Here is a 115,343-nt window from a genome sequence, read left to right as displayed (position 1 = left end):
CACCTGCCCCGTATGGGTTCTGCTGCCCGCCGGGCGGGCCTGCGCGCGGCGACAGTGGGCATTAGCCCGCAATCTGATGACGATAGGGCAGCGCCGTCATCGCGCCTTTGGCGGTCGTCGCCAGTGCGCCACATTGCTGAGCGCTGGTTAAGCATGCCGCCAGCTCCGTTTCATTGGTGGGCAGGCCTTTTTCTGCCAGTCCCCACAATAACCCCGCGACAAAAGCGTCACCGGCACCGGTGGTGTCCACGCTCACCACGGGCAACGTGGGATAGTGATAATGCTGACCCTGGTGCCAGACTTTTACGCCGGCTTTGCCCTGGGTGACCATCAGCAGACTGATCGCATAGCGTTCTGCCAGCATCTGCAGGCTGTCACCGCCCTGCGCCTCTTCGGTCAGAAAGGCCAGCTCTTCCTCCGACAGCTTGACCACATCTGCCTGTTGCAGCGCGCGGTTCACACAGTCACGTAACTGCGCGTCATCGCGCCACAGGTCGTGGCGAATGTTGGGATCAAAGCTGACATATCCCCCGGCTTCGCTTATCCGCTGCATCGCCGTAAAGGTCGTGGTACGGGACGGTTCGGCGGCCAGCGCAATGGAACAGCAGTGAAGCCACTCGCCCGGCTGAAACGGCGGCAGATCGCCTTGTTCAAGAAACAGGTCTGCGCTGGGCCGGACCATGAAGGTAAAGGAGCGTTCGCCCTCATGGTCGAGCGCGACCACGACCGTTGACGTGCGATGCGCGCTGTCCAGCGTCATATACGCCGTCTCAACCTGCTCACTGGCCAGCGTTTGCTGCATAAAATGGCCAAAGGGATCGTCCCCGACCCGGCCGATAAATCCGCTCTTGCCCTGCAAGCGGGCAATGCCGACGGCCACATTGGCGGGCGCGCCGCCTGCACACTGAATTAAATGCCCCGGTCCGTCCGGAAGCAGGTCCACCACAGCGTCACCCAGACACCAGACTCGCGCTGTCATCGTTATCTCCTGCTCAGCTATAGCTAAATTTTACTAAACCGTTTTAGCATAGCAATGCTCAGCCGTCATCAATGTGATTTAGGCAGAGAAAACAGACACAGGGCTGACGGTCAATTGCCTTAAGCATTGTAGTAAAGCGATACAAAGTCACCGCCACCAGGGTTAAACCGGCGTGCTGGCAACTGCTACACTCGTGACACTCCAAACACAAAAAGGCGAACCTCATCATGTCTGAACAACACTATCAGCCCGCTAAAGTCTGGAAGTGGGACCCGGAAGCCAAAGGTAACGGCGCCAAAACAAATCGCCCAACCGCAGGCCCAACGCATGAAAAAGCCCTGCCGGTCGGTAAACATCCTTTGCAGCTTTACTCCCTTGGTACGCCAAACGGCCAGAAAGTCACCATTCTGCTGGAGGAGCTGCTGGCGCTGAACGTAAATGATGCGGAGTACGATGCCTGGCTGATTAACATTGGCGAAGGCGACCAGTTCACCAGCGGCTTTGTTGATATCAACCCGAATTCCAAAATCCCGGCCCTGAGTGACCACTCTGCCACGCCGCCGATTCGGGTGTTTGAATCCGGTAATATCCTGCTCTATCTGGCAGAGAAATACGGTTATTTTCTGCCAAAAGACATTGCGAAGCGCACCGAGACGCTGAACTGGCTGTTCTGGCTGCAAGGCTCTGCCCCTTATCTGGGCGGCGGTTTTGGTCACTTCTATCACTACGCGCCAGAGAAAATTGAGTACGCCATTAACCGCTTCTCACTGGAAGCCAAACGTCAGTTTGACGTTCTGGATCGTCAGCTGGCCAATAACCGCTATCTGGCCGGTGATGACTACACCATTGCTGATATCGCCACCTGGCCGTGGTACGGCAGCATGGTGCTGTACAACCAGTACAACGCGGCCGAATTCCTGGATCTTCAGTCCTATAAAAATGTGGTGCGCTGGGCCAAAGAGATCGCCCAACGTCCGGCTGTGATGCGTGGTCGCAAAGTTAACCGCGTGATGGGCGATCCCGCCGACCAGCTGCGTGAACGCCATGATGCATCGGACTTTGATACCCAAACCCAAGACAAGCAGGCCTGAGGAGAAAGACAGTGAGTGCATATGTCGTATTTATTCGTGATAACACCCTGAATCAGGATGAAATGGCTGCCTACGCGGAAAAAGCGGGCAAAGCACGGGGTGACCATCCCATCAAACCGCTGGCGTTCTATGGCGAACTGGAAACGCTGGAAGGGCCTGAAGTCGAAGGCGTTGTGATTATTGAGTTCCCGACGACTGAGGCGGCGCATGCCTGGTATGACAGTCCGGAATATCAGGCGGCGAAACAGCATCGCCTGAAAGGCGCCAACTACCGTGTACTGTTAGTGAAAGGCGTGGACAGCTAACGGCCAGGGGCCGCTGTCGTCCTGCGGATCACGACGTCATCCTGACGGACCCGCAGGCCGGCGGCTGCCCACTTAGCCAGCCAACGTAACCCCTGCCCTTGTGAACCTCATCCCGGGATGGTTCCCCTGTCTTTGATCAGCTAAAACGAAACAGCGAAATCGCCTGCTGCAACGCGCCTGCCTGCTGCCGTTGCTGCTGCGCAACCTGAAGCGTTTCGGTCACATGTTTGACGTTATGCTGCACGCTGTGATCGATACTGCTAATACTTTGCTGAATCTGCGCAATGCTCTGATTCTGCTGGACGCTCATCTCAGAGAGTTCACTCACCAGCTGTGACAGGCTGTCGATACTCACGTGAATGGCCTGCATGGTTTGCGCGGCCTGGTCAACCTGAACGGTGCCCTGACCGGCGCTGGAGCTGGAGGCATCCATCAGTTGCCGGATTTCCCGTGCCGCATTCTCACAGCGTAACGCCAGGGTACGCACCTCACTGGCAACGACTGCGAATCCGCGTCCTTCCTGACCGGCTCGTGCGGCTTCCACCGAGGCGTTCAGCGACAGGATGTTGGTCTGGAAGGCAATGCCGTCAATCAGTTCAAGAATGGTTTTTACCCGCCCCGACTCGACATTAATCTGGGCCATTGAGTGCATGGCCTGCTGAATATTCTCCTGGCCTTTACTGGCGACCTGGCGGGTTTCCCGGGCCAGATCGCAGGCCGTTTGCGCTTTGTCCCGTGCCAGACTCGCCGCCGCGCTGATTTGTGACATTGCACTGGTCGCAACATCCAGCGCCTGCGCCTGCTCGTCAGTGCGCTGTGACAGCGCGGCATTACGAGACAGCATGCTGTCTGATTCCTGCAGCAGTTCCGCAACGCCGTGGCTGACCTGATTTAACGTACCGCGCATCGTCCCCAGCGTCTGACTAAAGGTGCGGGCAAAGGGCGTTTCGCTCTGCTGACTGTCCGCAAACAGCGTCAGGCAACCAGGCTCGCGGTTAATGCGGGCAGCCAGTTGCGCCACTTCGCTGGAGGCGCGCAAATCCGCAGCCATCTGCCGGGCAATAAGCACCAGCATCGCGGTTTGCGCCACCACAAACAGTGAATGAAACAGCACCATCTCCAGACCAGGATGGTGAAAGACCACGATGCCAAACCGATCGTGCTCCTGCAGATAGTTAAATACCAGGTGATGCACCGCGCCTGTCGCGGCTGCCATCAGAAGCGGTCGGCTGTCGCGGTAAACCAGCAAGACCGACAGTAAAACAAAAACCGAAAAGTGAAACTCGGTTTCGCCCCGGCCCAACTGAATCAGCAGCCCCGCAAACCCAATCAGCGTGAAGGCCAGCCAGAGTCGGGAAAACAGCGTTCCGTTTGCCAGCCATCCCACCAGCGTGGCGACCAGCGCCAGCGCGGTACCCACGGTTATGGCCAGCCACGTTGACTGATACAGACTGCCGACGATAGCGGAAATCACTACCAGGGCCCAGCACAGCATAACAATCAGCCTGTCGGCCTGCTTCGCAATACGCTGAGGGGAAACCCCCTCCTCGACGCGGGTTAAATCTGTATTCATAGGTACGCATCCACCAGAGGTTGCACCGCGCCTCAGACCTGAGACGTGCCCAGAGTTGGTCGGCGCAACGGGCGCAGACACATAAGATTGGTATCGACGCGTACCGTAAATACTTTATGGCGGGTAATGCATAACTGAGGGCGATTTTTCAAAACCTCACAGATTCGTTAACGATGCATCCATCTGCAAATTTTCCTGCAGAAAAGTCACAAACGCCGAGATGCGTGCTGGCGGCTGCCGCTGCGCCTGCCAGACGGCAAAAATATCGCCATCGGGCGCATGCCAGGCAGGCAGAACATGCAGCAATTCCCCCGCCGCAATGCTGTGTTTTGCGTCCCACCATGAGCGCAGCAAAATACCATGACCATCCAGCGCCATGCGCATCGCCACTTCCCCGTCGTTGGTCACCAGATTACCGCGCACCTTCTGGCTCAGGTTCTCAGCGCCGCTAACTAAGCGCCACAGAGCGAAGTCGCTGTCATGTTGCCTGAGTAAAATGCAGTTATGTTGCGCCAGCGCACGGATACTGTCTGGCAGGCCGTGCTTCGCCGCATAGCCTGGCGAGCAGCACAGCACGCGCGGATTCTGGACCAGCTTACGGGCGATCAGCCGCGAATCCGGCGGCTCGCCTACGCGAATATCAATATCCACATGCGCATCAAGAAAATTCAGCGGCTGGCTGCTGAGCTGCAGGGAGAGGGCCAGATGAGGATGGCGGGCGGCAAAAGCTGACACGCAGGGGGCAATATGGCGACGGCCAAAGCCGAAGGAGGCGTTGATGTTCAGCGTGCCGCGTAACTGCGTCGTTTCACCACTGACCGCCTCTTCCAGTGCCGCCAGTTGCTCCAGCAGCGGACGGGCACCGTCCAGATAGCGCCGCCCTTCCGGCGTCAGTTCCAGCCTGCGCGTGGTGCGGCGCAGTAACTGTACGCCCAGCCGCTGCTCCAGCTGGCTTAATCGTTTGCTGACGGCCGCCAGCGATAATCCCAGCTCGCGCGCCGCCGCCGTTAAGCTGTCCAGAGAAGCGACGCGCAGAAAGAACACTAAGTCATCACTGGAGGTGCGTGATTCTCTACTTTGATTCAACATGGGATTAACTTCCAGGCTAATTATTTACCTCAGGTGGAGAGTTATACTGCGCCGATGCCTGATCATTAATCAAGCTGCATATCGACAGCCTTCACCCACTGACGGGCCCCTACAACATCAACCTCAGAGGTACCCTGTGACAGAGAAAATTCATCGTATCGCCGTGATTCCCGGCGACGGCATTGGTAAGGAAGTAATGCCAGAAGGTATTCGCGTGATGAATGCCGCAGCAGAAAAATTTAATATTCCGCTGCAGTGGACGTGGTTCGATTATGCCAGCGCGGAATACTGGCAACAGCATGGCAAAATGCTGCCTGATGACTGGTTTGCTGAGCTGAAAACCTTTGATGCGATCTATTTTGGCGCGGTCGGCTGGCCCGATATCGTGCCGGATCACGTTTCTCTGTGGGGGTCGTTACTGCAGTTCCGTCGTGAGTTCGATCAGTACGTTAACCTGCGTCCGGTCCGCCTGATGCCCGGCGTGAAAGCGCCGTTAGCCAACCGGCATCCCGGTGATATCGACTTTTACGTCGTGCGCGAAAACACGGAAGGTGAGTACTCCAGCGTCGGCGGCACGATGTTCCCCGGCACAGAACGAGAAGTGGTCATTCAGGAAACCGTGATGACCCGGGTGGGCGTTGACCGCATCCTGAAGTTTGCCTTTGACCTGGCGCAGCGTCGGCCTAAAAAACACCTGACCTCTGCCACCAAATCAAACGGCATCGCCATCACCATGCCTTACTGGGACAACCGCGTTCAGACAATGCAGGCGCATTATCCTGACGTTAAGGTCGACAAGTATCATATTGATATTCTGACCGCGAATTTTGTTCTGCATCCCGACTGGTTTGATGTCGTGGTGGCCAGCAATCTGTTCGGCGATATTTTGTCAGATCTGGGCCCTGCCTGTACCGGCACCATCGGCATCGCGCCGTCCGCTAATATTAACCCGGAAGGCAACTTCCCCAGCCTGTTTGAACCGGTACACGGTTCCGCGCCCGATATCGCCGGTAAAAACATCGCGAACCCGATTGGTCAGATTTGGTGTGGTGCGATGATGCTGGAGCATCTGGGCTACAAGGCGGCAGGAGATGCCGTGCTGGATGCCATCGAACGCACGCTGGCCGCAGGCGAGCACTTAACCCGCGACCTGGGCGGCAGCGCCAATACACAGCAACTGGGCGACGCTATCGCAGCGGCGCTGTAAGTTACTCTGCCAGCAGCACCACGCTGTCCGGATGCCAGCCTGGCGGCAGTGGCTCAGGCCGCTGAATCGCCAGGTGGTGCAGGTGCAAATGTTCAACGCCGCGCGCGAACAGGCCCGGCAGCCCGCCCGGATAGCGCTCCACGCCGTACGCCTCGCCCGTGGCCACATCGACCCGGTACGCGTTGTCCAGCCCCATCCCGGTCGGTGAGTCCGGATTACAGGGCGGGCGAACATCGAACTGACCCTGTACGCCCTGCGCGACTGTCTGACGCAGCTGTAGCTGGCTGATGACGATGTCGCGGATCCAACCCGGCTGCGCCGCATGCAGGTTGATCGCTCCTTCTGCCACACCGCTGAGATGGCTGAACTGAACCTGTTCAACGATCCCCGGTGGCACCTGCGGATCGCGCGTGCGCACAGAAATAAACAGGGGATCGGCTTTGCCCCAGTGGCAGGCGGCAACATGGTGACAGTGAAAGGTGATGTGACTGAACAGGACGCGCCGTATCGCACCGCCGTCCCGCGAGACGATGCCAATGCCGCGGTTGGAATCAAATATGCTGCAGCCGGTCACGGTAATATCTTCGACGTCATCCCAGGTTTCCGTGCCGATTTTAATCGCGCAGCTGTCGCTGCGCAGCAGGCAGTTGCTGATCGCGATGCGCCGGGCCGGACGGCGCAGACTGCCAGGCTTCAAGGTTGTTTTAATGCAAATCGCATCGTCAGCGGCGCTGAAGTAGCTGTTGCTAATCAACACGGCCTCGCAGCTGTCGATATCCAGCGCGTCCGTGTTGGGCAGCGTCATGGCGTTATCAATGGTCAGATGGTCAATGTGTACATGGCGGCAGCTGACAAGGTGCACCGTCCACATTGGGGCCTGAAACAGGGTAAAGTCCTTGAGCGTCACCTGCTCGCAGTCCTCAAAGACGATCATGCGCGGTCTGTCTGCCCTGGGCATGCGATAGCCCTGTTCGTCGGCCTCTGCCGCAAACCAGGCTTCGGCGTCGCCTTCTATACGGCCTTTGCCACTGATCGTCAGATTGCGCTGCCCCAACGCATACAGCAGGACGTTATGCGATTTCTCAGCACTGCTCAGCGTCTTCCATTGCTGATAATCTGCCAGGTGCCGGCTGGCAATCAGCACCGCCCCGGCGGCCAGATGCAGCTCAAAATTGGAAGGCAGATTCAGGCTGCCACTGCGATAACGCCCCGGTGGCAACGTCAGCCGACCGCCGCCCGCTTCGGCAATCTGATCGATCGCGCGTTGCAGTGCCTGCGTGTCCGGCGTTTCACCGTCCGCTGCCGGATGAAAATCAGCAAGAGAAAGATCCATTTTTCGGCCTCCGTCGTGAAGTGTGACCTGGTGGGGTTATTTCACCGCGCCTTCGGTCACGCCACTGATGAATTTGCGCTGGAAGAACAGGAACACCAGAATGAGCGGCATAATGACGATCATCGCCCCTGCCATCAGTACCGGGATATCGATGGTGTTTTTATTCTGAAAAAACATCATGCCAATCGGCAGGGTACGCAGTTCGTCTTTATTCACCAGAATTAACGGGATAAGAAATTCGTTCCACGTCCAGATAAATAGCAGCAAGGCCAGCGTGGAGATCGTCGGCCAGATAGCCGGGACTAAAATGCCCCACAGGATTTTGACGCGCGACGCACCATCCATTACGGCCGCTTCAACCAGCTCTTTCGGAACCTGCTGGAAGGCGCTGGCAATCATCAGCGTCGTAAAGGGCAACGAGAGCGCAATCTGCGGCAGGATCAGGGCCAGAGTGGTATTGGTTAATCCCATCCAGTGCAGTTCGTGATACAGCGGAATGATAAAGGCTTCACTTGGTAATACCATGCCCAGCGCCAGCATCGCCGCCACCAGCTTTTTACCGGGGATTTTCAGCATGGCAAAGCCAAATCCGGCCAGAATACCCAGCAAAATACTGCACAGCACCACCGGAATCACGACCAGCACGGAGTTCATAAAGTAAACGTTAAAATGCCCCTGTTGCCAGGCGGTCACGTAATTTTTGATATTCAGTGACGCAGGCAGCGTAAACACGCCCTGAAACAGCTCTGTCTGAGTCTTAAATGAGGTCATAAACGCCATCAGAAACGGCATGATGGTCAGCAACGCCACGACCCAGATGAGCGCACGAGAAATAACCGGAGTGCTTTTCATCAGTAACGCTCCTTCAGGGCCAGATGAATCAGGTAGTTAATCCCTAGCACAATCATCATGCTGAATACGGCAACCGATGAGGCATAGCCGAAGTAGTGCAGATCAAAACCCTGCTTATACATAAAGATATTGGTGACCATCGTGGAAGTGCCCGGCCCGCCCTGGGTCATCACATAAACCAGATCAAAGGCTTTTAAGCTGGCAATCACCGTCAGGAGCAGCGCGATACGCAACTCCGGGCGCAGGCCCGGCAGCGTGATGCGCATAAACTTACGCCGCCGCGACGAGCCATCCAGATCGGCCGCTTCCAGCAGGGACGGGTCCATACGCTGTAGGCCCGCCATAAACAGCACCAGACAGAAGCCAAAGAAGTACCAGGTGGCCACCATGCCCACGGCAGGCAGTGCCCAGGTAAAATCCCCCAGCCACGACATTGCCAGCTGCGGTAAACCGACAGCACGCAGGAACTGATCGATCGGGCCAAATGCCGGGTTATAAAGCCAGCGCCAGACCACGCCCAGCACCGCCATCGGCATGATATAGGGCAGGAAGAACAGAATCCGCAGCACGCTGCGCTCGGTATTGTTGCGGGTTTCATACAAAAAGCTGCACAGCAGGAGTCCGACGCTGATCGGCAGCAGCGTATAAAACAGCATCAGGATGGCGTTGTTGCCCAGCGCAATCCAGAACACCGGATCGCTGAACATGCGCAGGTAGTTAGCGACGCCGGCGAAAACCGGCATGGATATGCCATCCCATTCGGTAAAACTGATTCCCAGTGACGCCAGCAGCGGCAATAACAGAAACAGTCCATAAACCAGCACGGCTGGAAGAAGATAGAGAAAATTGCGCCAACTGCTTTGATTCAACATAACCGTACTCGTCGTAGTGAGATCGACATTCAGGCCCGGCAGATATGCTGCCGGGCATCCGGCTTAGTGTTTCAGGGTTTTTATATAACGCTGATAGTTGTTATCGAAGTTAGTGACCATCTGATTCGCCGTGAGTCGTCCCGCCAGCAGCAGCTGTACGTTTTGATTGAGTTCGGCGTTCATCGTCGGGGTGGCCCAGTCCACATAGTGACCCAGTCCGTCATAGGCATTGAGCGTCAGCCAGACCTGATAGGCCTCGCCTAAGAGCGGATTGTCGGCCGGGATTTTTGCGTCTTTACTAGTGCTGGCGGGCAGGAAGCCCACACTCAGCCAGCGGTTTGCCATGCTGTCTGACACCATATAGTTGATAAATTTGGCTGAGGCATCCTGCTGCGCTTTGGTTTTTGCCATGCTGGTCATCGAGAAGGCCAGGTCAGTCCCGCCGACCATCAACGGCTGCTTCACACCCTCACCCGCCGGCATCGCGGCAAAGTGAATATCTTTATTGTCTTTAAACTGGCCCAGATACCAGGTGCCGCTGACCAGAAAAGCCGACTGACCGTTCTGGAACAGCGTGGCGGCATCATCGTGGCCAATGCCCTGATAGCCAGGGAACAGGTAACCTTTATCGGCCCAGCCTTTCATCATCGTGGCGGCCTTAATCAGCTTTTCATCTTTGAACGTGCCGCCCACGTCATAAATCAGGTCATCCAGCGCTTTACGATCGTGACTTTCAATCTGCGCTTCCCACAAGGTGCTGAGCAGTTGCTGACCCATATTGCCGTCCAGCAGACCTAACATCATTGGCGGCGTGCCCTGCTGCTTCAGTTTTGCCATGGCGGCTTCCAGCTCGCTCAGGGTTTTCGGCACCGCAATACCGGCTTTATCCAGTAGCGCTTTGTTGTAATACAGGCCGACCATTTCACCGAGGCTGGCAACACCGTACAGCTTACCGCTGCCAAACTGACCACTGTCAGACCAGCGGTTACGCTTCAGAATGGAGTCCGGGAAGCGTTTGGTCCAGCCGTACTCGGCCGCATAGCTGTCCAGCGGCAGCAGCAGTTTGTCTTTTACCAGCGATCCCATATCGCCGCCGCCCTGGTTCACCTGTGCGATCTGCGGCCCTTCGCCTGCGGTTAACGCCAGCTTCAGGGGAATTCGGGTATCTTCGAAAGAGTGCACGGAGCGATTAATGACGATGCCGGGGTTTTGTTGAGTGAATTCTTTAATGCCTTCATCGACTGCCGCCGTTTGCTGAGGATACGTATAGATATCCCACTCATTCAGCGTGACTTTGCTGTCGGCATGCGCAACGCTGCCCATCAGCAAGCCCGCCGCCAGGAGGCTACGAACCGACGTGCGAAAACGGAACGAACGAACTGAGGAATCAGACATCATGCTCACTTTCTCCAATAGAGGACGGGCATCCTTTCTTCACACGGTCTGCACTCCCGCAGACTGAAGCCGCATAACTCACCTTCTCATCCATAGTTACTTTAATAAAAAAATAAAGTCAAACACCGGGCCGGCGGAATTGCCAGGTTGTGAGCCTGCGCAAAAAATCAACCTGGCAGACCACTTATCCGAATAAGCGCGGGGTGATAAAAAGAAATACAGCGTAATATTCATGCTGATCTTTTCCGCGGCAGCACAATAAACCACCGCCAAAATGACGTAATAACCTGCTGATAAAAAATATGAAAATCCTATGACGCTCACATTTTTAACTTTTAATTTAAACGGATAATCCGCGCAGGCCTTGCGGTAGCACGCCACAAGGGCGCACGGAGACTGGTCTGGTCAGGCAGAGCGCGGACATAACGGGAAGCCCACTGACAGCACGGTAATTATTCCATCTTGAAAACTAAGTCAGCTTTCATTAACGTGAGATTGTTCAATGACTGACCTGTGAGAAATGACGATGGTGAATCAAGGTGTCATTCGTCCGGCGACCGCGTCGGATTATCCCGCGCTCTACCGTATTTGTCTGGAAACGGCCAATGCTGGAAAAGATGCCAGTCACTGCTATTCCGACCCTGAGTATCCCGGGCAGCGCTTTGCCGTGCCCTATGCACGCTTTGCCCCGGATTTTGCCTTTGTGCTGGAGGTTGACGGTGAGGTGATGGGATATGTCGTTGCCACACCAGATACCGTCGCCTTTGAAGCGCAGCTTGCACGCGACTGGTGGCCCCGGCTGCAGGAGAAATACCGCGATCGCACACCTGTCGCCCCTTACGACAGCAAGATTCTTGACAGTATCCGTCAGCCTGAGCCTGCCGCACAGGCGCTGGTGACGCAGTGGCCTGCCCATCTGCATATCAATCTTCTGCCGCCCGTTCAGGCGGGCGGCTGGGGACGCAGGATGATCGAACATGAACTGGCAGCCCTGCGCAACGCGGGTGTGCGCGGTGTCCATCTGGGCGTCAGCCTGCAAAATGAGCAGGTTTGCGCGTTTTATCAACGCCTGGGATTCAGCCATATCCTGCGCAGCAACGCCATCTATATGGGCCAGTTACTTTGATCAGGGGAAGCTTATGACCAGCCTGCGCTTACAGAACGTTAAGAAGTCCTATGACAACATCGGGGTGATTCACGGGGTCGATCTCACCATAAACAGCGGCGAGTTTGTTGTGTTTGTCGGGCCTTCCGGCTGTGGCAAATCCACCCTGCTACGCATGATCGCCGGACTGGAAGAGATTACGGACGGAAAGCTGCTCATCGACGACAAAGACATGACCCGCCAGCCTGCCACCGAACGCGGCATTGCCATGGTCTTTCAGTCTTACGCGCTCTATCCCAATATGACCGTGCGCGGCAATCTGGCGTATCCGTTAGAGGTCATGAAGAAATCAAAAGCGGAGATTGCCCAGGCCATTGAACAGACCGCCGCGCGCTTACACCTGACAGAACTGTTAGACCGCCTGCCGCGCGCACTGTCCGGTGGTCAGCGCCAGCGCGTCGCCATTGGCCGGGCCATCATTCGTCATCCCCGCATTTTCCTGTTTGATGAGCCGCTGTCCAACCTGGATGCCGAACTGCGTCTGCAGATGCGCATTGAAATCGCCCGTCTGCATACCTCACTGGGCAATACCATGATCTATGTTACTCACGATCAGTCTGAGGCAATGACGCTGGCCGATCGCATCGTCGTGCTGCGTAAAGGCAAGATTGAGCAGGTGGGCGCGCCGCTGAGCCTGTACAGCGATCCCGACAACCTGTTTGTGGCCGGATTTATTGGCTCACCGAAGATGAATTTCCTGCGAGCTGAGATTACGGCGACGCGTCAGGGCGAAGTGCAGTTAACCGTCCCTGATCTGGCCATCACGCAGCTGGTACTGAAGATTGAGGCGCCCTGCCATGAAGGTCAGCGCGTAACGCTGGGCATTCGCCCTGAACATATTCAGCCCGCTGCCGCCACACCATCTGCACAGCAATTTAGCGGAACGCTGTCCTTTGCCGAAATGCTGGGCCATACCAGCTACCTTTATCTGGATGTGGGCATTGAACAGATGCTGGTGGTAGAAGAACGTGAGGCTCAGCCACGTGAGTTGGGGACGACGGTCAGGCTGGGACTGTCAACCGATCACTGCCTTCTGTTTGATGAGCAGGGGCAGCGTCTGCGCTAAACCGGATGGCGCCCCGGCGCCGTCAGATGACTTTTCCAGCTTCACCAGTGCAGGCCGCATCATCATACCAGCGGCCTGCGCGCCCCTCGTCAGGTCACCGGTTCTTCGTCTGCCTGTGCAGCCAGCAGGTCGAGCAGCATGTTCACGGCGAAACCCGCCGCGCCCAGGGCCCACATCCGGTTGGATTCGGTGAGAAACTGCAGCGGTGTCATATGAGGCGTAAGCTTCAGACGATAGGCCTGAAAGCTTTGGGTGATATGGTCTAAAAGAATACGCGAGGCCATATGCGGCTCCATAGCCAGATAAACGATATCCGGATCGTAGGCGACCGACAGGTTTGCCAGTGAAATTCCCAGCTCACGACCGGCCTCTTCCAGCGCCGCCAACACATCGGCCGTCGGACGCTGATCAAGCGCCTGCAGCGTTAACGGACCGCCCTCCTCATCCTGCGCCACACGTTGCAGAATGGCGCGGGACGAGGCCACATCCTCCAGCAGGCGCATCGAGCCATCACCGACCAGGCCATTGCCAATTTCGCCCGCTTTGCCGTGCCGTCCACGGTACAGTCGCCGGTTGAGAATGATGCCCGCACCGATGCCTTTGCCGTACGTGGCGATAACGGCAGACTGTGCATGACCCAGTTGCCCAAAGACCATCGTTGCCATCGCCATCGCGTTGGCATCGTTTTCGATAAAGACCGGCAGAGAAAAGCGCGTTTCCAGTAGCTGCGCAATGGGGACATTTTCCCAGTCGAGAACTTTAGACCGAATGCAGTAGCCGTTTTCGGCATCGACTAAGCCGGACAGGGCCAGGCCAATCGCGCCGACGTGTTTTTCTTCAACACCGCGTAAAAACCTGGCCAGTGCGTCGCCTAACTGACGCGGCGTGATCGCGCCCGCAGGCATCTGCTGTTCCCCCAGCAAATTGCCGCTGAGATCCGTCATGACGATCAGGTTACGTTCGGCATTCAGCTGGATTCCGATGACGCTGGCGCGATCGGGATTCAGCCCCAGCAGCGTTTTAGGCCGCCCCATTGAGACCCGCCGCAGGCCAAGCTCCTGCACAATGCCCTGGGCGAGCAGGCGGTTGGTCGCCTGAGACACGGTCGACATACTGAGTCCACTGCGAACCTTCAGGTCAGACTGACTGATGGGCGCATGTTCCACAATCAGTCGCAGAATGCGCGCGGTGACGTTGGGAGCGATCATAAAGTCCTCAGATTTGATCGTGCCATCATTAATGCGCCGTCCAGCGCATCGTATTGCGCAGCGACCAGGCGAGCCTGCACATCGCTTGCCAGCCAGGGCAAAATCGGGGTTGCCAGCCCGCCCATTAACGCAACCTGCCCCTGACTGATGGCGGAAAGACGATTCACCATCAAACCAATATCGTGAGCGGTTTGCCGCAGTAAGACGGTCGCATGAGGATCGTCTGCATGTGCCGCGGCGAAAACCTCGGGCACCACGCGCGCCCAGTCGGCCGGCATGGCATCGCGCGTCCACAGCAGCATGGATTCCGGGCTGTGATCAAAACGCGCCATCAGGCTGTGCGTCAATGCGGTACGTTCAACAATGGCTTCATGCGCCAGCAGCGCCAGTCGCAGTGCCCGTCGACCAAGCTCAGCGCCCGATCCCTGGTCGGAAAGCGCAAATCCCCAGCCGCCCAGCAGCGTAAAGCGTTCGCCATCCCATGCCGCGCCCTGGCTCCCGGTGCCGGTAATAAAGACCGCGCCCGGTGCCGCCGCATGCGCACCGGCGCAGGCGATTTCCACATCACTGACGACCTGCAGGGCCGCGCAGTCGGGCTGCCATTGTGCCAGACGTGCCTGAACGGAGGCCACATTGGCCCCCGCTAAACCGGCTACCAGCGACGTGTGAGACAGCGCCTCGGGGGCCAGACCGGCCTGAGACAGCACCGCCGCGATTAACTGTTCAACGCTGTTCAGTGCGGCATCGAACTGGGACCAGACGTTAGCGGGACCGCCCACAACCTGGGCCAGGAGCGTGCCCTCACTGTCGGTTAACCGTGCGCGACACTGGGTGCCGCCGCCATCAATACCAAGGAGATAGTGTGATTGCACGCGCTTCCTCCCGCCTTAACTCATCTCGATTCTGTAATCTGCGAACGATAGGTGAAAAAAACTTAAATCGCAATAACAAATAAATATAGGGAAAAAAAAATAACTATTTTTTATTTAAAATCAGTTAAATAACAAAAAATACGTACGCAAATCACACAACCCGTTATTGACATTACTTTTTCCATCGTAATAAGTTGGTGGTCAGCATCTCAACCATAACGTCCGGTCAGCGGCGTGATTACCGTTGTCAGAACTCAGGATCAGGGGTTTCCCATGAAAGTAGGCATTATTGGTCTCGGCTTTCGTCTTTCTCACGTGGTTAAAGAGTTTCACAAAGCCGATCCCGCATTTTCGCTGGTAGGCTATTGCGATCCCGCACCTGCCGGGCTGCCGAATCTGCACAGTTTTGGTATCGATCCCGGCAAGGCGTTTGACTCCATTGACGCGCTGCTGCAGCACGGCGGCTTTGATTTGTTGCTGGTGGGCTCGCCAAACTTTATGCATCTTGAGCATGTCACGCAGGCGCTGGCAGCAGGTTATACCGTATTTACGGAAAAGCCTGTCGTGATCAATGAAGAACAGACGATGGCGATGGCAAGACTGGTGCGCCAGTACGGTGAAGACCGAATCCTGGTTGGGCTGGTGCTGCGTTACTCACCGCTGTACCACGATCTGTTGGCCGCACGGGACGATCGTCGACTGGGTGAAATTACCTCAATTGAAGCCACTGAGCATATCAAGCCTTACCATGGCGCGTTCTTTCAGCGCGACTGGCGCAGGCTGGAAAAATATGCCGGCCCCTATATTCTGGAAAAATGCTGTCACGACATCGATCTCTATCAGGGATTAATGCAGGAACGTCCTGTGCGGGTTGCCAGCTTTGGTGGACGCAAATCCTTTACACCACAACATGCGCCGCAGGGCGCAGTGAATGCGCAGTCTGAGATTTACCATACTAAACCGAGTGGCTGGGCGAGTACCGACGCGGTCTTTGACAGCGATGCGGACATCGTCGATTACCAGACGGCCCTGATTGAATATGCCAGTGGCGCGACGCTCGCCTTTCACGCCAACCTGAATGTCCCGGACGAGTTCCGTCGCTTCTGCGTGATCGGGACTGACGGCATGGCCGAGGGCGATTTTGTCCGTAACTATTTCCGCGTGCACAACGCACGTACCGGCGAAAAAGAGGTTGAAACCATTTACAACGGTAATGCCTACGATGGCCACTACGGGGCTGATGCCTTGATGGCTGAAGAGATCGTGAAACATATTAAGCAGGGCACGCCGCTTAAAGTTTCTGTGATCGATGCACTGGAAGCGGGCCTGACGGCCATTAAGATTGACGAAGCGCGCAAAACCCGCAGCGTCATCGATCTGACCGAAAGCTGGAAAAATTTTGACGCCAACCTGGGAAAAACGGGAACGCCTTAGTTCCCTCCTGATCTTTTCTCCCCCGAGAGCATCAGGTTGATCGCTAGCATCACTGACTGGTACCTCACTCAAACCGGCCCTCTGGGCCGGTTTTTTTTAGGGCAAAGGGAAACGTACCGTTTCTTACCAGCCTGCCCGCCGATACGAAAGGTTGCTGACAGCCTGCGCGTGAACGACGCTCCGCGCCTGCGACGCCTTCATCAGGTTCACGCTGAGGCACGCCAGTGTGGCTGCCTGCTTACAGGAGCCACATTCAGAGTGGCTCCTGTAAGCAGGCCATTCGGCGCTGCAGGCGCCTTGCGGCGTCAGGGGCCAGTCAGCCACAGCCCGGTTTCTTCGGGCGTTGAGGACAATGCCTGTACCCGCCCTGTCCGGCGTGCCATACCGTTTCGTACGCCCCTCAATTCGTCCCGCTATTTAGCAATCTGGTCGCGTTTTCTGTCACGATTATCACAATCATAATTACGTGCGAACGATAAAAAAAACCGATAACTCTGCTGCTAACTTTAGCCAGGAGAAAATAAAGCCATAACCGAAGCGGTAAGTCAGGCAAAAACACGACAGTTTATTCTGTGAATCTTAACTGCGGACTTTCCCGATTTCGTAAAGTTATCGCGTGTTGCTAAATTAACATGCGTGCAGTAATCACGTCTGGAAAAACCATTCAACGTTATAATTAGATGTCATATAAAGTTAAATGAATGCCTAATAAGAAGAGTGAGATAATGTGTTTGCCAACAGAATAGCGTATATTCATTGCCGTACTTCACTTTGTTAATGAAAAAATATAACGCACAGCAAACATAAAAAACGTTTCGAAGAGATAATGAAAAATAGCTTATATAACCCTTATATTACTGAGCCTATTCATCACGTCACGAGCCAGGTGGCCGGTATTTGCTATCATCTTCCCAATGCGGACTTTGCACGTCCTGAGAAAATGATACTTAATGACGACAACATTATTTCATTACACAATCACCTTGCAACTGAAGCAGCATTAATGATTATTCCGCTGTGCGATCGCCAGTTAAAGGAATGGATGAATCAGCCTGCGCGTTATTTACCTTTGCAGGATTCACGGGTGCGTATTGGTATTAATTATCACAGTCTTTTGCTTTACCGGGAAAGATTACTGGAATTAATTAACACCTATGCTTTCTGGCTTTTTGATTTCGCACCGCCTGGCGCAGAGTGGCATTTAGTCGAATCTTTTCCCTTTTCCGCAATTGTCCTGAGTGAAACCTTCTTTAATGACAACTATCGGAAATTTAGTTTTCCTTTCTTAATTGAATCGTTAAGGGAAAAAGGCGCCGAGATATTCGTCCGCGGTTATGATCCAACGTTGAGCGCAGAACAACTCGCAGCCGTGAACATCAGCGGCTGGCAATTACAGCGTTTATCGGGCGATCTCATTCCTTTTACGCTTTAACCTTTCCTGCGTTCGATTAGTAATGGATCATATCGAGATGAACCATTAACCCCTTCTAAAGTGTTGCCTTAGGTGCGTTGTTAAGAGTTTTAAGCCAAAAAAATCAAAACTCATACCAATTTTGCTATAACATTTAACACATCTGGATCATTGAGCTTAACGGAAGAGCCTAATTAAGAATGCCTTTAACTTTTGTACTTTATGACTGAAAACAATCTATCTAATTGTTTTCTTGTGTTTTATGGCAACGAAACGAGGTCAACATTATGGGGAAAAACTCCTCATCCTTTAGCGTGGTCCGTTTTTTAACGGTGCTGTTCGCCGTGCTAACGGGTGCGTTCATGTTAATTGGTGGTATCTGGTTAGCCACGATTGGTGGTTCCTGGTACTACATCATTGGTGGTGCAGCTATGCTGCTTACCGCTTTTCTGCTCTGGCGTCGAAACAGTGCTGCGCTGCTGGTCTATGCATTACTGCTGCTGGCGACCCTGGCATGGGGCGTTTGGGAAGTCGGTACTGACTTCTGGGCGCTGGCACCTCGCACCGATGTCCTGGTCATTTTTGGCGTCTGGCTGGTGTTGCCTTTTGTTTACCGGGTCTTTTATCGTCCAGGCAAAGGCCCATTGAGTGCGATGGCGGTTGCCCTGGTGGCCAGTGCAGTCGTATTAGCCTATGCCGTCTTTAACGATCCGCAGGTTGTTAACGGCGCCGTGCCTGCCACAGCAGATACGGCGACGCAGGCTCAGCCGTTGAGCAATGTTGCCGATGCTGACTGGCCAGCTTATGCGCGCGATCAGCAAGGTACACGCTATTCACCGCTGAAGCAGATCAATCACGATAACGTGAAAGAGCTGCAGGTTGCCTGGCAGTTCCAGACCGGCGATATGAAAAAGCCGAGCGATCCCGGTGAAATCACCGATGAAGTGACGCCGATTAAAATCCGCGACACGCTGTATCTCTGCTCACCTCACCAGATTTTGTTCGCCCTGGATGCGGCAACGGGTAAGCAGAAATGGAAATTTGATCCCGGTTTGAAAACTGACCCAACCTTCCAGCATGTTACCTGCCGTGGTGTGTCCTACCACGAGTTCCCGCCAGCTAAAGATGCCGCGAATACGCAGCCTGCGCTGTGCTCGCGTCGTATCTACCTGCCTGTGAACGATGGTCGCCTGTTTGCACTGGATGCGGAAACCGGTGAACGTTGCCCGGCCTTTGGTAATAACGGTGAGCTGGATCTTCAGCACAAACAGCCGGTCACTACGCCTGGCATGTATGAGCCGACCTCTCCGCCAGTGATTACCGACACCACCATCGTGATGGCGGGTGCGGTGACCGATAACTTCTCAACCCGTGAGCCATCCGGCGTTATCCGTGGTTTTGACGTTAATACCGGCAAACTGCTGTGGGTATTTGATCCGGGTGCGAAAGATCCCAACGCGATTCCGGCGGATGAACACACGTTCACCATGAACTCGCCGAACTCCTGGGCACCTGCGGTCTACGATCCGAAACTGGATATCGTTTATCTGCCTATGGGCGTGACAACGCCTGATATCTGGGGCGGTAACCGCACCCCAGAGCAGGAGCGTTATGCGAGCAGCGTTCTGGCCCTGAATGCCACCACCGGTAAGCTGGTGTGGTCTTATCAGACCGTGCATCACGATCTGTGGGACATGGATCTGCCGTCGCAGCCGACGCTGGCCGATATTACCGATAAAGACGGTAACACCGTGCCGGTGATTTATGCGCCAGCGAAAACCGGGAACATTTTCGTCCTGGACCGCCGTACCGGTAAAACCGTTGTACCGGCCCCCGAAACCCCGGTTCCGCAGGGTGCCGCAAAAGGCGACCACGTCTCTCCGACTCAGCCTTACTCTGAACTGACCTTCCGTCCAAAACAGAATCTGACGGACAAGGACATGTGGGGCGCCACGATGTACGACCAACTGGTGTGCCGCGTGATCTTCAAACGCCTGCGCTATGAAGGTCCGTTCACCCCGCCTTCTGAGCAAGGTACGCTGGTGTTCCCGGGTAACCTGGGCATGTTTGAGTGGGGCGGGATTTCGGTCGATCCGCATCGTCAGATTGCGATTGCCAACCCAATGGCACTGCCGTTTGTGTCCAAGCTGATTCCGCGCGGACCGGGTAACCCGGAAGAGCCACCAGCCGGCGCAACAGGCGGTTCGGGTACCGAAACCGGTATTCAGCCGCAGTACGGCGTGCCGTATGGCGTGGAACTGAATCCGTTCCTGTCACCATTTGGCCTGCCCTGTAAACAGCCTGCATGGGGTTATGTATCGGCAGTTGACCTGAAAACCAATAAGGTCGTCTGGAAGCAACGTATTGGTACCGTTCGTGACAGTGCGCCAGTGCCGCTGCCATTCAAAATGGGTATGCCAATGCTGGGCGGCCCGGTCGCCACAGCCGGTAAAGTGTTCTTTATTGGCGCAACGGCCGATAACTACCTGCGTGCTTACAGCACCGATACCGGTGAGCTGCTGTGGCAGGCGCGTCTGCCAGCAGGCGGTCAGGCGACACCAATGACTTATGAAGTTAACGGTAAGCAGTACGTCGTGATTGCTGCCGGTGGCCATGGTTCATTTGGTACCAAACTGGGCGATTATGTCATTGCCTATGCACTGCCGGACCAGAAATAACCTGAACCTGTAAAAACAAGGCGGACTCCGGTCCGCCTTTTTTATGCCGACCTTCCGCCCTTTCTGCCCTGCCGCCAGTTTAGCCAGGCGCACACGCCCACCACGAGGCTGGTCGCCAGAAAGACGGGCCGCATGCCCCATGCGCCGCCAATAAACCCGCCGAACACCGGCCCCGTTACCTGTCCGATATACTGCGCCGAGGTGGAATAGCCCAGCATCCGCCCCACCTGCGTGGCCGGAACAGTGTGACGAATAATGGCGGTAATACAGGGCATCAATCCGCCCAGCGCCAGCCCCATCAAAAAGCGCAGAGGCAGAAGTTGCCACGCGTCGGTAATAAACGCCTGCGGAATGAGTAACAGCGCACAGCTCAGCAATCCGCCACTCAGTACGCGCCAGTGGCCGATACGGTCGGCCAGCCTGCCGGCATAAGGCGCGGAAAGAATGCTGCCCAGCGCGGCTGCCGCCATGACCACACCCGACATCAGCGTTATGGCATGCTGCTCATGTAAAAACTGGCCGATATACAGGGTAATGATCGGCTCAATCGACATGTTGGCAAAAATCAGCAGCATGCCTGAGAGCCACATCAGCCTGACGTTAACAAGCTTGTGCGGCGACGGGTCGTCAACCGGCTGAGACAGCTCCTGGTCGGTTTTTCGCACCGGCGGCCGCGCTTTCAGTAAAAAGGTCGTCGCCAGAAAGGCCACAAAGATGATCGCCCCCATCAGCCAGAAGGTCGCTCTGATCCCTATCAGCGGCGGCAGGACGCCACCCAGCAGCGGACCAACAATGTTACCGGCCATCATGCCGGATGCCAGCACACCCAGAGCCCATCCGGTGTGCGCTTTGGGCGTTTGTGCCGCAATCAAAATGGTCGAACCGGAGGCATAACCGCCCAGTAATCCCGCCAGTAAACGCAGCGCCACCAGTTGCCAGGCCGCCGTCGCCATGCCCGTCAGCGCCATGGCTACTGCCATACCCAGACTGGCGCGGATGAGCATCAGCTTACGTCCGTAGCGATCGGCCAGTTTCCCCCACAGCGGCGCGGTTAAGGCCGCACTGAAGAAGGTGGCACCATAGGCGATGCCCGACCAGCGCGCAATTGCAGCAGGCGCGTTGACGCCAAGCTGCTGCACATACAACGGCAAAAACGGCAGCAGAAGCGTCATCGCTACCAGTGTGGTAAAGGAGCCGAATACGCAAACCCACAAGTTGCGTTGCCAGTGTTCAGAGTCAGGTGCTTCCGACGCGGTTGCCATGCGATATCCCCCTTATGTTCAGGGATTCAGGCTACCAATGGTCACGAGACAACAACAGTGAGGGCGGGATATTTGTCTGCTGGCATAGTTTGTTGCTGTATTGCAACAATCAGCGACCACTGAGCTGGCTGATAAGCACATCACAGAGCAGATTGACCGCGGAAACCGCCAGACTGTCCTGATGCACCAGCAGGTAACTCTGCAAGCGATCCATCTGCCACTCTGACAGCACCTGCACAATCGTGCCCTGCGCCAAGGCTTCTTGCACCATGTACGAAGGCAAATAGGCAATACCCGTGCCTGCCAGCGCGGCATTCAGCAAAGCCATACTGTTGTTAGCGCGAAAGCGGCTGCGGACATCCACCGCCAGACGCTGTTTATCACGGCGAAAAGGCAGCGCAGCCGTGTGTGCCGGACCGTGGAACATCAATAAATCATGGCGTGGTAACAGGCGAGGATGCGAGATAGCAGGATGCTGCGCCAGATAAGCCGGGGCGGCATACAACCCCCAGTGGATATCGTTCAGTACCCGGAAATTGCCCTGACGTGGCGCATGAGCGCGGATGATAACCGCGACATCCACACCTTCGTCCATCGTCTCGTCGTTGTTATCCGTCAGACTGAGGTCGACGTTGATGTGCAGATGACCGCGCAGAAAGCGATTGAGGATGGGAACGATGCACTGACAGCCGAAGGTAACGGGAGCCTGCAGGCGCACATGTCCAACGGGATGTTGATGCGTCTCCTGAACAAACGCCTCTGCCCGCTGCATTTCATCCAGCATGCGCACGCAGTAGGGATAGTAAGCCTGGCCTAATTCGGTCAGGGTCATCCTGCGGGTGGTGCGCTGCAGTAAACGGATCCCCAACCGTTGTTCCAGTCCGGCGATCTCCCGACTGATGTGGGATTTTGACACGCCGAGTACGCGCGCGGCTTCTGTGAAGCTTTTTAATTCAACCACGCGTGCAAACACCATCATGGCGATGAGGTTATCGCTGTTATTCATGGGCTTCCTGCGGACATCGCGGCACGCTGCCGCCGGGTGCAACATGGCAGGCGCGCCATGTATCAGGCGTTAAGCATAAAGGAACGTCAGGAAAGCTGACAACATCACGGCGGAAAGGAGGCAGAACATCGCACGGGCGATGTATGGACATTGCCACAAACGATCAGGATGGCAATGTCCATACAGAGACTAACTGGCCATGGCGAGAGGAAACAACAAGCGATCCGGTTCAACACGGCGCTGGCGTCGTAACTGGCCGGGCGTCATCATAAAATAGTTTTTAAAGGTGCGCGTGTAGGCCTGTTGCGTATCAAAGCCGTAGTTCATCGCCACCTGCAGGATCGCTTCATTGCTGTTGAGCAGCGTCAGGGCCGATTCGGTCAGGCGGCGCTGGCGGATGTACTCGGCAAGTGAGAAACCGGTGTGCTGGCGAAACAAACGCTGTAAGTGCCAACGGGAATAGCCCGCCCGGCGGGCGACTTCGTCCAGATGCAGATCGTGTCCTAAATTGCTTTCTATCCATTCCAGCAAACTACGAATAAACTCGCGCTGATTCATGGTGTTCTCCTGGTTAAAGCAGATGTGCAGGAACACACTTTAGCGCGCTAAATTTATCCCTTAATTAGCGGAAAATTAGCGCAGAATTAGCAAAGCGCTCCATGCCTGCACCGACGCCAGGTTTTGTCGCCTTCCCGGCCAGTGCGGTAAGAGTGCTGAGGCTGGTAACAGCAATAATTCTGCGCTAATAATCCAGCGCTACACTGGGGTCATTTTTCTGGGGGACGTCATCCATGCGCGTGTTGCTGGTTGAAGATGATGAAATGATCGGTGCCAATTTACAGCAGGCGCTGGAAGCCGCGGGCTGGTCTGTCGACTGGGTACGCGATGGCGTGTATGCGCACAATGCCTGGAGCGAAGGCGGTTACAGTTGCGTGCTGCTTGACCTCGGTCTGCCTCGCGACGACGGGTTGCAGGTGCTCAGACGCGCACGTGGGCGCGGTGATGCCACACCGGTATTAATTCTGACCGCACGCGACACGGTCGCTCAGCGGGTGCAGGGCCTGGATTACGGGGCAGATGACTATTTGCTCAAACCCTTTGATCTGCAGGAAGTCATGGCCCGTATGCGCGCGATCACCCGACGCCACCATGGTTCTGCCGATTCGGTGCTGGGCAGCGGCGATGTTCAACTGGATATGTTGACCCGCGAAGTCCTGTACAAAGGGCAGCGTGAACAGCTCACCGCCCGGGAATATGCCCTGCTTTATGCTCTGCTCGAGCGGCCCGGTGCCATTCTGTCACGTGAACAGCTGGAAAACCGTATCTACGGCTGGGGCGAAGAAGTCAGCAGCAATGCCGTGGACGTTCTTATCCACGGGATGCGGCGCAAGCTGGATAATGATGTGATTCGCAACGTGCGTGGGCTGGGCTGGCGAGTACCGGCAATATGAAAATCTTTATGCGTTCATTACGAAATAAATTACTCAGTACCCTGCTGTTGATTCATTTACTGATGATTGGCGGTGTCGCCTGGTATTTTTTTAACTGCTACGGCGAAATGGTTGGCGTCATTAAGGACGAACAGCTCGCCAAGCTGGCCGATGCGTGGTCCGTTAACCGTGAAATCCCCCCGTTGATGCCGGTGATTGCGCCTGCGCATAAGATCAAAAGTGCCTTTGTCATTCAACTGTGGGATGCGCAGGGCCGGTTACGATCCAGCTCATGGCCAGAGCTGCATGCGCCCTTACAGCCGGAAAATGGCTACAAAGACGTGCAGATCGGTGACTGCCGCGACTGTGAATGGCGCATTTACACCCGTTCCGGTCAGCCAGGCAGTGAGATTAAAACCATTCAGGTCATGCTGAACCTGAGCTATATGAAAGAGATGATGGTGCGACGGGCGCTATCGGCGATTATTCCGCTGATTTTGATGATGCCGCTGTCGCTGCTGGTCATCTGGCTGGTCGTGCGCAAGATCACCCGGGATTTGCGCGTTGCCTCGCGAGAAATCGCCGCCCAGGATGCTCACCATCCCCACAGCGTATCGCCGGAACGGCTGCCCGACGAAATTCAGCCCCTGGTTGAGGCCTACAACTCCTTACTGGATAAACTGCGTGCCGCCTGGTCTTCACAACGTCAGTTTATGGAAGATGCCGCTCATGAACTGCGGACGCCAGTCACCGCCGTTACGCTGCAACTGGAAAATCTGCGTCAGCACATTCAACCCGGCGAGGCCAGCCGTCAGTTCGCTCAACTGGAATCAGGTGTGACCCGCACGCGCCATCTGGTCACTCAACTGCTGAATATGTCGCGCTGGGAAGATCAGTCAGTCGTCGCGCACCTCGAAAATATCGATCTGGAAGATGTGCTGAAAGAGAGTATTGAACAGCTCATGGTTGTGGCGGATAAACGCGGTATCGACATTGGCTTTAGCGGCACCACGCACTATCGACTGCAGGCCGGGCGTTCCGAACTTCGCAGCCTGTTTGATAATCTGATTGGCAACGCGATGTTACATACGCCTGAAGGCAGCATGGTCGATGTGCTGCTGCATCGTGTGGCGGGACAAACCGTTGTCGACATCGTTGATAATGGTCCGGGTGTACCGGAATCCTTTCTTGAACGCGCATTCGATCGCTTTGCCCGTTCACCCGACGTTAAAGCGCAGGGCAGCGGTTTAGGTCTGTCTATCGTGCGCAGCGTCGCCCAGAAACACCATATCGACGTTGCCCTTGCCAACTGTCGGGACGCACAAGGCCTGCGCTGCGGTTTTCAGGTGCGCGTCACCTTTCCCTGATTCCTGCCGATCGATTCGGAAGCCGACAACGTAAACGGTTGCCTGGTTCCGTTCGCCACAACCCTATATTGTGATAATCATCACAATTATGATGAATTGTTATGCAACACATTTTGACAAATGTGATCAAAAGCTATTTTCTATCTCTCTGTTACAGGCACGCTACGCTAACTAAAACAGGCGGCCTGAGTACATTACTGCCCAACCTTTGGGATTGATTTCCAAACAGCACGCAAACGATTGTCTTGCGTATGAAAACCAGTGGTCAAATATAATGAAATTTAAAACGTTAGTTGCAGGTGCCCTGCTGGCAGGCTCCCTGAACGGTGCAGTGCAGGCTGCAGAAAACGATCCCCAGTACCTTTCCGACTGGTGGCATCAGAGCGTCAACGTGGTGGGCAGTTACCACACCCGCTTCGGGCCCCAGTTCAATAACGATGTCTATCTGGAATACGAAGCGTTCGCCAAAAAAGACTGGTTTGATTTTTACGGCTACGTTGACCTGCCAAACTTCTTTGGCGTAGGTAACAACAACGCCAACGGTATTTTCGACCACGGTTCACCGCTGTTCATGGAAATCGAACCGCGTTTCTCTATTGATAAACTGACCGGCACCAGCCTGGCTTTCGGTCCGTTTAAAGAGTGGTATTTTGCCAACAACTATATCTACGATATGGGCCGTAACAGCGCAAACCGCCAGAACACCTGGTACATGGGCCTGGGCACCGACATCGATACGCACAGCGATATCGGTCTGTCACTGAACGTCTATGCCAAGTACCAGTGGGAAAACTACGGTGCTGCGAACGAAGACAGCTGGGACGGCTATCGCTTTAAGGTGAAGTATTTCGTGCCAATCACCACACTGTGGGGTGGTAACCTGGGCTATGTAGGCTTTACCAACTTCGACTGGGGCTCAGACTTGCGTGATAAGACCGGGCCGATCCGTACCAGTAATTCCATCGCCTCCAGTCATATCCTGTCACTGGGCTACGAGCACTGGCACTTCTCTGCTGTGGCGCGTTACTTCCATAACGGCGGTCAGTGGGGAGACGGTCAGGAGTTAGGTTTTGGCAGCAGCGCGTCTGAAATTAAATCAACGGGCTGGGGTTACTATCTGGTGGCTGGCTATAACTTCTGATCAGTTTGTTGCAAGACAGGCACGGTAATTGACGGTGGCCTCCCCCCTGGGAAGGCCGCTGTTGTATGCGCCATCCAACGTCGTTGAACGGCATCACCGACAAATTACTCGTCTGATTTAACAACGTTAATGCGCCACGGAATATTGAATTTATCAATAAACATGGCGAAGCCATCAGACCAGAAAGTTTTTTGCCACGGTGTGGTGACTTTCCCGCCTGCCGACAGCTTTTCAAACCAGGCTTTACCCTGTTCTGCATCCGTGGTCGCCAGACTGACGGCATAGCCTGCGTGCTCTGACGCCGGTGGCTGGTCAGGATTGCCGTCACTCATCATCAGTTCGCCCTGCCCGATACGCAGATGCGCATGCATAATTTTTTCAGGTGGCAACGGGGGTGCAGACTGGTCGCCAATCTGTTCACCCTGCTCCGGCATATCACCAAACGTCATTTTTTGCAGCAGCTGTCCACCTGTTGCCTGCAAATAGAATTCCATCGCCTCTTCACAGCGACCATAGAGAAACAAATAAGGACATACTTGCATTATTACCTCGATACAGGTGAGTAGAAACTTCCTTATAAAGAAGTAATAAGTGTAGACGACAGCGCAGAGAAGAGGATTCATAACGGCGCAAAGAATCTCCTTTCAGAGGATTTACCCAATCGCCTGAGACGTCGCCCCCGTTTTTTTTCAATTAAATCAATGCCTGGTACGCTAATAATGTTTTACGTGTTAATAACCATATTATCTCACAGGCAATAGTCACTTTTATTTACTACTGCAAGGATTAGAATTAACCCTTAAATTACAATTCCTTAAAATAAATAATAAATGAACTGTTCAGACAAATGCTGACAACCGCACTTTCCTGCTTTGCACTTCCTCGTTGACTCAACCTATTACTGGACCTGAAAACCATACCGCCGGCGTTAAAGCATGAAATAACCGAAGCGGCAAGCGAAACGTCAACCTGATAATAGTGAATCAGTTGGTTCATTATTTCGCTTATGTTTTATGCACTTAATTCTGTGCTTATTTCGGTGCGTTCCAGCTAAATATTTAGCCCCAGGATGCCGATATATCTGTCCATAATCCCCCCTGTTCAGGACTGTGTTATGTCGTTAAAAAAATCATCACTGTTGGTGTTGTCTTTTCTGTTAATTCTTTTTCTTATCAGTATTTCCGTCAGCATCTGGTTACTGGCCCGCAGCAACGCGTCACTTAATGCCGTGAATAAAGAAATTCGTGTGGTGCTGTCGGTGATTGACCCCATCAACCACAGTCGTACCTTACGCGTCCGTCTGATGGAGTACATGAAAGAGACGGAGAATGGTGGCCCGCAGGGCGCCGCTTCACTGGACAGCGTAAAAAGCGTTGCCGCTAAAGCCGATGCCGCTTTCCAGGCTTATCTGAACGCGCCACGTATTCCGGGAGAAGAAGCGGAAGCAGAACGCTATCGTCAGGCTTACCTGGCCTACCGCGATCAGGGCATTCAGCCTTTAATCGCAGCGGCCGAGGCCGGGGACCAGCAGCGCTTTAAAAACCAGATCGCAAACGTCGTGCGCCTGGATCGCCAGTATGAAATTGTCCTGGACAAGGTGCTGGCACAACATGAAGCCTTTGCGAAGAAGCTCAATACGGATGCCCAGAGCAACTTTTCCTCTGGGATCCTGTTGTTAGTCGTATTTGGTGTGCTGTTTCTTGCCATTATCGTGGCCATACTGGTCTTTGTCAGACGCTATATTTTATCGCCGCTTGATCACGCCAAAGCCCACTGCAGCCAGATTGCCGCAGGAATTCTGGACAAACCGGTGCCGGTCAATACCGGTTCAAAGAGCGAGATTCAGCAGTTAATGACCTCTATGGAAAGCATGCGTACCGCGCTGACCGGCATTATTACCCGCGTCCGCCAGGCAACCCAGGCGGTCTCTTTCGCCTCGCAGGAAATTGCCAGCGGCAACGTTGACCTGGCCTCGCGCACGGAACAGCAGGCCGCAGCCCTGACCGAAACGGCCGCCAGTATGGAGCAGCTGGGCGCGACCGTGAAACAGAATACGGACAATGTCTTTGAAGCCTGCCGTCTGGCCAGCGAAGCCGTGAAGAATGCGGAGAGCGGCGAACACGTGTCCCAGCAGGTCATCGTTTCCATGTCAAAAATTAACGAGAGTTCGAAAAAAATCGAAGACATCACCAACGTCATTAACGGCATAGCGTTCCAGACCAATATTCTGGCGTTGAACGCGGCCGTTGAAGCCGCGCGAGCCGGTGAGCAAGGTCGCGGATTTGCCGTGGTAGCGGGCGAAGTACGCAATCTCGCCCAGCGCAGTGCGGTGGCGGCAAAAGAAATTGAAGGACTGATTGCGGAATCGGTGGCGACAATCCGGGTCGGCTCCGATCAGGTCAGCCAGACCGGTGAAGCGATGAATGCGATTATTGCCTCGGTCGGCCGGGTCAACGTTCTGATGGATCACATTTCGACGGCCTCCAATGAGCAGCATCATGGTATCAGCCAGATTGAAAAGGCGGTGACCGAAATGGACAGCGTGACCCAGCAAAACGCCGCACTGGTGCAGGAATCGGCCGCCGCGGCCGCGTCGCTGGAGGAGCAGGCGCAGTACCTGACACATTCCGTGTCGGCGTTCCGTCTGGCTGACGCCTAATCGCCTGCCCGCCCCGGAAAAAAAGCGGGGCGGGCAGGGAAGTCTGTCAGGTGATATCTCCACCTGACAGGCTGTTATCGCATCTGACTTGACCTGATTTCTCTCTGCACCGCGTCTGAACGCTGACCGCCCATCCGATCCAGCCATAACTGGACTCTGCCCTGTTAAAAATTCACCACTATTCCTATCGGCAAGAATCAGAGAATTGATTATTCTGCTGCTTCCTGCTCGCGAACGGGCACCTGTTTCAAAGCGATTATTGCCTGTAGTGAGAATGGCCATCATCCTTACATGAGGTTTACTCTAAATGACACCAGCCTTGACTTCAGGGATGGCACCGACGTCTGCCTCGTCGACTGCCCATACCAGCTTAGCCGGGCGCATTGACGCGCTGCCCTCTTCTGGCGGTTTGTGGCGATTCATCTCGCTACTGGCGTTAGGCGGCTTTTTTGAACTCTACGATCTGTTTGAAACCGGCTATATCAGCACAGGGTTACTGGCCGCCGGCATTTTCCATGCGGGCAGCGCCGGTATTCTGGGCATTACCGATCAGGCCGCATTTGCGTCGGCGACCTTTCTGGGCTTATTTGTGGGGGCCAGTTTGCTTACGCCTTTTGCCGATCGGTTTGGCCGTCGGCTGACCTTTATCTGTGCGTTAGCCTGGTACGGATTTTTCTCGTTACTGATGGCGTTTCAGCACAGCGCAGAGATGGTGATTCTGTGTCGCTTTTTGGTCGGTATTGGGTTGGGCGTAGAACTGGTAACCATCGACACCTACCTGAGCGAATGGGTGCCCACGCATCTGCGTAACCGGGCGTTTGCCTTCTCCTTTTTTATTCAGTTTTTATCGGTGCCAACAGTGGCGCTCATGTCATGGTGGCTGATGCCGCAACATATTCTGGGCCTGGAGGGCTGGCGTTGGGTGGTCATCGCGGGCGCTGTCTGCTCGCTGATTATCTGGCTGGTGCGTAAAAACCTGCCGGAATCCGCCCGCTGGCTGGCTCAGCAGGGACGGCATGAAGACGCCCATGCCGTGATGTCGGCCATGGAAAAACGCTGCGGCATCGTGCCCGGCCAACACCTGACGCACTCACAGCCTGCGGCAGCCTCTGACACGAAAAGCCGCTTCCGCGACATCTGGGCTCCGCGCTACCGTAACCGCACCCTGATGCTGGTGATAATGAACTTCTTCCAGGCGATTGGCTTCTACGGCTTTGGTAACTGGTTGCCTGCGCTGCTGTCCGGGCAGGGTACGTCCATTACCCATAGCCTGCTGTATGCCTTTTTTATCACGCTGGCCTATCCCATCGGCTCGTTGATTTGTGGCAGCTTTACCAGCCAGCTTGAGAATAAATGGCAAATCGTCCTTTCTTCGCTGATGACAGTGGTGTTTGGTACGCTGTTTGCCCTGCAGACGAACCCGGTGTTGCTGGTGATATGCGGATTTTTGATCACCTTCTCTAATGCCTGGCTGACCTGCAGTTATCATGCTTACCAGACCGAGATTTTCCCGACCGCTATCCGCGCCCGAGCAGTAGGTTTTTGCTACTCCTTTAGTCGGTTATCGACCGCCTTTAGCAGTCTTCTGATCGGCGTGATTTTGCAGCACACCGGTACGCATGGCGTCATCGCCTTTATTGTATTGAGCATGCTGATGGTGATGCTGTCGGTGGGCGTTTTTGGTCCTAAGACGCGCGGTGTGACGCTGGAAAATATTTGATCGTGCAGCCTTCCCCGGTGGGGGAAGGCTGCAACGTACGTGTTACTTGCCTTCTAACACCTTGATATCTGAGCTGCCCTGACGATCTTTCACATCCTTGCGCAGGTCAGCCACCTGCTTCGCGGTGACCGTTCCCGGTACGTTATTGCCCCAGCTGTGACGGATGAAGTTCACCACGTCCGCGACCTGTTGATCGTTCAGACGCCAGCCAAAGGCAGGCATGGTAATCGTTGACGGCGCGCCCTTCACCCCACGCAGCTCGCCTCCGACCAGCACAATGTGAATCAGCGAGGTCGGATCGTCCGCCATCACCACCGGGTTGCCGCGCAGCGCGGGATAAAAGCGTGTATAACCGCTGCCGTCCGTTTTATGGCAGGCCGCACAGCTGTCGACATAGGCCGCAGCGCCTGTCTGGCTGTCATCGCCTTTCCATAAGGCCTTCGCGGTCGCGTCATCCACGCTAAAAGCCACCTGATGCGGATCTTTCGCACCCAGCGACTTCAGGTAACGGGCAATCGCCGTGATGTCGTCATCCGTCAGGTGCTGCAGGCTGTGATCAACCACATCCACCATGCCGCCAAAGGCTGAGGTGTGATCGTTACGGCCATAGCGCAGGAACTGGCGCAGGTCATCCTCACTCCAGCGGCCCAGGCCGTCACGGTTGTCCCCGCGCAGGTTGCTGGCGGTCCAGCCATCAATCGGCGCACTGCTGCCCGCCAGATAATCGTTACTGTCGGCGTTGGTTAACGCTTTCTCCTGCATGGTCACGCTACGCGGCGTATGGCAGGCACCGCAGTGACCCAGCCCTTCTACCAGATAACGGCCTCGCGCCAGCGTCGGATCCTCCTGCGCGGCAGGCTGGAACGCTTTTACATCCGGTGCGAACAGGTTGCGCCAGATCGCCAGCGGCCAGCGCATCGACAGAGGCCAGGGGATATCGCTCGCTTTGTTGGCCTGACTGACAGGGGCGACGCCATGCATGAAGTAGGCATACAGCGCCTTCATGTCCTCATCGCTGACCACCGCATAAGAGGGATAAGGCATGGCGGGATAGAGCGTATCGCCATTTTTCGCAATACCGTGCCGCACGGCTTTCTGAAAGTCATCGTAGCTGTAATCACCAATCCCGGTCGATTTATCCGGCGTGATGTTCGTTGAGTAGATCGTGCCAATCGGCGTGGCCATCGGCAAGCCACCTGCGAAGGGCTTGCCGCCTTCACTGCTGTGGCAGGCGACACAGTCGCCCGCGCGGGCCAGATACTCGCCGCGTTTTATCAGATCGCTAGTGCTCTCATCGGCCAGGGCAACAAAGGAAATACCGCCCAGAATCAGGGCTAAAATGCCGTTTTTCATCGCCATCATCCTTATGCCTGCACCAGAGGGCCTGGGTTTTTCAGATACTGCTCGCGAATCGCTTTCGCTGACCAGTAAGTCAATGCCGCCACCATGCCGGTGGGGTTATAGCCGAGTCCCTGAGGAAACGCCGATGCGCCAGGCACAAAGACGTTAGGCACATCCCAGCTTTGCAGATAGCGGTTAACCGCGCTGGTTTTAGGATCCTCACCCATAATCGCCCCGCCGCTGATGTGGGTGGTCTGGTAGACGGTGGTGTCGAAATGTGTGCCGGGTTTTTTAGCCCCGCCAATGATCATTTTCGGGTTCATGGCTTCGGCGATTTTATGCATTTTCCCCACCATAAACTGCGCCATCTTGATGTCATTTTCCTGCCAGTCAAACGTCATACGCAGCAGTGGCTGACCGTAGGCGTCTTTATAATTCGGGTCCAGATCCAGATAGTTCACGCGGTAAGACTGGTGCGCACCATGGGCATCCATAGAAAGGTGATGCGTGTACGTATCGGCAACGGCGGCCTTCCACTGGCTACCCCAGTTAGGTGTTCCCGGCGGGGTGGGCAGACCCGAGATGGGTTTGGTGCCCGCCTGATTGACCCAGAATGGCGATCCACCGACAAAACCGTGCGGCCCGTGGTCAAAGTTATCGGCGTTGAAATCATCCACGCCGACACCGGCACCGCCTGCGCCAATAAACGGGTTGGTGGTGGTGTTTTTATCGAACAGCGCTTTCAGCGTCGACAGGTTCTGGTAGGCAAAGTTGCGTCCGACCGTGCCTTCGTTAGTGATCGGGTTGTAAGGCTGGCCAATGCCGGACAGCAGCATTAGGTGGACATTGTGGAACTGGAAGGCTGACAGGATGACCAGATCTGCCGGTTGCACATGTTCACGCCCCTGCGCGTCTACATAGGTGACGCCGGTAGCGCGTTTCTTATCGTCCGTGAGGTTGACGCGCAGCACATAAGCATTATTGCGCAGCTCAAACTTTGGCTCCTGACGCAGCGCAGGCAGGATATTCACATTGGGTGAGGCCTTGGAATACATATAGCAGGCGTAACCGCTGCAGTAGCCGCAGAAGTTGCACGGTCCCATCTGCGCGCCATAGGTGTTGGTATAAGGACCTGAGGTATTCGCCGAGGGCAGATCGTAAGGATGATAGCCTACTGACTCGGCGGCCTGGGCAAACAGCTGTGCTGACCAGGTGCGCTTTTGCGCGGGCAACGGAAAGTTGTCAGAGCGATCGGGCGCAAACGGGTTACCGCCTTTGTCTTTGCCGACAACCTTACCCTGAATACTCCAGGCACTACCGGAGGTGCCAAACACTTTTTCTGCTTTATCAAAAAATGGCTCCAGCTCCTGATAGTCCACGCCGAAATCCTGAATGGTCATCCCTTCAGGAATAAACTTTTTACCGTAGCGCGCCTCATAGTGGCTGCGAAGTTTTAGCTCAACCGGATCGACCCGAAAATGTACACCTGACCAGTGCAGCCCTGCGCCACCGGTGCCGGTGCCCGGCAGGAAAGCTGCTAACTGGCGATACGGCACGGCAGTCTGTGACGCATCATGACGGATAGTGACGGTGCTTTTGGACAGATCCTGGAACAGCTTTTTTCGGATGTTATAGGTCAGTTCATCAATCGACTGTGGATAGGATCCATCGGGATAGGTATCACGATGCGGACCGCGTTCCAGTGCCAGCACATTCAGACCGGCCTCGGTCAGCTCTTTGGCCATAATGGCACCTGCCCAGCCAAAGCCGACAATCACGGCATCCACTTTCTTTAATTCATTTGCCATGCTCAGCTTCTCTCTCCACGAATCGACACTGACGGGAACGGATACCGTTCACCGCGCTCTACCCAGTCCATAAAATCGGCGCGGGCGCCAGGGAAGTTGATGAGCTTCCAGCCCACCATGCCCTGATTGCCACCGTGGATCGGATCGCTAAAGAAGCCTTCACGGGTGTTTTGCAGGAGATAAGAGAAAAACACGCTGGCGGGGAGCTGGCTGAAATGGGCCTTGCCGCTCTCCATCGCCTGAAGCGCCGCATCCTGCTGTTCAGCGTTCAGTTGGGCAAAGACCTTACCGTACTGCTGCCGGCTATACTGGTCGGCGTCGGCCAGGCCGAGACGGTAAATCTGCTGCGGTACCAGCGGCAGCTGATAGCCCATTTCTTTGGGGAGATCCGGGTTAAAGGGGCCCTGCATATACCAGTTGGCCCCGGTGGCATAAGGCGTATTCATCTGGCGATCGATAAACTCCGGCACGCCCGCTTCCAGCGCGCCCGGACCGCGTTCATCGGCGGGGATCAGCCGCGCCACGGCAGCGTTGATAAACGCAAATTCCTCGGCAGTAAACCAACTGGGTTGATAGTCTCGGGCGACCTGGCTTTCGGCAGGCGTTGCGGCCTGTGCCTGAGCGGGTGCAGAAAAGGCACCCAATGCGCTGCTGCCTACCGCCACTGCGGGCGCCAGGGTGATGGTCTTCAGCAAAAAATCCCTGCGTGAATGACCCTTTTTCTGGTCTGACATGACATTGCCTCATCACCGCATCAACTGCGGTACGAAAAGAGAAGTGAATGCGCGTTGTAGTGGTTTTTATTTGCGGATTTCGGGTACAACAAGCTGTTACCGGTAACAGTGGCGCTAAGTGTAACACCATTACCGACAAATACTTAGTTTAAGGAAACAAAAAAGCACAATTTCATTAACATATAAGTTGTCAATGTCATGTTCAGAAACAACAGGCTACAGACAGATGGCCGTTAAGACGTTATAAAAGCGATTACACAACAGCGGAGTACCTATGTTTAAGTCTTTCTTTCCACGACCTGGGCCGTTTTTCAGTTCGGCCGCCATCTGGAGTTTACTGGCGATTTTTGCCTGGTTTGGCTTTGCCAGCGATTTACCGGCCCATTTCTGGCCTGCGTTTCAGGCCGCCATCAGGCAGCCCCTGCCCACGACGGTGATGCGCTTTATTGCGCCGGGTGAGTTATGGTTCTATGGCTATTACTGGCTGATGGTTGCCCTGTTCGCTCTTGCGTGGCGCATCATTGATAACCATCCCTGGCAGCGCTGGTCGGTCTGGGGCTCCGCGCTGATTATTTTTGTGACCTGGTTTGGCGTCCAGGTTGGCGTGGCCGTCAATGCCTGGTATGGCCCGTTCTACGATTTAATTCAAAAAGCGCTGACGAAAGCCGGTTCGGTACAGATTGCCGAATTTTATGCTCAGGTCATCGCCTTCCTGGGTATCGCGTTGATTGCGGTGGTCATTGGCGTGATGAATGCTTTTTTCATCAGCCACTGGGTATTCCGCTGGCGCACTGCGATGAATAATTACTATATGCATCACTGGCAGCGCCTGCGCCACGTTGAAGGCGCGGCACAGCGTGTGCAGGAAGATACCATGCGCTTTGCTACCACGCTGGAAGGCTGGGGCGTGAGTTTCATTCAGGCCATTATGACCCTGGTGGCGTTTTTACCCGTTCTGGTGGCGCTTTCACATCATGTAAAAAGTATCCCGATTCTGGGCAGCATCCCCTATGCGCTGGTGATCGCGGCGGTGTTGTGGTCACTCTTTGGTACGGCGCTGCTGGCGCTGGTGGGCATTAAGCTTCCCGGCCTGGAGTTCCGTAACCAGCGCGTTGAAGCGGCTTATCGTAAAGAGCTGGTTTACGGCGAAGATCACGCCGATCGCGCCACGCCGCCGACCGTAAAAGTGCTGTTCCACAATGTGCGGATTAACTATTTCCGTCTCTATTTTCACTATCTTTACTTCAATATCAGCCGCATCCTTTATCTGCAGGTGGATAACGTGTTCGGGCTGTTCCTGTTGTTCCCGTCTATTGTGGCCGGTGCCATTACGCTGGGCCTGCTGAACCAGATCACCAACGTGTTTGACCAGGTTCGGGGATCGTTCCAGTACCTCATTACCTCGTGGTCCACCCTGGTCGAGTTAATGTCGATCTATAAACGTCTGCGCAGTTTTGAACAGATTCTGGACGATGTGCCGCACGATGAAATGATGCACGACGCTTCTGAAGAGGTGTCATAACCTTTCTGGTCGCCTGGGGTAGTTGCCGCAGGCGACCAGCGGTCGATTCCGCATTGTCTCCCCCACTTTCCTTTTCCTTCTCCTGCCATTCATTGCGCATGATGCCGCGGTGTTGTCCGTTCAGGACGACATCCGCGCCCGGGTTATCGCCGGTACGCGCAGCGTTGAGGGATGATGGCGCGCATACAAGGGGCTTTTCTGGCAAAGGCTGAACGGTTAAGCGAACGATCTGTTGGTCAAAGAGACAGGCCCGATGGGGCAGAATGATGCCGGAAAGCGGAGTAGAGGCAGTAAAGTGACAGGTTCTGTTGCGCTAAAAACGGAGCCAGGACGCCATCAGGCGTCCTGTCAGCACAGACGTTCAAGGCTTATTTATACAACTCAGCCGTCATGTGCACACCGTTGTTGGTGTTCGCTTCGGTGATCTTATAGGAAGCACCAGCATCCTGCGCCTGAGCAGCAATTTTCGCTTCTGCGCTGTCCAGTGTTGAGCCGGTCGCCGTCACAGTTTGTGCAAAAGCCGCAACAGGCAGAATAGTCAGGGCGATTAATGCAGCAAAAGTTTTGATAGTTTTCATGGTCAATTCCTCGGTCTTTTTCGTTTAGATAAGGCTACATGCCTTGTGTGAAAGCATAATAGGACGAATATCGCACAAGAAAAAGCAGAGGGTTTTGCTCATATCATTCAATAAAACTGAAAATGAAAAGCACGTTTAGCGCTGTTTAAACACGAAAGGTTAAATGACTACACCTTGCATAGCAGGCAGTATTAATGACTACCTGTGCGCCTGACGACTTTCGCCCAGCGCTATGCTGTTATGTCACAAGACGGCAAAGACAGGCGTTACGCCGTGATGCTCTGAGACGAGTCAGGCCGTGATGGGATGTTGGCTGAGGGTACGCAATTGGGCAGCAGAAGAGACGATTAGGACGGGAAAGCCTCTTAGCGATCATGCCGTACCAGACGGCATGATCACGGTTCGCACCCTGCGCGCGCGAAGAGCGTGATCACGCCGAATGGCACAACACCATCCGGTGGCAGGCCGGTCAAAACTTAGCGGAACACGCTGATCGCTTCCACCAGACGGTTAGCCTGATGGGTCATACGGCCCGACGCTTCTGCGCTTTCCTGAACGCGGGCGGCGTTTTGATGGGTAATATCGTCCAGATCTTCTACCGCCGTGCTGACTTCACTGAGCGCGGTCGCCTGTTCCGCCGTGGCCGCGCTGATTTGGGCAACGAGCGAAGTGACGTTCTGCACCTGCTGCACAATATCCTGCATGGTATGTCCCGCAGCACCGGCGTGCTCGTTGCCTGAACTGACCCGGCTGGCGCTGGTTTCCACCAGTGCTTTAATCTCGCTGGCGGCTTTTGCGCTGCGCTGTGCAAGGCTGCGTACTTCGCCAGCCACAACGGCGAAGCCTTTACCCTGCTCACCTGCGCGTGCCGCCTCAACGGCGGCGTTCAGCGCCAGAATATTGGTCTGGAACGCGATGCTGTCGATTACGCTGGTGATGCTGGCAATGCGTTCTGAGCTGTCGGCGATATCCGCCATCATGCTCATCATCTCTTTCATCACCTCGCCACCTTTGCTTGCCGCATCGCTGGTATTGACGGAGAGCGAACTCACCTCCTGGGCCGTTTGCGTATTACTCTTCACGGTGGCGGTCATTTCGTTCATGGTCGCGGCCGTTTGCTGCACGTTCGCTGCGGCCTGTTCGGTCCGGCGGCTCAGTTCATTGTTACTGCGGGCAATGGCGTCACTGGCGCTCAGCACGTTAATCGCCTGGCCACTCACATCGTCCACCAGCCAGCGGAACATCAGCCCTAGCTGCCCAATGGCGCGCAACGTCAGCCCCACCTCGTCAATGCGGTCCATCTGCTCCACCTGGTGACTGGCCCCGGTGGCCACGCGCAGTGCCTGTTTGCACATGCGCTCAACAGGACGGGAAATTTGCTGCTCCAGCCACAGGCTGGCAAGCAGCAACAGAACGGCCATGCCGCCCGCAAATCCGCTCAGCGCCAGCGGTGCCATTCCCAGCGCCCAGACGCCTGCGACGGACAGCGGCAATAAAGCCAGCAGCGCCGTACGAATGCGCCAGCGCAGTGGCAGCGTTTTTAAGATCGAGCCGAGGCGGCGCCAGCCGCTGCGCACAATTAATCCTTTGTGAAAGCGGCGGCCTTGCGCGCGACCTTCACGAAAATCACGGTAGAGCGCTTCACTGGCTTTCACATCCTGAGCGGATGGCTTCGTCCGCACCGACATATAACCCTGCACCTGACCGTTGCGCACCACCGGAATCGCGTTCGCCCGCACCCAGTAGTGATCCCCGTTTTTGCGGCGGTTTTTCACCAGCGCTGTCCAGGGTTCGCCCTGTTTTAACGTCGCCCACATATCGGCAAAAGCTTCGGGTGGCATATCCGGGTGACGCACCATATTGTGCGGCTGCCCTTTGACCTCATCAGATGAAAAGCCACTGGCTTCAACGAATGCATCATTGGCATAGGTGATATAGCTGTTGAGATCGGTCGTTGTCATCAGTGTGGCATGATCGTCATACACATATTCACGCTGAGAAACAGGTTGGTTGTTGCGCATAGGAGTCCTTGATAGTACCAGTCAGACTTGCACCAGAAGCATGGATGAAAGCACGTGAAAGGTAAGCTTTACCTTTTTTTATGTTTTCGGCAGTGGCGCATTTACACTTTAGTGCTACGCGTTAATTTATTGCATTAAAAAAGCCGCTCAGTAGCGGCTTCGTTTACTCACGGGAATTTTTAACCCATTACATTTTAACGATTTACTTTAACGCAACTGATTAGCGCGCAGCACTATCCCACCCGCGCCCGGCGCGTGACATCCGCAGTGAGACTAACGTCTTACCGTACCGCTTGACGGGTTAATAGCGCATTCCTTATGGATTCAGCTTAAATCGACATCCCGTAAGCCAAACCACCACGTCAGTACAAAGCCACTGACCCAGGCCACGATCAAACCGCCCAGGTACACGGCCATGCCAGCAAAAATGCCCTGATGCGAGGTCATTAACGGAAGCGTGACCAGACCCGAAGGACCAAATACCGTATTCATGCCGACCGGCAGCCCCAGCCAGGCCACCAGACCGATAAAAAATCCGCCCACTGCCCCGCCGCCGCAGGCCGTAATAAAGGGTCTGAGCCGCGGTAGCGTGACGCCATAAATCAGCGGTTCACCCACGCCCAGCAAGCCGGGCACGATGGCGCCTTTTATCTGGGTGCGCAACAACGCGCCTTTTTCCGCTTTACACCAGAGCGCCAGTGCGGCCCCCACCTGACCGGCACCGGCCATAGCCAGAACAGGGAACAGTGAATTAAATCCCTGGGTTTCCATCAGCGCAAAATAGACCGGAATAAACCCCTGATGAATGCCAAACATCACGGCGATCAAAAACAGCCCAGCCAGCAGGGCGCAGCCGAAGGGGTTGTTATTGAGGTGGATAAACAACCACGACATTCCCTTAAACAGCTCGCCGCCGAGCGGCATGATGAGCAGATAAGTCAGCGCGCCCGTGATTAATAAGGTTAACAGGGCGGTAAGAATCATATCCAGGTTATCCGGGATGACCTTGCGCAACTGCCTTTCCAGCCAGCCACCAAACATCGCGGCCAGCAGCACACCGATAATGTTGCCACGCGGATCGATAGCCAGACCAAAAAAGCTGTCCATGCCGCTGTAATAGCCGACCTTCGCATCGGGCACATAGCCCAGAAGAAACAGCGAGGCGATAATGGCCCCGTTTACGCCGGTGCCGCCAAAGGCTTTTTGCGCGTTATAGCCAATCAGGATGCTGAGAAAGGTGAATAACCCTTTACTGAACACTTTCATATAGGCCACGGTGTGCAGTAAGCCTGCAGGATGTGCGCCCGGCGTGCTGAGGTGCAGGCTTTGCTCAATCAGCGTGGCGAATCCCAGCAGTAAACCTGCGGCGATAAAGCCGGGGATGAGCGGTGTGAAAAGGGTGGCGAAACGTGCCAGAAACTGATGCACTGCGCGGGTCTGTCTGGCCTTTATCTGCTGTTTTTGTTGCGCAGCCACCTGTTGCAGATTCGATGCCCCCTGTGAAAGCAGCAAATGCATCCGTTCCGCCGCCGTTTGCGCCTTGCCGGGACCGAGCACGATCTGCAGTTGATCGTCACCCTTGATGACACCCAGCACGCCAGGCAAACCTTTCAGCCGGGCGATGTCAGCCTGATTCTGCTTCAGCGTCAGGCGTAAACGGGTCATACAATGGCCGCAAACGGCAATATTGTCTGCGCCGCCTGCTGCCTGCACGATAGCGTGCAGAAGTGCATCGGTCACGTCCGCCATCAGCGTGCTCCCGCAGCCTGTAGCGCCCGACGAATAAAGCCCTGATGTTGGGTCAGCAACGTTTTTGCCTCATCAGCACTCAGTTCCGCCAGCACCATGAGAATGGCGGTTTTGCAGTGCCCGCCGCAGGCCGCCAGGGCGGCACTGGCGCAGGCTTCATCACAATCAGTAGCCTGCATCACAATATTGACCTGGCGCTGTACCAGCTTCTGGTTCGTGGCTTCAACGTCCACCATCAGATTGCCGAAGACTTTGCCTGTACGAATCATCGCGCCGGTCGTCAGCATATTCAGGACCAGCTTCTGTGCGGTCCCCGCCTTCATGCGTGATGACCCCGTCACCACTTCAGGCCCGACCACGGGCGTCAGGGCAATATCGGCGACGTCGGCCATTTCGCTGTGCGGATTACAGGTCAGCGCAACCGTCGTCGCCCCACATTGCCGGGCGTAATCGAGCGCGCCCAGAACATAAGGCGTGCGTCCACTGGCGGCGATGCCCACCAGCACGTCCTGCTGGCTGAAGTGGATGTCTTTCAGATCCTGCGCGCCTTGCGCCACATTATCTTCAGCGTTTTCCACCGCCTGCAAAATGGCCTGATGGCCCCCGGCAATCAGGCCAGTTACCTGCTCACGCGGTGTGCCAAAAGTTGGTGGGCATTCACTTGCATCCAGGATCCCCAGGCGGCCGGAGGTGCCCGCGCCCACGTATATCAGTCGCCCACCGGCCTGAAAGGCGGCGCAGATAATATCCACAGCGCGGGCGATAGCCGGCACAATAGCCTCAACGGCCAGCGCAACTTTTTTATCTTCATCATTAATGACGCGAAGCATCGCTTCCGTGCTCATTTCGTCAATATTCAGGCTGGCCGGATTGCGCCCTTCCGTGACCATCTGACTGAGATCGATTTTCACGCTTGTTCTCCACAGGAATAATTTATTCTGGATATTTTTAACACAGCGAATGAAAAATTCATCCTTTCCAGCTGCTTTTTTGTGGCGCCGTGAGCGGTGCAGCCAGACAGAATAAAAAAAAGGCCCAACCATCGTTGAGCCTTTGATTTGCTAATCCGCATTAAGGCGCGGTTTGCGTCCGTAACTGCAATTCATACGCTTTCGCCTGCTCTGCATCGAACTGGTTTTCCCAGCGGGCAATCACCAGCACCGCCAGGGCGTTACCCACGACATTCAGCGCGGTACGGGCCATATCCATGATGCGGTCAACGCCAGCAATAAACGCCAGTCCTTCCAGCGGAATACCGACGCTGCCAAGCGTCGCCAGCAGGACGACAAACGAAACGCCTGGCACGCCTGCAATCCCTTTAGAGGTCACCATCAGCGTCAGCACCAGGATGATTTCATCAGTCAGTGACAGGTCGATACCGTACAGCTGCGCGATGAAAATCGCGGCGATACTTTGGTATAACGTTGAACCATCCAGGTTAAACGAGTAGCCGGTGGGCACGACGAAGCTGGTGATGGCTTTTGGCGCACCGTAAGCTTCCATCTTCTCCATGATGCGTGGCAGCACGGTTTCAGAACTGGAGGTCGAGTAGGACAGGATCAGCTCGTCTTTTAAAATGCGCATCAGCGTAGTAATGCGCAGTTTGCAGAAGCGTGCTACCGCCCCCAGCACCACAAACGCAAAGAACAGGATAGCGACATAGACCAGCAACACCAGCTTCGCGAGTGGCCACAGCGAGGCAAAACCAAAGTTAGCAATCGTCACGGCGATCAAAGCAAACACGCCTACTGGCGCGTAGCGCATGATCATATGCGTCACTTTAAACATGGTTTCAGACACGCCGCGGAACAGGTTGACCAGCGGATCGCGCTGTTCGGAGGGCAGGGCCGACAGCCCCAGACCAAACAGGACTGAGAAGAAAATAATCGGCAGCATTTCACCCTTCGCCATCGCGGCAAAGATGTTCTGCGGGATCAAAGAAAGGATCGTCGCAACCAGACTGTGCGTCCCTTCCTGTACCTGCGCCGTCGTGGCTTCATATTTAGAGATGTCCACCGTTGCCAGCGTAGACATATCAATGCCAGTGCCGGGCTTAAACACATTTGCCAGGGTAATCCCGACCACAATGGCAACGGTGGTAATCACTTCAAAGTACACAATGGTTTTGAGACCAATACGACCCAGCTTTTTCGCATCACCAACACCGGCTATACCGACAATCAGGGATGAAATCACGATAGGCACGACAATCATCTTTATCAGGTGAATAAAGATATCGCCCGCCGGGCTGAGAATATTATTGACTAACCATTCACGATCATCTGGCTGATTATGCAATACGGCACCCACGATGATGCCGAGCACCAGTGCTATCAGAATCTGCCACGCAAGGCTGATTTTAAAACCTTTCATAACGCGTAATTTCCTCAGTCAAAACCCGTTTCTCTCTACTGCGAAGGTGCAGAAGACAATACACACAGGGAAGTGAGCAAAAAGCCCGGTAAAGTAGAGGGTGTTTTAGACAGCGTCCCGCATTGCGATGCGATGATTTCTAAACCCATTTCAGACGCGGTCTGAGTTGATACCTGATTATCAGGGGCGAGATAAGTACCATTTTCGCTGCAGTAAATGCAACCCTTGGTGGCTTCGATTAAAACTTAACCATCTCTTAAGCATAAAATGCTGATGCGGCTATTTATTCCTAACCTGCTGTTATGAAAAGTAAACTTTCGATAAGTTTTCGCATAGCTATTCAGATTGTGGGCAAACGCTACGCGGTTCGTTCGCTGCTTTTTTAAACAGCGCAAGACACAAAATGTTGCAATCTAAATCCCTATCCTTTGCATGGCGTTAGCACGTTTTTCATTCTTTTGCGACGTTTTTATGTCAACAAGGTTAACGCGTGATCTATGGCGCAAAAAAGAAACAAATCTTGTTGCTCTGCTTCACTTAACTATTGATTGACATATGATTAACATCTTCAAGGAGAATCGCCATGAGCCAAAATCATAACTATCCTGTTCCAGAAAATATCGCAGCAACCGCGCTGATTACGGCCGAACAGTATCAGGCGATGTACCAGCAGTCTGTTACCGATCCAGAAACCTTCTGGGGGGAACAAGGTAAAATCCTCGACTGGATAAAACCTTACAGCAAAGTCAAAAACACCTCATTTGCGCCAGGCAATATTTCAATTCGTTGGTATGAAGACGGCACGCTCAATCTGGCCGCCAACTGCCTGGATCGCCATCTGGCTACCCGGGGCGATCATCCCGCCATTATCTGGGAAGGCGACGATGCCAGTGAAAGCAAAATCCTGACCTTCCGTCAGCTGCATGCTGATGTGTGCCGCTTTGCCAATGTGCTGGAACTGCTTGGCGTTAAAAAAGGCGACGTCGTGGCGATTTATATGCCCATGGTGCCCGAGGCCGCCGTCGCGATGCTGGCCTGTGCTCGCATCGGGGCGGTGCACTCCGTCATTTTCGGCGGCTTCTCACCGGAAGCCGTCGCGGGCCGGGTGATCGACTCCAGCGCATCATTGATTGTGACAGCCGACGAAGGCGTACGTGCGGGCCGCACGATTCCACTGAAGAAAAATGTGGATGATGCATTAAAAAATCCCAATGTGAACAGCGTGAAAAACGTGGTGGTCTTTCAACGTACCGGCAAAGATGTCGGCTGGGTTGAAGGACGCGATCGGCACTGGCATGAGCTGATGCAGAACGCCAGCACCAACCACTCTGCCGCCGAAATGCAGGCCGAAGATCCACTGTTTATTCTCTACACCTCCGGTTCAACCGGTAAGCCTAAAGGCGTACTGCATACCACGGGTGGCTATCTGGTTTACGCCGCCACGACCTTTAAATTTGTCTTTGATTATCATCAGGATGACGTTTACTGGTGTACGGCGGACGTGGGCTGGGTCACCGGCCACAGCTATCTGCTCTATGGTCCCCTGGCCTGTGGGGCCACGACGCTGATGTTTGAAGGCGTGCCAAACTGGCCGACGCCAGCGCGCATGGGCCAGGTGATTGATAAGCATAAGGTGACCCTGTTGTATACCGCGCCTACCGCTATCCGCGCGCTGATGGCGGAAGGGGATAAAGCGATTGAGGGCACCGACCGTAGCAGCCTGCGTATCATGGGTTCAGTGGGCGAGCCCATTAACCCGGAAGCCTGGGAGTGGTATCACAAAAAAATCGGCAACAGCCGGTGTCCGATTGTCGATACCTGGTGGCAGACAGAGACCGGCGGTTTCATGATTACGCCGTTGCCGGGTGCCACCGTGCTGAAACCCGGCTCGGCGACCACACCGTTCTTCGGCGTCCAGCCTGCCCTGGTGGATAACGAAGGCAATCCTCAGGACGGCGCCTGTGAAGGTAATCTGGTGATCACGGATTCCTGGCCAGGTCAGGCGCGTACGCTGTTTGGCGATCATGAACGTTTCGAGCAGACCTACTTTTCGACCTTTAAAAATGCCTATTTCAGCGGCGATGGCGCGCGACGTGATGAGGACGGCTACTACTGGATTACTGGCCGTGTGGATGACGTACTGAACGTGTCTGGGCACCGCCTGGGCACCGCCGAGATCGAATCCGCGCTGGTGTCGCATCCGAAAATTGCCGAAGCGGCCGTGGTAGGTATTCCGCACAGCATTAAGGGCCAGGCTATTTATGCCTATATCACCCTGAATCACGGGGAAGAGCCCTCACCGGAGCTTTATACCGAGGTCCGTAACTGGGTGCGTAAAGAGATTGGCCCGATTGCCACGCCTGATGTACTGCACTGGACGGATTCGCTGCCAAAAACCCGTTCCGGCAAAATCATGCGCCGTATTCTGCGCAAGATTGCCGCAGGCGATACCAGTAATTTAGGCGATACCTCCACGCTGGCCGATCCTGGCGTCGTTGAGAAACTGCTTGAAGAGAAACAATCCATCACCCTGCCGTAATACCACGCCGGCGGAAAGCATCAGGCTTTCCGCCACCGCTTCCCTACGTAGTGTGTTTCTGTAGTCACAAAAAATATAACGCATTCACGCCGTTGCGTGAGGTCCACGCCTGCAAGCTTCTGGAGATAATGTGATGAACGATGCCCTGCCCGAACAGGAAAGAATCTACCAACAAATTGAAAAAAATCCGCGCTTTCAGGAGTTGGTCCATAAGCGCCAGTCCTTTGCCCTGCTGCTGTCGCTAATCATGCTGGTGCTCTATGTCGGCTTTATTCTGCTGATTGCGTTTGCTCCCGGCTGGTTAGGTACGCCGCTGCATGCCGGTACCAACGTGACGCGCGGTATTCCGATTGGCGTGGGCCTGATCGTTATCTCCTTTTTACTGACCGGCGTGTATGTCTGGCACGCCAATGGCGAGTTTGATCGCCTGACAAAGGCTATCCTCCGCGAGGTAAAACCATGATGCGTCTTATGCTGTGGATGCTGGCCGCCCTCCTGCCCTTTTCCGCCCTGGCCGCCGATGCGATTACCGGGGCGGTACAGAAGCAGGCCGTTAATTATCAGGCCATTGTGATGTTTGTCATTTTTGTCGGTGCGACGCTGAGTATTACTTACTGGGCGTCAAAGCGAACCCGCTCGCGTAGCGATTATTATACGGCGGGCGGCAATATTACCGGCTTCCAGAATGGGCTGGCGATGGCCGGTGACTTTATGTCTGCCGCCTCCTTTCTGGGGATTTCTGCGCTGGTTTATACCTCGGGTTATGACGGCTTAATCTATTCGCTCGGTTTTCTGGTCGGCTGGCCGATGATCCTGTTCCTGATTGCTGAACGTCTGCGTAACCTGGGCCGGTATACCTTTGCCGATGTTGCCTCTTACCGCCTCAAACAAAAGCCCATTCGCACCCTGTCCGCCTGCGGCTCACTGGTGGTGGTTGCGCTTTACCTGATTGCGCAGATGGTCGGTGCCGGTAAGCTGATTCAGTTACTGTTTGGTCTGAACTATCATATCGCCGTCATTCTGGTGGGCATTTTGATGGTGCTGTACGTGCTGTTTGGCGGGATGCTGGCGACGACCTGGGTCCAGATCATCAAAGCCGTTCTGCTGCTGTTCGGTGCCTCATTTATGGCGATTATGGTGATGAAAAGTACCGGCTTCAGCTTTAATACGTTGTTCACTGAGGCGATGGCAGTGCATCCGAAAGGGGCGGCCATTATGCAGCCTGGCGGGCTGGTTAAAGACCCGATATCTGCCCTGTCGCTGGGGCTGGGGCTGATGTTTGGAACGGCGGGCTTACCGCATATCCTGATGCGTTTCTTTACCGTCGCCGATGCGAAAGAGGCGCGTAAAAGCGTTTTCTGGGCCACCGGCTTTATGGGTTACTTCTATTTCCTGACCTTTATCATCGGATTCGGTGCCATTTTACTGGTCGGAGCTAACCCGGCCTTTAAAGATGCTTCGGGTGCGCTGATCGGCGGCACCAACATGGCGGCAGTGCATCTGGCTAACGCCGTGGGCGGCAGTACCTTCCTGGGCTTTATTTCCGCCGTCGCTTTCGCCACGATTCTGGCGGTGGTGGCGGGCCTGACCCTGGCTGGCGCGTCGGCGGTGTCGCATGATTTGTACGCCAGCGTTTACCGTAAAGGCCAGGCCAGCGAGCGCGACGAACTGCGGGTATCGAAAATTACGGTGCTGGTGCTTGGCGCAGTAGCCATCGCGCTGGGCATTCTGTTTGAGAAGCAGAACATCGCGTTTATGGTGGGACTGGCCTTCTCGATCGCGGCCAGCTGTAACTTCCCGATTATCCTGCTGTCCATGTACTGGTCAAAGCTCACCACACGAGGTGCTATGGTGGGCGGCTGGCTGGGGCTGATCACGGCAGTGGTGCTGATGATCCTGGGCCCCACGGTCTGGGTACAGGTGCTGGGACATGCTTCCCCCATTTACCCTTATGAATATCCGGCGCTGTTCTCCATTGCCATCGCCTTTATTGGCACCTGGCTGTTTTCCATTACCGACCATTCACCGCAGGGCGCAGAAGAACGCTCCCGTTTCCGGGCACAGTTTATTCGTTCCCAGACGGGTTCAGGTATTGAGCAGGGTAAAGCACACTAATCTGTAGTGCCTGCAATAAAAAAAGGGCAGCCACCGCCAGGTCGCTGCCCTTTTTCTCAGACCGCTGTCAGAAACGCAGTGACGCGCCGACGTACGGACCGTCGACCAGTACGTTATCTTTACGGCCACCTTTGTTATTCAGCTCGATATACTGATAACCGACGCGCAGGTTAAGCAGAGAAACAGGCGTGAAGCTCACACCACCGCTTGCCTCCTGGTAGCTGTCCAGGTGGTCAGTCAGGCCTTCTGGTGCGTAATAGTACTGACCGAATAAGCCCCACATGCTATTGATGTTGTACTGCGCGCTGCCGCCCAGCGCCACCGCAAATCCGTCTTTCCCGTCTTCAGGATGGGTAAAAATCGCCTTTGCGGTTGGCGCCAGGCGCAAATCGCCAACATCAACGTTGTAACCCAGTCCTGCACCGTAGGTGCTTCCGTCATGATCGCTACGTAACCAGTTGCCATTCAGGAACAGGCCCGGTGACGTGGTGCCCAGTCCGAGATTGAGATTCGTACTGTGCTCGCCCACATCCACGCTGCCTTCGATAGCCTGCGCAGCGCCGCTCAGCAACATAACGCTCAGCGCGCTTCCTGTGACAAGTTGTTTAAACATGATTCTACTCCATGAGGGGTCCAATAATTCCGCCTCAAGGGTAGCAGTCTGAAACGAGGTGACAACTTTATTTGGAAAGCTTTACGTAAAAAGTGATGTCATTCATGACAATCATGTCTGTCAGCTGGCCAGTGACGGCGGGCACCGTTGTGCCGTCTGCCGCCTTACTGTGCCCACATAATGTGCCCGATTAACGGTGCCAGAATCACCGTAACCACGCCGGATAACATCATCACCAGGCTGGACACGACGCCTTCCTGTTGGCCCAGCTGGTAAGCCCGCGCGGTGCCCGCACCGTGGGAGGCGGCCCCAAATCCAGCCCCTTTCGCCACGCTTTGCTGGATAGCAATGCGTAAAAACAGGACGTCGCCGACCGCCATGCCAAATACGCCAGTAATGACCACAAACAGCGCCACCAGATCGGGCTGTGCGCCCATGGGTTTGGCGGCCGCCAGGGCAAAAGGCGTGGTAATGGAGCGCACCGCCAGGCTGCGTTGCAGGCTTTCGGGCAAACTCAGCAAACGCGCCAGCCACACCGAGCTGCACACCGATACCGTGGTGGCGGTCAGCACACCGGCGCTGAGCGATAACCAGTGGCGTTTTATCACGTCCATGTTTTCGTACACGGGCACTGCAAAGGCCAGCGTGGCGGGCCCCAACAGCCAAAGCAACCAGTGACTTTCGGCAATGTAGTTTTGCCAGCTGATATGGGTGACCAGCAACAGCAGCACCAGAATCATGGGCGTCATGATCAACGGCATCAGCAGCAGCGTTGGCCAGCGTCGATACAGCCGTTTATTCACGTAGTAGATCACTAACGTGGCGGCCGCGCACAGGAGGCTGATCGGCAAATCAGGCATCGTTGTTCTTCTTACGCGCCGCGCGCGCCACTTCAAACCGATAAAGCCAGTCCACAACCAGCGCCGTTGCCGCCAGCACCAGCGTGGTACTGACCGCAATCACCAGAAAAATTCGCCAGCCGTCCACCTGCAGCAGGTCCGCGTAGTTGATGACCGCAACCACCGCCGGGATAAAAAACAGTAGCATCTCTGCCAGCAACCAGCTTGACCCGGCCTTTACCCAGCGCAGGGGTAAAATACGCAGCGCGATAAGCAACAGCAGCAGGAGCATGCCTACCACGTTGGCTGGCAGCGGCAAGTGCAGCCAGTTCACCAACTGTTCGCTGGCGATAAACAGCGAGATGTAGAGCGCCAGTTGTACCGGCACGCTCAGCCGGTTTATGTGGCTGACGTTCAGGCGACGCAAGGCCAGTGCCATTTGTCTTTCCCCTCTGGAATGAATGCGTCCAGTATAGATTTGCTGCATGGGGTGAAAGAAATGAATTAAAATTATCCAAATCATGCCAAAAGGGAATAGTTATGGACGTTCGCGCCCTGCGTTACTTTACCGAGGTCGTCCGCCAACAAAGCTTTACCCGGGCTGCACAGGCGTTGTTCGTGACGCAGCCGACAATCAGCAAAATGGTGCGCCAGTTAGAAGAGGAACTGGGCTGTGCCTTACTTCTGCGTGATGGTCGCCGCCTGCATCTGACGGACAGCGGTCAGGCGGTCTACCAACGCGGTCTGGCGATTCTGCAACAGTTTCATCAGCTTGAGGCAGAGATAGGCGATATTAACGATCTGAAAACCGGCCAGTTGCGCCTCGGTATTCCCCCAATGGTGGGCATGCAGATTGCCGGTTCCGTCTCCGCGTTTCGCCGCCGCTATCCGGGCGTGGAACTCAACATTGCTGAATTTGGCGGGCTGACGGTGCAGGAAGCCGTGCTGGCCGGAACACTGGATATCGCCCTGACGGCGCTCCCGGTCGATCCCGAACTGCCCCTCGCCACCTTATCCCTTATGCGCCATCCGCTCTGTGTGTTGCTGCCGCGTAAGGCGCCCTGGCTACGTCGCACCCGGCTTTCACTCTCTGAGCTGGCGGCGCATCCGCTGCTTATCTTTAACGAAGAATTTTCACTGAACCGGCAGTTGATGCAGGCGTTTCAGCGTCAGGGAATAACGCCCACGATTGCCGTCCGAAGCGGGCAGTGGGATTTTCTGGCCGCCATGGTTCAGGCAGAGATGGGCCTGGCCATTCTGCCGGAACCTATTTGTCAGCGTTTAGATAAGCAGTCGTTACTGTGGCTGCCGCTGGCGTCTGAACTTCAGTGGCATCTGGGGCTGATTTGGCGGGAAGGAAGTTATCTGTCGCGCAGTGCGCAGGCCTGGATCGCCTGTTGCCGGGCCCACTGGCCCGATGATGCACCCCGCCTGTCTGTCTGATGCCCCGCCTGCTCACCGCCGCACGGCGAAGCAGGCTGGGCCCGAAAGCGGCGGCGAGTTACGCCTCTTTCTCGATCAACAGCGCTTCCAGCAGATCCAGATCGTGCAGCAATTTTTGCATGGTCTCGTTCGAAATCGCCTTGGTGGCACGCAGGTGATAGACCTCCGCACGCTCGGCACGGAGCGCGGTCAGACGGAAGCGGCGCTCCAGATTTTCGGCAAACAGGGCATGTTCAAGGTCATTTTTGCCCTCGGCGCGACGGCGCAGATTCCCGGTCACGCGCAGGCTTACCTCTTTTAACAGCTCTGGATCGATGTTTTCATCGGTTTCTTTTTCGAGCCTGGCTTCCATTTTTTGCAGACTCTCAATCGCCGCCCCCGCCATTACCGCCTTCGCATGCTGTATTTCATGGCGATGCGCATTTTTATCCAGTGTTTCGACGCCGCGCAGCAGGACGGGCAGAATAATGACGCCGACCAGCAGGGAGAACAGAATCACCCCGGTCGCGATAAACACCAGTTCGTAACGGGCCGGGAAAGGATTGCCGTTGCTCAGAAACAGCGGGATCGACAGCACACCGGCCAGCGTAATCGCACCGCGCACGCCCGCAAAGGAGGCGATTAACAGTTCACGCAGTGAGTACGAGGAGAACACTAACGGCTTGTTTTTCAGCAACCGTTTACTGAAGCGCTGCATGATCCACAACCAGCCGAAGCGCACCACCATTAACGCCGCATAGACCAGCACGATATCGGCAAAAATCATCCAGATATCCACATTGGGATCCGCATTGGCTTCGGCGATGGATTTTTGCAGGATAGAGGGCAGTTGCAGGCCCAGCATCAGGAACACCATGCCGTTAAACACAAATTCCAGCATATGCCAGACGCTGTTGGCGCGCAGGCGCATCGTCAGCGGTGCCTGACGAATAATGCCAGAGCGCGTAATCGTCATCCCGGCCGCGACGGCGGCTAAGATCCCGGATACGCCGAGGTGCTCAGCAATCAGATAAGAGGCGAAAGGCAGCAGTAACAGCAGAACAATTTGTGTGGCTGCGTCATCACTGCCGCTCCAGCGGTTCAGCACACGTAGCGACTTCCCGTAAAGCCAGCAGACCGCAACCCCAGCCACCAGGCCGCCCAGCGCCACCTTGAGGAACTCTACGCTGGCACCGCCCCAGCTAAATACCATGGTGCCCATCGCGACCGCGACGGCGAACTTCAGTGAAACCAGGCCAGAGGCATCGTTCATCAAGGCTTCGCCCTGCAGAATCGCCATGATTTTCTTAGGAATGCGGCCTTCACCGACGATACCAGAAAGGGCCACGGCATCGGTGGGTGAGAGCACGGCGGCCAGCGCAAACGCAGGGATAAGCGGAATGCCCGGCACGGTCCAGTAAATCAGGTAGCCGATACCGACGACGGTGATCAACACCAGTACCAGCGCCAGGCCAAGGATTTCCCGGCCATAGTGCAGAAACTCGCTGACCGGTGTTTTCCAGCCGTCGGCAAAGAGCAGCGGCGGAATAAACAGGACGAGGAATAATTCCGGGTCAAAATCCACATGCAGCCCAAACGTGGGCCAAGCCAGCAGCGCACCAACGGCAATTTGCACCAGCGGCAGCGGGATTTGAAAAGGCAAGATACGCGCGGCGACCCCAGAGAGCGACACCACCAACGTCATGATCAAAATAGTAAAAAAGATTTCCATGCTTTCCTTAGGCGGGTTGTTATCTTTGAATCAACGTGAAGATAAAGTGTAAAACAAACTGGCAAGCGCGGAAAAAGCTACGTGTGCTTCGGTGAGGAAAAAGCGGAAAATTCCGGACGCGCGGCTGCACGTCCGGTCAGACAGTCAGATCGCCCAGCCTCCGGCATAAAAAGCCACCAGCGCAACGGCAATCACGACCGTGCCAATATTTAACTTACGCCATTCACCGGCAAACAGTCGGCCAACCACAAGGGTGGCAAAACCGATCATGATGCCGGTAACAATGTTACAGGTCAGGACAATAATGACTGCGGTGAGCAGGCCCGACATCGCATCGACAAAGTCGGCGAAGTCAATTTTAGCGACGTTGCTCAGCATCAGCAGGCCGACATACATCAGGGCGGGTGCCGTCGCATAAGTTGGTACCAGATAAGCCAGCGGAGACATAAACAGAATCACCAGAAACAGCAGACCCACGACGATTGCCGTCAGGCCGGTTTTACCGCCTGCCGCCGTACCGGCCGCCGATTCAATATATACCGCGGCAGGCGATGCGCCCACCAGTCCGGCAAACAGGCTGCTCAGCGAATCCGTGGTCAGTGCCCGTCCGCCGTTAATAATCTGCCCGTCTTTATCGAGTAAATTGGCCTGCCCGGCCACGGCGCGAATCGTGCCGGTCGCATCAAATACCGCCGTCATCACTAACGCCAGTACGGTGGGCAAGACGGCAGGCTGCAACGCGCCCATAATGTCGAGGCTGAAAAACAGCGATGTCCCCTGCGCATCACGCAGGCTCGGCAGCGCAAACAGCCCTTGCCAGCGGACGGCGGGATCGAAGGCCAGGCCGAGAGCAGAGATCACGATGACCGTCAGCAAAATACCGCCAGGCACCCGGCGCTTCTCCAGACCAAAAATCGCCGCCAGCCCCAGCAAAGACATGAGGACGGGGAAGGAGGTAAAGTGCCCCAACGCCACCGGTAAACCTGAGCCAGGGTTTCTGACCACCAGCCCCACGTTGTCAGCGGCAATCAGCAGTAAAAACAGGCCAATCCCGATGCCCGTACCGTGTGCGACGCCCATCGGCAAATTACGTAAGATCCAGGCCCGAATCCCGGTGGTGGAAATCAGCGTAAACAGCAGCCCCATGAGGAACACAGCGCCAAGCGCGACCGGCACGCTGATGTGCTGACCCAGTACAAGACTGAACGCTGTAAAGGCCGTCAACGAGATTGCACAGCCAATCGCCATGGGTAAATTGGCCCACAGTCCTATCAGGATTGACCCGAAGCTTGCCACCAGGCAGGTGGCAACAAACACCGCCGTAGGAGAGAACCCCGCTTTACCCAGCATACCGGGGACCACGATCACCGAATAGACCATGGCAAGAAAGGTCGTCAGCCCGGCCAGGATTTCCTGTCGCACGCTGCTGCCACGGGCCGAAATGGCGAACCAGGCATCCAGTCTTCCACTGGTCGGGCGTGATTCAATTGACATAGTTAAGCCTCAAAAATTTTTATTGTGTAATTCACGCGGTCACCGTTCTGCATTCCCTGAATATGTCTTTACCCACGGGCAACCGACAAAAGGCAAACGTTTACTTCGCCACGCAGAACGGGTGTAACAAGCACCACCAGACTGAAGGGGGCAGATTATCCGGTCTTTAACCGCCGCTTTTCAACCGTTCAGAGGGAATTACTGCGTATAAAGATCAGGTTAGTAACATCAGGAACGTGCTGGAAACCTGCCAGTAACATTCTTGCTGGCAGCGTGGCTGGTCGATGAAGGAGGATGTTGGTGGAAGAGAGACGACGCCGGACGGCGTCATCAGAGCGCATCGCCTCAGCCCGGCAGAGTGAGTTCACCGCCCTGTTGAATGGCCCGTTGCCATGCGGCGCGCTGCTGAACGGTGGTTAACCATTTTTGCGTGGCGGGCGCATTGTGCAAGCCGGCGCGCTGGCTCAGCGCCAGAACAGGAAAGCTCATTTGCACATCGGCGATGCTGAATCGTTGACCGGCAAACCAGGGATTGGCCGAGAGATGATCTTCGATCATTTGCCTGTGGACGTGGAGCTGTTTGTCCAGCCAGGCTTTTTGTACGCCTTTCCCCAGCGCGGCACCCACGGGACGCAGCAACCAGGGCACGGGCGCGCTGCCCAGCCGGCCAAACACCAGCTTCATGACCAGCAGCGGCATCAGGGAACCTTCAGCGTAATGTAACCAGTAACGCGCCTGGAGGCGCGCCTCTTCGTCGGTAAGCTGTAATCGCTTCTCGCTGTCGTACTTTTCTTCGAGGTATTCCAGTATGGCCCCGGACTCCGCCACCACCCGATTGCCATCTGTGATAACCGGCGATTTGCCTAAGGGATGCACTTTTTTCAGTGCTTCCGGTGCCAGCATGGAGGCTTCACGCTGATAACGTTTAACCTGATAAGGCACTTCCAGCTCTTCCAGCATCCACAGCACGCGGTGCGAACGAGATTGTTCCAGATGGTGAATAGTAATCATCATGATTCCCTGCGAATGAATATGCAGACAGTATAGACGTCACTTCACCTTGTGCAGAGAACCATCCTGCTCGGGATCCAGCAGGACCGCACCTGATCCCTGCTGTCCCAGCCGATCGCCGGGGTTACGGAGCGGACAGTCACGCATGGATAAACAGCCGCAGCCAATGCAGCCATCCAGGTCGTTACGCAGGCGCGTCAGGGTTTCGATGCGCTTATCCAGTTCATCCCGCCAGTGCTGCGTCAGATTGCCCCAGTCCTGCGCAGACATGCGTTTATCCGCAGGCATGTTTTCCAGACTGTCGCTGACGCTGGCGAGCGGAATGCCGATGCGCTGGGCGATTTTAATGATCGCCACACGGCGCAGGACATCACGGCTGTAGCGCCGCTGATTGCCGGGATTGCGCGTGCTGGAAATCAGCCCTTTGCTTTCATAAAAATGCAGCGCTGATACGGCCACGCCGCTTCGCCGCGCGACTTCCCCCGGTGTCAGCACCGGTTTTGGATAATTGCGATCTTTTTTCATCTGGCACTTTACCTCAAGTTAACTTGAGGAATTATAATCCTTTCCCATCAGAACAACACCCGCCCTGACGACGTCACGCCCCCTGCAGGCTGATTATCAGCCTCACAAACTGCGGCATGCACGGTGACGGGGACATTCACCAGAAGGATGAGGCCATGATACAAGAAGAGATCATTCATTCACTGACCCACTGGATTGACCAGAACCTGGATAAAAGCCTGTCAATCGATGAGGTGGCCGCGAAGTCCGGTTATTCGAAATGGCACCTGCAACGTATGTTCCGTAGCGTAACGAAACAGACGTTGGGTGGTTATATCCGCGAACGCCGGCTGACGCTGGCCGCAGAAGCGCTGCGTCAGACGCAGCGTCCGGTATTCGATATTGCGATGCAGTATGGCTACGATTCGCAGCAGACCTTCTCACGGGTCTTTCGCCGCCAGTTTTCCCAGACGCCTACGGCGTATCGTCACTATATGCGTCGCCAGGCGGTTCAGCGTCCACGCCTGCTGAGCTTTGACTGTGGGGAAACGATGAGCAGCTTTACGCAGCGTACAACGGGTGAATGTTGTCCGCTTAATTAACAGCCCGCGTGCGCCCGATCGGGCGCACGGCTTTATCCCTCTTTTTTACCCTTCCGCTGGCTTGACACTGCGCTGACAAATCAAACAAATTCTGTACAAAAATTGAGAACCAGATGATATAATGTGACCCACATCACATTATGACGTTTGTTGCCGACGAAAGAGCCCCACCTGACAGACTTTTCCGCCGACGTGATGTTCGCAGACAGTCAGGCGTCCTTTCCGATTTTGAGGTCAAAATTGATGGCTACCCTAACCACCAGTTTTCTTGTTATGCGCTGGGAATTGCTGAGCGCTGTAATGATGTTTTTCGCCAGTACACTGAAAACCCGCCTTCGCCAGGACAGCCATCATGTCATGGCCTTTCTCTGTGGCGGCGTGGGCGTTGGTCTGTCGTGCTGGTTTGTGACCGGTTTAATGGGCATCACGCTAAGCATGGAAAACGTGCACCATTTTTTGAGCGTCTCTAAAGAAGTGTTCATTGACATGATGAGCCGTGCGCCTGCGAACTGGCCAATGCCCTGAATGACCAATAAAAAACCCCGCAAAGCGGGGTTTTTTATATTGCTGTGTAAAGTCAAATTTTCTTCAACATGACAGGAATGGCGACATCCTGTACGTCAACGTCCGGTCTCTGCGTTCCGCGACGTTCCTGAATCCACATTTCACCCATCATCTTGTCTAAGCCACGATCCAGTCCGGTTACCATGCCTGCGCCAGGCGTAAACGTCAGTTCACCAAAATAGATGTGCTGGTCGTGGATATACCAGTCGACTCGCACGTAGTCAAAGTCACTGGCCAGCGTTTTGCTCAGGGCAAGTGCCCGCTCCAGTGAGGGCATGATCGGGGAAACATCCAGGCCGGTATCGCGAATTTTATGGTAAGCCTCGGAGAGGTTATTAACGTAAAAATTCATCGAAAGCTGAGGCTGACAGCGGTTGTAGATGACCTGAAGAACATACTCAAAATTGCCATCGCGCTTATTGAACATATGAAACTTGTAATCAACCGGCGCGCTTTTACCGTCACCAATATACTGCTCAACCAGAATACGTGGCTTGATATAGCGATAGTGGATCTCACGCGCTTCGTTGGCGAAATCGGTTTTTAACCACGAATAGCAGTTATGAATGATTTGCTGCTTACGAAGCGCATCCGGTTCTTCCAGCACGATCTCTACCATGTTTGAAGCATGATTCGGTTTGATAACCGTGCCCTGCCAGCGCGTAAGATCATTCAACGTGGTGGGATCGGTGGTGTCGTGGAGCAACGGAATCAGATAGTCATTACCAATCTTTTCCGCAATATAGTCGCGCACCGAATACTTATCGGACAGGCGCGCATACAGCTGGTAATCACCATGGATAAACTTGCGATACAGCACTTTTTCGTTGAAGACCTTGGGCTCACGCAGATTCGGGAGCTTTCTGAACTTGCGGAAGTAATAAATACGATCCTGATAAGTCCAGGGCATCTTCTTAATAAAGTACTGCAAACTTCTTCTGAGCTCTTGCTTCAACCTGAGCATATTTGACCTCATTTGTAGGTTTTGTAGTTAAGTGAGGAAACCTGAATTTTTTGAATCACGCCGCGTTTAAAGAAGTAATTCATGACGGTGAGGGACAGGAGCTCAGACAGAAAAACGCTCCAGGCGGCCCCCATGATGCCGTAGCCCTGAATTAGCCACCAGGAAAGCGGGATGCTGATGAGCACCAGACAAATGATTTTCTTCAGTAAATAATCAAAGCCCCCTTCTTTCACCATAAAACGGTACGCGACGGTTCCCATTGCCGAAAAACTGGTCGCCAGGGATAACAGCGTGATGAGGTTGCCTGACTGCCTGTAGGCCGGGCCATATAACGCCACAATAATGTGCTCACCCCACAACGCGACGATAAACAACATCAACAGCGACACGGCCATCACGTAGCCATTGAGCCGGGCCGTCAGCCTGACGGCTTCGTCTCCACGCGCACGAAAAATCTCGCTGAAACAGGAGGTAATCAGCGCCACGGGAATAAAAATCCAGGACGCGGCAATCGTATTGGCAGCAGCGAATAAACCCAGCTCGCGCGCCGAGGCGATGCCGGCCAAAAACATCTGCGCGGTTTTGACCTGGACAGAAATAAAAATGCTGGAAATGGCCAATGGCAAGCCCGCATACAGCAGATAACGCAAATACAGGGTGCGTGTTTCCCGCGGGGGAAATTGCTCCTGATGCTGTTGGTAAAAGCAGTAGCGTTTAATGACATACGGCACCAGCGTTACCGTGATAACTGACAATGTCAGCCACAGCGGATTCAGGCGTAGCCAGGCAATAGTGAAACTCAACGCAAAACTCACCAGCATGCCGACGGCATTCGCCACGGTATTCAGCTTTGATGCCAGACGTGCATTGTTATAAACGCTAAACGTATCCTGCGTGACAAAAACAGAGGCAACAAATGAAGCCAGCGCAAATGCCAGGAAATTTTCCTGCATGTTGTACCAGACCCAAATTAACACTGGTGCCGAGGTAATAAGTAATAAAACCATACGCAAAGTACGTGCAATACGCATTAAGCGCAAACCTTTGGTGGCATTTTTGCTGACACGTTTAAACAAAATAGTTTCAGTGCCAAATAGGGCTATGGTTTGCACCATGGCAAATAACGATGTTGAAAACGCCATCTGCCCAAATAGGGTTGGGCCAAAGGATTTAGCCACGTAAGACGTCACGAAAATGACGCCAAAGACGGAGATAATCTTTTCAGACATCATCCAGGCGGCATTAGACATTACGCTAAATTTCATCGACTGTTCCTTAGTAATACTCAACATCTACCGCTTCGGCACGCCCATCCGTGGGCGAATTAATAAGCGCTTAAATTTCAAAGCGAAATGATAATCATCAAGCCAACCCGGCTCGAAAATGAGAATCCGATTATATTTTAATGAAAGAATTCAGGAGAATTCTGATTATATCTGGCACGAATGCCGACTACTGGAAACGATTTCAAAATGAAATCATTAATGTTAACAAAAACCGTCATTCCTGAATAAAACGGATGCGGAGGCGTCAACCAGCCAAATTACAGTCATTTTTTATCTTTGGGGTGCGATGAATTTATATCAAAAAACCCATACCAGGAAGGCGCGGCATCCCGATCAGAATAAAATAAGATTTATCCCATGATGATATTTATTCTAAATATCTTAATTTAACCCACGTAATTTAACGTCCGTATTTAAACACGGCATTCCACACACTTTTACAGTACCAAAGGTTAATAAAGTAATCCTCATCCATTAATTGATAAGAAAGGTAAGAGCATTTATGAGAAAGTCACGATATAGCGAAGATCAAATCACAAATGCCATTAAAGCTTCTGAATCGGGCGTTAAGGTTAAAGAGATTTGTGAAGAGCTTGGCATCTCTGAGGCAACCTTCTATAGCTGGAAGAAGAAGTTTTCTGGGTTAGCCTCGGAAGAAGGCAGAAAAATCAAGGAGCTGGAAGAAAAGGTTCAGTTACTGACGCGCGAACTGCATGCACTTCATTCCGATAAGGAGATGCTGCAAAGCGTTCTGAAGAACTTCTTTACTACGCACGAGAAGCGTCAGGCCGTCAACTTCCTGCAGGACACATTCGATGTCGGCACGCGCCGCAGCTGCCGTTTGCTGGATATTAGCCGTAGTGTTTACCATTACCCAACGGGATCAGAAAACCGTTAATACTGAGAGCATTGCTTTTGATAGCTACCTCGCTGAGATTTGTTCTTACCAGAAGAGATGAAGAGCATTTAACAGGACATTAGGATGGCGCGCCTCGCCCAGTCCGTAATTAATGAATGGATTTGCGGTTACGCTTCCTTTTTTGCGGTAAAATTGATTTACAACAGCAAAAGTCTCTCAATCTACACCACTTTTATCCCCCCAGTCTCATTTCGGTGAGACTGGACCTTCCTTTTTTTTCATTAGCTCGTCTAAAAGGAACTGCCGCTGTTCCACTTTTTCGTTTAATCCCAGTAATCATATTTTGATTTCTCCGTACATTTCCTTAGCACCGACTGGTCCTGAGAAATGTTTTGCCGATCGTCGGATTATGCGTAATCGCATAAAAAGATAAAAATGGCCCAGAATAATCTCAGATTAACAGTTTATTGATACTTAACACTTTCATCCGGTAGCACACAATTGATAACTATTTCTGCCTGCTATTGATGTCTGCTGTTAAACAGTAAATATAAGCGAAGCGCAGTCTGATTCTGCTGAAATTAAGGCTGCCTGAAGTAAAAGGTGGTTTCTGATAAGGATTTCTCTTAGCCAAACGGTATGTTTTCACCGTTTTTTAAACATAAAAGCTGGGTGCGGGTTAGCGCTTTACCTTCATCTGTCCGCTTTTTGAGGAATAAACGCGCTTTACCCGGCCGTTTTCTGGCTATTTATTGAACAATATGTGCGATTATCTTGCTGTTAATGGGGCGGAAGCCGCCTGCGTGGATAAATACGGCATGGCTGAGCGGCCGTTTTGAGGAAGATTTAAACCCGGCAGATTACCGAGGCGGCTTTATTTCGCCGTTTTACACCTCGGTATAATCCGAAAAAGCGTGAATATCACTCCCAGTAATTATTCATTATCCGGGACGTTCAGATGATTTCCTGTTCAGGGCGGTCACGCGGGGTTGTGGCTTGATGCGCATCGCCCAAATCACGCCAACGATCAGGCAAACAATACCGATCATTGTCAGAACAGGTGGCCAGTGTTGATACCAGATAAACGTCCATAGCAAGCCAAAGAGAATCTCAAAGACGATGAGTGGCCCCATCAATACGGTAGGCAGTCGCTGGCTGGCCGCATTCCAGCATAACGTTCCGGCCCATGAGCACAGCAGGCCAATCGTCAGCATTAATGCAATAAACACCAAAGGCCGGGGGCCGAAAGGCAGCGCAAAATCAGGCTGTTGCCACGCCAGCTGTATGCTGACCAGCGCATACATGATAAGTGCCAGCGGTAAGGTCACAATGCCCTGCGCGGTGGCCCAGGTCGCGGCCTTGAGCTGAGGATGGTTGCGTAACCAGCGCGCATTGCGCAACGGATACCAGGTCCAGCACACCACCGCCATCACCGCCAGGGCAATGCCGGTCAGATAACGCTGGCCGTTGAGCGTTGCCCCCTGGAGTTGCCATTCCGCCGCATTAACACAAACCAGGCCTGCGCCCGTCACCAGCAGTGCCGGGATAAGCCGTCGCCATGAGAGCCGTCCTTCAAGATGGCCATAACAGAGGTTTGCAGTAACGGCGATGACAATCGGTAAGGTACCAATGATCATCGTGGAGACCGGAGCCCCCGTTCGCTGAATCGCATTGGCGAGAAACGCGTAATAGAAGAGATTGCCAACCAGCGACAGCTTTAATGCCTCCCGCCAGTGGGCGGCACTCAGTTGGCGCAGTCGGAAACGATCGTGCCAGGCAAGCGGCAACGCAACCAGGCCAAACGCGACATAGCGTCCGGCTGACTGCAACGCGCCCGGATAATCCGGGACGATGACCGGTCCAACAAAAATCAGCCCCCACATCATGCCTGCGGCAAGGGCAAACATTATTCCTGTCAACATGGCTTTTTCCTGTCTGTCTTTTTGCTTCAGTGTGAACCAAACAGGTAAGCATGCCTTGTAGCAAATTGCGGTCAGAACGTGTGTGGCGCGATCTGCTTTTGATAGCGGCCCGGTGTAATGCCGTAACGTTGGGTAAACGCACGGGTCAGATGCGCCTGATCGGTTAAGCCTACCGCTGCCGCGACGCTGGCTATGGCCTCACCCCTGGCGAGCATCTGTTTGGCTTCATAAAGCCGGTAAGCCATTAACATTTGCTGGGGCGTGACATGGAAATGATCGCGGAAGGCGCGTAAGAAATGCCACGGTGATAACGACGCTAATGCCGCCAGTGTGTCGAGCCTGACGGGCTCCCCAAGATGGGCGCACAGGTAGTCGCGCACGTCATCAAAACGGTGTCTGGCATCGACTTTACGCGCTGAGGCCATACGGGCCTGTGGACGGATGCGCACCAGCAGGTCTGACAGCAGGCTATAACGCGCCAGGGCCGTATCGGCCTGCCACAGCGCCGCCAGACACTGCGACACAGGCTGCGCAAGTCGCACGTCCGTTCGCAGCGCATCCCCGAACCACCAGCCACGGTCGCCACTCAGCTCATCCATACAGTCAGGCTGGATGTAGATCATTTGATAACGCCAGCCCGTTTCGCAGGCCGACTCCCCGGTGTGCAGCTCATCAGGATTCATCATGACCAGAGAATGGACAGGGGCAGTGTAGTGCGTACCGCGGTAACGGAAGCGCTGTGCCCCGGCCTCGATGGTGCCGATGCCAAAGGCTTCGTGCGTATGCGGAGCAAAGGCATAACGGGAAATATGCGCCTGGTAAAGTTCCACGCCCGGCAGTTCAGGCAACTGCCTAAACAGCGCGCGATCTTTTTCACAGGGAAAAACAGCTGGAACGCCTTCCACGTTATCGCTCCTTATCTGGTTGGCAGAATCTGCAAGCATGCCGTTAAAAGGGGATGAAATGCAAAGATTGTCATCCCCGGTTGAATACATGACACTGCTTAACAGGTGTACTGACGAGGAAACATCATGCAGCGTGTTGTAATGGTAGTTGATATGCAAAATGGCGTATTCACCACGCCGCGTTTCGATCGGGCTGGCCGGGTCAGGCAGATTAACCGCCTCATCGAACAGGCTGATCTTACGCTGTTTATTCAGCACAGCGAAGGCGACATGGTGCCAGGCAGCCAGGCCTTTGCGCTGTTACCCGAGATGGCTCAATCCCGGAATGCGCACTTTATTACCAAGACAGCCTGCGACAGTTTCTGGCGGACGTCCCTGGCCTCACTGCTGAGTGAGCTGGCTATTCATGAGTTTGTTATTTGTGGGTGTGCCACTGATTACTGCGTCGACACCACCATCAAGGTCGGCGCAGGACTGGGCTATCGCATCACCGTCGCCGCTGACGCCCATACCACCGCCGACCGGACCTGTGCCAGTGCGGAACAGTTAATTGGCCAGCATAATGAAGTCTGGGCGGGCTTAAGTCTTCCGGGTAACGTACCACGCGTGATCGATACCGATACCGTGCTGGCCGGGTGGCGTTAAGCGATCACGCTTTCATCCGTATCAGACCATCTGACTCTTTCTTCATCCTGAGTCGCATCAGCCCGGCCAGTTATGGCCGATTTTGGAGGCGCTATGTTTGAGTCGTTTGCCTGGATCAATGAGCCTGCAACGTGGCAGTGCCAGAACGGTACGCTACAGGTCACCACCGATGATAAGACCGATTTCTGGCACAAAACCTGGTACGGGTTTGAGCGCTTTTCCGGCCATGTCTTTGCCACGGAGGTGGACGGCGACATGACTTTTCAGCTCAAAATCTGCGCAGACTTTACCACGCTGTACGATCAGGCCGGACTGATGCTGATACGCGACGCACAGCACTGGCTAAAAGCAGGAATTGAATATAACGATGGTGCGCCCGCCATTGGCAGCGTGCTGACGCTCGGCCATTCCGACTGGGCAACGGGGATATTTCCTGGCGATCCGCGAGCGTTCTGGCTCCGGCTGACGCGCAAAGGTGACAGCCTGAGACTGCAGTATTCGGCAGACGGACAGACGTGGCCTTTATTACGTCTGAGCTATTTTCCACCCGGTCCGCTCAGGATAGGTGCTATGTGTTGCACGCCGGAGCGTGCCGGCCTGGCGGTCACCTTCCGCGACATGCTTCTGACGCCGCCGCTGGATAAAGCACTGCATGATTTAAGTTAACGGCGGACGCGTCGTCCAGAGATGTGATGTCATGTTTTTTGTCGCCCGTGCCCGATCTTGCCCGGGCTTTCAGGATACAGGCCATGTATTTCGGCCAGGTCATGCCCGCCGGGTCATCGCGCCTCCAGTGTCGGCGCTGGATAAACCACGCCAGGGTGTGCGTGAAAGGCGGGATAGTGGTGCAGAGTTAAACCAGACATCCCCAACAAAACAAAAAAGCCCCGGTAATGGGGCTTTCTGCAACAGAGACTGACAGACGGCTTAGAACGGAATGTCGTCGTCAAAATCCATCGGCGGTTCGTTATTGTTGCTGGCCGGAGCGCTGGGCTGCTGCTGCGGACGAGACTGTGCGCCGCCGCTGAACTGGTTGTTATTGCCCTGCTGCGGTTGCTGAGGCTGGCCCCAACCGTTGTTGTTGCCCTGACCGCCGCCTGCTGGCGCGTTACCGCCCTGCTGACGTCCACCCAGCATCTGCATGGTGCCGCCCACGTTGACAACCACCTCCGTGGTGTAACGTTCCTGACCGCCCTGATCCTGCCATTTACGGGTGCGCAGCTGGCCTTCAATATACACCTGAGAACCTTTACGCAGGTATTCGCCCGCCACTTCTGCCAGTTTGCCAAACAGCACGACACGGTGCCATTCGGTAATCTCTTTGTTCTCACCGGTCTGCTTGTCGCGCCAGCTCTCAGAGGTAGCCAGCGTAATGTTGGCGACAGCGCCACCATTTGGCATGTAACGTACTTCCGGATCCTGACCCAGATTCCCGACAAGAATCACTTTGTTAACGCCACGACTGGCCATGTTGCTGTCTCCCGATGAATGATTACGTCAACTCTAAACAATCAATTCTAACACGTCCCGCGCCTGGTTTCCCACTTTCGAGCGGTGTTCCATTTTTAATCATCTGCCGGAAAAAAGCAAAAAACTACTGGATATTTATTCAGTCTATTTTTTGTGCCATAATGATGCGTTTATTCTGGCCGTGTCACAGGGCGCGGTGAGTGCAGCTAATCCGGGAAAGGTGAATGGATAAGATCGAAGTTCGTGGTGCCCGCACCCATAATTTGAAAAACATCAACCTGACCATCCCTCGCGACAAACTCATTGTGGTTACTGGCCTTTCCGGGTCCGGTAAATCCTCTTTGGCGTTTGATACGCTGTATGCGGAAGGTCAACGCCGCTATGTGGAGTCGCTCTCTGCCTATGCGCGCCAGTTTCTGTCTTTGATGGAGAAGCCTGACGTCGATCATATTGAGGGTTTGTCGCCGGCCATCTCCATTGAGCAAAAGTCGACCTCGCATAACCCGCGATCGACGGTAGGCACGATTACGGAGATTCACGATTATCTGCGCCTGCTGTTTGCCCGCGTGGGTGAACCGCGCTGCCCGGATCATGATGTCCCGCTGGCTGCTCAGACAGTGAGCCAGATGGTCGATCAGGTGCTTGAACAGCCCGAAGGTCGCCGTCTGATGCTGCTGGCACCGGTCGTGAAAGATCGCAAAGGTGAACATACCAAAACGCTGGAAAACCTGGCGACGCAGGGCTACATCCGCGCCCGGATCGACGGCGAAGTGTGCGATCTTTCCGATCCTCCTAAGCTGGAACTGCAGAAAAAACACACCATTGAAGTGGTTATCGATCGCTTTAAAGTCCGCGATGATCTGGCGACACGCCTGGCGGAATCCTTTGAAACGGCGCTGGAACTCTCTGGCGGTACCGCGATTGTGGCCGATATGGACGACAGCGCGGCAGAAGAGTTGCTCTTCTCCGCGAACTTTGCCTGTCCGGTTTGCGGATACAGCATGAGTGAGCTGGAACCGCGCCTGTTTTCGTTTAACAACCCCGCCGGTGCCTGCCCGACCTGTGACGGTCTGGGTGTGCAGCAATATTTCGATCCCGATCGCGTAGTGCAAAATGCAGAGCTGTCGCTGGCAGGCGGCGCCATCCGTGGCTGGGACCGTCGTAACTTCTATTACTTCCAGATGCTGCGCTCACTCGCCGATCATCTCGACTTCGATATAGAAGCGCCGTTTAACAGCCTCAAGGACAGCGTGCAGAAAGTCATTCTGTACGGTTCCGGCAAAGAAACGATTGAATTTAAATATATTAATGACCGTGGCGACACGTCTGTGCGCCGCCATCCGTTCGAAGGCGTGCTGAACAATATGGAGCGCCGTTATAAAGAGACGGAATCCTCAGCGGTACGCGAAGAACTGGCGAAATTTATCAGCAATCGCGCCTGCGCCAGCTGTGAAGGCACGCGTCTGCGTCGTGAAGCGCGCCACGTCTATGTCGAAAACACCACGCTGCCGACCATTTCAGACATGAGCATCGGTCATGCCATGGCGTTTTTTGAAAATCTGAAACTCAGTGGTCAGCGGGCTAAAATCGCGGAAAAAGTGCTGAAAGAGATCGGCGATCGCCTGAGTTTTCTGGTCAATGTTGGCCTGAACTACCTGTCGATGTCGCGTTCTGCAGAAACATTGTCGGGCGGTGAAGCCCAGCGCATCCGTCTGGCAAGCCAGATTGGCGCCGGTCTGGTCGGCGTGATGTACGTACTGGATGAACCGTCAATCGGCCTGCACCAGCGCGATAACGAGCGCCTGCTGGGCACGCTGATTCACCTGCGCGATCTGGGTAATACCGTGATTGTGGTCGAGCACGATGAAGACGCGATTCGCGCCGCCGACCACGTGATCGATATCGGTCCCGGCGCGGGCGTGCACGGCGGCGCTATCGTCGCGGAAGGTACGGTTGAGCAGATTATGGCGGAAGAGGCTTCGCTGACCGGCCAGTTCCTCAGCGGCAAACGCGCAATCGCCGTGCCTGAAACGCGCGTGAAGGGCGATCCCTCGAAGGTCCTGAAAATTACGGGCGCGCGCGGTAACAACCTGAAGGACGTCACCTTAACGCTGCCTGTTGGCCTGTTTACCTGCATCACCGGCGTCTCCGGGTCAGGGAAGTCGACGCTGATCAACGATACGCTGTTCCCTATTGCCCAGCGCGCGCTGAACGGGGCCACCATTGCTGAGCCAGCACCATATCGCGATGTCGCCGGTCTGGAGCACTTCGATAAAGTCATCGATATCGACCAGAGCCCCATCGGCCGCACGCCGCGCTCTAACCCGGCCACCTACACCGGTATTTTTACGCCGGTTCGTGAACTGTTTGCCGGCGTGCCTGAATCACGTTCACGTGGTTATAACCCAGGCCGTTTCAGCTTTAACGTGCGTGGCGGACGTTGTGAGGCCTGTCAGGGCGACGGCGTGCTGAAAGTGGAAATGCACTTCCTGCCGGATATTTATGTGCCGTGCGATCAGTGCAAAGGCAAACGCTATAACCGTGAAACGCTGGAGATTAAATACAAAGGCAAAAGCATTCACGAAGTGCTGGAAATGACGATTGAGGAAGCACGTGAGTTCTTTGATGCCGTTCCTGCCCTGGCGCGTAAGCTGCAAACGCTGATGGACGTTGGATTGTCCTATATCCGCCTGGGTCAGTCGGCCACCACCCTGTCCGGTGGTGAAGCGCAGCGCGTCAAGCTGGCGCGTGAGCTGTCGAAGCGCGGCACGGGACAGACGTTGTATATTCTGGATGAGCCCACCACCGGGTTACATTTTGCCGATATCCAGCAACTGCTCGAAGTGCTGCATCAACTGCGCGATCAGGGCAACACCATCGTGGTCATTGAGCACAACCTCGACGTCGTGAAAACGGCGGACTGGATCGTCGACCTGGGGCCGGAAGGCGGCAGTGGCGGCGGTGAAATTCTGGTGGCAGGCACGCCAGAAACCGTGTCCGAATGTGAAAAATCACATACGGCCCGCTTCCTTAAGCCCTTGTTGAAAAAATAAAATTGCAGGCCCGCATCACGCGGGCCTTCTTACAGGGATTGCACAATTTACCCTGAAAAATGCAGGATCAGGCAAGATTCAGACACATATAGGCATATACGCTTTTCTCTCCCCTGACTATCCTTAATTCGTTCCCCTTTGGTACGCCCCTGGCGTCACCTTCTTGCTGCGCGCGTTATGCTGCGGCGTTGATCGAAAAATCACGACACACTTTAACTGGAGACACCATGAACATTACCCATGCGTATGCTGCTCAGGATGCAAAGTCCAAACTGGCACCGTTTGATTTCAAACCGCGTGAGCTTCGTGCTCATGACGTACAGCTTGACGTGCTGTTTTGTGGCGTTTGTCATTCTGACTTGCATCAGGCGCGCAATGAGTGGAAAAACACCATTTTTCCTGTGGTTCCGGGACACGAGATTGTTGGCCGCGTGACCGCAGTCGGCCCCGAGACGCAGAAGTACAAAGTCGGCGACCTGGTCGGCGTTGGCTGTATGGTTGATTCCTGCCGCAGCTGTCCAAGTTGTCAGGAAGGCCTAGAGCAGTACTGTGAAAATGGCTTTGTCGGCACGTATAACGGTCAGGATCGCCAGACAGGGGCTATCACCTACGGTGGTTACTCCACCTCTATGGTAGTGGATGAAAGCTTTGTGCTGCGTGTTCCAGAAAACCTGGAGCTGGCCGGTGTGGCACCGCTGCTGTGTGCCGGTATCACCACCTATTCACCGCTGCGTCACTGGAATGTCGGCCCGGGTAAAAAAGTCGGGATCGTGGGGCTGGGTGGACTGGGGCACATGGGCGTAAAAATTGCTCACGCGATGGGCGCGCATGTCGTGTTATTCACCACCTCACCGTCAAAAATCGAAGACGGAAAACGTCTGGGCGCAGACGAAGTGGTCATTTCGAAAGATGCCGACCAGATGGCGCAACATGCCAACAGTTTTGACTTCATTCTTAACACAGTGGCGGCGCAACACGACCTTAATCCGTTTATCACCTTGCTGAAGCGTGACGGCAATATGACTCTGGTCGGCGCGCCTGAACACGATCATCCCGCGCCACAGGTTTTCAATTTGATCTTTAAACGCCGCAGCATCGCTGGCTCGCTGATTGGCGGTATCGCTGAAACCCAGGAGATGCTGGATTTCTGTGGCAAACACGGCATCACGTCAGATATTGAGCTGATCGCCATGGATCAGATCAACGAGGCTTACGAACGTATGCTGAAGAGCGATGTAAAATATCGCTTTGTCATTGATATCGATACGCTGCGTAAAAACGCGGCGGCGTAATCCTGTCCTGTGCCCTTTCCCACGCCGGGAAAGGGCCGTTACCGCCCGGTATCTGCCTGCTGAAAAGAGGCATCCACCAGATAGTAAATTTGCGAATCTTTCAGCGTGCCGTCTAAAAACAGCGTGTTCCAGTGTGATTTATTCAGATGTTCACTGGGAAACACATCGCTGTGCTCATCCCGCATCAGTTCAGCCAGCGCGGGCGAGGATTTGAGCGACACCGCCGGACGCCCTTTGACTTCATGCACCATGGCAAACAGCACGCCGTTGCTCTTGATCTGCGTAGCTTTCCAGTCGCTGTGAACGCTCTGCTCTGCGCCGGGTTTGCTCATGCAGTACGTCAGTAAGTCCGAATTATTCATACTCATTCCCCTTGTAAGGTCGCCACAATACGTCGGGCTCCGCCATGAATACGATGTTCCCCCAGCCAAATGCCCTGCCAGGTGCCCAGTACCAGCTGTCCACGCTGCACCGGTAGCATCAGTGAAACGCCCAGCGTGGACGACTTAATGTGGGCGGGCATGTCGTCACGGCCTTCGTAATCGTGTTGATAAGGAGCCGCTTCCGGGACATGGCGCATAAAGTGTTGTTCCATGTCGCTCCGCACTGTCGGATCGCAGTTTTCATTCAGCGTCAGTGAAGCCGACGTATGCTGCAACAGCAAATGGAGTAATCCGGTGTGGATATCACGGAGTGCGGGCAACTGTTGCACAATCTCTTCCGTTACGAGGTGAAAACCCCGCGATTTTGCGCTTAAGGTCAACGTTTGTTGATACCACATACTTTTTTCCTGAATCTGTGAGACACAGTTAAGTGTGCAGAATGTGGCGCAAAGGTAAACCCGATCCGTAAAAATAAAAAAGCCGCCAACAAGGTTGGCGGCCCGGGGAAGATTGTGTGCGGAATTACATTACTGCCGCAAAGGCTTCCGCGACCTGATGCACGTTTTTGCTGTTCAGACCTGCCACACACATACGGCCGCTGCCGACGAGGTAGATCCCAAACTCTTCACGCAGGCGGTCCACCTGCTGCGCACTCAGGCCGGTGTAGCTGAACATCCCGCGCTGCTTCAACAGGTAGTCGACGTTCTTACCGGGTAGCGCCGTACTCATCACCTGTACCAGCGCCTGGCGCATGTCGATAATGCGCAACCGCATGGCTTCGACCTCGGCCAGCCAGTTAGCTTTCAGCGTAGCGTCGTTTAACACGCGGGCCACAACCTGTGCGCCGAAGTTTGGCGGGCTGGAATAGTTACGGCGGACGGTCGCTTTGAGCTGACCTAATACGCGGCTGGCCTCTTCAGCGCTGTCACATACCACAGACAGGCCGCCGACGCGCTCGCCATACAGCGAGAAGATTTTTGAAAAGGAGTTGCTGACCAGCGCAGGCAGACCTGCCGCAGCAACCGCACGCATCGCGTACGCATCCTCTTCCATGCCAGCACCAAAGCCCTGATAAGCGATATCCAGGAACGGGATCAGCTCCTGTGCTTTCAGCACGGCAACAGTTTCGTCCCACTGCGCATTGGTCAGGTCGGCCCCGGTTGGGTTATGACAGCACGGATGCAGCAGCACGATGCTTTGCTTTGGCAGGGTTTTAAGCGTGCTCAGGAAGGCATCAAAACGTACGCCGTTGGTTTCCGGGTCATACCACGGATAGGTCTTCACCTCGAAACCGGCACCGTTAAAGATGGCGATATGGTTTTCCCAGGTCGGATCGCTGACCCAGACGTTGGACTGCGGGAAATAACGCTTCAGGAAATCCGCACCGACTTTCAACGCACCTGAGCCGCCCAGGGTCTGAATCGAGGCGATCTGGCCCGCTTTTAATACGGGATGATCGGCTCCGAACAGCAGTGGCGCTATCGCGTTGCGGTAGGTATTTAATCCTTCCATAGGCAGATAGAGCGAAGCCTGCTGCGGTTCGGCACGTAACTGCTCTTCAGCATCAGCCACCGCCTGCAGCTGAGGGATGATGCCTTGCTCGTTGTAATAAAGCCCAATACTCAGGTTCACTTTATGCTCGCGCGGATCCTGTTTAAAGGCTTCCATTAGCGACAAAATCGGGTCGCCAGCATAGGCATCAACGTTCTGGAACACGGTGCAGATCTCCATGATTGTTCTTGAAATAAAAAAGGGCGATTAAACCCTGTACCGCCCGGGACGATGGTTCATTGCGATGATCATATTCAGTATCACCGCGCCCGCAATGGACGCAAGCAACATCGGCAGGCTGACGACAAACAGCGAGGCCAGCACCACGCAGGTATCGACCGCCATTTGCAGTTTACCGGCGCGAATGCCGAAACGGTCTTGCAGCCAGAGCGCCAGGATATTGATCCCGCCCAGGCTGGCTTTATGGCGAAACAACACTATAAACCCAATCCCCATGATGACGTTACCGAACAATGCCGCATAAAAAGGATTCAGTGTGGAAAAATGCATAAACAGGGGATGAAGATGGGTAAAAAGCGACACCAGCCCCACGGCACAAAAGGTTTTTAGCGTAAATTCCCAGCCCATTCGCTTCACGGCCAGCCAGTAGAACGGCAGGTTGATTACAAAGAAAACGCTGCCAAATGACACGGGCGACAGATAGCTGATGAGGAATGCCAGTCCAGCCGTGCTGCCGGTCAATGCGCCTGCCTGCTTCAGCATGAGCACACCAAACGAGACCATTAAGGTGCCGAGCAGGATAGCCAGCGCATCTTCAAGGCGAGAGTGAGGAATATCGGCGGGTTGTACAATGTTGTCCATAAAGCAGTCTCAGTGCGAATGATGCAGCACAAATGCAATAACTGCGCCAGCCTGTGCAGGCGCTCAGGCATAAGCGTCTTACCGGATTTTACTGCCCCGCCGGGGAGGTCGATTGTGCATTGCCCGACTCAAATACGCATAAAAAACGCATCATTCCGCCACATCATGCACCACCTGCGCGCATTATGCTCTTTTTTGGCGCACAGCCTGCTGCTCGCCCATCATTAATCCGTTCTCTTTGAGTCTGCCCAGTACCACCGATGTTTTGACATGGGAAACGCTCTGGTGACCGGCTAACAGCTGGCTGATTACCGCGCTCAGTGAGGCCAAATCGGCCACGGCGACTTTCAGCAGGTAGTCGGCATCACCGGTGGTTTTATAGGCATCAATAATTGCGTCTTCATGTTCCACCATGCGATGGAAGCTGTCGACATAGTCAGCGGTATGGTTAATGAGCCGCACTTCAATGAGTCCGACAATGCCCAGCCCCACCGCGTCCGGCGACAGCCGTGCGTGATAGCCAAGAATCAGGTTGGCCTGTTCAAGATTGATACGCCGACGTGAACATTGTGAAGCAGAAAGACCGACCAAATCGCTGAGTTCCTGATTGGTCAAACGGCCATTAGATTGGAGCAGAGTAAGGATTTTTAGATCGTAATCGTCTACGTGCGTCATGCTGTTTCCGTCGCGTGTCAGTGTCGCTTTGCTACAGATAACCCGATTCACTGCGACGTTGTCCAACACTATTTTGCACGGTCCTGCCTGCCATGCACAGATCGTGCATGGCAGGCCAGTGACGGATTATTCGTCGTCGTACTGCGGGCCTGCATAGTTATCAAAGCGTGACCACTGACCGTTAAATGTCAGGCGTACGGTACCGATCGGGCCGTTACGCTGCTTACCCAGAATGATCTCTGCGATCCCTTTCAGGTCGCTGTTTTCGTGATAAACCTCGTCACGGTAAATAAACATGATCAGGTCAGCATCCTGCTCGATCGAACCCGATTCACGCAGATCCGAGTTTACGGGACGTTTATCGGCACGTTGCTCCAGTGAGCGGTTCAGCTGAGATAACGCCACCACGGGCACGTTAAGCTCTTTTGCCAGCGCTTTTAATGAACGGGAAATCTCGGCGATTTCCAGCGTACGGTTATCTGACAATGCGGGCACGCGCATCAACTGCAGGTAGTCGATCATGATCAGACTGAGGCCACCGTTTTCACGATAGATGCGACGCGCGCGGGAACGGACCTCGGTCGGCGTCAGGCCAGAAGAATCATCGATATACATATTCTTCTTTTCCAGCAAAATGCCCATCGTGCCGGAAATGCGCGCCCAGTCTTCATCGTCAAGTTGACCGGTACGAATACGGGTTTGGTCAACCCGCGACAAGGAGGCCAGCATACGCATCATGATCTGTTCGCTGGGCATCTCCAGACTGAAAATCAGTACCGGTTTGTCCTGCAGCATCGCCGCGTTTTCACACAGGTTCATGGCGAACGTGGTTTTACCCATTGAGGGACGTGCGGCCACGATAATTAAGTCTGAGCGTTGCAGCCCGGCCGTTTTCTTATTCAGATCCTGATAACCGGTATCGATGCCCGTGACGCCATCGTGCGGCGTCTGAAACAGCGACTCAATCCGTGAAACCGTCGCTTCCAGAATTTGTTCGATGTTTTTGGGGCCATCGTCTTTGTTAGCCCGCGCCTCAGCGATTTTAAATACGTTCGACTCGGCAAAATCCAGCAGGTCTTCACTGCTGCGCCCCTGGGGATCATAACCGGCATCGGCTATCTGATTCGCCACGGCGATCATTTCGCGCACGACCGCACGTTCACGCACGATATCCGCGTAAGCGCCGATGTTCGCCGCACTGGGCGTGTTTTTCGCCAGCTCAGCCAGGTAAGCAAATCCGCCGGCCATCTCCAGTTCGCCGCGCGTTTCCAGCGATTCTGACAGCGTAATCAGGTCGATAGGTTTGCTGTTTTCCAGCAGACGCTGCATCTCGGAGAAAATAAGACGGTGCGAGCGATTGAAAAAATCATTTGCCACGACGCGTTCGGACACGTTGTCCCAGCGCTCGTTATCCAGCATTAACCCACCCAGCACCGACTGCTCCGCTTCCAGCGAATGCGGGGGCATTTTCACGCCTTCTAACTGGCGATCCTGCGTTTCGTTCGATTTGTTGGTGGGTTTATTTCCTGCCATAGTGAATGCATTACCGATCTTCTGTGGGGACGCGCAAGTATACCTCAGTTAAGGGGCGTGCCTCACCTTCATGATGAAACAATCACAGGAGTAAGCATGGCAAAGCGTATTCAGTTCAACGCACACGGTGGCCCGGATGTCCTGACCTGGGTTGATTTTGAGCCTGCCGATCCCGCCGATAATGAAATCCAGGTCGAAAACCGCGCGATTGGCATTAACTATATTGATACTTACGTGCGCAGCGGGCTGTATCCGACAGGTCATTTTCCCTCTGGTCTGGGCACCGAGGCGGCGGGCGTGATTACCCGCGTGGGATCGGCGGTCACGCGTTTCAAACCCGGCGATCGCGTCGTGTACTGTCAGGCCGCACTCGGGGCTTACAGCGAGCTGCATAACGTGGCGGAAGACCGTCTGATGCTGTTACCCGACGCCATCAGTTTCGAGCAGGCTGCCGCCAGTTTTTTGAAAGGCCTGACGACGCAGTACCTGTTACGACAGACCTATAAGCTCAAAGCCGACGAAATTTTTCTGTTTCATGCCGCGGCGGGTGGCGTGGGGTTGATTGCCTGCCAGTGGGCAAAAGCGCTCGGCGCCCATCTGATCGGCACCGTCGGCTCCGCCGAAAAGGCGACACTGGCCAAAAACGCGGGAGCCTGGGCCACCATTAATTATCAGCAAGAGGACATTGCACAACGGGTCAGTGAGCTGACCGGCGGCAACAAGGTTGGCGTGGTGTACGACTCTGTGGGGAAAGCGACCTGGGAAGCCTCGCTGGACTGCCTGCGTCGTCAGGGACTGATGGTGAGCTTCGGGAATGCTTCAGGGCCGGTGACCAATGTTGATCTCAGCATTTTAAATAAGAAAGGCTCGCTGTTTGTTACCCGTCCTTCCCTGTTCGGCTACATCACCAATCGTCAGGAGCTGGAAACGGCCAGTGCAGAATTATTCTCTTTACTGGCAAGTGGCGCCATTAAGGTCGATGTGCCCGAGCAGCAAAAATTTGCACTGAAAGAGGCCAGCCGCGCTCACCAGTTACTGGAGAGCCGCGCGACGCAGGGATCGAGCCTGCTGATTCCCTGATGTAAAAAGGGCTTCCCGCAGGAAGCCCTTCTTTTATTTTTCATTCGCACTGATGTAGGGGCAGAAGCGATGAATATGTTATGAATCAACGACAGCTATCCTGACAGAAAACATAAGTAAAAAGTATGATTGTTGTTAATATTCTGAGCACCAATTTTTCACTGTGTGATCACGCACACATTTATCCCCTGCCATTCCGCTCCAGCCTGCGGATCCTGCGCCTGTACAGGACGCGCTGGCGAGTGTCTTCGTCAGTGAAAAAGCGCCGACAGAGCCATACTACGGCCACGGACAGCAGTAGCCAGGGTAGCACCTTAACAATCAGCATCACCATGCCGCCGACAAACATCACGATCGTGGCCACGACCAGGGCAGCAATGACGCCGATTAAAGACACGCCAGTCAGCAACAGCATCAGGAAGAAACCGAATACAAAAATAATGTCCATTTGTTCACTCCTCACGATGAATACGTTACGTATTACAAGAACCATGCCAACAAGTAACCTGTTGATAGTGATGAGTTAAGTATGAAGTATGCAAAATCAACCTGGCGAAATTCACCAGATTATGGTGAAAAAAAACCAGCCGGCTGGCTGGTTTAACTGTATCAGGCTTCCTGAGGGATCTTATCGGCGACCAGTGCTAATGCAGCCTCCAGTACCCGCACATCGGCACCGGGCTTATGGGCATTCTCGCTAAGGTGACGACGCCACTGGCGCGCGCCAGGGATCCCCTGGAACAGCCCCAGCATATGGCGCGTCACATGGCCAAGGTACGTGCCTTTTGCCAGCTCGGCTTCAATATAAGGGTACATGGCGCGCACCACCGCCACCGGATCAGCGGCAGGCTGTTCCCGGCCAAACACTTCCCGATCGACATGCGCCAGGATGCCGGGGTTTTGATAGGCCTCGCGGCCCATCATGACACCATCCAGGTGCTGAAGATGTGTTTTAGCCTCTTCCAGCGTTTTCACGCCGCCGTTAATGGCAATCGTCAGTTGTGGAAAATCACGCTTTAACTGATAAACCCGGGGGTAATCAAGCGGTGGAATCTCGCGGTTTTCTTTCGGACTCAGACCCGAAAGCCATGCCTTGCGCGCATGAATGATAAAGGTGTCGCAGCCACCGCGCTCTGCCACAGTGCCGATAAAATCGGTCAGGAAGGCATAGCTGTCCTGTTCATCGATACCGATACGGGTTTTGACCGTGACCGGAATATCCACCACATCACGCATCGCTTTAATGCCGTCAGCGACCAGCCCGGCTTCCGCCATCAGGCAGGCACCAAAGCGGCCATTCTGAACACGATCTGACGGGCAACCCACATTGAGGTTAACTTCATCGTAACCGCGCTGTTCAGCCAGCTCCGCACACTGCGCCAGTGCAGCCGGATCGCTGCCGCCCAGTTGTAACGCGACCGGGTGCTCCTCTTCATTAAAGGCCAGATAATCGCCTTTACCGTGAATAATGGCTCCCGTGGTGACCATTTCGGTATACAGAAGCGTATCGCCGGTCAGCAGACGATGGAAATAGCGACAGTGACGATCCGTCCAGTCGAGCATGGGGGCAACAGAGAAGCGTTGGGAGGAAAAAGTGTCGGTCATGAAGCGCAGTCGATCCGGTGGTTAACAGTGATGATATTCTGCGCAAGGATAGCATAAGGGCGGGCGACAAGGTATCGCCCGCCCGTTAATGGCACGGAATCAGAAGTTAAATCCGAGTTGCGCCATGGCACCCCAGGTATTGTTTTGCCCCACCGAGCCTGCCAGATCCAGATGCACAGAATTGTTGAACGGTGACAGCCCAAAGCCTGCGGTCGCCACATTTTCGTCGTTGGAACGCATATCTGCGCGATAACCGGCGCGTAACTGTAACCAGTCCAGTACGCGATATTCCGCGCCCACGCCTGCATACTGACTGTTTTCCTGAGATTTGAAACGGTGCGTTTCGGTCAGGTCAACATCGCCTGTCAGCGTTACCGGCCCTTTATCCCAGGCTAAACCCGCCGTCACTAATGGACGGATTTCATAGGTATCCTGATAGCCATTCACCTCTTTGGTTTGCAGGTCACGTGATACCAGGTTCTGTCCGGTCACGCCTAATGTCCAGTTTTCTGCGAATACCGTCGCCAGGCCGGCGTCAACGTTGAACCCGCTTTCGGTGCTGCGGTAGCGGCCATCCCGTAAATCGTTTTTATCGTAGTTATAAACGCTGGCGGAATAGTTATACAGCCAGGTCTTTTGCAGCTTAGGCGTCACACCAATCGACACCGGATGGCCGGCAATCGTGAACTCATGGGCAACGGCGATACCATAATCGGTATTTAGCGCAGCCAGCCCGTTCGCGCTGGAGCCCAGCAAGTTTTGTACATTAGGCAGACCAAATACACCGCCAGGAATACCGGCAAACGTTCCGTCAGCCACGCCTTGTAAAATAACGATATCGCCTTCTTTTACATTCGCGCGGACATGCGCCGTACCATAGGCTTTGGTGACAAAGGCAAAAGGCAGCGTTTCATTCGGAACGGTGACTGCAATCGCGACACCTGCTGTCGCGTTGGCTTTGTTACCGCGTAAATCTCTGAGCGTATTGGCCAGATCCCCTGACGCAGCCTGTATCTCAGGAATACGGCGCAGCAGCTCTAACGTCGAGGCATTATCAAACAGATCCTGATAGCGATTTACCGTGTCAGTAATGTTATCGATCTTATCGACCATCTTGTCTTTATCAGTAATTTGCGCGCCCGCACTGGGAAAAATGATGCTGACGTTGTCATCGGGCTTCGCTTTGGTCATTAACGCCGGGTTAGCTAAAACGGCAGACCCGTAGGTAGAGGACGCCACGCCCGTTCCCCCCATTGCATCGTTACGGGCATCGTACCAGGTTCCCGCGGCCAGCGCGGATGATGAAAAAACCAGAGCATTAAACACTGCAGGGAAAACCAGAACGGAACGTGGGACGGTTAATTTTGCCATTTGCTTATCATCACCTGAAAAATTGCCGTTAAAACATTAACGACCGAATAGTTTGTTAGCCCCATTGTGGAGGATGGCTAACGCTTTATTGCTGTGAATTCAGAGTAAATAGTGGCGCAATTCCATTGATTGATTATTTTTCGATCCGTTATGTCTGGTTACCGTCCAAAAAGCGTTAAAAGAAGGAGGCCGGGACCAGCACTTTATTAAGAACTTTTAAACATTAGTTCTTAACTCAGTGAGATGTAAAGCAAAAGGAAAAAATATTTACAAACATTCTGACATATATTGGCATCGCAGACGGGCGCAAAGTCGTAAGGAACAGATAAGCACGGGTAAAGGGAGGAGGTGCAGACAGGCAAGGTGCATCGTACGTATCATTAATGTGATAAGATAACATCACCTGTCAAACGGAGAAATTCCATGTCAACCATGACGCCAGAGCAAATCATGACCCAGGCTGAGAAACTGTGTTTACAGCGCGGTGTACGCCTGACGACCCAGCGCGCAGAGGTCCTGCGGTTGATGGCCGGACAGCCAGGATCGATCAGTGCTTATGACCTGCTTGATCAGTTGCGTGTCAGTGAGCCCCAGGCCAAGCCTCCTACCGTCTACCGTGCGCTGGATTTTCTTCTTGAGCAGGGTTTTATCCACCGCGTCGAGTCCAATAACAGCTATGTGATGTGTCACCATTTCGACGCACCCGCCCATACATCGGTGATGCTGGTCTGCGATCGCTGTGCAGTGGTCACGGAAAAGCAGGCGCAGGGCGCAGAAAAAATCATCGCATCGCTGGCGCAAGAGGCAAGCTTTGTCCTACGGCATAGCGTGATAGAGGCGCACGGGTTATGTGAAAACTGTGCGGAAGTTGAAGCCTGTGAACAGCATGAACATTGTGATCATGACCATCAGGCTGACGGGAAGAAACGCAGTAAACGAAGTTAATTGCACATCCTTGTGCAGTCTGGCCGGCATGAGCGTACCGGCCCGGGTAGGAGCATCCCTGAATAACGTGATTACCAGCGGTAATCCTTGTTGTGACCTTCCCAGTCCGTTACTTCTTTCTCCGCCTGATCTTTCGCGTAGCCGTAACGTTCCTGAATTTTGCCGACCAGCTGATCGCGTTTACCTTCAATGACTTGCATGTCATCATCGGTCAGCTTGCCCCATTTCTCTTTCATTTTTCCTTTGAACTGTTTCCAGTTACCACTCGCTTCGTCTTTATTCATTGCAGACCTCCACGTCATCCTTCGATTTCGTTTTATTTTGCCATCAGGCAAAATTACGATATAAAGCGCTGTTTAATAGCGCCATTCAAAGATAATTGTAGTAGCTAATTTCAGTTTTGCCGGAAAAAATGAAAATTTTATGTATCCTGCGTCATATTTCAGGCAAGTTGCTCAGGCGCTAAACCAGGTGCCATTGCGCCAGTGCCTGCGCCAGACCAGCCAAAGTGACAGGCCGCGAAGCGCCAGAAAAACGGCTATCGCCAGCCATAAACCGTGATTACCGATAAAAGGCACGGTTAACAGCGTCAGGAAATAGCCCAGTGCGGCAATCGCCATACTGTTGCGCATTTCTCTTCCGCGCGTCGCACCAATAAACATGCCATCCAGCAGATAGCACCAGACGCCAACCAGCGGCATGACAACCTGCCACGGCAGAAAACGGTCAGCCGCCTGTTGAAGTGCGGGAATCGATGTCAGGAGAGCCACGATCTGATAGCCACAAACAGCATAGACCAGGGAGAAAAACAGCGCGACTGACAGGGCCTGACGGCAGGCAGCAATCCATACCAGTTGCAACCTGCTGCCGTCTTTTGCGCCGTGTGCCTCACCAGCAAAGGCTTCGACGGCGTAAGCAAAGCCATCCAGCGCATAGGCGGTAAACGTCATGAACATCAGCAGGATGGCATTTACCGCCACCACATCAGGTCCGATACGCGTTCCCAGCACGGTCAGAGAGGCAAAGCAAAGCTGTAACAGTAAGGTACGCAGCAGGATATCGCGATTCAGGCGAAGCAGGCGGTGGATATCGCCACGCCAGCTATGGACCAGACTGTGCAGCGTGATGCCGCGCAGCGCCAGCACGCGCCAGACCATAAGTGCCCCGACCAGCAACGTCGCATATTCCGCGATAGCCGTCGCGGCTGCAGCCCCGGCTACGCCCCAGTGCAGCCCCAGCACCAGCCAGAGGTCCAGCAGAATATTGATAACGTTGCCCACCACCAGCAGGATGACCGGCGCTCTGGCATACTGTACGCCCAGCAGCCAGCCCAGAATCACCAGGTTAGCCAGCATGGCGGGCGCACTGAGCCAGCGAATATGGATAAACAGCGCAGCCTGCTCAAGCACGGCGGCCTCTCCGCCGATAAAGCGGGTTGCTAATGCCGTAACAGGATGACGCAGGGCAATAAACAGGCTGCCGGCCAGTAAGGCAATGATCAGGGGCTGTGCCAATGCGCGCGCCAGCGCCGTTTTATCGCCCGCGCCAAACGCCTGAGCCGTCAGGCCTGTCGTACTCATCCGCAGAAAAAGCAGCAGCATGAAGATGAAACTGGTAACGGTCGTCCCGACCGCAACGCCGCCCAGATAAACCGGGCTGTCGAGATGGCCAATAACGGCTGTATCGACTAAGCCGAGCAGAGGAACGGTGATATTTGACAGGATCATGGGCAGCGCCAGCCGCCACAGTTTTTTATCGGTAGCTGTCAGGAAGCGCATGTAACGTCCGTGCAATGCGCCGCTGGTGTTACAGATGAACCCACAGCGGCAAAACAGGGGCAGACTGGGTAACGTCAAGGTTGACGTAAAGAGCCAACCTTAAGAAGAGTTACAACCACTCACCGTTACGTACGATGCCAACCGCCAGACCTTCAACCGTCAGCGACTGCGCACGTGTATCGACAATGATAGGCTCAAAATCCGTATTTTCAGGTAACAGATGCACCACTGATCCCTGTTTTTTCCAGCGCTTCACAGTGACTTCGTCGTCAATGCGCGCTACCACCACCTGACCATTACGCACTTCCTGCGTTTTATGCACGGCCAGCAAATCACCATCCATGATGCCAATGTCTTTCATTGACATGCCGCTAACGCGCAGCAGGAAATCGGCAGAGGGCTTGAACATGTCTGGATCCACTTTGTAGTGGGTTTCGATATGTTCCTGGGCCAGCAACGGCTCACCCGCCGCAACGCGCCCAATGAGTGGCAGGCCATCTGAAGGTTCTTCTTCCATTAACAAACGGATACCGCGGGACGCACCAGAGACGATTTCAATCACGCCTTTACGCGACAGCGCTTTCAGATGCTCTTCTGCCGCGTTAGGTGAGCGGAAGCCCAGTTGCGCAGCAATTTCTGCACGCGTAGGCGGCATGCCCGTTTGATTAATGTGGTCGCGAATCAAGTCGTAGACCTGTTGCTGCCTGCTGGTTAATGCTTTCATCCCGCCCCCTGGTTGTTTATACAGTCGCTGTGAGTATATACAGGTATTGGTGAAATGGAAACCAAAAGTCAGGCCAAAATCAGTAATTTGACGGGAGATGGAATGCTTATCGCAAATGCGACCAAAGTAGCGTTCCCCAAACGAACAGGGCCAGTACTATTGCCAGCAAAACAGCGGCCGATCCCATATCTTTGGCACGGCCGGCAAGAGGGTGACGTTCCTGCCCTGTGCGGTCCACCACCGCTTCGATGGCGCTGTTCAGAACTTCAACAATCATCACCAGCATGACCGCGCCAATCATCAGGATGCGCGAAATAGTATCGACATCCAGCCAGCAGGCCAGGATAATTGCCGCCAGTGAAATTACGGCTTCCTGGCGGAAGGCAGCTTCATGCTGCCAGGCGGCGCGAAGACCTTGCCATGAGTAGCCAGCCGCTTTCACAATCCGGGTAATGCCGGTGACATTATTTGTCATGATAAAGGAACTCTTTTCAAAGGATTGACGTCAATACCGGGCAGCGCACAATTGTCGCTGTCACAGATTTTTGCTGCGCGTTCTGATATGCTTGCGCCGCTTTGCTAACAAGAGGCTTCATGTTGTCTATGTCAGGTTGGCGTAAAATTTTCTATAAATTGCTGAACTTACCCCTTTCATTTCTGGTAAAGAGTAAGGCCATTCCGGCTGATCCCGTGTCCGAACATGGGCTGGATCCTACCCGGCCTATTATGTATGTCCTGCCTTATGATTCAAAGGCCGATCTCCTGACTTTACGCGCGCAGTGCATCCGGCACGATCTGCCTGATCCGCTTATTCCGCTGGAGATAGACGGCGCCCTGTTGCCGCGTCATGTCTTTATTAATGACGGTCCGCGTGTGTTCCCCTATTTTGTGCCCAGCCTTGAATCGGTCAAAATCTTCCACGAATATCTTGATCTGCACCGCAGCAACCCTGAACTTGATGTTCAGATGTTACCGGTTTCAGTCATGTTTGGCCGTGCGCCGGGTCGGGAAGTCCAGGGCGACGATCATCCGCCTCATTTGCGGCTCCTTAACGGCATTCAAAAATTCTTTGCCGTTCTCTGGCATGGCCGCGACAGTTTTGTGCGTTTTTCGCCCACGGTCTCCCTGCGTCGTATGGCGACCGAACACGGTACCGACAAGTCGATTGCGCAGAAGCTGGCTCGCGTAGCGCGCATCCATTTTGCCCGTCAGCGCCTGGCTGCGGTGGGACCGCGCCTGCCGGCTCGCCAGGATTTATTCAATCGCCTGTTGCAGTCGAAGGCGATTGAAAAAGCTGTGGAAGACGAGGCGCGTAGCAAGAAAATCTCCCATGAGAAAGCGCAGCAAAACGCCATTGAAATGATGGAAGAAATTGCGGCCAACTTTTCCTACGAAGCGATTCGTATCACCGACCGCGTGATGGGTTGGCTCTGGAGCCGACTCTATCAGGGGATCAACGTTAACGGCGGTGAGCGGGTACGTCAGCTGGCGCAGGACGGCCATGAAATTGTTTATGTGCCTTGCCACCGCAGCCATATGGACTACCTGCTACTGTCTTATGTGCTGTATCACCAGGGCCTGGTTCCGCCGCATATTGCCGCAGGGATTAACCTGAACTTCTGGCCTGCCGGGCCGATTTTCCGTCGTCTGGGTGCCTTCTTTATTCGTCGTACCTTTAAAGGCAACAAGCTCTATTCAACCGTGTTCCGTGAATACCTTGGCGAGCTCTTTACCCGCGGCTATTCCGTCGAGTATTTCGTGGAAGGTGGACGCTCACGTACCGGCCGACTGCTGGATCCGAAAACCGGCACCCTCTCTATGACGCTGCAGGCCATGCTGCGCGGCGGCACGCGACCTATTACGTTAGTGCCCATTTACATCGGTTATGAACATGTAATGGAAGTGGGTACTTACGCTAAAGAGCTACGCGGTGCGGCAAAAGAGAAAGAAGGCTTTATGCAGATGGTGCGCGGCCTGCGTAAGCTGCGCAACCTGGGCCAGGGTTATGTGAACTTTGGTGAGCCGTTGCCGCTGATCAACTATCTGAACAAGCGCGTACCGGAATGGCGTGAGTCTATCGATCCCATTGAAGCGCAACGTCCGGGCTGGTTAACGCCAACGGCCAATGATATCGCCGCCACCATCATGGTACGTATTAATGAAGCCGGTGCCGCGAACGCCATGAACCTGTGCGTAACGGCACTGCTCGCTTCCCGCCAGCGTTCGCTGACCCGTGAACAGCTGATTGAGCAGCTGGAGTGCTATACCCAGTTATTACGTAATGTGCCCTACTCGCCGGATGCCACTTTGCCTGACATGTCTGCGGAAGCGTTGCTGGATCACGCGCTGAGTATGAACAAGTTTGAGAGTGAGAAGGACAGTATCGGCGACATCATTATTCTGCCGCGCGAGCAGGCGGTGCTGATGACCTATTACCGGAATAACATCCACCATATGTTGGTGATGCCCTCTCTGATTGCGGCCATCATCCAGCAGCACCGTAACCTGAGCGAAGCCGAACTGCTGCGCCAGGTCAGCCTGATTTACCCCATGCTGAAGAGCGAGCTGTTCCTGCGCTGGGGCAACGACCAGCTGCCGCAGCTGCTGGCTGACTTATGCCAGGAGCTGGCGCGCCAGGGACTGATTACCGTTGAGGCAGGTCTGCTGTCGTTCAACACGGCGCGTTACCGTACGCTGCAGTTGCTGGCTGCCGGTGTACGTGAAACGCTGCAGCGTTACGCCATCACCTTCTCGATTCTCAGCGCCAAGCCCACCATCAACCGCGGCACGCTGGAAAAAGAGAGCCGCACGCTGGCCCAGCGCCTGAGCGTACTGCATGGCATCAATGCGCCTGAGTTTTTCGATAAAGCGGTGTTCTCTACACTGGTACTGACCCTGCGCGATGAAGGCTATATCAGCGACAGTGGCGATGCGGATGTGGCGCAGACGCTGGCGACCTGGCACATTCTGGCAGAACTGGTCACCAGCGATGTTCGTATGACCATCGAGAGCGCCGTTGCACACAGCTAACGTGCTGGCATGACAAAAAAAGGCGACCTGACTGGTCGCCTTTTTTATTGCTTACTGAACCTCACACTGTGCATCGCACTGGCGCTACGTTCGGTGCCTGCCCTACAACAGGTTTGAGAACGGCGGAGTATTCATTAACACGCCGAGAAACAGCACCAGCCCTACATAATTGTTATTCAGAAACGCCTGGAAACAGGCCTGACGCGCGCGCTTTGCGATCAGTTTTTGCTGATAAACAAATAAACCGCCCGCCAGTAACAGCGTCCAGTAAAACGCCCCATTCAGATGCAGCCGTGTCCCTACCAGCGCCATCAGCCCCAGCGTCGCCAGTTGCAGCAGGCCGATAATCAATTTGTCGTACTGGCCAAACAGAATGGCTGTGGACTTCACGCCAATCTTCAGGTCGTCCTCGCGATCCACCATGGCATATTGCGTATCGTAGGCCACCGTCCAGCAAATGTTGGCGAGAAATACCAGCCAGCAAACCAGAGGTAAGGACTCACTAACAGCAGCCCAGGCCATGGGAATTGCCCAGCCAAATGCGGCGCCAAGGACTACCTGCGGCAAATGCGTATAGCGCTTCATAAAAGGATAAACCCAGGCAAGCGCCAGCCCGACAACAGAAAGCATAATCGTCATCAGGTTCATGCTCAGTACCAGGCCAAACGCGATCAGCCCCAGTACCACAAACAGCATTTTAGCCTCTTTCGCCGTGACAGCACCGCTGGCCAGTGGCCGGAGCTTTGTGCGTTCCACATGGCCGTCGACTTTGCGGTCAGCATAATCGTTAATCACACAGCCAGCTGCACGCATGACAAATACGCCCGCGACAAACACGATCAGTACCGGTAACGGCGGCATCGCCCTGTTAGCCAGCCACAGCGCCCACAACGTCGGCCACAGCAGCAGCAGTGTGCCAATAGGTTTATCAATTCGCATGAGGCGGCTGTAAGCCTGCCATTTGGTCATTTGTTGTCTGTTTTGCACAGGTCAAATCCTTAACCCTGGTAACGGTAAACCGGCGACGCCGGTAAAAATAATTCGGTTAGCAGCAGGGGCTTCCCCGATAAACGCAGGCGCGACCGACGTCCCCACAGCGATTCAACGTTACCGGGCTCGATAAAATCGCGGGTCAGGGTTGAAGAGGAGAACAGGTAACGTCCCAGCGGTCGCGTTCCGAGCTGCTGCAACATCGCTTCGGGACCGTTCAGGGTGCTTTCAGGCACCAGCGTGCGTCCCGCCAGCCAGGGTTGTTCGTCGCCGTACAGGATCACTTCACGCAGCCAGAAGCTCTGATCAGCGGGTAACAGCGCACCTTCGTCACCTAATTCGTCAGCGTGGATAAACCCTTCACGAACGGGCTCCACCCTGACCTTCTGGCAATGCTGTTCGAAGCGCCTGGTCATAGAGTCCTCCTCCATCAGCCAGTCACGAAGTGATGGCGACAGAGCAGCACCGTCCAGCGCCAGCCAGTTGAGTGAACGTAATAAACGGAGCGGGTCTTGCGTCATGACACTTTCCCCCAAAAATTTTCAGGCAGGTAGTTTAGCGCAGAGCGATTCACGGCACACCCGTCCGTCATGCAAACGCGAGGTTATTCGCGCTTAAGCCGGTTACTGTTTGCCAGCCACAGGGTGATAACCAGCAGCAGAATAGCAGCCGAGTAGCACAGCGTATCAAAGGGATTTTTGTGGTCGACGATAATCAGCCTGATGATAGCCGTGATGCCGATATAGACGAAATAGCGTAACGGGAAATGGTAACCCGACTGGAAGTACTTCACGATGAGGGCAATAAACTCAAAGTAAAGGAAGTAAATCACGATGCCTTCGATCAGAAGATAGGAGGACGCCTGCTCGCCCGTGCTGAACAGGACGTTGGCTAAATGGACCGTCTCTTTGCCCAGGAAGACCATTAAAATGAACGCCAGAATCAGCAATCCTGCATTCAGCACCCATTGCATCAGGCGCGCTATCTTTTGTGCTATCGGGTTTTTATCACTCATTTCACGCCTCGAAAATAAAGGGATGTTTTCTGGCATTATCATGCTTTAGTGTGACGTAAATCACAATATAGCCCTCAAGCTTACTTAACAGCGTCTTTCAAATCACCAGACTGCGCGATGGAATGCCAGCCCCGGCATCCTGGGTTATACCGCCGGGACCGTACGAACCTGTCTTTTGATGAAAGCCAACCGGACAGACCGATCATATCGGCTGGCAGACCCACTCCGTCGTGCCGTCCTGTCATACGGTTTTCACATCCGACATTTACATTGGCTCGGTTTTTCAACCCCGGCAGTCAGTTAGCGCCCGCTTCCATACCCGACTCAATGGATAAGCGTCCTGAGGCGGCACGTTGCGTTGGCCTCCGCGCAGCCAACAGCGGCGTTCATGCCCGGCCAGGCTTAATCTGTTCCGCATTAACGGTTACGGGATTACGCCAGGTTAGTGTGCACTTACTCAACTATTAAGATGCGGCCGGACGGCGTTGCGCTGGCGGCGTTAAAACAGCCCGACGTCAGAGACGCAGACAAACGCCCCCTGTGGCGTGAAGACGCCGCAGCAAGAGAGGACAACATGAAAACAATTCTGGTGATTCTGGACGGCCTGAGCCATCACGTTGCCCATCATGCGATGGGTTATCTGCACGCAGAATGTGCGCAAGGTAAAGGGCATTATTATCATCTCACCTGTGCACTGCCTTCTCTGTCGCGTCCGCTGTATGAATGCATTCTGACCGGTGTTGCGCCTGTGCAAAGTGGAATCATCCACAACGGGGTAAACCGCCTGAGTCACGAACAGAGCGTATTTCACTATGCGCGTGATGCGGGCCTGACCACCGCCGCAGCGGCTTATCACTGGATCAGTGAACTTTACAACCGCAGCCCTTTCGAGCCCGCGCGCGATCGTCATACCGAAGCGCCGGCCCTGCCTGTCCAGTTCGGGCACTTTTACGTTGACGACAGTTACCCCGATTCGCACCTGTTTGAAGATGCTGAGAGCCTGAGGTTGCGGCACAACCCGGACTTCCTCCTCATCCATCCAATGAATATCGATTATGCCGGTCATCAACATGGCTTGTCCTCGCCCCAGTATCGTAACCGGGCACGCATGGCGGATGGTTACCTGTCGCAATGGATGCCTGGCTGGCTGGCAGAAGGCTATCAGGTGATGGTGACCGCCGACCATGGCATGAACGACGACCGCTCACATGGTGGCATGCTGCCGGAGGAAACGACCGTTCCCCTGTTTGTCTTTGGTGACGGGTTCTCGCTAAAGCCTGGGCTGGAACTGCAACAAACCGATCTCTGCGGCACGCTGTGTACACTGCTCGGCGTTCCTCATGACAAGCCGGTGCATCACGATCTGCTGGCACAGGTTTCGCTCTGACCCTCTTCCCGCTTCTGGCGGCAGGAATACAGTAAACTGCCGCCCCGGGTCTGGCGGGTTGGGCGAACGGCACAACCCGTCCTTCTGTTGCCGTTATTCCGCTGATCACCTGCCGTACTGACTTTGTCGCCACGCCCTTCACTGACCCCAGAAAAAAGCGCACCGGCCGCGCGCGGCGGGAAAGGTCCGCCTGAGGCCAGCCGGATTTGTCGTGAGGTATCCGCAGAGTGGTCTACATTTAAAGGGGCCGACGCTGCGCAGGTCATTTAAAACACTGGAAAAAAGTTCGCAACGTCCGGCAGCCATGTTCGCAGATTGCGCTCTCCATCAGGCTGGCAATCTGTCATGCCGTAAGCCTGATGGTTGAGGAGCAACGTTACGTGTTAACCCTGCTTAACTTACTGTCTGCCGTTGCGCTTCTGGTCTGGGGCACGCACATTACGCGCTCCGGCATTATGCGCGTTTACGGGGCCGATTTGCGCCGGGTGCTCAGTCGCAGCGTGGAAAAGAAGCCGATGGCGTTTCTTGCCGGTATCGGCGTAACGATGCTGGTGCAAAGCAGTAATGCCACCACGCTGCTGGTTACCTCGTTTGTGGCTCAAAATCTTGTCAGCCTGACACCCGCTCTGGTAGTGATACTGGGCGCTGACGTCGGTACGGCCATTATGGCGCGCGTCCTGACATTCGATCTCTCCTGGCTTTCCCCGCTGTTTATCTTTTTTGGCGTGGTTTTCTTCCTGAGTCGCAAACAAAGCCGGGCAGGTCAGCTTGGCCGGACCAGCATAGGTCTGGGGTTAATTCTGCTGGCGCTACAGCTGATTGTTGAAGCCGCCCGACCGATTACCCAGGCGGCTGGCGTGCAGGTTCTGTTTTCCAGTTTAACCGGTGACGTAATGCTGGACGCTCTGCTCGGAGCGGTCTTTGCTATTATCAGCTACTCCAGTCTCGCCGCTGTGCTGATTACCGCCACACTGACCGCCACAGGCGTGATCGCCTTCAAGGTGGCCCTGTGTCTGGTAATCGGCGCGAACCTGGGCAGCGGCTTACTGGCGGTTATTAACGGCAGCGGATCCAATGCGGCCGGTAAACGCGTTGCAATGGGCAGCTTTCTGTTTAAGCTGACGGGTTGTGTAATAATTCTGCCCTTTGTTGAAACCGTAGCGGGCTGGCTGGATAAACTGCCCGTTAATGACGAAGAGCTGGTGATCTTCTTTCACGTTTTCTACAACCTGTTTCGCTGCATTATCATGGTGCCCTTTGCCGATGCGATGGCACGCCTGTGCCGTCGACTGATTGCGGACGATGCCGAAAGTGACGTCACGCTAAAACCCAGACACCTTGACAGCAGCGCGCTGGATACGCCCGCTCTGGCGCTGGTGAATGCTGCGCGCGAAGCGTTGCGTATGGGCGACGTGCTGGAGCAGATGCTGGATACGTTTCTGCAGGTGGTGCGCGGCGAGTCGCGGGCAGAACGCACGGTACGGCGGCTGGATGATGATGTGGATGTCCTGTATACCGCCATCAAACTCTATCTGGCGCGCATGCCGAAAGAGGATTTATCAGAGGAGGATTCCCGCCGCTGGGGGCAAATCATAGAAATGTCGCTGAATCTGGAGCAGGCCGGTGACATTATCGAGCGCATGAGCGGGGACGTCGCCGATAAATCTCTGGCTGCCCGGCGAACCTTTTCGCCCGAGGGCCTGAAAGAGCTGGAAGCCTTGCATGAGCAGCTTATCGCGAATCTACGGCTGAGCCTGTCGGTATTTTTATCTCACGATGTTACCAGCGCTAAGCGGCTACGCCGCGCCAAACACCGCTTTCGCCTGAAAATACGCCGCTATTCACACTCGCATGTTGATCGGTTACACCAGCAGAACATTCAGAGCATTGAAACCAGTTCGCTGCACCTGGGCTTGCTGGGCGATATGAAGCGTCTGAACTCGCTGTTTTGCGCGGTCGCTTACACGGTTCTGGAGCAGCCTGACGATGAGCGGGATTATGACTAAAGAAAGTGCGAAGGCCGTTTGGCCTTCGCACTGTGTCTCTCAGGGACGGGATGACGGCTTTTTATCTGTGGGCTTACCGGACCAGTAGCCCGCCAGCAGGGAACCGGAAAGGTTGTGCCAGACGGAAAACAACGCCCCCGGCAGTGCAGCCAGTGGCGAGAAATACAGTTTACCCAGCGTCGCCGCCAGCCCTGAATTCTGCATGCCCACTTCCAGCGCCAGCGTGCGGCAGGTAGATTCATCAAAGCCAAACAGCTTGCCGCCCCAGTAACCGCCGAGCAGACCAATAGCGTTATGTAACATGACGGCGGCGATCACCATCACGCCAACCGAGGCAATAAAGCTCTGGCTACCGGCGACCACAGCACTGATGATCAGCAGAATACACACCATTGAAAAAGCGGGAAGATAAGGCTCTACCCGACGAACCAGACCGTTAAACGTGTGGTGAATGATCAACCCTAACCCGATAGGGATCACGACGATCCTGATGATGCTCAGCAGCATACCGGCAACATCAACCTGAATATGCGTATCCACATAAAAACGGGTCAGCAGCGGCGTGGCAAACACACCAACCAGCGCGGACACCGAGGAGATGGTCACCGAGAGCGCCACATCGCCTTTTGCCAGATAAATCATCACGTTCGAGGCGGTTCCACTGGCAACGCTGCCCACCAGAATCATCCCGGCAGCCAGATCGGGCGGCATGTTAAACAGTTTTGCCAGCGCCCATGCCGCCAGGGGCATCACCAGATAGTGCAGGAATGTACCTGCAAGCACCGGCGCCGGACGGGTTAAGACGCGTTTGAAATCATTGATATTCAGCGTGACGCCCATACCGAACATAATCAGCATCAGCAGATACGCGACCCACGGGCCAATACCCAGAAAGGTGGTGGGCGAGTAGTAAGCCGCGACAGACAACAGGACGGCCCACAGGGGGAACAGACGGGTTAAGGTGGCAAGCATCAACAAACATGCTTTTAGCAAAATCAGCGACGTGCGTGGAATGATGTCCGGCGGCATCACAGCCGGTCAGTAAAAAGCCGGACAGGGTCCGGCTTTCTTTTGATGTCAGCGGCGCTTATTCAAACAAGTTGTGGTGCAGCGTACGCACCACACTTTCCGCATCGTCACCTGGCACCAGGAAGCAGAGGTTATAGCTGCTGGCTCCGTAGCAAATCATGCGCAGGTTAAAGGGCTCAAGTACGCCAAACACCTCTTTACCGACCCCACAGGCTTTCGACAGTTCATTGCCGATTATGGCCACCAGCGCCAGGTTTTCCTCTACTTCCACCCGACACAGGGATGAGAGCTCGGTTAACAACGCCTGGCTCAGCAGATGGTCGCCGGTTGAAGTCGAGCCGGTCGTATCCAGCGTCAACGCGACGCTGACTTCCGAGGTGGTAATCAGATCCACCGACACGTTGTGACGCACCAGGATATTGAACACTTCAGACAGGAAGCCCGGCGTATGCAACATATTCAGGCTGTGCAACGTGACCAGGGTTTGCTTGCGGCGCAACGCCAGCGCTCTGAACAGCGGCGGATTCGCCGTCTCATTGCACACGCGCGTACCGCCTGCTGCAGGATCTTTACTGGAGCCGACGAACACCGGAATGTCGCTACGGACAGCGGGCAGCAGCGTGGCAGGATGCAGAACTTTGGCACCAAAAGTGGCCATTTCAGCCGCTTCTTCAAAAGTGATTTCATCAATACGTTTAGCCGCAGGGACTACACGCGGATCGGTGGTGTAAATGCCCGGCACGTCTGTCCAGATATCCACGCGCGCAGCGTTTAATGCTTCACCCAGCAGTGCGGCCGTGTAATCACTGCCGCCGCGGCCCAGCGTCGTGGTGCGTCCTTTTTCTTCGCTGCCGATAAAGCCCTGCGTGACCACCAGAGCGGCGGCAATGCGCGGCTGCAACTGCACACTGACCTGCTCGGCCAGTACGGCGACATCAGGCTCCGCACGGCCAAAGCGATCGTTCGTGCGCATGACTTTACGCACGTCAAACCATTCCGCATTGACCCCGCGCTCACGCAGGATCTCGACAAACAGCAGAGTCGACATGAGTTCGCCGTGGCTGACCAGTTCGTCGGTTAAGGCGCTGGAGGTGGCGAGAGCGGCGGCGTCAGACAGCATGCCGATATTGTCGATAATGCGGTCGATTTCATCGCGGATAACGTCTGGATTGTTCAGGCGATCGATGATGGCATATTGAATGCGGCGGATATCATCGAGCTGCGCCGCGCGTTGCGATGTCTCCTGACCTTCGGCAAGGGAGACCAGCAGATTGGTGATGCCTGCAGAGGCAGAAAGCACCACCAGCCGGGTATTGCTGTCCTGCAACACCACATCGGCGCTACGGTTCATGGCATCGAAATCGGCAACGCTGGTACCGCCAAATTTCGCTACATTCAGATTCAGAGACATTGTATGACCTCGTGTCAGGATACGTTGCCCTCACCCGTTAAGAGATGAGAAACAGTAATTCAGCCTAAGCACAAGGAAAGAGCAGAAACGGGTAAAATCGAATAGACGAGTCACCCAGAAGCGCTCCACCTTGCGAAACGTCCGACTGTGGACGTTTCTGGTGACAACCCAGGGGATTCAGCCCCTGTAGCCGACAGCCAACACACCGTGATGTTGACCACCTCGGCGTCGCTCCCCCTGATGTGTTATCTCTGGATACGGTTCCTCCAACACACTGCCTGGTCGACGCGCCTCTTCTGGCTTGCGCACAGGTGCGCAAGTAGCGCGCATAGATTTAGCGATTTCTGGCCCTGCTGTCAATGACCGTCACGGGACAATTTTTCATGCAGAGCGCACCGGATAACAAATTTTGCCTAATCTCTGCGACTACAGTGCTAAATGGCTTCAGCAACGTCGTCACATTCTGATGCGGCACAATGTTCGTGGGCTGCCGTTGCGCCATACTTTTCAGCCTTTCGCCCATGGAAACAGTCCGAATGATTGCCGCATCATCCACTGCGAAACGGGCTGTATTCGTGCGCTGACACCATCGCACTGACAAAGTTTTTCCTTTCAGTTGCAACTGTGGTCATACTGAAATGCTAACCGGGTACGATGCGACCCCGATGGAATGACGGTTCTTAATATCAACAAGAGTGTTGCCATGAAAAATATCAATCCGACCCAAACCGCAGCCTGGAAAGCGCTGCAAGAGCATTATGAACAGATGAAAACGGCGAAAATCGCCGACCTGTTTGCCCAGGATGCCGATCGTTTTGCTAAATTCTCAGCCACCTTTGACGACCAGATGCTGGTAGATTTCTCGAAAAACCGCATCACGCAGGAGACGCTCGATAAACTGCTGGCCCTGGCAAAAGAAACCGATTTAAGCGGCGCGATTGCGTCCATGTTCTCGGGCGAAAAAATTAACCGGACGGAGGATCGCGCCGTCCTGCACGTCGCCCTGCGCAACCGCAGCAATACGCCAATCAAGGTGGATGGCAAAGATGTGATGCCTGAAGTCAACGCGGTGCTGGCGAAAATGAAAAGCTTCTCCGAGCGCATTATTGGCGGTGACTGGAAAGGTTACACCGGCAAACCGATCACCGATGTGGTGAACATTGGTATCGGCGGTTCCGATCTGGGGCCGTTTATGGTGACTGAGGCACTGCGCCCGTACAAAAACCACCTGAACATGCATTTTGTGTCCAACGTTGACGGTACGCACATCGCCGAAACGCTGAAAGACCTCAGCCCCGAAACCACGCTGTTTCTGGTGGCGTCAAAAACCTTTACCACCCAGGAAACCATGACCAATGCGCACAGCGCACGTGACTGGTTCCTGAAAACGGCCGGCGATCAACAACACGTTGCGAAGCACTTTGCTGCGCTCTCCACCAATGCTAAAGCCGTGGGCGAATTTGGTATCGATACCGACAATATGTTCGAGTTCTGGGACTGGGTCGGCGGCCGCTATTCGCTGTGGTCGGCCATTGGCCTGTCCATTATTCTGTCGATTGGTTTTGAGAACTTTGAGCAGTTGCTGAGTGGCGCGCATGCCATGGATAAGCACTTCTCTACCACGCCAGCCGAAAAGAATATCCCCGTTCTGCTGGCGCTGATTGGTATCTGGTATAACAACTTCTTTGGCGCGGAAACCGAAGCTATCCTGCCTTACGATCAGTACATGCACCGTTTTGCAGCCTATTTCCAACAGGGAAATATGGAGTCGAACGGGAAGTACGTTGATCGCGCAGGCCAGCCGGTGACCTATCAGACGGGCCCGATTATCTGGGGTGAACCCGGCACCAACGGCCAGCATGCGTTTTATCAGTTGATTCACCAGGGCACCAAACTGGTACCTTGCGATTTTATTGCACCTGCCATCAGCCACAATGCCCTGGCCGATCACCATCCTAAGCTGCTGTCGAATTTCTTTGCTCAGACCGAAGCGCTGGCATTTGGTAAGTCACGCGAAGTGGTGCAGAAAGAATTTACTGATGCGGGTAAATCGGCGGAATCTGTCGCGCACATCGTGCCGTTTAAAGTGTTTGAAGGGAACCGCCCGACCAACTCAATTCTGTTGCGCGAAATCACGCCATTCAGCCTGGGCGCGCTGATTGCGCTCTACGAGCATAAGATCTTCACCCAGGGGGCAATTCTGAATATCTTCACTTTTGACCAGTGGGGCGTGGAATTAGGCAAACAGCTGGCTAACCGTATTCTGCCGGAGCTGGAAGATGACAGTAATATTACCAGTCATGACAGTTCGACTAACGCCTTAATTAACTGCTACAAGAAATGGCGCTAATCGTATAGTGACAGAGGCGGCCTGCCGGCCGCCTTTTTTTTGTCATCACGATCGGGCACGCTGCTTTTTATCTGAAAAGCCTGCTGGCAGACTGGAAAATTCTTAAAATGCACTGCGGCAATTCTGAACCTCGCGCTGCGCAGAGCGTATCACCCTACTAAAAACCGGATCTAAAACGGTAAGCCAATGCTTCTTACCTCTTGTTTTATAAGGTGATTGGATTTTACGCTTATTCAGGTAATTCCGATTATTCTCATTCCGTACCAAAAGATACTAAATAAGTAGAAACCGCTTTGCTTTCCTCTTACTCACAGACAAATATCCGGCCTTTCACGGTAAATTCACCAATTTAAAATAAGTTAACGCTGAATCCGCTTAATTTGCCCCGTTTTTTTACGCGTCATTTACCAGGTTTTAAGACTACTCAACTCTGGTATTTTGTTGCCCTATACTGGACGCGCCCATAATGGGTCTGTCCTTCGGTTTGCGATAACCGTTTATTCTGTTTCGCGAATGTGTTGGATAGCAATCCTTCATTCAACCAATGTAGGTGTTGTTATGAAAAAACGCATGATTGCCGGTCTGGCATTACTCGTCGCCGTCTCTTCCAGCGCTTATGCGGCACCGGAAGAAGCTGGTGCCGCAGCAGGCGCACAGGCGGGGACAATCTCCGCAGGTACGACTACCGCTGTAGGTATCGGCGTGCTCGGCGCGTTAGTAGGACTCGGCGTTGCCGCTTCTGGCGGTGGTGACGGGGCAAATACGGGTACAACTACCACGACCACAACGGGCACCACACGTTGATGGGTACCCTGATTCTTTAGGCTGCAGCAAGGCCGCGAACGTGTGAGTCGTGATGCATTTACGCAGGTGAGTGTGTTGCGACGAGGACGCCAGCGTGTCGGCAGCTGAAAGAACAGAGGTATGGGAGCATTAATCATAACCACACATTCGTGTGGTTATTTTTACTTTGGCATCATTTATCAGGGACACATTGTGCGCCAACTTCCGCTGCTGCTCGTTTGCCTGCTGCTGCAGGCCTGTACACAAACGCAAAAAGGACTCGAACAGACGGTGATAATGGCCATCGAAGGGCCAAAAGATGTCACTGTCACGCCTCAGGAAATTGATGCGCTGCCCTACGCCAGCCTGTATGCACGCATTAATGACGGCCCACGCATTTTTGTCGTGCTGGGTTACAACGAAAACGGCCAACAAAAATGGATTACGCGCGACCAGTCGATGCTGGTAACGGCCCACGGCAGGCTGATTAAAACGCTGGGCCTGCCCGACAACCTGATGAACGTCAGTAACCTGCAACAGGATCCGCTGGCGAAAGGCCTGTCGCTGACCAACGGCCAGCACTGGACGCGGATTGTGCAGTGGACCGGGCAGGGCAAATTCCAGAGCGCCACCGTCAGTTCCACTTTCGAGCGTGGCGATGATGAAGTTCTGACGATTGCCGGAAACCGCATCCCCTGCCGCGTCTGGCATGAGGCGTTACGTATCGACAGCCTTGGCCGTGAGTGGCAAAACACGTTCTGGATCGATAACAGCAGCGGTCAGGTCGTGCAATCCCGACAGATGCTTGCTGCCGATACCTTCCCTGTTGAAATCACCATTCTGAAACCGGCGAAATCATGAAAAAAATAACGCTATTGTTGGCAGGCGTGAGCCTGCTTACCAGTCTGGGTGCCCGTGCCGCAGGTCAGGTTACCGTCCATGCTCCGCAGGACACCGCCAGCGTGCAGCTCAATCGGGTCGAAAATCTGGCGCAGTTGGTGACGCAGCCCGCATTAATGGCCCGAACCGACTGGCGACGGGCCGTGATTGCTGAGCAGGGAGCGACAGCCCAGGCCCGGCAGCAGTATCAGCAGGCCCTGGCCGCGCTGCGTACCTGGCGGGCCGACAGCAGTGGTGAACAAGCCGCCGCCATTGACGCGGTGATTCGGCAGTTCAGCAACATGAAGGTGACGGGCCGTCAGTTCGTCACGCTGGATCCTGATCGCATCCGGCTGCATTCAGCAGACAACCGCCGCCTGGACGGGCGTTATGATCTCTATCTCACTCAGCCCAGTCATCATGTGCTGCTGCTGGGCGCGATTGCCGGAGCCGGACGCGAAGCCTGGCAACCGGGCAAGTCCGTGCGGGAATACCTGCATGACCATCCACGGCTGGCCGGCGCAGAACGCAATTTCGCGGTTGTGATTGCGCCAGACGGAACGACGCAGAACGTCCCGATTGCTTACTGGAACCATCGCCATGTCGAACCTGAACCTGGCAGCATTATTTTTGTGGGCTTTTCCTCATGGAGCCTGCCAGGCGCCTTTGACGATCTGAATAGCCGCCTTGTTTCTGTTCTGACTCACCGGATACCAGACTGATGAAAAAACGTTATCTTCTCAGCCTGTTGGCTGTTTCAGTAGCAAGCGCCTGCCAGGCGCAGGCGGAAATGTATGAGGCGCCCGTCACGCCGTCACAGTCTGATTTCGGCGGCGTAGGGCTGATGCAGGTACCGACCGCGCGAATGGCAAGAGAAGGCGAATTCAGCCTTAACTTCCGCGATAATGACCAGTATCGCTACTATTCCGCCTCATTACAGCTTTTCCCCTGGCTGGAAACGACTGTGCGCTACACCGATGTGCGGACACGACGTTACAGTGCGGTAGAGAGTTTCAGTGGTAATCAAAGCTATAAAGATAAAGCCTTCGATCTGAAACTGCGGCTGTGGCAGGAAGGATACTGGTTACCTGAAGTCTCGTTCGGTACGCGCGATCTTGGCGGTACCGGCTTATTTGACAGTGAATATCTGGTCGCCACCAAAGCCTGGGGGCCCTTTGACTTTACGCTGGGCTTTGGCTGGGGCTATCTGGGCAACAGCGGAACCGTTTCCAACCCCTTCTGCTCTTACAGCGACAGCTTCTGTCAGCGCCCGGGCGTGGGACAGGCTGGCTCGATTAACGGTTCTCAGATGTTTCACGGCCCTTCTGCCGTGTTCGGCGGTATTGAATACCAAACGCCGTGGCAGCCGCTGCGCCTGAAAGTGGAATATGAAGGCAATGATTATAAAGATGATTTTGCCGGACGCCTGCCGCAGCGCAGTAAAGTTAACGTCGGTGCGATCTACCGCGTAACTGACTGGGCGGATATCAATGCCAGCTATGAGCGCGGCAATACCTTTATGTTCGGCTTTACCATCCGGACTAACTTTAACGATATGCATCAGGATCATATCGACAGCCCTAAACCGGCCTATGATCCGCATCCGCAGCCGAAATTGCTGGAGACCACGGTGACAGGCAATCAGCTGTCTGCGCTGAAGTACGACGCAGGCCTGGCGGGCCCGAAAATCCAGACCAAAGGCAATACGCTGTATGTATCGGGCGAGCAGACCAAATATCGCGATACCCGCGAAGGGGTCGACCGCGCCAATCGTATCATCATGAACAACCTGCCGGACGGCATCGATACGATTAACGTCACAGAGTCGCGCTTCAATATGCCGCAGGTGACGACAGAAACGTCCGTTGCCAGCCTGCGTAATGATCTGACTGGCTACCCGTTAGGACATGAGCAGTCTCTGCAGCAGGTACGCAAAAATCCGGTCGATCCGGGTCAGACCGAGCAGGGGATGTTTATTCGCAAAGATCGCCTGGATTACGGTCTGTCTCCGGTACTCAATCAGTCTGTCGGCGGCCCGGAGAGCTTTTATCTGTATCAGGTCGGCGTCATGGGCAACGTCGATTACTGGCTGACCAATCATCTGCTGGTCAGTGGCAGCCTGTTTGCTAACGTGGCAAATAACTATAACAAATTCAACTACAACGGTGCCCCCGCCGATTCCACCCTGCCCCGCGTGCGTACGCATATTCGTGACTACGTTGAGAACAACGTTTACGTCAACGATCTGCAGGCTAACTACATGGACTATCTGGGCAATGGTTTCTACGGCCAGGTCTATGGCGGCTATCTGGAAACCATGTACGGTGGTGTCGGGGGCGAAGTGCTTTATCGTCCGGTGGACAGCAACTGGGCGGTGGGCGTAGACGCCAACTATGTGCGCCAGCGTGACTGGAACGACATGATGCGGTTTACGCATTACGAAGCCCCGACCGGCAACCTGACAGGTTACTGGCGGCCGTGGTTTGCGGAAGATGTGTTGGTTAAGGCCAGTATCGGCCAGTATCTGGCGAAGGATAAAGGCGTCACGCTGGATGTCTCTAAACGCTTCGACAGCGGCGTCATGGTCGGCGTCTATGCGACCAAAACCAATGTCTCCTCTCAGCAGTACGGCGAAGGCGACTTTACGAAAGGTTTCTACATTTCCATCCCAATGGATCTGTTTACCGTGACGCCAACGCGTGGCCGTGCGCAGATTAACTGGGTTCCGCTCACCCGCGATGGCGGTCAGATGCTGGGACGCAAGTACCAGCTGTATGACATGACCTCGGATCGCGATGCGCGGTTCAACTGATAAAGAGGGCAGCCTGCGGGCTGCCTTCTTTTTTGTCTGCGTCGTCCTCAGCTGAAAGGCCCGCGCGCCACGCCGCTCACCGACGTGTTTTTACAGCCGCATAATCTTTCATCCGATCGTGCTGGCTTTGCGCCACCGCAACATAGCGGCTGGCAGGATAACTAAAATATCTGCCTCACCTTAACGCGCCTGACCACATCGCAAATTACCCCCACAGGTTTCATTCCAGCGTGTGCCTCCACATCCGGTCAGGCCCGGCGGATTGCGGAGACGGAGAGCAGGTCTGACCAGCGCACCAGCGTTTGCATTTACGGTGATTAAAACGAAAATGGTTTCCACTATGTGAAAGGAGAGACTCTATGGCTACGCCTGTTGCCGCCAAACGCGGTAAAAAACCTCGCAGCACGTCGGCACCTCCCGCTCCGGCTGGCGGTCAGGTTCAGTCACTGACACGGGGGCTGACGTTGCTGGAGTTGATCGCCAGTTCACAGGGTAGCGTGGCACTTACCGAACTGGCACAACAGGCGGGTTTACCAAACTCGACCACCCATCGTCTGCTGACCACAATGCAGCAGCAGGGCTTTGTACGCCAGGTGGGCGATCTGGGTTTCTGGACAATCGGCGCGCATGCGTTTGTGGTTGGAAGCAGTTTTTTGCAGAGCCGCAACCTGCTGGCGCTGGTGCATCCGGTGTTACGTTCACTGATGGAGAGTTCGGGCGAAACGGTCAATCTGGCGGTGCTGGACCTGAGCGACTTCCAGGCGGTCATTATTGACCAGGTACAGTGCACGCAGCTCATGCGCATGTCCGCACCGATCGGCGGCAAGCTGCCCATGCATGCTTCCGGAGCGGGCAAAGCCTTTCTTGCCCATCTCAGCGACGACAAAGTGACCGCGCTGCTGCACCAGAAGGGCCTGCATTACTACACACCCAATACGCTGATGTCTCCGCAGAGCCTGAAAACTAACCTGGCACAAATACGTACCCGTGGATTTTCTTTCGATGACGAAGAGCATGCGCTCGGCTTGCGTTGCGTGGCGGCACCCATTTATGACGAACACGGCGAGCCTTTTGCCGCGCTGTCGATTTCGGGTCCAATTGCCCGCATGACTGACGATCGCATTACCGAACTGGGCGCGCTGGTCATTCGGGAAGCGCGCCAGGTTACCCAGGCTTACAGCGGTCGTTAAGGAACGGGCTTCGCGCCGTGCGCGAGTCCGGAAATCGACGCGTAGATCACTGGCGCGATCCAGCGCGCCAGTGGCTGATGGCCTGTCATATCAGGCGCTTAGTAAACCTTTATAGACGGCATCACGCACCATCACAGGAAACTGCCCATTCACCCCCTCCGGTGTGGTATTGGTCATGGCGACCACGCACAGCGCGTTTTGACGATCCACGAACCAGGTGTGTCCATACGCTCCACTCCACGACAGTGTACCGGCTGACTGAGGCGACAGGGCAGCATCCGGATCCACCAGCAGTGCCCAGCCCACACCAAATCCCCATCCCGGCCCCTGCGTAGCCCAGTTTGCCGTCACGTGTTCCTGCGTCATGTAGTCAAAACTTTCACGCGTGATTAGCGGCGCGCCTTCACGCCGGACGGTTTCCAGCACTTGCATAAAATCGAGGGCCGTTCCTGCCATACCGCCGCCGCCGCACGGCCAGGCATCGGGTTTGAGAATACGGCCGGGGCTAAAAATCGCGGTGCCTTCACCGAAAGGGATCTGCTGATTATCACGCATGACTGAAGGCACCGGGTTGTCGTCCGTGTAGACCGTGGTTAATCGCGACGCGTCTCTGACGCTAAACAGCGTGTCTGCCATCCCCAGTGGGCTCGTTATATGGTGATTCACCAGTTCTGGCAGGCTTTTACCGGTCGCCCGCACCATGATTTCACCGAGGACATCGATGCCCAGGGAATAACGCCAGCCGGTGCCGGGACGGAACTGTAACCGGGTGCCCGCAAGGCGCTGCAGATTCTCTTCCAGGGTGAGTCCGGGCTGATAGTCGATGCCGTCTGACACATTGCGTGAGTGATAAAGCGAATCCGCCGGGGCGGAATAACGATAGCGTAAACCTGACATATGGCTCAGCAAATGCCGCACCCGGATAGTGGCTGGCTCACCGTTCTCAAGGCAGGGACGGAAATCCGGAAGCCAGCGGGTGATATCGTCGTCCAGTGTGATATCCCCTTGCTCGATCAGGCGCATGGCGGTCAGGCTGACAATGGGTTTGGTGAGTGACGCAAGACGGTATATCGCATCCACAGACATGGCTTTATTTTGCTCTCTGTCCGCCCACCCCGCCGCCCGTTGATAAATCAGTTTTCCCGCCTGAGCCACCATCACTGTGGTACCCACAACACGCTGGCTATTAATCGCATGATCAATAACCGCATCCATTGCGGCTTCGAACTTTGCCGGGGCAGGAGAGAGTCCAGAGGTAAAATAAAACATAATGAAGTCCTTTTTTAATCAGAAGTAATGAAAAAGATAAAACATCCAATCTCAGGCAATATTTAATCTTTAAAGAATGTATTCACTTAGATAATTTAATAATGAAAAATAAAAACCAAACCACAATGGTTAAACTAGATAACATCTCATCATTAAATAACACACGTCTTACATAATAACTCTCTCCCATTTTCAACTGGTCAACCAATAGGGAATTTGAGTCTACCTTATCGGCATCCATAGTATTTGTGACCGACCTCTTTTTTTTAAAAGGGCAGAATGATTACCATGCTCTACGCCGAAAATACGCGTATTAACGCATCAGTACAAATAACAGCGCGCCTTTTAGAGAACACAGAGCGGGGCATTATTCTGGTCAACCAAAATTTACCACGCTAAATAACGGCGTTAAAAATTATTATTTATTTAACAAAAAATACTCACCTGCATTAAAGACTGACAACGCAAACACACACCCGCGTTGTTTATTCTTTAGAGCTTTATTTAAAAGTTCGCATTACTTTTTCACGCTTATACGACACCTGAATGCGTCTGAGCGCCACTCCGATTTTATTAAGGGAATATTATGACAACGTTAGCACAGCCCGTGCGCAGAAAAGTGGGGACAGGCACCGCCATTGGCTATGGCATTACTGATATTTTTGGCGGTGGGTCCATGGCTTTAATCGGTACATGGTTACTGTTTTTTTATACGACGTTCTGTGGGCTTTCAATGCTGGAAGCCAGCTCAATTTTTGCTATTGCCCGTATTATTGATGCCATTCTGAGTCCGGTGATGGGATATATCACCGATAAATTCGGCAGTACCCGGCTCGGTAAGCGCTTTGGTCGCCGTCGCTTCTTCCTGCTCATCAGCGCGCCAATGATGTTTGTTTACGCGCTGGTCTGGGTCAGCGACATGAACTACTGGTACTACCTTGGCACCTACCTGGCGGTAGAACTGCTGGTTGCCATGGTGCTGGTACCGTGGGAAACCCTGGCGGCAGAAATGACCAATGATTTTGGTGAAAGAACACGGATGGCCGCCATCCGCCTGACATTTTCTCAGGTAGGAACCTTCCTGACCGCTTCGGTGCCGGGCATTGTGATTCAGTATTTTGGCCAGGATTCGGCGCTGACCTATACCTACACCGGTATTATGTTTTCCTGCCTGTTCTTTATTGTGGTGTTGATTACCTGGTATTGTACCTGGGAGTCAAAAGATATGAACCCGGAAGAGTTTGAACGGCGCAATACGGGTCCCAGCCTCGGATTATTGAGCCACCTGAAAAATATGTTTGTCGAGTTAATGACAACATTCAAAATAAAAATATTCATACAACATTTAATTATCTATATCTCTTCATTTACTGCACTGGATATTTTTATTGCTGTCTTCGTTTACTTTGTTGTCTACGGTTTAAATCTGGATGCGGCCAACGCGTCGGCCTATCTTTCCATTGCGACGTCCGTCTCCATTCCTTCCACGCTGCTTTTCATGTTTATGCTGGATAAACTGAATGTCAGGCCCGCCTACGCCATGCGTATTTCCTACCTGTGTATTTTAGGTGTGCTGGGTTATCTGATTTTAATGTTTATCGGCCATTCGGCAGTGTCGTCATGGTGGTTGACCACGCTCATTTTTGTCCTGCTGGGTTTTGGCCGTGCGGGGCTTTACTTTATCCCCTGGAATATTTACAGCTTTATTCCCGATGTGGATGAAATGGTCACGCGTCAGCGGCGCGAAGGCGTTTTTGCTGGCGTCATGACGTTGATGCGAAAAAGTACCGTGGCCGTCGCCATTATGGTGGTGGGTGCGGTACTGGAACACAATCATTTTGTTAAAGGCCAGTTAATTCAACCGGAAAGTGCGCTCAATGCGATTACCGGGCTCCTGGTCTTCGGCACCGGCGGTCTGTTACTGATCAGTTTATATATGACCTTCAAATTTAAACTGACACGCGAAACGCATCGGGTATTGGTGAATGAAATTGATCGCCTCAAGGCAGGCGGCGATAAAGCCGACTGCACACCCGAAACCAAAGAGGTCGTGAAAGCCCTGACGGGCTACGACTACGAGCAGGTCTGGCAACAGGATAAATGCACCCGGCCTTAATCTGGTCGGGTTGACGCGGGTCAGGAAAGGTAAAACGCAAGGCATGCGGATAACCGCCCGGCCCGACGTCATCCGGCTCTGTTCACATACGGTATGGATACGTGATGAAAATTGCCCTATTTTGCATTCTGCTTGTCAGCCTGTTTTTCCCGTCCTCTCCGCTTTATGCTGCCGCGATTAATGACGATGAGGACAGCCTGCGCATTCGTCTGAAAAACGATTTTCGGCGGGCCGACAAACCCAGCGCGGGTTCAGATCGTCATATTTACGCCTGGGTACAGGGTGGGCTGATTGATGTGAATACGCGCTATTACAATGACGTCATCGGCGTGAGCGCGGGAGCGTATTATGTGTACAAGCTGGGTGCAAACGCCGGCTGGAGCACCCGCTATTATCTGGACGGTCACGACAGCTTTGGTGTGGCCATTGGCGCGGTCAAACTTAAACCGGCAGAGAATCTTCGCCTGACGCTCGGGCGGTTTGGGACGGATTATGGTTACGGCAGTCTGCCCTGGCGCATCCCGTTGATCGCCGATAATTCGTCACGCACGATACAGACGATTTCTGAAGGTGCACTGGCCCACTTTGAGGCGACAGAGAATCTGGAATTCTGGTCAATGTGGCGTAAGCGCGCGTTCTATTATGTCGACTCTGCCACGGGCGTGCGTGATGAAGGCGTGATTAACAGCACAACAGGGAAATACCATCCCCATCGGAGCCGCGGCTATCTGGTGGGATCCTGGCACGATGCTTCTTCGCGGTATTCACTGGGTGCCTCTTATCAACAAGATGTATCGACTCAGGTGCAAAGCATCGTCGAAAAAACCTATGCCTTTGCTGACGATCGCGCACTCAAATGGGAGCTGATGGGTTTTTATGGTCAGGTTGAGGGGATGAGTAAGCCTCTCAGTTATCACCACGAGACGGCGTTGATTTCCGGGCGATTAACCTATTCGTTTGCGAATGCCCGGTTATTTGGTGCCGTGGGTAAGCTTACCCATGATATTGATGGTCGCATTATCTATACGGATATTGGCTATCCCGACTCGCTGAGTATTGATCGCAATAAAGAAGGCATGCTGTCTGTTCAGCTTGGCGGGCAATATTTCTTCACCCCGAACGTCGGCGTTATGCTGGGCCCGATTCTTACTCACGGTTATGAAGACAAACAGCGCCATACCAGAATCAACGGAGTGGGCCTGATGGGCGCGATCCTGTACAACGTTGCAGAGGGCCCGTTTAAAGGCCTGAACATGTATATTGCCGCCGACAGAGCCAGGGAGAAGCGCCCCGGTAGCTCACTGGGTGACCGGCTCAATTACTGGGATGTGAAAGCCGGTATGCAATATGACTTCATGCTGAAGTAACAAATCATCAGATGAAGTAGCCTGTATGTTTCCAAAGTGGCATCTCTTGATGCCGCTTTTAATTATTCTCGCAATTTATTGTTAATTAAAGAATAAAACGGCGCGCCAACGCGTCATCCTGCTTATCTTAACGTGCGCTGAACCCTGTTATCCCGATCGTGAGGTGGTAAAATTTTTGCCGCAACGGTATCTGACGGGAGCATCACTATGAGATCTGTCTCTCAGCAACGTCCTTATCAGCAAGTCGCCGCAAAAATCCGGCAGCGCATTGTGGAAACGCCCTATCGCCCGGGCGGGCGCCTGCCACCCGAGCGTGAAATGGCTGGCATGCTTAACGTCAGCCGCACCGTCGTTCGCGAGGCGCTCATTATGCTGGAAATCGAAGGGCTGATCGAAGTCAGACGGGGAGCCGGTATTTACGTCACAGCGCACAGCTCTCCATGCCGTATTAGTGAGGCAAATCCCTCCTTTCACAACGATGCCGGCCCGTTTGAGCAGCTTCAGGCGCGACAGTTGCTGGAAAGCAATATCGCGGAGTTTGCCGCCCTGCAGGCGACACGGGCGGACATCATCAAAATGCGTCAGGCTTTGCTGCTGGAAGAACGCGAGCTGACCTCGTGTTCGCTGGGAAACCCGGAAAAAGGTGATATGCACTTTCATCTGGCCATCGCTGAAGCCACGCATAACAGTATGCTGGTCGACGTATTTCGCCAGTCATGGCAGTGGCGCGAAAACAACCCTATGTGGATTCAGCTGCACAGTCATCTTGGCGATACCCAATACCGTAAAGCGTGGCTGGTCGATCACCGGCAAATTCTTGCCGCGCTGATCAAAAAAGATGCCCGCGCCGCTAAGCTGGCTATGTGGCAGCATCTGGAAAATGTGAAGCAGCGTTTACTGGAATTTTCCAACGTGGACGATCTCGACTTTGATGGTTATCTGTTTGACTCCTGGCCGCTGGCAAAGAGTGACGGCTGAAGCGGTTCCCGTTCCTGGTCGGGGTGCTCTGGGATTTTATGCCGCGGTGCAAGCCTGCTGCCATAGCGCACACAGAAGCGCTGGGCGGGCTGCCAGGCAATAACATCCTCAATATGCCCCTGCGCAATGCGCCGCTGCTGGGCGCGCCACCAGCTCGCGTCAAAAATTTCCGGATGCCGTTGCTGGAGCAGCGCCCCGACTTTCGGCTCACTGCACAGGGCATAACGAAAGGTTTCAGGAAAAACATCATCTGGCCCAACGCTGTACCAGGGCTCGGCGCTTAACTCGTCCTCCTCGTAACGCGCCGCAGGCACGTCACGGAAATGGAGTTCCTGCATCGGGCGAATCTCATCGTAGTCATAAAACACCACGCGTCCATGACGGGTGATGCCAAAATTTTTAAACAGCATATCACCGGGAAAGATATTAGCGGCAGCCAGTTGTTTGATCGCGTTGCCATATTCTTCAATGGCCTGAGCACGTTGGCTGTCGCTGGCCTCAGCCAGAAAAAGGTTAAGCGGCTGCATACGACGTTCCAGCCACAGATGACTGATGATCAGGCGATCGCCTTCAATACGCATTTTTCCGGCAATCGTATTCTGGAATGCCACCAGCAGTGCCGGCGTAATACGTGCGAGCGGCAGCGCAAACTGTTCAAAGGCCTGCGTGTCAGCCATGCGTCCCACACGGTCATGTTCTTTAACCTGCTGATAGCAGGCCCTTACCTGCTCTTCCGTGACCTCTTTTTGCGGAGCAAAGCGATCTTTGATGACTTTGAACACCCGATCAAAGCCCGGCAGCGTAAAGACCAGCATCACCATGCCAGGGATGCCTGGCGCAATCTCAAAGGCGGCATCCGTTTGCTCCAGCGCCTGCAGATATTCCCGGTAGCTTTCCGTTTTGCCATGTTTCTGGCAGCCGATGGCCATATAACGTTCTGCCAGCGTTTTACCCGGTAAGACAGGCTTCAGCCATGCGACCAGCGCGCCGGGTAATGGGGCATAAACCATGAAGTACGCGCGGGCAAAGCCGAACACGATGCTGGCCTCGTTCACATCCGTCAGGCAGGTATCGATCCACAATTCACCTTGCTCGCTGCGCTGAACCGGCAACAGGCATGGCAGGATAGCGTCGGGCAGATGCAGGCGAGCCACGATCCAGGCGGTTTTGTTGCGGTAAAACAGCTCACAACAGACGTCCAGCCAGCCCTGTGCCAGTTGCGCGGAAGAGAACGCCTCATGCAAATGGCGTACAATCCAGGCTTCATCGCGCGCCTGATCCTGCCAGGGCAGCGTCAAAGGCACATCGCGTAGCACCTCATGCAGCAGTGTTTGCCAGCCCCGATCGGGCCGATAGGTTCGCGCCAGTGGACGCGAAACCTGACGTTGTGGCGCAGGCGGTTGCGAGCTGAAGATAAATAACCGTTCCGGCTGTAATGCATGGTGACCATGCAGCCGGCAGTAAACGGAATTGAAAAAGCTTTCAGCAATTTCATAACGCGGATAACCGGGTAACAGGGTTTCATAGTGGTTTTTGATCTTCAGCCAAAAAGCATCGTCCCAGTGCGCCGCCCCGTTCAGTGCGCGCAGTTGATCGGCAACCAGCGCCACATGGTGGTCATAAAGATGAATTCGTGCCTTCATAGCCTGCTGTACGGCCAGCCACTCAGCCTGTTCAAAACGCTGCTGAGCACCCGCCGTAATATCAAGAAAACGGCCATACTGCGCATCGAAGCCCTGCAGAATGGTGTGCGCGATTAGGGATTCACGTGGCGGCATAATCCACTCCTGAAAAAGCCCGCCCACCGTTACCGGGCGGGAAAGACACAGACTTCACTCAAAACTGATGCTCTTCGGTCGATCCGGTCAGCGCCGTAACGGAGGACTGACCGCCCTGAATAATCGTGGTGACCTGATCGAAATAGCCGGTGCCCACTTCCTGCTGATGCGAGGAAAAACTGTACCCCCGCTCCCGGGCAGCGAACTCTGGTTGCTGGACTTTTTCAACATAGTGACGCATGCCTTCGCCCTGAGCATAAGCCTGTGCCAGGTCGAACATGTTGAACCACATGCTGTGAATACCGGCCAGGGTAATGAACTGGAAGCGATAGCCCATCTCACTGAGCGCCTGCTGAAAGGCCGCGATGGTGCTGTCGTCGAGGTTCTTTTTCCAGTTAAACGAAGGCGAACAGTTGTAAGCCAGCAGTTTACCGGGAAAGCGGGCATGGATGGCTTCGGCGAAGCGCTGCGCCATCGCCAGGTCGGGCGTCGACGTTTCACACCACAGCACGTCAGCATAAGGCGCATAAGCCAGACCGCGGCTGATAGCCTGCTCAATGCCGGCATGAGTGCGGTAGAAGCCTTCCGCGGTACGATCGCCACGGATAAACGGACGGTCATAGTCATCGCAGTCAGAGGTGATCAGGTCAGCGGCATCGGCATCCGTTCGCGCCAGCAGAATGGTGGGAACACCCATCACATCGGCGGCCAGGCGTGCAGCAACCAGTTTCTGTACGGCCTCCTGGGTAGGCACAAGTACCTTGCCTCCCATGTGGCCGCATTTCTTCACGGCCGCAAGTTGATCTTCAAAGTGGACCGCTGCTGCCCCTGCGCTGATCATCGCCTTCATCAGTTCAAAGGCATTCAGTACGCCACCAAAACCCGCTTCGGCATCCGCCACGATGGGCAGAAAATAGTCGATAAAGCGGCTGTCGCCCGGTTCAATGCCGTTGGCCCATTGAATCTGATCGGCACGTTGAAAGGTCTGATTAATCCGGGTGACAACCTCAGGCACCGAGTTCACCGGATACAGCGACTGATCGGGATACATTTGCCCCGCCAGATTGGCATCGGCGGCTACCTGCCAGCCAGAGAGGTATATGGCTTCTATTCCGGCTTTGGCCTGCTGCAATGCCTGACCGCCGGTTAAAGCGCCGAGGCTATTGACGTAACCTTTGCGCGCGCTGCCATTAAGTAATGACCAGAGTTTACCGGCACCCCGCTCGGCCAGCGTACAGGCTGGCAGAACTGAACCGCGCAGCGAGATAACATCTTGTGCGCTGTAAGGGCGGGTAATTCCCTGCCAGCGTGCTTCCTGCCAGTCTTGTTCGAGTTGCTGAATCTGTTGTGTACGTGTCATGGCAACCACTCCTTATGTCAGGGAAGCAGGCGATAGCCCGGCAGAGTAAGAAAAGGAACCAGTTCGTTTTCGGTAGTGATTTGCGCCATTAATCGCGCTGCTTCCTCATAACGACCTGAACTGAACGTCTTATCACCCAGATTCATCTGCAGCGTGTGCAACTCATCGTTGAGCAACTGCTGAAACAGCGACGCCGTGACCTGCTGCCCATCGCGCAGGGTTTTCTTGTGATGGATCCATTGCCAGATAGAGGTACGGGCGATTTCGGCGGTGGCGGCATCTTCCATCAGGCCGTCAATAGGAACGCAGCCGTTGCCGCTAATCCAGGCTTCGAGGTATTGCAATGCCACACGGATATTGGCGCGCATCCCTGCTTCCGTTCTATCGCCTTCGCAGGGCGCCAGAAGCTGTTCGGCCTGCACCGGAGCGTCTTCGTGGCGCAGAACATGAAGCTGATTGGGGTGATCGCCCAGCGCCTGGTTAAACACCGCCATTGCGGTATCGGCCAGGCCTGGATGTGCGATCCAGGTGCCATCATGTCCGTTACTGGCTTCGCGCTGCTTGTCTTCCCTGACGCGCTGCAACACCCACTGATTACGTGCGCTGTCTTTACTGGGAATAAGCGCTGACATACCGCCCATAGCAAAGGCACCGCGGCGATGACACGTTTTAACCAGCAACCGCGAGTAAGCATCCAGAAAAGGCTGAGCCATGGTCACGGACTGACGATCAGGGAGAACCCGATCTTCATGTTCCCGTAATGTTTTGATGTAGCTGAAAATGTAATCCCAGCGCCCGCAGTTCAGGCCTACGATATGATCGCGCAGATTCCACAGAATCTCGTCCATCTGAAACACGGCGGGCAGCGTTTCAATTAAGACTGTGGCTTTAATTGTGCCTCGCGCCAGATCAAAACGATCCTCAGCGAAGCTAAAGATCTCTCGCCACCAGGCCGCTTCCTGCCAGCTTTCCGTTTTAGGCAGATAAAAATAGGGACCGCTACCTTTCGCCAGGAGATTCGTGACGTTATGAAAAAAGTAGAGTGCAAAATCAAACAGTCCGCCAGGAATGGCATTGCCCTGCCAGCTGACATGTTTCTCTGACAGATGCAGTCCGCGTACCCGACACATCAGGACAGCCGGATCGGCGCGAAGCTGGTAGATCTTGCCTGTCTCGCTGGTATGAGACAATGTGCCAGCCACGGCTTCACGCAGGGTTTGCTGCCCTTCCATCAGCTTTTCCCAGGTCGGTGCCAGGGAATCCTCAAAGTCAGCCATAAATACTTTTACGTTCGCATTCAGGGCATTAATTACCATTTTGCGATCCGGCGGTCCGGTAATCTCCACGCGACGATCCCGTAAATCCGAGGGAATACCGCGAATCGTCCATTCTCGCTCTCTGATGGAAGCCGTTTCCATTTCGAAATCAGGTAACGACCCGGCATCGTACTTTTCTTGTCGTGCCTGTCGCGCCGCTAATAACGTATCGCGTTGGGGGGCAAAACGGATAACCAGATCCTGTAAAAACGCGACGGCCTCTTCAGTAAGAAGCTGTTTTTCAAGATGATAAAAGGGCTTCTGGAAGTGTAATTCGTGGGTAATAACTGAGTCTGTCATGCTTGCTCTCTCCTGTTTACAGGCAGATCAACATGGTCGATCCACAAAAAGGGTGATTAGTGAGCTACAGGATCAGAGCATATGTATTTTAAATGTAAAATCAAAAACTATTTCCATTTTAATTAAATATTATATTTATAGCATTGAAATTTATGGTTTTATTTTTACTTTACTTTAGGTAATGCCTTTCAAAGCTTTTTAAGGACGAAAAAAAACCGTGTTGCCAGCCAGCTAACACGGTTCAGTTGTAATGAAAGTGCGCTTATTCCAGCGTCGGATTCATATGGCGCAGATCAAACGGCGTAATTTGATAGACGTAATAGTTCAGCCAGTTTGAAAACAACAGGTTTCCATGGCTACGCCATGTGGCGCGTGGATGACGCTGCGGATCATCGTGGGGGAAGTAATTGTACGGCACGTCAGGGTTCAGCCCTGCGTCATAGTCGCGCTGAAACTCTCCCGCCAGTGTTAACGCATCATATTCCGGGTGACCCGTAACGAACACCAGCCTCTTGTCCTTGCTTGCCATCAGGTAGGCACCGGTTTGTTCCGATTCAGCAAATAATTCCAGATCGGTGTAATCGGTGATCAGCTGAGTGGGGAAATCCGCATAACGCGAATGCGGAGCGAGGAAATTATCATCGAATCCCCGCGTCAGTAAGGCATGGGGATGAAGAATCTGATGTTCAAATACGCCTGCAAGTTTCGTCTGTCGGGTTTGTTTAGGAATACCATACAAAATATTCAGTGCTGCCTGTACAGCCCAACAGACAAACAGGGTCGAGGTAACATGATCTTTCGCCCACGCCAGCACCTGCTGTATCTGGGGCCAGTAGGCGACATCGTTAAATTCAACCAGGCCCAGCGGCGCACCTGTAACGATTAAGCCATCATAGTTATCGTGCTGGATGTCCTCAAAGTTACGGTAGAAATTATTAAGGTGATCGCTGGGTGTGTTACGCGATTCACGGCTGTCGATACGCAGCAACTGGACATCAATCTGCAAAGGTGAGTTAGAGAGCAAGCGCAGGAACTGGTTTTCGGTCTCAATCTTTTTAGGCATCAGATTAAGTACCAGAACTTTAAGTGGGCGGATCTCCTGAACACTGGCGCGCGACGACGTCATCACGAAGACATTTTCGTTACGTAAAAAATTCACTGCCGGTAATTCATCGGGAACCCTGATTGGCATGACTTAATCACCTCTTGTAACCATATATACGTTTAGACATCCAGACAGCCAAAGATAACGGCTCTTTTGCTAAATGTCGAGTCTGCATATCGACAGGTGAAAAAGTTTCAAGGCACTGTTACAGCCCGCACTGGCGGGTCAGAGACAGGCTTTACCTTGTGCGGGCTTTCTGGAACCAGACGGTGGCAAAAAACCGTAACGCCGCAAAATACGCTGTGCCTCATCTGTATGGAGGAAGGCGGCAAGCGGCATGGCGGAGGGTGAAAGAGTGGCCCAGCCGTATTGCGCCCGTACGTTGTAAGCAGGAGGAATATTAAGCACCAGCAGGGACTGGTGATGCCTCAGGCGGGGCGCATAACTGGCATAGCCAATAAACAGTTCAGCGTAGCCTTCATCAATGAGCCACTGGGCTGCCAGTCTGCCAACAGGAACAGGCAGACTGTCCGGGCCACCAACCAGGGCGTTTGCTTTGTTCCGGATTCGGCTGCCCTGACCGGGATATCGCTGCTCAATGTTTTCGAATAACTGCCACGTGTAATCCCCTGAGGGATCGTACAGGGGCGTTGAGGTTGCCAGCCGTAAATCATCACGTTGCAGTAATGACAGCCAGTCGTCTTCTGCAGAGACATCCTCCCGCCTGGCAGTCAGACACAGCCTGTTATCGATGAAATGACCGGTGTCCTCTGCCGGACCTTGTCGCGACAGGCTTGTGGGATGCTGCAGGTTGGCCGAAACAAACATGTCACCGACTTCACCCTGTTCGATGCGCTGACGCAGTAAACCAGCCGGGCCATAGTGTGTTTGTGTCGTTATGCCGTATTCCGCGCTGAACGCGGCAACCAGCACCGGCCATACATCGCGCAGACTACCGGCCGCCAGAATCTGGAGAGGTTTCATGATAGGCGGTCCGGTAAAAGCGACGATACCAGCGGTCGGCCCGCTGCTGCATATCCACATCGCGAAATTTGTCAGGATAGAGTTTTTTCGCCATCCACAGTTCACCTAACCCTATGGCTTCTGGCATCGGATAGCCCCATGCCTTGGCATAGTCAGGCATCAACCAGACACGGTGATGTTTGACAGCATCAATGGTCTGCCAGAGCGGATCGTGCTGAATCGCCTGAACAACCTGCGGATAGCGGTTCTGCACAAAAATTACCTGCGGATTCCAGACCACCACCTGTTCCATGCTGACCTGCCTGAAACCCTGAATAGTCGATGCTGCCACGTTCAGTGCGCCAGCATGGGCCATCATCAGCCCCGTATATTTCCCGGCACCGTATGTCGTCAGACTGGGATTGGCCATATAAGCGCGTACACGCTGCTGTTCAGGGAGATCGTGGAGACGATCAGTCACCTCTTTACGCCCCGCAAAGGCTGCTGAGATGAGAGCTTTGGCCTGCTGCTGCCTGTTCACCACCTCACCTATCAGGGTGATGCCTTCCTTTATCCCGAGATCGTAGGCCTTATCTTCATTTTGCATACTGGGATTAATTTCGCCCTGCTGCCCGGCGTCATCGTGACGCAGTGAAATCGCCAGTACAGGAATGCCCAGTGCGGAGATCTGGTCAATCATCTCTTTCGGCGCATAGTTGGTGACGAATACCACCTGTGGATGCAATGCAATTAGCTTTTCCAGATCAACATGGGTCAAATCACCCAGCATTGCTTTATGCGTCAGCTCAGGCACCAGCGTTGCGTAATTGTCCCCTAACTGCTGTTTCCAGTTAGCCAGTATCCCTACAATTTTATCTGTCGCATTTAACTGCACCAGAAGATTCAGCGTCTGGTGCTGAAGCACAACCACGCGATCAACCCGATCCGGGATTGTAACGTTACGACCAAGCTGATCGGTCACGATGCGGCTGGCGTAGCTGTTCCATGCGGTAAAGATAAGTAAGCCTGTAAAGACGAGGTGATTCGGTCTGATTTTCAATGAAGGTCCCCTGTAGCGTAATGTATTTGATTATATAGCGATGCACCGCGACAAGGTAAACAGTGGATGCGCCTGTCGTTGTCACGGGTCTGCGTGGCAGGGATGACTGTCGGTGTCGTGGCATTTTCGATGCAGGGCGCGCCTGACAGACAGCGCCAGCCCATTGGTTCGGTTTGCTGACCCTGAAATGCGCGTATGCCCTGACATCGCTCTGCATGCTGATATCCACTTAAGAGGGCATGTTTTTAGCTGAGACAAACTACAAAAGATGAGAATAAATCGGCAGGATTAGTGCGTACTCAGCAAATACGCTTTATCCTGGTGCATTTAACCTGTTTACTTATGATTAGGGCCTGAAAATGTCAGTTCAAAATAACGTCCCCATTGTTGAAATATGTTATTTCCGTATTAAATCCCTACACAGTTAACCTGATGATATTCACTTTTACACACTGCAATTAATCTTATCAGCTTGATATTAATTAGAGCACACGACGTTAATTTTAGATCGCGTTCCTTTTGCTAATTTGATTTTAACGGAGCCAGACAGACTCCTTCATCAACCGGAATCAAGGGGTAATGTTATGAAAATCAATAAAGTATCATCAGCCGCTGCGGCTGTAGCATTGACACTGATGTCTTTTGGTTGTTTCGCCGCAGAAACGGTCTCTGCCACCTCGTTAACGCTGGATGGCGCGGTTTCTAAAATCGCCAGACAGGCTAAACAGCAGGGCGAGCATTTTAAAGTGATTAGTGCTGACACGAATAACTACGCACACGTCACCGCTGAATTATATAAATAATGTCAGTAAGTGAAATAAAAAGCCGGTTTTAAAACGCCTCCCGGCGCTTTAATTACCGGCTTTTCAAACTTTTTTATTCATATCTTACCGTGCCGACGTATATTTCCCTGCATTAACACGTAATTAAATCACCAGTATTTAGCCCCTGTACGTCCCATCTTTTCTTCCAGTAAAACGAATGCGCCCAAAGTCACGTTAAGCACAGACATAACTGTTTCTTGGATCACGGCAGGGGTGACGCGTTCGTTTGATTTACTGGTTTTGATATTGAAAGAGATCGGATGTCATAACGTCGGGATGATGGCAGGCTTACCCTGTTTCACGACATTATTTATATTCAGGAAAGGAGGCGGAAATACGTCATAAGCCATCGTTTCATCGCGTTGCTATAAACGGGATGAGAATGGGCTGACAGTCGACGGAGGGTTCCGGCATAACGGTTCCGCGCGCCCGGTCAGGCAGCAACAGAGATCTGTGAAGCCCGCAGAGGCCCGGCAGCCCCGGACG

At 54.3% G+C, this 115,343-nt stretch carries 98 protein-coding genes and 1 riboswitch; of the genes, 40 read left to right on the top strand and 58 right to left on the bottom strand.

The window, feature by feature from the left end; genetic code table 11:
- Positions 1-61: 61 nt before the first annotated feature.
- The gene (locus tag RAC60_RS15945) at positions 62-979 is read right to left on the bottom strand and encodes an aminoimidazole riboside kinase (RefSeq protein ID WP_375094003.1); all 918 of its coding nucleotides are present in this window, start codon (positions 977-979) and stop codon (positions 62-64) included.
- Between the two features lie 227 nt (positions 980-1,206).
- On the opposite strand from RAC60_RS15945, the gene yghU reads away from it, so the two are divergent.
- On the top strand, positions 1,207-2,070 hold the full coding sequence (gene yghU, locus RAC60_RS15940) for a glutathione-dependent disulfide-bond oxidoreductase (RefSeq protein WP_006121666.1): 864 nt from the start codon (positions 1,207-1,209) through the stop codon (positions 2,068-2,070).
- An 11-nt stretch (positions 2,071-2,081) separates the two neighbouring features.
- Positions 2,082-2,375 carry a DUF1330 domain-containing protein gene (locus tag RAC60_RS15935; protein WP_375094002.1) on the top strand — a complete coding sequence of 98 codons (294 nt, stop codon included), beginning with the start codon at positions 2,082-2,084 and terminating at the stop codon, positions 2,373-2,375.
- A gap of 136 nt (positions 2,376-2,511) precedes the next feature.
- On the opposite strand, the gene RAC60_RS15930 is transcribed toward RAC60_RS15935, so the two are convergent.
- Positions 2,512-3,948: a methyl-accepting chemotaxis protein gene (locus tag RAC60_RS15930; RefSeq protein ID WP_375094001.1), complete on the bottom strand. Its 1,437-nt coding sequence runs from the start codon at positions 3,946-3,948 to the stop codon at positions 2,512-2,514.
- 156 nt (positions 3,949-4,104) lie between these two features.
- A complete protein-coding gene (locus tag RAC60_RS15925) occupies positions 4,105-5,037 on the bottom strand; it encodes a LysR family transcriptional regulator (protein WP_006121672.1) in 933 nt (310 codons plus the stop codon).
- Between the two features lie 136 nt (positions 5,038-5,173).
- On the opposite strand from RAC60_RS15925, the gene RAC60_RS15920 reads away from it, so the two are divergent.
- Complete coding sequence (locus RAC60_RS15920) at positions 5,174-6,244, top strand: tartrate dehydrogenase (protein ID WP_277283806.1); 1,071 nt, start codon at positions 5,174-5,176, stop codon at positions 6,242-6,244.
- Position 6,245: 1 nt separating this feature from the next.
- On the opposite strand, the gene RAC60_RS15915 is transcribed toward RAC60_RS15920, so the two are convergent.
- The 4 genes from RAC60_RS15915 to RAC60_RS15900 form a co-directional block, all read right to left on the bottom strand.
- Positions 6,246-7,577, bottom strand: coding sequence for a glycoside hydrolase family 28 protein (locus RAC60_RS15915; RefSeq protein WP_185200055.1), 1,332 nt, complete (start codon positions 7,575-7,577; stop codon positions 6,246-6,248).
- A 36-nt stretch (positions 7,578-7,613) separates the two neighbouring features.
- A complete protein-coding gene (locus tag RAC60_RS15910; protein ID WP_039339038.1) occupies positions 7,614-8,429 on the bottom strand; it encodes a carbohydrate ABC transporter permease in 816 nt (271 codons plus the stop codon).
- Positions 8,429-9,301: a carbohydrate ABC transporter permease gene (locus RAC60_RS15905; RefSeq protein ID WP_205953863.1), complete on the bottom strand. Its 873-nt coding sequence runs from the start codon at positions 9,299-9,301 to the stop codon at positions 8,429-8,431. The genes RAC60_RS15910 and RAC60_RS15905 overlap by 1 nt, the downstream gene beginning before the upstream one ends.
- Positions 9,302-9,364: 63 nt before the next feature.
- Positions 9,365-10,696, bottom strand: coding sequence for an ABC transporter substrate-binding protein (locus tag RAC60_RS15900; RefSeq protein WP_054688500.1), 1,332 nt, complete (start codon positions 10,694-10,696; stop codon positions 9,365-9,367).
- 526 nt (positions 10,697-11,222) lie between these two features.
- On the opposite strand from RAC60_RS15900, the gene RAC60_RS15895 reads away from it, so the two are divergent.
- Entirely contained in the window at positions 11,223-11,822 is a 600-nt protein-coding gene (locus RAC60_RS15895; RefSeq protein ID WP_375094000.1) for a GNAT family N-acetyltransferase, read from the top strand.
- A 13-nt stretch (positions 11,823-11,835) separates the two neighbouring features.
- The gene (locus tag RAC60_RS15890) at positions 11,836-12,927 is read left to right on the top strand and encodes an ABC transporter ATP-binding protein (RefSeq protein WP_375093999.1); all 1,092 of its coding nucleotides are present in this window, start codon (positions 11,836-11,838) and stop codon (positions 12,925-12,927) included.
- A gap of 89 nt (positions 12,928-13,016) precedes the next feature.
- Here RAC60_RS15890 and RAC60_RS15885 read toward each other — a convergent pair whose 3' ends face one another.
- Positions 13,017-14,135 carry an ROK family transcriptional regulator gene (locus RAC60_RS15885; RefSeq protein WP_033739033.1) on the bottom strand — a complete coding sequence of 373 codons (1,119 nt, stop codon included), beginning with the start codon at positions 14,133-14,135 and terminating at the stop codon, positions 13,017-13,019.
- Positions 14,132-15,007 carry a BadF/BadG/BcrA/BcrD ATPase family protein gene (locus RAC60_RS15880; RefSeq protein ID WP_375093998.1) on the bottom strand — a complete coding sequence of 292 codons (876 nt, stop codon included), beginning with the start codon at positions 15,005-15,007 and terminating at the stop codon, positions 14,132-14,134. The genes RAC60_RS15885 and RAC60_RS15880 overlap by 4 nt, the downstream gene beginning before the upstream one ends.
- Before the next feature lie 273 nt (positions 15,008-15,280).
- Here RAC60_RS15880 and RAC60_RS15875 point away from each other — a divergent pair, with 273 nt between their 5' ends.
- The 3 genes from RAC60_RS15875 to RAC60_RS15865 all read left to right on the top strand — a co-directional run bounded on the left by RAC60_RS15875 (position 15,281) and on the right by RAC60_RS15865 (position 20,530).
- Entirely contained in the window at positions 15,281-16,441 is a 1,161-nt protein-coding gene (locus RAC60_RS15875) for a Gfo/Idh/MocA family protein (RefSeq protein ID WP_006121682.1), read from the top strand.
- Between the two features lie 826 nt (positions 16,442-17,267).
- Complete coding sequence (locus tag RAC60_RS15870; RefSeq protein WP_033739027.1) at positions 17,268-17,873, top strand: hypothetical protein; 606 nt, start codon at positions 17,268-17,270, stop codon at positions 17,871-17,873.
- A gap of 266 nt (positions 17,874-18,139) precedes the next feature.
- Positions 18,140-20,530 (top strand): glucose/quinate/shikimate family membrane-bound PQQ-dependent dehydrogenase, encoded by a 2,391-nt coding sequence (locus RAC60_RS15865; RefSeq protein ID WP_375093997.1) that lies wholly within the window; start codon positions 18,140-18,142, stop codon positions 20,528-20,530.
- 41 nt (positions 20,531-20,571) lie between these two features.
- Here RAC60_RS15865 and RAC60_RS15860 read toward each other — a convergent pair whose 3' ends face one another.
- From RAC60_RS15860 to RAC60_RS15850, 3 genes are all read right to left on the bottom strand, one after another.
- Positions 20,572-21,792, bottom strand: a complete 1,221-nt coding sequence (locus RAC60_RS15860) for an MFS transporter (protein ID WP_058707830.1) — start codon at positions 21,790-21,792, stop codon at positions 20,572-20,574.
- A 109-nt stretch (positions 21,793-21,901) separates the two neighbouring features.
- Entirely contained in the window at positions 21,902-22,798 is an 897-nt protein-coding gene (locus RAC60_RS15855; protein ID WP_039339044.1) for a LysR family transcriptional regulator, read from the bottom strand.
- Positions 22,799-22,987: 189 nt separating this feature from the next.
- Positions 22,988-23,356, bottom strand: coding sequence for a helix-turn-helix domain-containing protein (locus RAC60_RS15850; RefSeq protein WP_006121688.1), 369 nt, complete (start codon positions 23,354-23,356; stop codon positions 22,988-22,990).
- Positions 23,357-23,589: 233 nt separating this feature from the next.
- Here RAC60_RS15850 and RAC60_RS15845 point away from each other — a divergent pair, with 233 nt between their 5' ends.
- From RAC60_RS15845 to RAC60_RS15835, 3 genes are all read left to right on the top strand, one after another.
- Positions 23,590-24,249 (top strand): response regulator, encoded by a 660-nt coding sequence (locus RAC60_RS15845; RefSeq protein ID WP_033739018.1) that lies wholly within the window; start codon positions 23,590-23,592, stop codon positions 24,247-24,249.
- Positions 24,246-25,595, top strand: a complete 1,350-nt coding sequence (locus RAC60_RS15840; protein ID WP_006121690.1) for a HAMP domain-containing sensor histidine kinase — start codon at positions 24,246-24,248, stop codon at positions 25,593-25,595. The genes RAC60_RS15845 and RAC60_RS15840 overlap by 4 nt, the downstream gene beginning before the upstream one ends.
- 274 nt (positions 25,596-25,869) lie before the next feature.
- Complete coding sequence (locus RAC60_RS15835) at positions 25,870-26,736, top strand: nucleoside-specific channel-forming protein Tsx (RefSeq protein ID WP_006121691.1); 867 nt, start codon at positions 25,870-25,872, stop codon at positions 26,734-26,736.
- Between the two features lie 104 nt (positions 26,737-26,840).
- On the opposite strand, the gene yjdN is transcribed toward RAC60_RS15835, so the two are convergent.
- Positions 26,841-27,278: a VOC family metalloprotein YjdN gene (yjdN, locus tag RAC60_RS15830; RefSeq protein WP_039339045.1), complete on the bottom strand. Its 438-nt coding sequence runs from the start codon at positions 27,276-27,278 to the stop codon at positions 26,841-26,843.
- Positions 27,279-27,850: 572 nt separating this feature from the next.
- Between yjdN and RAC60_RS15825 the strand changes: the two genes are divergently transcribed.
- Both RAC60_RS15825 and RAC60_RS15820 read left to right on the top strand, forming a co-directional pair.
- Entirely contained in the window at positions 27,851-29,395 is a 1,545-nt protein-coding gene (locus RAC60_RS15825; RefSeq protein WP_033739011.1) for a methyl-accepting chemotaxis protein, read from the top strand.
- Between the two features lie 307 nt (positions 29,396-29,702).
- Positions 29,703-31,115 carry an MFS transporter gene (locus tag RAC60_RS15820; RefSeq protein WP_033739010.1) on the top strand — a complete coding sequence of 471 codons (1,413 nt, stop codon included), beginning with the start codon at positions 29,703-29,705 and terminating at the stop codon, positions 31,113-31,115.
- Positions 31,116-31,157: 42 nt separating this feature from the next.
- On the opposite strand, the gene RAC60_RS15815 is transcribed toward RAC60_RS15820, so the two are convergent.
- From RAC60_RS15815 to RAC60_RS15805, 3 genes are read right to left on the bottom strand one after another with little or no spacing between them, the layout of a single operon-like run.
- A complete protein-coding gene (locus RAC60_RS15815; RefSeq protein ID WP_058702402.1) occupies positions 31,158-32,468 on the bottom strand; it encodes a cytochrome c in 1,311 nt (436 codons plus the stop codon).
- Positions 32,469-32,479: 11 nt separating this feature from the next.
- Positions 32,480-34,264, bottom strand: a complete 1,785-nt coding sequence (locus tag RAC60_RS15810; protein ID WP_006121596.1) for a GMC family oxidoreductase — start codon at positions 34,262-34,264, stop codon at positions 32,480-32,482.
- A gap of 2 nt (positions 34,265-34,266) precedes the next feature.
- Positions 34,267-34,998 (bottom strand): gluconate 2-dehydrogenase subunit 3 family protein, encoded by a 732-nt coding sequence (locus RAC60_RS15805; protein WP_039339047.1) that lies wholly within the window; start codon positions 34,996-34,998, stop codon positions 34,267-34,269.
- A gap of 274 nt (positions 34,999-35,272) precedes the next feature.
- Between RAC60_RS15805 and sbmA the strand changes: the two genes are divergently transcribed.
- Positions 35,273-36,520 carry a peptide antibiotic transporter SbmA gene (gene sbmA, locus RAC60_RS15800; protein ID WP_033739005.1) on the top strand — a complete coding sequence of 416 codons (1,248 nt, stop codon included), beginning with the start codon at positions 35,273-35,275 and terminating at the stop codon, positions 36,518-36,520.
- Positions 36,521-36,888: 368 nt separating this feature from the next.
- On the opposite strand, the gene RAC60_RS15795 is transcribed toward sbmA, so the two are convergent.
- The 5 genes from RAC60_RS15795 to gltP form a co-directional block, all read right to left on the bottom strand.
- Complete coding sequence (locus RAC60_RS15795) at positions 36,889-37,098, bottom strand: DUF1471 domain-containing protein (RefSeq protein WP_033739003.1); 210 nt, start codon at positions 37,096-37,098, stop codon at positions 36,889-36,891.
- A 476-nt stretch (positions 37,099-37,574) separates the two neighbouring features.
- Positions 37,575-39,119: a PAS domain-containing methyl-accepting chemotaxis protein gene (locus tag RAC60_RS15790; protein WP_054688415.1), complete on the bottom strand. Its 1,545-nt coding sequence runs from the start codon at positions 39,117-39,119 to the stop codon at positions 37,575-37,577.
- A 324-nt stretch (positions 39,120-39,443) separates the two neighbouring features.
- Positions 39,444-40,868 (bottom strand): PTS N-acetylmuramic acid transporter subunit IIBC, encoded by a 1,425-nt coding sequence (gene murP / locus RAC60_RS15785; RefSeq protein ID WP_058702339.1) that lies wholly within the window; start codon positions 40,866-40,868, stop codon positions 39,444-39,446.
- The gene (gene murQ / locus RAC60_RS15780) at positions 40,868-41,779 is read right to left on the bottom strand and encodes an N-acetylmuramic acid 6-phosphate etherase (protein ID WP_058702401.1); all 912 of its coding nucleotides are present in this window, start codon (positions 41,777-41,779) and stop codon (positions 40,868-40,870) included. Before murQ ends, murP begins: the two co-directional genes overlap by 1 nt.
- A gap of 160 nt (positions 41,780-41,939) precedes the next feature.
- Positions 41,940-43,241, bottom strand: coding sequence for a glutamate/aspartate:proton symporter GltP (gene gltP, locus RAC60_RS15775; RefSeq protein ID WP_006121589.1), 1,302 nt, complete (start codon positions 43,239-43,241; stop codon positions 41,940-41,942).
- A 583-nt stretch (positions 43,242-43,824) separates the two neighbouring features.
- Here gltP and acs point away from each other — a divergent pair.
- The 3 genes from acs (at position 43,825) to actP (ending at position 47,895) form a co-directional block, all read left to right on the top strand.
- Positions 43,825-45,780, top strand: coding sequence for an acetate--CoA ligase (gene acs, locus RAC60_RS15770; protein WP_006121587.1), 1,956 nt, complete (start codon positions 43,825-43,827; stop codon positions 45,778-45,780).
- A 133-nt stretch (positions 45,781-45,913) separates the two neighbouring features.
- Positions 45,914-46,243 (top strand): DUF485 domain-containing protein, encoded by a 330-nt coding sequence (locus RAC60_RS15765; protein WP_375093996.1) that lies wholly within the window; start codon positions 45,914-45,916, stop codon positions 46,241-46,243.
- Positions 46,240-47,895: a cation/acetate symporter ActP gene (gene actP / locus RAC60_RS15760; protein ID WP_369974375.1), complete on the top strand. Its 1,656-nt coding sequence runs from the start codon at positions 46,240-46,242 to the stop codon at positions 47,893-47,895. Before RAC60_RS15765 ends, actP begins: the two co-directional genes overlap by 4 nt.
- Before the next feature lie 67 nt (positions 47,896-47,962).
- On the opposite strand, the gene RAC60_RS15755 is transcribed toward actP, so the two are convergent.
- The 3 genes from RAC60_RS15755 to RAC60_RS15745 form a co-directional block, all read right to left on the bottom strand.
- Positions 47,963-48,508 carry a YfaZ family outer membrane protein gene (locus RAC60_RS15755; protein ID WP_006121584.1) on the bottom strand — a complete coding sequence of 182 codons (546 nt, stop codon included), beginning with the start codon at positions 48,506-48,508 and terminating at the stop codon, positions 47,963-47,965.
- A 164-nt stretch (positions 48,509-48,672) separates the two neighbouring features.
- The gene (locus RAC60_RS15750) at positions 48,673-49,368 is read right to left on the bottom strand and encodes an LrgB family protein (protein ID WP_033738999.1); all 696 of its coding nucleotides are present in this window, start codon (positions 49,366-49,368) and stop codon (positions 48,673-48,675) included.
- A complete protein-coding gene (locus RAC60_RS15745) occupies positions 49,361-49,786 on the bottom strand; it encodes a CidA/LrgA family protein (RefSeq protein WP_375093995.1) in 426 nt (141 codons plus the stop codon). The genes RAC60_RS15750 and RAC60_RS15745 overlap by 8 nt, the downstream gene beginning before the upstream one ends.
- 101 nt (positions 49,787-49,887) lie before the next feature.
- Here RAC60_RS15745 and RAC60_RS15740 point away from each other — a divergent pair, with 101 nt between their 5' ends.
- Complete coding sequence (locus RAC60_RS15740; protein ID WP_375093994.1) at positions 49,888-50,790, top strand: LysR family transcriptional regulator; 903 nt, start codon at positions 49,888-49,890, stop codon at positions 50,788-50,790.
- 58 nt (positions 50,791-50,848) lie between these two features.
- Here RAC60_RS15740 and RAC60_RS15735 read toward each other — a convergent pair whose 3' ends face one another.
- From RAC60_RS15735 to soxR, 4 genes are all read right to left on the bottom strand, one after another.
- Positions 50,849-52,501 carry a Na+/H+ antiporter gene (locus RAC60_RS15735; protein ID WP_033738994.1) on the bottom strand — a complete coding sequence of 551 codons (1,653 nt, stop codon included), beginning with the start codon at positions 52,499-52,501 and terminating at the stop codon, positions 50,849-50,851.
- Positions 52,502-52,645: 144 nt separating this feature from the next.
- Entirely contained in the window at positions 52,646-53,995 is a 1,350-nt protein-coding gene (locus RAC60_RS15730; protein WP_033738992.1) for an NCS2 family permease, read from the bottom strand.
- A 345-nt stretch (positions 53,996-54,340) separates the two neighbouring features.
- Complete coding sequence (locus tag RAC60_RS15725) at positions 54,341-55,006, bottom strand: glutathione S-transferase family protein (protein ID WP_375094039.1); 666 nt, start codon at positions 55,004-55,006, stop codon at positions 54,341-54,343.
- Positions 55,007-55,045: 39 nt separating this feature from the next.
- Positions 55,046-55,531 (bottom strand): redox-sensitive transcriptional activator SoxR, encoded by a 486-nt coding sequence (gene soxR / locus RAC60_RS15720; RefSeq protein WP_006121571.1) that lies wholly within the window; start codon positions 55,529-55,531, stop codon positions 55,046-55,048.
- A gap of 155 nt (positions 55,532-55,686) precedes the next feature.
- Between soxR and soxS the strand changes: the two genes are divergently transcribed.
- Together soxS and RAC60_RS15710 are read left to right on the top strand one after the other, a co-directional pair.
- A complete protein-coding gene (soxS, locus tag RAC60_RS15715; RefSeq protein ID WP_006121570.1) occupies positions 55,687-56,112 on the top strand; it encodes a superoxide response transcriptional regulator SoxS in 426 nt (141 codons plus the stop codon).
- Between the two features lie 243 nt (positions 56,113-56,355).
- Positions 56,356-56,637, top strand: coding sequence for a YjcB family protein (locus tag RAC60_RS15710; protein WP_006121568.1), 282 nt, complete (start codon positions 56,356-56,358; stop codon positions 56,635-56,637).
- A gap of 52 nt (positions 56,638-56,689) precedes the next feature.
- Here RAC60_RS15710 and RAC60_RS15705 read toward each other — a convergent pair whose 3' ends face one another.
- Entirely contained in the window at positions 56,690-57,640 is a 951-nt protein-coding gene (locus tag RAC60_RS15705; protein WP_039339061.1) for an ATP-grasp fold amidoligase family protein, read from the bottom strand.
- 8 nt (positions 57,641-57,648) lie between these two features.
- Positions 57,649-58,905 carry an oligosaccharide flippase family protein gene (locus RAC60_RS15700; protein WP_033738990.1) on the bottom strand — a complete coding sequence of 419 codons (1,257 nt, stop codon included), beginning with the start codon at positions 58,903-58,905 and terminating at the stop codon, positions 57,649-57,651.
- Between the two features lie 523 nt (positions 58,906-59,428).
- On the opposite strand from RAC60_RS15700, the gene RAC60_RS15695 reads away from it, so the two are divergent.
- On the top strand, positions 59,429-59,824 hold the full coding sequence (locus RAC60_RS15695) for a transposase (protein WP_033738988.1): 396 nt from the start codon (positions 59,429-59,431) through the stop codon (positions 59,822-59,824).
- A gap of 902 nt (positions 59,825-60,726) precedes the next feature.
- Here RAC60_RS15695 and RAC60_RS15690 read toward each other — a convergent pair.
- Both RAC60_RS15690 and RAC60_RS15685 read right to left on the bottom strand, forming a co-directional pair.
- Positions 60,727-61,707, bottom strand: a complete 981-nt coding sequence (locus tag RAC60_RS15690; protein WP_039339063.1) for a DMT family transporter — start codon at positions 61,705-61,707, stop codon at positions 60,727-60,729.
- Positions 61,708-61,778: 71 nt separating this feature from the next.
- Positions 61,779-62,612, bottom strand: a complete 834-nt coding sequence (locus RAC60_RS15685; RefSeq protein WP_375093993.1) for an AraC family ligand binding domain-containing protein — start codon at positions 62,610-62,612, stop codon at positions 61,779-61,781.
- A 126-nt stretch (positions 62,613-62,738) separates the two neighbouring features.
- Between RAC60_RS15685 and RAC60_RS15680 the strand changes: the two genes are divergently transcribed.
- Together RAC60_RS15680 and RAC60_RS15675 are read left to right on the top strand one after the other, a co-directional pair.
- Entirely contained in the window at positions 62,739-63,257 is a 519-nt protein-coding gene (locus RAC60_RS15680; RefSeq protein ID WP_039339066.1) for an isochorismatase family protein, read from the top strand.
- A gap of 93 nt (positions 63,258-63,350) precedes the next feature.
- Positions 63,351-63,923 (top strand): DUF1349 domain-containing protein, encoded by a 573-nt coding sequence (locus tag RAC60_RS15675; protein ID WP_054634664.1) that lies wholly within the window; start codon positions 63,351-63,353, stop codon positions 63,921-63,923.
- Between the two features lie 261 nt (positions 63,924-64,184).
- On the opposite strand, the gene ssb1 is transcribed toward RAC60_RS15675, so the two are convergent.
- The gene (gene ssb1, locus RAC60_RS15670; RefSeq protein ID WP_006121517.1) at positions 64,185-64,727 is read right to left on the bottom strand and encodes a single-stranded DNA-binding protein SSB1; all 543 of its coding nucleotides are present in this window, start codon (positions 64,725-64,727) and stop codon (positions 64,185-64,187) included.
- Positions 64,728-64,951: 224 nt separating this feature from the next.
- Between ssb1 and uvrA the strand changes: the two genes are divergently transcribed.
- Both uvrA and RAC60_RS15660 read left to right on the top strand, forming a co-directional pair.
- Positions 64,952-67,780 carry an excinuclease ABC subunit UvrA gene (uvrA, locus tag RAC60_RS15665; protein ID WP_033738980.1) on the top strand — a complete coding sequence of 943 codons (2,829 nt, stop codon included), beginning with the start codon at positions 64,952-64,954 and terminating at the stop codon, positions 67,778-67,780.
- Positions 67,781-68,007: 227 nt separating this feature from the next.
- Positions 68,008-69,072, top strand: a complete 1,065-nt coding sequence (locus tag RAC60_RS15660; RefSeq protein WP_033738979.1) for an NAD(P)-dependent alcohol dehydrogenase — start codon at positions 68,008-68,010, stop codon at positions 69,070-69,072.
- Between the two features lie 38 nt (positions 69,073-69,110).
- Here the strand turns inward: RAC60_RS15660 and RAC60_RS15655 are convergent, their stop codons facing one another.
- The 6 genes from RAC60_RS15655 to dnaB all read right to left on the bottom strand — a co-directional run bounded on the left by RAC60_RS15655 (position 69,111) and on the right by dnaB (position 74,036).
- Complete coding sequence (locus RAC60_RS15655; protein WP_006121520.1) at positions 69,111-69,434, bottom strand: MmcQ/YjbR family DNA-binding protein; 324 nt, start codon at positions 69,432-69,434, stop codon at positions 69,111-69,113.
- 2 nt (positions 69,435-69,436) lie between these two features.
- Positions 69,437-69,853: a secondary thiamine-phosphate synthase enzyme YjbQ gene (locus RAC60_RS15650; protein WP_033738976.1), complete on the bottom strand. Its 417-nt coding sequence runs from the start codon at positions 69,851-69,853 to the stop codon at positions 69,437-69,439.
- Between the two features lie 124 nt (positions 69,854-69,977).
- Positions 69,978-71,171, bottom strand: coding sequence for an amino acid aminotransferase (locus RAC60_RS15645; protein WP_133745551.1), 1,194 nt, complete (start codon positions 71,169-71,171; stop codon positions 69,978-69,980).
- 42 nt (positions 71,172-71,213) lie between these two features.
- Positions 71,214-71,828, bottom strand: a complete 615-nt coding sequence (locus RAC60_RS15640; protein ID WP_375093992.1) for a YitT family protein — start codon at positions 71,826-71,828, stop codon at positions 71,214-71,216.
- Positions 71,829-72,011: 183 nt separating this feature from the next.
- Positions 72,012-72,503, bottom strand: a complete 492-nt coding sequence (locus RAC60_RS15635; RefSeq protein WP_058702337.1) for an Lrp/AsnC family transcriptional regulator — start codon at positions 72,501-72,503, stop codon at positions 72,012-72,014.
- A 126-nt stretch (positions 72,504-72,629) separates the two neighbouring features.
- The gene (gene dnaB, locus RAC60_RS15630) at positions 72,630-74,036 is read right to left on the bottom strand and encodes a replicative DNA helicase (protein WP_006121562.1); all 1,407 of its coding nucleotides are present in this window, start codon (positions 74,034-74,036) and stop codon (positions 72,630-72,632) included.
- Positions 74,037-74,132: 96 nt separating this feature from the next.
- Here dnaB and RAC60_RS15625 point away from each other — a divergent pair, with 96 nt between their 5' ends.
- Positions 74,133-75,116, top strand: a complete 984-nt coding sequence (locus RAC60_RS15625; protein ID WP_162286160.1) for a quinone oxidoreductase — start codon at positions 74,133-74,135, stop codon at positions 75,114-75,116.
- Between the two features lie 181 nt (positions 75,117-75,297).
- Here RAC60_RS15625 and pspG read toward each other — a convergent pair whose 3' ends face one another.
- The 3 genes from pspG to RAC60_RS15610 form a co-directional block, all read right to left on the bottom strand.
- Entirely contained in the window at positions 75,298-75,564 is a 267-nt protein-coding gene (gene pspG, locus RAC60_RS15620; RefSeq protein WP_375093991.1) for an envelope stress response protein PspG, read from the bottom strand.
- A 161-nt stretch (positions 75,565-75,725) separates the two neighbouring features.
- A complete protein-coding gene (gene dusA, locus RAC60_RS15615; RefSeq protein WP_375093990.1) occupies positions 75,726-76,721 on the bottom strand; it encodes a tRNA dihydrouridine(20/20a) synthase DusA in 996 nt (331 codons plus the stop codon).
- A gap of 99 nt (positions 76,722-76,820) precedes the next feature.
- Positions 76,821-78,092 (bottom strand): conjugal transfer protein TraF, encoded by a 1,272-nt coding sequence (locus RAC60_RS15610; RefSeq protein ID WP_033738961.1) that lies wholly within the window; start codon positions 78,090-78,092, stop codon positions 76,821-76,823.
- 423 nt (positions 78,093-78,515) lie between these two features.
- Between RAC60_RS15610 and zur the strand changes: the two genes are divergently transcribed.
- Positions 78,516-79,037, top strand: a complete 522-nt coding sequence (gene zur / locus RAC60_RS15605; protein WP_033738958.1) for a zinc uptake transcriptional repressor Zur — start codon at positions 78,516-78,518, stop codon at positions 79,035-79,037.
- A 71-nt stretch (positions 79,038-79,108) separates the two neighbouring features.
- On the opposite strand, the gene RAC60_RS15600 is transcribed toward zur, so the two are convergent.
- The 4 genes from RAC60_RS15600 to RAC60_RS15585 all read right to left on the bottom strand — a co-directional run bounded on the left by RAC60_RS15600 (position 79,109) and on the right by RAC60_RS15585 (position 82,014).
- Entirely contained in the window at positions 79,109-79,321 is a 213-nt protein-coding gene (locus RAC60_RS15600; protein WP_006121556.1) for a CsbD family protein, read from the bottom strand.
- 171 nt (positions 79,322-79,492) lie between these two features.
- Positions 79,493-80,815, bottom strand: a complete 1,323-nt coding sequence (gene dinF, locus RAC60_RS15595) for an MATE family efflux transporter DinF (protein ID WP_033738955.1) — start codon at positions 80,813-80,815, stop codon at positions 79,493-79,495.
- A gap of 109 nt (positions 80,816-80,924) precedes the next feature.
- On the bottom strand, positions 80,925-81,539 hold the full coding sequence (gene lexA / locus RAC60_RS15590; protein ID WP_006121554.1) for a transcriptional repressor LexA: 615 nt from the start codon (positions 81,537-81,539) through the stop codon (positions 80,925-80,927).
- Between the two features lie 106 nt (positions 81,540-81,645).
- The gene (locus RAC60_RS15585; protein ID WP_006121553.1) at positions 81,646-82,014 is read right to left on the bottom strand and encodes a diacylglycerol kinase; all 369 of its coding nucleotides are present in this window, start codon (positions 82,012-82,014) and stop codon (positions 81,646-81,648) included.
- Positions 82,015-82,142: 128 nt separating this feature from the next.
- Between RAC60_RS15585 and plsB the strand changes: the two genes are divergently transcribed.
- Positions 82,143-84,569 carry a glycerol-3-phosphate 1-O-acyltransferase PlsB gene (plsB, locus tag RAC60_RS15580; protein ID WP_039339074.1) on the top strand — a complete coding sequence of 809 codons (2,427 nt, stop codon included), beginning with the start codon at positions 82,143-82,145 and terminating at the stop codon, positions 84,567-84,569.
- Between the two features lie 102 nt (positions 84,570-84,671).
- On the opposite strand, the gene ubiA is transcribed toward plsB, so the two are convergent.
- The 3 genes from ubiA to psiE all read right to left on the bottom strand — a co-directional run bounded on the left by ubiA (position 84,672) and on the right by psiE (position 86,574).
- Entirely contained in the window at positions 84,672-85,538 is an 867-nt protein-coding gene (gene ubiA, locus RAC60_RS15575; protein ID WP_191091184.1) for a 4-hydroxybenzoate octaprenyltransferase, read from the bottom strand.
- Between the two features lie 29 nt (positions 85,539-85,567).
- Positions 85,568-86,080: a chorismate lyase gene (gene ubiC, locus RAC60_RS15570; protein WP_375093989.1), complete on the bottom strand. Its 513-nt coding sequence runs from the start codon at positions 86,078-86,080 to the stop codon at positions 85,568-85,570.
- A gap of 83 nt (positions 86,081-86,163) precedes the next feature.
- The gene (gene psiE, locus RAC60_RS15565; RefSeq protein ID WP_006121549.1) at positions 86,164-86,574 is read right to left on the bottom strand and encodes a phosphate-starvation-inducible protein PsiE; all 411 of its coding nucleotides are present in this window, start codon (positions 86,572-86,574) and stop codon (positions 86,164-86,166) included.
- Positions 86,575-87,148: 574 nt separating this feature from the next.
- Here psiE and RAC60_RS15560 point away from each other — a divergent pair.
- Positions 87,149-87,961: an alkaline phosphatase family protein gene (locus RAC60_RS15560; protein WP_033739245.1), complete on the top strand. Its 813-nt coding sequence runs from the start codon at positions 87,149-87,151 to the stop codon at positions 87,959-87,961.
- Positions 87,962-88,341: 380 nt separating this feature from the next.
- Entirely contained in the window at positions 88,342-89,967 is a 1,626-nt protein-coding gene (locus RAC60_RS15555; RefSeq protein WP_006121547.1) for a Na/Pi cotransporter family protein, read from the top strand.
- Positions 89,968-90,006: 39 nt separating this feature from the next.
- Here RAC60_RS15555 and panS read toward each other — a convergent pair whose 3' ends face one another.
- On the bottom strand, positions 90,007-90,939 hold the full coding sequence (panS, locus tag RAC60_RS15550; RefSeq protein ID WP_039339079.1) for a ketopantoate/pantoate/pantothenate transporter PanS: 933 nt from the start codon (positions 90,937-90,939) through the stop codon (positions 90,007-90,009).
- 115 nt (positions 90,940-91,054) lie between these two features.
- Positions 91,055-92,407, bottom strand: a complete 1,353-nt coding sequence (gene lysC, locus RAC60_RS15545) for a lysine-sensitive aspartokinase 3 (RefSeq protein WP_006121545.1) — start codon at positions 92,405-92,407, stop codon at positions 91,055-91,057.
- Between the two features lie 110 nt (positions 92,408-92,517).
- A riboswitch (Lysine riboswitch) is annotated at positions 92,518-92,711 on the bottom strand.
- Positions 92,712-93,110: 399 nt separating this feature from the next.
- On the opposite strand from lysC, the gene pgi reads away from it, so the two are divergent.
- From pgi to iclR, 6 genes are all read left to right on the top strand, one after another.
- Positions 93,111-94,757, top strand: a complete 1,647-nt coding sequence (gene pgi, locus RAC60_RS15540) for a glucose-6-phosphate isomerase (RefSeq protein WP_006121544.1) — start codon at positions 93,111-93,113, stop codon at positions 94,755-94,757.
- Between the two features lie 558 nt (positions 94,758-95,315).
- Positions 95,316-95,561 (top strand): exopolysaccharide production protein YjbE, encoded by a 246-nt coding sequence (yjbE, locus tag RAC60_RS15535; protein WP_006121543.1) that lies wholly within the window; start codon positions 95,316-95,318, stop codon positions 95,559-95,561.
- A gap of 192 nt (positions 95,562-95,753) precedes the next feature.
- The gene (locus RAC60_RS15530; protein ID WP_006121542.1) at positions 95,754-96,401 is read left to right on the top strand and encodes a YjbF family lipoprotein; all 648 of its coding nucleotides are present in this window, start codon (positions 95,754-95,756) and stop codon (positions 96,399-96,401) included.
- Positions 96,398-97,141 (top strand): capsule biosynthesis GfcC family protein, encoded by a 744-nt coding sequence (locus tag RAC60_RS15525; RefSeq protein ID WP_375093988.1) that lies wholly within the window; start codon positions 96,398-96,400, stop codon positions 97,139-97,141. Before RAC60_RS15530 ends, RAC60_RS15525 begins: the two co-directional genes overlap by 4 nt.
- Positions 97,141-99,231 (top strand): YjbH domain-containing protein, encoded by a 2,091-nt coding sequence (locus tag RAC60_RS15520; RefSeq protein ID WP_006121538.1) that lies wholly within the window; start codon positions 97,141-97,143, stop codon positions 99,229-99,231. Before RAC60_RS15525 ends, RAC60_RS15520 begins: the two co-directional genes overlap by 1 nt.
- Positions 99,232-99,590: 359 nt before the next feature.
- Positions 99,591-100,421 carry a glyoxylate bypass operon transcriptional repressor IclR gene (iclR, locus tag RAC60_RS15515; RefSeq protein ID WP_039339083.1) on the top strand — a complete coding sequence of 277 codons (831 nt, stop codon included), beginning with the start codon at positions 99,591-99,593 and terminating at the stop codon, positions 100,419-100,421.
- A 90-nt stretch (positions 100,422-100,511) separates the two neighbouring features.
- Here the strand turns inward: iclR and RAC60_RS15510 are convergent, their stop codons facing one another.
- Positions 100,512-101,690: a serine hydrolase gene (locus tag RAC60_RS15510; protein ID WP_033738936.1), complete on the bottom strand. Its 1,179-nt coding sequence runs from the start codon at positions 101,688-101,690 to the stop codon at positions 100,512-100,514.
- 586 nt (positions 101,691-102,276) lie between these two features.
- Here RAC60_RS15510 and RAC60_RS15505 point away from each other — a divergent pair.
- The 3 genes from RAC60_RS15505 to uxuR all read left to right on the top strand — a co-directional run bounded on the left by RAC60_RS15505 (position 102,277) and on the right by uxuR (position 106,151).
- A complete protein-coding gene (locus RAC60_RS15505) occupies positions 102,277-103,806 on the top strand; it encodes an MFS transporter (RefSeq protein ID WP_375093987.1) in 1,530 nt (509 codons plus the stop codon).
- A gap of 104 nt (positions 103,807-103,910) precedes the next feature.
- Positions 103,911-105,173, top strand: coding sequence for a glucuronide uptake porin UidC (uidC, locus tag RAC60_RS15500; RefSeq protein WP_006121536.1), 1,263 nt, complete (start codon positions 103,911-103,913; stop codon positions 105,171-105,173).
- Between the two features lie 207 nt (positions 105,174-105,380).
- Positions 105,381-106,151: a Uxu operon transcriptional regulator gene (gene uxuR / locus RAC60_RS15495; RefSeq protein ID WP_039339087.1), complete on the top strand. Its 771-nt coding sequence runs from the start codon at positions 105,381-105,383 to the stop codon at positions 106,149-106,151.
- Here the strand turns inward: uxuR and aceK are convergent.
- From aceK to RAC60_RS15465, 6 genes are all read right to left on the bottom strand, one after another.
- Positions 106,109-107,929: a bifunctional isocitrate dehydrogenase kinase/phosphatase gene (aceK, locus tag RAC60_RS15490; RefSeq protein WP_283788224.1), complete on the bottom strand. Its 1,821-nt coding sequence runs from the start codon at positions 107,927-107,929 to the stop codon at positions 106,109-106,111. The genes uxuR and aceK overlap by 43 nt on opposite strands.
- Before the next feature lie 58 nt (positions 107,930-107,987).
- On the bottom strand, positions 107,988-109,289 hold the full coding sequence (aceA, locus tag RAC60_RS15485; RefSeq protein WP_058702324.1) for an isocitrate lyase: 1,302 nt from the start codon (positions 109,287-109,289) through the stop codon (positions 107,988-107,990).
- A 17-nt stretch (positions 109,290-109,306) separates the two neighbouring features.
- Entirely contained in the window at positions 109,307-110,905 is a 1,599-nt protein-coding gene (gene aceB, locus RAC60_RS15480) for a malate synthase A (RefSeq protein WP_039339090.1), read from the bottom strand.
- 262 nt (positions 110,906-111,167) lie between these two features.
- On the bottom strand, positions 111,168-112,097 hold the full coding sequence (gene metA / locus RAC60_RS15475) for a homoserine O-succinyltransferase (protein ID WP_033738928.1): 930 nt from the start codon (positions 112,095-112,097) through the stop codon (positions 111,168-111,170).
- Between the two features lie 138 nt (positions 112,098-112,235).
- Entirely contained in the window at positions 112,236-112,994 is a 759-nt protein-coding gene (locus RAC60_RS15470) for a substrate-binding domain-containing protein (RefSeq protein ID WP_375093986.1), read from the bottom strand.
- Positions 112,963-114,033 (bottom strand): ABC transporter substrate-binding protein, encoded by a 1,071-nt coding sequence (locus RAC60_RS15465; RefSeq protein ID WP_110268089.1) that lies wholly within the window; start codon positions 114,031-114,033, stop codon positions 112,963-112,965. Before RAC60_RS15465 ends, RAC60_RS15470 begins: the two co-directional genes overlap by 32 nt.
- Positions 114,034-114,617: 584 nt before the next feature.
- Here RAC60_RS15465 and RAC60_RS15460 point away from each other — a divergent pair.
- Entirely contained in the window at positions 114,618-114,836 is a 219-nt protein-coding gene (locus RAC60_RS15460; RefSeq protein ID WP_006122329.1) for a YdgH/BhsA/McbA-like domain containing protein, read from the top strand.
- Positions 114,837-115,343: the final 507 nt, after the last annotated feature.

Source organism: Pantoea sp. BR_17, assembly GCF_041955125.1.
In the GTDB taxonomy this organism is placed as follows: Bacteria; Pseudomonadota; Gammaproteobacteria; order Enterobacterales; family Enterobacteriaceae; genus Pantoea; species Pantoea stewartii.
Note: the sequence above shows the minus strand (reverse complement) of the source record. Positions and strands in the feature narration are given on the sequence as shown.

Excerpts from the sequence above, each read along its gene's own strand:
- RAC60_RS15510 (WP_033738936.1), bottom strand. The coding sequence starts at position 101,690 with ATGTTTTATTTTACCTCTGGACTCTCTCCTGCCCCGGCAAAGTTCGAA.
- RAC60_RS15820 (WP_033739010.1), top strand. The coding sequence starts at position 29,703 with ATGACACCAGCCTTGACTTCAGGGATGGCACCGACGTCTGCCTCGTCG.
- RAC60_RS15650 (WP_033738976.1), bottom strand. The coding sequence starts at position 69,853 with ATGTGGTATCAACAAACGTTGACCTTAAGCGCAAAATCGCGGGGTTTT.
- soxR (WP_006121571.1), bottom strand. The coding sequence starts at position 55,531 with ATGAAAAAAGATCGCAATTATCCAAAACCGGTGCTGACACCGGGGGAA.
- ubiA (WP_191091184.1), bottom strand. The coding sequence starts at position 85,538 with ATGACCAAATGGCAGGCTTACAGCCGCCTCATGCGAATTGATAAACCT.
- aceB (WP_039339090.1), bottom strand. The coding sequence starts at position 110,905 with ATGACAGACTCAGTTATTACCCACGAATTACACTTCCAGAAGCCCTTT.
- yjdN (WP_039339045.1), bottom strand. The coding sequence starts at position 27,278 with ATGCAAGTATGTCCTTATTTGTTTCTCTATGGTCGCTGTGAAGAGGCG.
- RAC60_RS15790 (WP_054688415.1), bottom strand. The coding sequence starts at position 39,119 with ATGCGCAACAACCAACCTGTTTCTCAGCGTGAATATGTGTATGACGAT.
- lexA (WP_006121554.1), bottom strand. The coding sequence starts at position 81,539 with ATGAAAGCATTAACCAGCAGGCAGCAACAGGTCTACGACTTGATTCGC.
- RAC60_RS15705 (WP_039339061.1), bottom strand. The coding sequence starts at position 57,640 with ATGCTCAGGTTGAAGCAAGAGCTCAGAAGAAGTTTGCAGTACTTTATT.
- RAC60_RS15730 (WP_033738992.1), bottom strand. The coding sequence starts at position 53,995 with ATGTCAATTGAATCACGCCCGACCAGTGGAAGACTGGATGCCTGGTTC.
- RAC60_RS15925 (WP_006121672.1), bottom strand. The coding sequence starts at position 5,037 with ATGTTGAATCAAAGTAGAGAATCACGCACCTCCAGTGATGACTTAGTG.
- RAC60_RS15755 (WP_006121584.1), bottom strand. The coding sequence starts at position 48,508 with ATGTTTAAACAACTTGTCACAGGAAGCGCGCTGAGCGTTATGTTGCTG.
- RAC60_RS15525 (WP_375093988.1), top strand. The coding sequence starts at position 96,398 with ATGAAAAAAATAACGCTATTGTTGGCAGGCGTGAGCCTGCTTACCAGT.
- RAC60_RS15655 (WP_006121520.1), bottom strand. The coding sequence starts at position 69,434 with ATGAATAATTCGGACTTACTGACGTACTGCATGAGCAAACCCGGCGCA.
- RAC60_RS15695 (WP_033738988.1), top strand. The coding sequence starts at position 59,429 with ATGAGAAAGTCACGATATAGCGAAGATCAAATCACAAATGCCATTAAA.
- dusA (WP_375093990.1), bottom strand. The coding sequence starts at position 76,721 with ATGACCGACACTTTTTCCTCCCAACGCTTCTCTGTTGCCCCCATGCTC.
- pgi (WP_006121544.1), top strand. The coding sequence starts at position 93,111 with ATGAAAAATATCAATCCGACCCAAACCGCAGCCTGGAAAGCGCTGCAA.
- RAC60_RS15840 (WP_006121690.1), top strand. The coding sequence starts at position 24,246 with ATGAAAATCTTTATGCGTTCATTACGAAATAAATTACTCAGTACCCTG.
- RAC60_RS15740 (WP_375093994.1), top strand. The coding sequence starts at position 49,888 with ATGGACGTTCGCGCCCTGCGTTACTTTACCGAGGTCGTCCGCCAACAA.
- RAC60_RS15520 (WP_006121538.1), top strand. The coding sequence starts at position 97,141 with ATGAAAAAACGTTATCTTCTCAGCCTGTTGGCTGTTTCAGTAGCAAGC.
- RAC60_RS15850 (WP_006121688.1), bottom strand. The coding sequence starts at position 23,356 with ATGAATCAGCGCGAGTTTATTCGTAGTTTGCTGGAATGGATAGAAAGC.
- lysC (WP_006121545.1), bottom strand. The coding sequence starts at position 92,407 with ATGTCTCTGAATCTGAATGTAGCGAAATTTGGCGGTACCAGCGTTGCC.
- acs (WP_006121587.1), top strand. The coding sequence starts at position 43,825 with ATGAGCCAAAATCATAACTATCCTGTTCCAGAAAATATCGCAGCAACC.
- yjbE (WP_006121543.1), top strand. The coding sequence starts at position 95,316 with ATGAAAAAACGCATGATTGCCGGTCTGGCATTACTCGTCGCCGTCTCT.
- RAC60_RS15895 (WP_375094000.1), top strand. The coding sequence starts at position 11,223 with ATGGTGAATCAAGGTGTCATTCGTCCGGCGACCGCGTCGGATTATCCC.
- RAC60_RS15745 (WP_375093995.1), bottom strand. The coding sequence starts at position 49,786 with ATGGCACTGGCCTTGCGTCGCCTGAACGTCAGCCACATAAACCGGCTG.
- RAC60_RS15855 (WP_039339044.1), bottom strand. The coding sequence starts at position 22,798 with ATGAATAACAGCGATAACCTCATCGCCATGATGGTGTTTGCACGCGTG.
- yghU (WP_006121666.1), top strand. The coding sequence starts at position 1,207 with ATGTCTGAACAACACTATCAGCCCGCTAAAGTCTGGAAGTGGGACCCG.
- RAC60_RS15725 (WP_375094039.1), bottom strand. The coding sequence starts at position 55,006 with ATGATTACTATTCACCATCTGGAACAATCTCGTTCGCACCGCGTGCTG.
- RAC60_RS15625 (WP_162286160.1), top strand. The coding sequence starts at position 74,133 with ATGGCAAAGCGTATTCAGTTCAACGCACACGGTGGCCCGGATGTCCTG.
- RAC60_RS15765 (WP_375093996.1), top strand. The coding sequence starts at position 45,914 with ATGAACGATGCCCTGCCCGAACAGGAAAGAATCTACCAACAAATTGAA.
- soxS (WP_006121570.1), top strand. The coding sequence starts at position 55,687 with ATGATACAAGAAGAGATCATTCATTCACTGACCCACTGGATTGACCAG.
- murP (WP_058702339.1), bottom strand. The coding sequence starts at position 40,868 with ATGGCGGACGTGACCGATGCACTTCTGCACGCTATCGTGCAGGCAGCA.
- RAC60_RS15875 (WP_006121682.1), top strand. The coding sequence starts at position 15,281 with ATGAAAGTAGGCATTATTGGTCTCGGCTTTCGTCTTTCTCACGTGGTT.
- iclR (WP_039339083.1), top strand. The coding sequence starts at position 99,591 with ATGGCTACGCCTGTTGCCGCCAAACGCGGTAAAAAACCTCGCAGCACG.
- RAC60_RS15635 (WP_058702337.1), bottom strand. The coding sequence starts at position 72,503 with ATGACGCACGTAGACGATTACGATCTAAAAATCCTTACTCTGCTCCAA.
- RAC60_RS15845 (WP_033739018.1), top strand. The coding sequence starts at position 23,590 with ATGCGCGTGTTGCTGGTTGAAGATGATGAAATGATCGGTGCCAATTTA.
- metA (WP_033738928.1), bottom strand. The coding sequence starts at position 112,097 with ATGCCAATCAGGGTTCCCGATGAATTACCGGCAGTGAATTTTTTACGT.
- actP (WP_369974375.1), top strand. The coding sequence starts at position 46,240 with ATGATGCGTCTTATGCTGTGGATGCTGGCCGCCCTCCTGCCCTTTTCC.
- RAC60_RS15735 (WP_033738994.1), bottom strand. The coding sequence starts at position 52,501 with ATGGAAATCTTTTTTACTATTTTGATCATGACGTTGGTGGTGTCGCTC.
- aceA (WP_058702324.1), bottom strand. The coding sequence starts at position 109,289 with ATGACACGTACACAACAGATTCAGCAACTCGAACAAGACTGGCAGGAA.
- RAC60_RS15460 (WP_006122329.1), top strand. The coding sequence starts at position 114,618 with ATGAAAATCAATAAAGTATCATCAGCCGCTGCGGCTGTAGCATTGACA.
- RAC60_RS15700 (WP_033738990.1), bottom strand. The coding sequence starts at position 58,905 with ATGAAATTTAGCGTAATGTCTAATGCCGCCTGGATGATGTCTGAAAAG.
- RAC60_RS15885 (WP_033739033.1), bottom strand. The coding sequence starts at position 14,135 with ATGATCGCTCCCAACGTCACCGCGCGCATTCTGCGACTGATTGTGGAA.
- RAC60_RS15470 (WP_375093986.1), bottom strand. The coding sequence starts at position 112,994 with ATGAAACCTCTCCAGATTCTGGCGGCCGGTAGTCTGCGCGATGTATGG.
- ubiC (WP_375093989.1), bottom strand. The coding sequence starts at position 86,080 with ATGACGCAAGACCCGCTCCGTTTATTACGTTCACTCAACTGGCTGGCG.
- psiE (WP_006121549.1), bottom strand. The coding sequence starts at position 86,574 with ATGAGTGATAAAAACCCGATAGCACAAAAGATAGCGCGCCTGATGCAA.
- RAC60_RS15860 (WP_058707830.1), bottom strand. The coding sequence starts at position 21,792 with ATGGCAACCGCGTCGGAAGCACCTGACTCTGAACACTGGCAACGCAAC.
- uxuR (WP_039339087.1), top strand. The coding sequence starts at position 105,381 with ATGAGATCTGTCTCTCAGCAACGTCCTTATCAGCAAGTCGCCGCAAAA.
- RAC60_RS15870 (WP_033739027.1), top strand. The coding sequence starts at position 17,268 with ATGAAAAATAGCTTATATAACCCTTATATTACTGAGCCTATTCATCAC.
- RAC60_RS15815 (WP_058702402.1), bottom strand. The coding sequence starts at position 32,468 with ATGAAAAACGGCATTTTAGCCCTGATTCTGGGCGGTATTTCCTTTGTT.
- uidC (WP_006121536.1), top strand. The coding sequence starts at position 103,911 with ATGAAAATTGCCCTATTTTGCATTCTGCTTGTCAGCCTGTTTTTCCCG.
- dinF (WP_033738955.1), bottom strand. The coding sequence starts at position 80,815 with ATGCGCTTCCTGACAGCTACCGATAAAAAACTGTGGCGGCTGGCGCTG.
- RAC60_RS15675 (WP_054634664.1), top strand. The coding sequence starts at position 63,351 with ATGTTTGAGTCGTTTGCCTGGATCAATGAGCCTGCAACGTGGCAGTGC.
- RAC60_RS15660 (WP_033738979.1), top strand. The coding sequence starts at position 68,008 with ATGAACATTACCCATGCGTATGCTGCTCAGGATGCAAAGTCCAAACTG.
- RAC60_RS15910 (WP_039339038.1), bottom strand. The coding sequence starts at position 8,429 with ATGAAAAGCACTCCGGTTATTTCTCGTGCGCTCATCTGGGTCGTGGCG.
- RAC60_RS15835 (WP_006121691.1), top strand. The coding sequence starts at position 25,870 with ATGAAATTTAAAACGTTAGTTGCAGGTGCCCTGCTGGCAGGCTCCCTG.
- aceK (WP_283788224.1), bottom strand. The coding sequence starts at position 107,929 with ATGCCGCCACGTGAATCCCTAATCGCGCACACCATTCTGCAGGGCTTC.
- gltP (WP_006121589.1), bottom strand. The coding sequence starts at position 43,241 with ATGAAAGGTTTTAAAATCAGCCTTGCGTGGCAGATTCTGATAGCACTG.
- RAC60_RS15890 (WP_375093999.1), top strand. The coding sequence starts at position 11,836 with ATGACCAGCCTGCGCTTACAGAACGTTAAGAAGTCCTATGACAACATC.
- panS (WP_039339079.1), bottom strand. The coding sequence starts at position 90,939 with ATGCTTGCCACCTTAACCCGTCTGTTCCCCCTGTGGGCCGTCCTGTTG.
- RAC60_RS15945 (WP_375094003.1), bottom strand. The coding sequence starts at position 979 with ATGACAGCGCGAGTCTGGTGTCTGGGTGACGCTGTGGTGGACCTGCTT.
- RAC60_RS15690 (WP_039339063.1), bottom strand. The coding sequence starts at position 61,707 with ATGTTGACAGGAATAATGTTTGCCCTTGCCGCAGGCATGATGTGGGGG.
- RAC60_RS15585 (WP_006121553.1), bottom strand. The coding sequence starts at position 82,014 with ATGACAAATAATGTCACCGGCATTACCCGGATTGTGAAAGCGGCTGGC.
- pspG (WP_375093991.1), bottom strand. The coding sequence starts at position 75,564 with ATGGACATTATTTTTGTATTCGGTTTCTTCCTGATGCTGTTGCTGACT.
- RAC60_RS15795 (WP_033739003.1), bottom strand. The coding sequence starts at position 37,098 with ATGAAAACTATCAAAACTTTTGCTGCATTAATCGCCCTGACTATTCTG.
- zur (WP_033738958.1), top strand. The coding sequence starts at position 78,516 with ATGTCAACCATGACGCCAGAGCAAATCATGACCCAGGCTGAGAAACTG.
- RAC60_RS15680 (WP_039339066.1), top strand. The coding sequence starts at position 62,739 with ATGCAGCGTGTTGTAATGGTAGTTGATATGCAAAATGGCGTATTCACC.
- RAC60_RS15915 (WP_185200055.1), bottom strand. The coding sequence starts at position 7,577 with ATGGATCTTTCTCTTGCTGATTTTCATCCGGCAGCGGACGGTGAAACG.
- sbmA (WP_033739005.1), top strand. The coding sequence starts at position 35,273 with ATGTTTAAGTCTTTCTTTCCACGACCTGGGCCGTTTTTCAGTTCGGCC.
- RAC60_RS15865 (WP_375093997.1), top strand. The coding sequence starts at position 18,140 with ATGGGGAAAAACTCCTCATCCTTTAGCGTGGTCCGTTTTTTAACGGTG.
- RAC60_RS15900 (WP_054688500.1), bottom strand. The coding sequence starts at position 10,696 with ATGTCTGATTCCTCAGTTCGTTCGTTCCGTTTTCGCACGTCGGTTCGT.
- RAC60_RS15710 (WP_006121568.1), top strand. The coding sequence starts at position 56,356 with ATGGCTACCCTAACCACCAGTTTTCTTGTTATGCGCTGGGAATTGCTG.
- RAC60_RS15610 (WP_033738961.1), bottom strand. The coding sequence starts at position 78,092 with ATGGCAAAATTAACCGTCCCACGTTCCGTTCTGGTTTTCCCTGCAGTG.
- RAC60_RS15750 (WP_033738999.1), bottom strand. The coding sequence starts at position 49,368 with ATGCCTGATTTGCCGATCAGCCTCCTGTGCGCGGCCGCCACGTTAGTG.
- plsB (WP_039339074.1), top strand. The coding sequence starts at position 82,143 with ATGTCAGGTTGGCGTAAAATTTTCTATAAATTGCTGAACTTACCCCTT.
- dnaB (WP_006121562.1), bottom strand. The coding sequence starts at position 74,036 with ATGGCAGGAAATAAACCCACCAACAAATCGAACGAAACGCAGGATCGC.
- uvrA (WP_033738980.1), top strand. The coding sequence starts at position 64,952 with ATGGATAAGATCGAAGTTCGTGGTGCCCGCACCCATAATTTGAAAAAC.
- RAC60_RS15560 (WP_033739245.1), top strand. The coding sequence starts at position 87,149 with ATGAAAACAATTCTGGTGATTCTGGACGGCCTGAGCCATCACGTTGCC.
- ssb1 (WP_006121517.1), bottom strand. The coding sequence starts at position 64,727 with ATGGCCAGTCGTGGCGTTAACAAAGTGATTCTTGTCGGGAATCTGGGT.
- RAC60_RS15930 (WP_375094001.1), bottom strand. The coding sequence starts at position 3,948 with ATGAATACAGATTTAACCCGCGTCGAGGAGGGGGTTTCCCCTCAGCGT.
- RAC60_RS15810 (WP_006121596.1), bottom strand. The coding sequence starts at position 34,264 with ATGGCAAATGAATTAAAGAAAGTGGATGCCGTGATTGTCGGCTTTGGC.
- RAC60_RS15905 (WP_205953863.1), bottom strand. The coding sequence starts at position 9,301 with ATGTTGAATCAAAGCAGTTGGCGCAATTTTCTCTATCTTCTTCCAGCC.
- RAC60_RS15600 (WP_006121556.1), bottom strand. The coding sequence starts at position 79,321 with ATGAATAAAGACGAAGCGAGTGGTAACTGGAAACAGTTCAAAGGAAAA.
- RAC60_RS15825 (WP_033739011.1), top strand. The coding sequence starts at position 27,851 with ATGTCGTTAAAAAAATCATCACTGTTGGTGTTGTCTTTTCTGTTAATT.
- RAC60_RS15640 (WP_375093992.1), bottom strand. The coding sequence starts at position 71,828 with ATGGACAACATTGTACAACCCGCCGATATTCCTCACTCTCGCCTTGAA.
- RAC60_RS15805 (WP_039339047.1), bottom strand. The coding sequence starts at position 34,998 with ATGTCAGACCAGAAAAAGGGTCATTCACGCAGGGATTTTTTGCTGAAG.
- RAC60_RS15505 (WP_375093987.1), top strand. The coding sequence starts at position 102,277 with ATGACAACGTTAGCACAGCCCGTGCGCAGAAAAGTGGGGACAGGCACC.